Origin of the sequence: Agrobacterium sp. CCNWLW32, from assembly GCF_037083425.1 — a bacterium.
GTDB classification, from domain to species: domain Bacteria; phylum Pseudomonadota; class Alphaproteobacteria; order Rhizobiales; family Rhizobiaceae; genus Agrobacterium; species Agrobacterium radiobacter.
In genome coordinates, this window is record NZ_JBAOJM010000001.1 from 499250 (window position 1) to 611212 (window position 111963).

Consider the following 111963-nt stretch of genomic DNA (forward strand, 5'->3'; position numbering starts at 1 on the left):
AGGAATTTGTGGCCCTGCTTCCGGCGATGACGCACGAGGCCGCACTTGCCTTTTCCGAAGGTCTTCGTGCAGCCGTGCTGACGGGTCTGCGCCGGCCCGACGGAACGCCCCTGACTGTCAGTATCGGTGTCGCGACCGGTCTGGAGGATGGGCGGGTATTCCTCGAACTTCTTTCCGAAGCCGACTCGCGGCTCTATGCGGCAAAAAATAACGGCCGGGATCAGGTCCACGGCCGTTACGGAATGTGGGTCGGCTGATACCTTGTCGGTATCAGCCTCCGTTCAATTGTCTCAGGCGGCCTGGGCCAGCTCTTCAACCTTGGCTTCGGCGGCGGCCACAGCCTTTTCGACGGCTTCCGGACCAAATGCCAGGCCTTCGACATAGATGACTTCCACATCCGTCATACCCATGAAGCCGAGAACGGTCTTGAGGTAGGGAACGGCATGGTTCATCGATACGGCCGGGCCTTCGGAATAAACGCCGGCGGCGGCCAGCACGATGTAGACCTTCTTGCCGGTGGCAAGGCCAACCGGGCCGGTTTCGGTGTATTTGAAGGTCTGGCCGGCGCGGGCGACGTTGTCGATCCACGACTTCAGGCCGGAATAGATGTTGAAGTTGATGAGGCCGGTGCCGATGACGACCGTGTCGGCTGCAAGAAGCTCTGTAACCAGCTTGTCGGAATAATCGGCGGCAACCGCTTCTTCGGCGGTGCGCTGGTCGGCCGGCTTGCGGATCGCTGCGGTCTTGACGGTGTCGAGGTGCGGGATCGGGTCAGCGGCGAGATCGCGGTGGACAAGGGTGTTGGAAGCCGACTTGGCCTTCAGCTTGTTTGCGAGCTCCCCCGAAAACTTGTTGGAAACCGATTCGTCGCCACGCGGGCTGGAGGTGATGAGCAGAATGTTGGACATGGTCTTTCCTTGCATAAGCGATGAATTGACGGGCGCCTTGGGAGGGCGGGAGAGCACGATGCCCTTCCTTTGCGCTCTATATGAAAAATTACTGCCATCAAGAAAACTGTGATAATATGGAAGCAATCTATCGATGAAATGGATGGAACATGGACGCGAACCCGACGCTCGACCAATTGCAGGTGTTTTTGACGGTTGCCGAGACCGGCAGCTTTTCCGCTGCGTCACGGGCGCTCAATCGCGCGCAGTCGGTGGTCAGCTACACGATTGCCAATCTCGAGGCGCAGCTTGAAGTCACGCTGTTTGAGCGCAGCGGCGTGCGCCAGCCGAAACTGACGGATGAGGGCCGCGCCATGCTTGAGGATGCAAGGCGCATCGTCGCCGGCCTGCAGGAGATGCGCGCCCGCGCCAAAGGGTTGAAGCAGGGGCTTGAGGCGGAACTCTTGGTCGCCATCAGTACCATGGTGCCAGCGGAGGCCGTGGTGGCCGTGCTGCGCGATTTTCGCACACAGTTCCCGACCGTCACCCTCAGCCTCAATGTCGGCGAATTGGGCATGGTCATGGATATGGTGCTCTCCCGCAAGGCAGGCATCGGCATCGGCGGGGCGATGCTGCGCCAGGATGATGAGCTCGTTGTCGAAAAGGTGGGCCATTCCTTCATGTTGCCCGTCGTCGCGTCGGATCACCCGCTGGCGCAGATCGAGCGGCCTCTGGTTCTCGCCGACGTGCGCGAGGAGGTCCAGCTTGTTGTCACCGATGCATCGGGCCTCACCAAGGGCCGCGATTTCAATGTTCTCTCTTACAAGACATGGCGGGTCAGCGACATCGCCACGAAATACCAGCTCATCAAGGGTGGTCTTGGCTGGGGCGGTCTGCCCGCATCGATCGTGCGCAATGATCTGACCAATGGCAGCCTGAAAGCGCTTGAGCTGGAGGCCTATGAGCAGGGCGAATATCCGCTCTTTGCGCTGCGGCGGGTGGATTCACCGGCAGGCCCCGCAGGCCAGTGGCTTGCCGAAGCATTTCAGCAGCGCCTGTCTGCCTGCCCGAACCACAAGGATTTCAACGGGATGCTTGCGGCCAGCAAGCAGAGGACCATTGCTGTCGCCGCTGAGTGACAGTCTCGCCCTCCCGGCCGGTTTCAGCCGGGAGGGCGAAGCTTTTAGAGAACCAGACGGAACTTCGCGAAACCTTCCGCGCCGTCACCGGCATCCTCGATTTTCGCGCCCTTGATCTCAGCCGCATAGTGACGGCCCTTGGGGCCGGTCTCGAAGATCGCCGTGGTATTGGCGACAGGCGCGAAGGACCAGTTGGCATCCGCAGACGGGTTGATGGTGCCCTGATCGATGATATAGCGCACGATCACGTCGCGGTTGGTATCGGGCGCCACGAAGATCACCTTGTCGCCGGCGATATCGGGGAATTTGCCGCCGCCGCTTGCCCGGTAATTATTGGTGGCGACCACGAATTTCTGCTCGGGATCGATCGGCTTGCCTTCAAATTGCAGGTTGACGATGCGGTTGCTATCAGGGTTGACGGCCTTGCCGTCCTTGTCGAATTTCGCCGGTTTGGAAATGTCGATCTGATAGGTCACACCGTCGATGACATCGAAATTATAGGACGGGAAATCCGCGTTCAGCAGCGGCGCATCCTTTGCGCCGGCCTCAACCGTGTTGAACATGCCGGCCGACATTTCCAGCCAGTTCTTCACCTGCGCGCCGTTGATCAGCACCGCCTGCACCGTGTTGGGGTAGAGATAGAGATCGGCGACGTTCTTGATGGCGATGTCACCGGCGGGGACATCGGTGTAATAATCCGCGCCGCCGCGGCCGCCCGACTTGAAGGGTGCTGCTGCCGAAAGCACGGGCAGATCCTTGTATTGTCCTTCCTTCAGCATGTCCTTGATATACCAGGTCTGGGCATTGGAAACGATCTGCACGGATGGATCGTCCGCTACCAGTGCGAAATAGGAATAGAGCGGCGCGGAGGTTTTACCGACCGGACGGCGCACATAGGCAAGTGCCGCCTCATGATCGGCTTTGGCGGCGGCGAGGACTTCCGCTTTATCCGTGAAATCGGCGACGACCTTGCGGTTTTCGTCACGGTGATAGATCGGCCGGGCTTCGGAGGTGAAGTCTACGATCTTCCAGCTTTTGCCGTCCTTTTCAAGCAGCAGGTCGATGAGGCCCATATGCGAGCCCCAGAAACCGGCCATCACCGCCGGCTTGCCCATCAGCGTGCCCTTGACCGCATCCGCACCCTCAATGCCGTCCCAGGTCTTCGGACCGGGGAAAACGAGATGCTGGTGGCCGGTGAAGATGGCGTCGACGCCTTCGACGGCAGCCAGATAAAGCGAGGCGTTTTCCATGCGCTCCGTCTGGCCCTTGCCGTCGATGCCGGAATGGGAAAGGGCGATGATGATATCAGCGCCTTCTTCCTTCATGACAGGCACCCAGGCTTTCGCAGCCTCGACGATGTCACGCGTCTGCGCCTTGCCCTCGAGGTTCTTGGAATCCCACATCATGATCTGCGGCGGCACGAAGCCGATGATGCCGACCTTGACCGGGCTCGTCACGCCGCCGCCGTCGCGGATCTGTTTTTCCAGAACGACATAGGGCTTGAAGAACAGCTCGTCGTTTTTCGGATCGGAAGCAAGCTGGCCCTTGGTGAGGTTGGCGCAGACGTAAGGGAAACCCGCGCCGGCCAGCGTGTTCGACATATAGTCGAGGCCGTAATTGAATTCGTGGTTGCCGAGCGTGCCGCAATCATAGCCCAGCACATTCATGGCATTGATCACGGGGTGCTTGTCGCCGGCCTTCATACCGCGCTCATAGGCGATATAGTCGCCGAGCGGATTGCCCTGCAGGAAGTCGCCATTGTCCACCAGCATCGAGTTACCAGCTTCGGCGCGGATGGTGTCGATGATCGAGGCGGTGCGGGCGAGCCCCATCGTGTCGTTCGGCTTGTCGGCGTAATAATCATAGGGAAAGACATGAACATGGATGTCAGTCGTTTCCATGATGCGCAGATGCGCCTGGTTGGTCGCTGCGCGCGCAGCAAAAGGGTGCAGCAGCACCAGCGCCGAGGAGGCCGCGATGCCGCCCAGAAGCGAACGTCGGGTGATGGGGTGGAGAGCGAGAAGCGACGACATGGGAACTCCTTCGAATGAAGCTTGCTCTGTCATGAAAAACGACAGGGTAGAAGCAATCGCAGAGGAGTCCATCACCAAAATGACAGGCCCGTGACGGATGGGCCTGTTTTCAACCGTTTGATAAATTTTTTGTCACGGCAGCGCGGCACGGGTGTCGCCGTACCGGAGAATACGCATCGTCCGCCCTGCGCATTCCTCTTCGTTGGACCAGCGGATTAGCGGGCGAGGGTCGGTTTCACGTCTTCATGGAAGAAGCGGAAATAGGAGGAGAGCTGCGCCAGTGTGTTGGTGGAAAGCTTGAGCTGCAGGCCGAGGCGGTTCATGTGCTGCCACTGCACGACGCCTTCGATGAAGCCCAGATCTTCACTCTGCACCTTGACCCGGCTGCCCTTGGCGGCGGCGAAAGGGCCGTCCAGTTCGAGCGCCATCCCCGTCGCCGAAAGATCGACCACGCGTCCCCTGGTCGACTGGCTGAAATAATGCACGGTCGCAAAAATTCTGGTTTTGCTGCGGGGCGCAGTCCGGGTCGCCATATTGAGGTTATTTGTCATGTTGCTGCTCAAATCAATTGTTTCCGATACCATGCATCATGGCGCAAAAAGCTTGAGAGCCGTTTAGTTCTTCTCTTAAAATTGCAGGTAATTGCCGATTATGCTGTGTCGATACGGCACTGATAGCAATTATTACGGGCGGATCGCACATGGACATAAGCGACATCCGCGCGCTCCAGAAGGCGCAGTGCGCGCGACACGATCTCGCCCGTCGCCGTCACCGCGCCGGTGCCGTAGACGATGCGGTCATCGGCTCCATAACCCCGCACGATGTAATCCGGGCTGTCCAGCATCGGCGGGACAGCCTGTGTCTGGGGATAGCGCTCACAGGCCTCGGCATGCAGAAAAACCGGTCCCGTTTCCGCATAAGGCTGTAGCGAGGGGAAAGGCCGGTAGGCGAGGATCAGCATCCCGTCGCCTTCGCCGATCTGGCGAAGGCAGTGGCGGCAGGGCATGCCGCCTGGAGAAACGGCTTTTTCCGGCGGATTGCCATAGGCGTCGGCGGCTCCCGCCCGGAAGGCCTCGGCTTCCTTAGCCGGCATTGCGGTAAAAACGAGATCGGTCATGTCGGGGCCTCCTGGGTTGGGATCGGCGTTGCTTCTTTGCAGCTATGGTCCCGAAACGGATCACTATCCACCCGATTCTTGACAGGCGATGCAACCAGCCCATTGCGTGACTCGTTAGCTTCGGGAATCAGTGACGCTCCTCGTTCCCGGAAGGTCTGATTTTATGTTCCGTCGTTTTCTGGCCGCCGTTCCGCTGGCTTTCGTATCGTTGACGGCTCCGATGCAGGCCGAGGCGCAGGTCGCCTCCGGTCTCGACGGCCTGTCCGACGATCAGCTTCAGCAGGCGGTCAATTTCGTTATCGGCAACGCGATCTTCTCGCTTTATCACGAAGGCGCACGCATGCTGATCTCGGATTTCGGGACAGCGGACACGGCAAGTGTTCAGGCCCCGGCCGATCAGCTGGCCGGCACGCTCATCCTTCAGGCCAATGAGGAATGGCTCGACACCGCGCTCGTCAACGCCACCGACAGCTGGTATCTCGCACGTGAGACGGAGACCCTGCCGGAGCACGAGGCTCCGGTCTTTTCCGCGCTGGTGCCCGACAGGAGCCGCGACCGCAACATGGCCTGCCTGATGGTCGGTCGCGACAAGGATGGTTATGGCGATCTGGCTGCCATGATGGGGCTCAACAATGCCGAGTTCGACAAATGCGCCGCCGCCTATCCCGGCGTTGCGTCGGCCTGGGAGAATTTTCTGAGCACCCACCGCAGCCAGACGCCATCCAGATTTGCCGTCAGCTATGTGCCGCCGCGTGATCCAGAACTTGAGCCCTATGCCATCATGGTCAAGGAATCGAAGATTCTCGATCTCATCAGCCGCAGCTTTGGCGGCTATGGCCTGAAGGGAGACGTCAAGCTGACGGCCAGGTCCTGCGGCCGCCCCGATGTCTACTGGTCAGCCGAAAAGCGCGAAATCACCTATTGCTACGAGCTTGGTAAATTCCAGGCGGAGCTGATTGCCGATCATCTGCTGAACACGGTCACGGAAGACAAGGGGGCCGCCGGCGGCCATATTCCGACGGCGGTCAATCTCGAACGGGAAATCTGAGGTAGATTGCCGGACGCTGGTGATCTGGCCTCCTGAACGGGGAGGAGGCCAGCCACCCCTCAATTGCGCATCGAGATTTCCAGAAGTTCCGTATCGGCGAGCGGCTCCACCCAGGCTTCATAGGTGCCGACGGGCGAAAAGCCCATCATCTGGTAAAGCTGCAACGCGCGCGGATGGTCGAGCGTATTGGTGGTCACCGTCACCCGCTGCGGATTGTCTTGCCAGGCGGCATAAAGCGCCTGCAGGAGGAACCACTTGCCGACACCGGCACCGATCGCCTCTTCGAGCAGGCCGAAATAGGACAGCTCTGTCACCTCGTCGCTCGCCTTGTTCAGTTCGAAGAAACCGGCGGGCGCACCGTTCATATAAAGGACCGTGACGCTGTTTTTTGGATCGCGCAGGATGGCGGAAAGCTCCGCATCGCTCATGCGCATGCGCTTTTGCCAGTGCCAGCGTTTCCCCACCCGCCAGTAGAGATAACGGTAGAAATGCAGGGGAATATTGTTGACCCGCATCAGCGCCGTCTGAATGTTGACGGGGATCGGCAGGCTGACCTTCGGCGGCGCGGTCATTTCCAGCTGTGTCACATGCGCCTTCAAAGGCCCATGCGACACCACGGGAACAGGCTCGGCGGGGCCGGCAACAATAGGCGTATCTTCCAGTCCGCCCCATTCCGACCACGAGCCATCATAGAGCGAATTGTCCTGATGGCCGAGTGATTCAAGCGCCAGCGTGATGACGGCTGCGGTAACGCCCGAGCCGCAGCTGGTGACAACGGGCTTGCCGAGATCGATGCCGGCGTCGGTCACCATCTTGCGGATGGCGGTGAGGTCCTTGAAATGACCGTTCTCGGAAAAGGCGGTCGCGGGCAGGCTGCGCGCGCCGGGCATATGGCCGGCACGCATGCCGGCACGCGGCTCGGCCTCGTCGCCGGTGAAGCGGCCTGCGCCGCGAGCATCGGCGATCTGCTTTTCACCGCTGTCGACGATGCCGCGCATCGTTGACAGCGACGTCACGCGCTTTTCGTTGAAATCGGGTGTGAAGGTTGCGGGTTCGATTTCCGGCGTGCCGGTTTCGAGCGGCCGGCCCTCGCGCTTCCAGCCGTCCAGACCGCCATCCAGCACATAGGCCTTGCGCACGCCCATCACCCGCAGCATCCACCAGACGCGCGGTGCGGAAAAGAAACCGGGGCCGTCATAGACCACGATCGTGTCGGTATCGCTGAGCCCTAGCTCGCCAGCCTGTTCGGCAAAGAACTCCGGCGAGGGCAGGGAATGCGGCAGGCCGGTCGTATGATTGGCGATCTTGTCCTGATCGAAGAACACGGCGCCGGGCAGGTGATCGGCCGCAAATTCCTCCGCGCCGTTGCGTTTATGCGCCGGCAGATACCACGAGGCATCAACGAGACGAAACCCGGCCGTGCCGAGCTGTTTTTCTACCCAGTCCGCCGAAACGACGAAACGGCTCTTATCCGTGCTCACGATGTCTCTCCTGATTTCAGGCAGCAGCTTCAGGCGCGCCGAAACGAATGCGGAACCGCCTGTTCTCCTTGCCCTTTTTTTCTATCTTGGCAATGTGAATATCGCCCACTTCCTGCGTTTCGGAAACATGGGTGCCGCCGCAGGGCTGGCTGTCGATGGCAGAATTTTCGCCGATGCAGACAAGGCTGACCCGGCCGAGGCCCATTGGCGGGCGAACATTCTTGGATTTGACGATGCCCGGATTGGCCTGCAGCTCCTCGTCGGTAATCCATTGCAGGAAGACGGGATGGTTGGCTTTCACCAGGTCCATCAGCTTTGCCGTGACCTCATCCTTGTCGATGGTCTCCGACATATCGAAATCGACACGCGATTCGTCCTCGCCGACGGCAGCTCCGGTGATCGGCCATTGGCAGACAACGGACAGAAGGTGGCAGGCGGTATGCATGCGCATCAGCTTGTAGCGGCGTGGCCAGTCTACATGCAGGGTCAGCTTTTCGCCGATCTCCGGAGAAGGCTGGCCTTCGAGCGGCACATGGACGATCACGCTCTTGTCGGCACCGTTTTTGGTGATGCCGAGTTCGATGCGCGACCCGTCTGCCCGCTCGAGAAAGCCGCTATCGCCCGGCTGGCCGCCGGAGGTGGCGTAAAAGCAGGTCTGATCCAGCTCTATGCCGCCATCCTCATGCACCGCCGTGACGATCGCTTCTGCGGTGGAAAGATAAAAATCGTCACGGAACAGGGCATTCACAGGCATTTCGGCATGTCCTCAAACGGTTTCGTACGGAACCGCAATCTCGCTTTTCGTCGCCAGCCACTGTGGAATCGGAAGTCCCTTGGAACGCAGGAAATCCGGATTGAAGAGCTTCGACTGATAACGATTGCCGTAGTCGCACAATATCGTCACGATTGTATGCCCCGGACCGAGCTCGCGGGCAAGGCGGATTGCGCCGGCAATGTTGATGCCGGAGGAGCCGCCGAGGCAAAGCCCTTCTTTCGTGACCAGATCGAACAGAACCGGCAGCGCCTCTGCATCGGAGACGCGATAGGAAAAGTCAGGCGTGAAACCTTCCAGATTGGCGGTGATGCGGCCCTGTCCAATACCCTCGGTAATGGAGGACCCTTCCGACTTCAGGACGCCGTGCTTGTAAAATTCGTAGAGGGCGGCACCTTCGGGATCGGCAAGGCCGATCTTGATGTCAGGATTGAAATCGCGCAGGCCATCAGCAACGCCCGCAAGTGTTCCGCCGGAACCGACCGAGCATATGAAACCATCGACCTTGCCATCCGTCTGGTCCCAAATTTCAGGAGCGGTCGTTTCGATATGGGCCTGACGGTTGGCGATATTGTCGAACTGGTTGGCCCAGATCGCGCCGTTTTCATCGGTTGCGGCAAGCTGTTTCGCCAGCCGGCCGGAGACCTTCACGTAATTGTTCGGGTTGGAATAGGGTGCTGCCGGAACTTCGACCAGCTTCGCGCCAAGAAGTTTCAGCGCGTCCTTCTTTTCCTGGCTCTGCGTCTCGGGAATGACGATGACCGTCTTGTAGCCGAGCGCATTGGCGACCAGCGACAGGCCGATGCCGGTATTGCCCGCCGTGCCTTCCACAATAGTGCCACCCGGCCGCAACTGCCCGCGCCGTTCGGCGTCGCGGATGATGTAGAGCGCGGCGCGATCCTTCACCGACTGGCCGGGATTGAGGAACTCCGCCTTGCCGAGGATTTCACACCCCGTCGCTTCAGAGGCGGCTTTCAGACGGATGAGCGGCGTGTTGCCAATAGCACTGAGCGCAGAGGAGTGAATGGTCATGATTGAGCCTTCTTGTCTGAGCGGAAATTAGGTGCCGTTATGTCCCGTTACAACCGCTTCAACGCAAGAAATTATCTTCCCGGCTTTGGCTTAGCCACGCAAAATTTTGCCGATACCCAATTTTATGCGTTTTTCTTGACTTCGGCATAGGCGGCAAGCGCTCTTTCCCGCGCCTTTCCATGGTCGACGATCGGCAGCGGATAGGTCTTGCCAAGCTCGATGCCCGCCTTCTTCAAGACCTCTTTGGGCGCTTCGAACGGCTTGTGGATGTATTTCCGGTCGAGCTTTTCAAGCTCCGGCACGAAGCGGCGCACATAGTTGCCATCGGCGTCGAATTTCTCGCCCTGCAGGATGGGGTTGAAAATGCGGAAAAACGGCGAGGCGTCCGCGCCTGAACCCGCCACCCATTGCCAGTTGGCGGCATTTGAGGCCGGGTCGGCATCAACAAGCGTATCGCGGAACCATTTCTCGCCCTTCCGCCAATCGATCAGCAGATGTTTGATGAGGAAGGAGGCAACGATCATGCGCACCCGGTTATGCATGGTGCCGTGTCGCCACAATTGCCGCATGCCGGCATCCACGATCGGATAACCCGTCATGCCGCGTGTCCAGGCCTTGAAGGATGTCTCGTCGTCCCACCAGCCGAAGGCGTCGAAACTCTCGTTCCAGTTCTTCTCGTCCAACCCAGGGAAATGAAACAGCAGGTGATAGCAGAATTCCCGCCAGACGATTTCCTTGCGGAAACGGCTGATATCGTTTGAGGCGATATTGCGGGAAAGCCCCTTCGTCGCGTGCCAGACGGTGGCAGGTGATATTTCACCCAGGGCCAGATGCGGCGAGAGCATGGAGGTTGCGTCCTTTGCCGGAAAATCGCGACCTTCTTCATAGCCTTTCAGGGCGCCATCGATGAAATCATCGAGTTTCTCCTGCGCGCCACCCTCGCCGGGAGCCCAGATGTCGCTGAAGTGTTTCGCCCAGTCTGGTTTAGTGGGCAAGAGCTTCCAATCGGAGAGCTTCTCAGATTCCGGCCATGCCTTCGGCGCTTTCAGGCTCTTCGGCGCGTCCGTCGGCGCATGCGGCTCCTCGCCGCCCTCCAGCGCCCGCCAGAAGGGCGTATAGACCCGGTAGGGACCGCCGGATTTCGTCTGGAGCCGGGATGGCTCGTGCAGCAGGTGCCCGGAAAAACTGCGAACCGTCAGGCCATCGTCGCGCAGCTTCTGCTTCAGCGCCTTGTCTGTCGCCATGCCTGCCGGATCGTAACGGCGGTTCCAGAATACTGCGTCAGCACCGGTTTCGGATATCAGCTGGCGCAGCGTCTCGCCGGCGTCGCCGCTGGCAAGAACAAGGCGACCGCCGATTTTTTCCAGCGCGGCGGAAAGGCAGGCGAGGGAGTGGTGAAGCCACCATCCCTGCGCGCCGCCGAGCGGGCCGCAGGATTTTTCCCTGACATAGACGGGGATGACGGGGCCGCCATGCTCCACGGCGGCAAGCAGGGCAAGATTGTCCGAAAGGCGCAGGTCCTTGCGGAACCAGACGATGACGGGGGAGGCTGTTGTCGGCATGAAAGGACCCGGTTCACTTCCGCTTGAACGAGTGTTGAGACGCTTTGTTCCGCAAATCGGCTAGAATGGAAAGATGGAGGTACATGGTTTCTCGAGGGTTATTTTTTCGCCCTTGAAACCGCTGATGAAGGGAACCAACTGGAGGGGCCGGCGTTTGTCGCGGGTTAATAGAGCATGGAAGTGCAATCAATGTTGCTGAACGACGTTAAGTGGGAAAAGCCCGTTACCATCTCCCTTGAAAACGGTGCTCCCCGGATTTTCAATGGCGTTTACGAAGCCTTCGATTTTCTTCAGCACGAATGGCCCGAACGTGGCGACAAGGCGCATGAACAGGCGCTGCGTCTGTGCCGCGCCTCGCTGATGGGCGATGTGGCGGGAGAAATCGCCCGCACGGCCTTCGTTGCCGCCAGCCGGCAGGCGCAATGCCTTGTCGAAGAGCAGGGCAAAATCGCATCCTGAGCGGATTTTCAGGACTGACGTGTAAAAGGCCACCCGGCAAAAACGGGTGGCCTTGTTTGTTGAGAGGCAGGAAACGGGTTGTTTCGAATGCGGGATATGGCATCGTGCATGCGAAAAGGCGAATGAGTGACGGCAATGAGCAATAACTACGGCTATATTGTTTTTCCGACGGCCCTCGGCCATTGCGGCCTTGCCTGGGCGGGGCGCGGTATCGCGCGTCTGCAATTGCCCAGCCCTGACGCCGGTGAGACTGAAAAACTTCTCCAGAAGCGCCTGCCATCCGCCTCCATCGCCGTTCCGGAAACACGCACGCGTGAGGTGATTGCAATGATCACCCGTTATTTCGGCGGCGAGCAGATCGATTTTACGACCGTAGAACTCGACCTCGCCGGACAGGAGCGATTTTTCCTCGATGTTTACGCCGTTGCGCGGCAGATCGGCTGGGGCGACACCACGACCTATGGCGGCATCGTAAAAACGCTTGGTCTCGGCATGGAAAAGGCCCGCGATGTCGGTCAGGCCATGGCGAAAAATCCGGTGCCGCTGATCATTCCCTGCCACCGGGTTCTCGCTGCCGGCGGCAGGCTTGGCGGCTTCTCCGCACCGGGCGGAACCACCACCAAATTGCGCATGCTGGATCTCGAAAATGCCGGCCGCAGCCGCGCCGATGAGGTGCAGGGCAGCCTGTTCTGAAGCAATGACAGATCAGCGCACATGAATAGGTGTCTGATTTCTGCCCATTTCTCGTCAAATTGTCGCTAAATTGTCACAATACACGGGCGCCCTCTAACATAAGGGCGAGACGTTTGAGAGTATCCGCGTTAATTCTATCCGTTGCCTTGTCTTTTACAGTCGTTGCATCGGCCTCGGCCGGCATGCTGAACCAGGCGGAAAAATACACCGGGCTGCACGAGTCCAAGAACAACAAGAGCCTCAAGAATATTCTTGGCGCAAATCCCCGCAGCACCCCATGGTGCGGCCTTTTCCTGCATGCTGTCGCCAGCAAGGCCGGCCGGCAGTCTCCCAAATCCTATGGATTTGCGAAGTCCTGGACATCCTTCGGTTATGCCGTTCCGGTGGGCCAGGCCAAGCCGGGCGATGTCGTTGTCATTCGCAACGGCCGCGGTTATCACGCCGGCATTTTGAAAAGCATGAGCGGCAAGACCGCCCAGATCCTCGGCGGCAATCAGTCCGGCCGGGTGCAGGTGTCGAACTTCAATCGCAAGGCCATCGTGTCGGTCCGTCGATAAAATCTCCAGGCATTCCTTTGATAAAGGCGGGCTTTGACCCGCCTTTTCCATTTTCGGCCTATGGCTGCTCTCTGGTGCCCGGCGCCGCCTCGCGCTGGTCATCGTCCTCAAGGTCCGTGGCGACGATGAAGGCGTCCTCATGCTGCCTTGCCGCCTGCCGGCGTGCACGCAGGCTCATGCTCTCGTCCGGGTAAATCTCGCCGTCCTTTGCTTTCAGCTCGCTGTCGGTTTCGAAACGCGCGACATCCTCGTCGCGAATATCAAGCGGTTCGGTTTTCGGCTTTTGCGGGGTGTTCATGAAATGGTCTCCTGCGGGTTTCTGCAGGGCAAACGATCCGCGGTCGACAACGGTTCCCTTTCACGCGGAAATGCTCACCCGCGACGAAACCGCGCGGAACAAACTCTGGCTTTTTTTGTTTTTTCAGTGGCACAATCAAAACCGGTGCAACACGAAGAGGGAGGTCCGTTATGAGCCATGACCGCGAAGCCGTAATCCGTGAAAAAGCGCGCGCAATATGGGAGAGGGAAGGAAGACCCGACGGGCATCATGAAAGACACTGGATCGAGGCAGAACGGGAACTTTCCGCAGATGCGGAAGCGGCAAAGTCCAAAAGCGGGAATGGCGTGAAGAAGCCAGCTGCCGCGAAGGCGTCAGCGGAGAAGGCGCCTGCGAAGAAAATGCCAGCGAAAAAGGCAGCCTCGGCAAAGGCCAAATCCCCGGCGGTAAAATCGCTTGAGAAGGAGCAGAAATCTACGGTCAGAAACAAGGACGACGATTTGACCGAGAGCCTTGAGGAGAGTTTTCCGGCAAGTGATCCGCCGGCACTGACCAACGCCACAAGGGCGACGAAACGGGCGATCAAGAAGACCTGACCGTTTGACGGCTGAATAACCGGGAATGCAGGAAAATCCCCGATCCAAATCGAGCGAATTGCAGCGGCACTTCGCTCTTCAAAACATGTTTTTGAGAGAGATGGCTCCCCGGGCCGGATTCGAACCGGCGACCTGTCGATTAACAGTCGAATGCTCTACCGCTGAGCTACCAGGGAACGTGCACCGCTTGGCGCGGTGTGAGCGGGGTAATACAAATGCTTTTCCGATTTGCCAAGCGGTTTTTTCAAAAAAAACGCATTCCTCTTGTTTTATCCCTCCAGAGTCCCGATTTTCCGGGCTTGTCGACGGTGAAAAAATTATCCACAGGCCAGATGAAAAAGGGCAGGATGGAATGAAATTCGGTATCGACCACAGAACGCATCGTCTCCATGTCGGAAAATGGAGCCTTGCCATGCCGCGTTCGCGCGTCGGCAGGATCGCGACGGGCTCGGCTCTGGTGGTGGGCGGAACGCTGGGTTTCCTGCCCGTCCTTGGTTTCTGGATGATTCCGCTTGGTCTCATCGTGCTTTCCCACGATCTGCCCGTGGTTCGCCGCCAGCGGCGACGGCTGGCGGTCTGGTGGGCGTCGCGGCAGAACGGCCGCGACAGCCGTAATGGCGGCCGGCGATAGGTCTTAAGCGCCGATGGAGCTGCTGATGCCCTGGCCGGCCCAGAAAGCCGCATAGGCGAGCGCTGCGAAATAAATCGTCGTCAGACCCAGGAAGAGATAGCCGCCGAGCACGGTGACGCCATCCCGCTGAATCATCCCGGCCGAAAAAAGCAGGATCGCGACACCCGGAAGGGTGTTGGAGAAGGGAATGAAGCCGAGCGGCATCATCAGCAATACGCCCGCCGTCATCAGCGCAAGCCCGTTTATCCGGTTGGCGATGATGCCCGTCGTCAGCGCGGGAATGCGCGGACGGATGAAACCATCGAGCTTGGAGACAATGGCGACGCCTTTTTGAAGGGCGGGAACAAGCTTTGCCGTTTCCATCTGCCGGTCAAGAATTTTTGCCGGCAACCATGGCAGGCGATTGAGGGTGATTGCCAGGCTGACAAGGATGATCGCTGCGCCAAAGACCGTGCTGACGCCGGGAATGGAAACCGGAATGAGAAAGGGTAGGGATGCGATCGCGCAGATGAGCAACAGGCCCTGTTCGCCGATTGCTTCCATCAACTCGCGCAACGTGATCGTCTGACCCTGCAGCTTTCCTATTAGCTTCTCAAGCGTCGTGCTGAGCTTTTCAGACGTATCAGTGAATGCGAATTCGTTCGTCATACGGCTTCCCGGGAGTTGTTTTAACTCCGGGCTTGATAACATTCATCCAGCCCAATGCCTATCATTGATAGAAACGGAGCCTTTCACATTTGGTCGAGTGGTTCCGTCCTGCTCAGTGCGAAACCCAGCTGCTGTAAGCCCCTGCAAGAAGAACCACCAGCAGAATGACAAGTATGACCGGATTGATCGATGTAACGAAGCTTACATATTCCATGATAACTTCCTCCTCTTCCGTCCGCCTTCATTCTACAGCAAAAAGGCGAACTTATCTACCACAGGGTGAAATTTTGCATTGCAGCAACCGGCTCTCGGTATGGGCGGGAAATGCTTGTCATTATGATTTTTTGCGATGCAAAAATAAATTTTCCAACATTTGCCATTCTCTTGCGTTGTCTCTAATTCTCATTCGGGTTCGGTCTCTCCGGCCCGCCGGCCGCCGTCGGCAAACCACATGAATTACCGCCGGCCTACCCTGGCTCCTGCCTGTCTTCACTCCGCAACACTCTTCCCCGGGGACATGAAATGCTGAAAAACATCTATGTCTGGACGATGGCGCTCGCTGCGCGCAAAACCGCCGTATGGTGGCTGGCGATCGTGGCTTTCGTGGAAAGCTCCGTCTTCGTCGTACCTGCGGATGTGCTTTTCCTGCCCATGGTGCTGGCCAAGCCGAAAAAGGCGATGTTTTATGCACTCGTTGCAACCGTCGCCTCGGTTCTCGGCGGCATCGCCGGCTGGTTCCTCGGTCATTATGCTTTTGAGAGCCTTGCCCGGCCCATTCTCGAATTTTACGGCAAGCTCGACAGCTTCGAGCATCTGAAGAACTCGGTGGATTACGAGACAATCGTTCTCCTGCTGGTGACATCGGGGCTCGCGCATCTGCCGCCGATCAAGGTCGTCACAATTCTCTCCGGTGCTGCCAATATCAGCCTCGGCCTCTTCATTCTTTCGGCTGTCGTCACGCGCGGTGCGCGCTTTTTCATCCTGGCCGGGTTGCTGCAGAAATACGGTGAACCGGTACGCCATTTCATCGAGAAACGTCTTGGCGCCATCACCGCGGCGGCGGCGGCCGCACTCATTGCGGTCTATGCGGTCTACGTTTTTGTGCGTTGATCAAGCGCAAATTTTCTACTCTTACAATACTGTCGCAGAACTTTCAGCTTACTGTCAGAATCCACCTGTATCGGTTCTCTCGTCGAATGAGGGAACCGTTTTATTATGCGAAGATTCTGGAAGTGCTCCTTTTGGGGCATGGGTATTGCTGTGCTTGCCACGGGCGGTTATCTCTACGCCATTCAGCTCCTCGGCAATTTTCACGAGGTAGTCGCGGGGCAGCTTTATCGCTCCAACCAGCCGAGCAATGAGCAGCTCGTCCGCTATACCAGGGACCATGGTATCAGGACGGTCATCAATCTGCGCGGTGCGAATGAAGCCAAGGCTTGGTATCGGGATGAGGTCGAGACCTCCCGCGAGCTCGGATTGAATCACATCGATTTCGGCATGTCGGCCAGCCAGGAGCTTGACATGAACAGGGTCAACGAGCTGGTCGCGATCATGCGCGATGCGCCGAAACCCATTCTCATTCATTGCAAGGCCGGTGCGGACAGGACAGGCCTCGCCACCGCTCTCTATCTCAGCCGCGTCGCACGGTTTGATGAGGAGCAGGCGGAAAGCCAGCTTTCCTTCCGCTTCGGCCATATCGGCATTCCTTATCTGTCGCAAACCTACGCCATGGACCGGACGTGGGAAAACGCGGAAAAGATGCCAGTCATCGACGATTTCGCGATCGCGTCCAACGAATATTGAACATCGCGTGGAGCAGGCGGTGTAGGCAACAGATGCCGGCACCGCCCTTCGTAGGGACACCCTGCCGGCTACCGCCCACCCAGCGGGCTACCACGCAGCCTTAAACTCATCTCTCCGCCCCGGCAGCCGACATGGCGAGGGATTTTTGTCTAAGGCTCAATCGACTATCTGGCTTGCCGGCATGCGTCATCGCGCCCAAAGACTGTGGCGGAGACGATTCTAATCCCGCCTCGCGTCGGGCTTCCAACCGCGCGTATATCCATTTCCCATGATGGCGACCGCAAGGGAAAGCTGTTCCTGCAAATGCTCGATTTCGCCGAGAAGCGCTTTGACAGCCGCCTTCGCATCGCCGTCATGACACTGGATGACATATCCCGCTATGTCGTCGGGCCGTGTAGGGGTGATTTTTTCAGCGTCGGGCATAGTGGATGACCTCTCTTTTGTTCACTAAATGTTCTAATTTTAGCGGAGAGTCAACAAGGCAATGCGCGCCGTCCTTCGATGGCGAGCGGCTTTACACTTGAGCCTGTATTCTCGGAAATTTAACCGGAGGACGCTCTCAATCAAAAATGGCGGATCAAGAAGAGAATGGTCGGAGCACGGGATTCCGGCCCACAACCCCGACGACTTGGTGCCGTGGAATCAAACGTTAATGAACCGACGGATCCTCGCCATCCAGGAAGCTGCGAATCCCATCCTTCTCACAAGTGGCCAGGAATTCTTCCCAGGCGTCTTTGTCGGTAGCGAAAGGTTCGTCCCAGGTGGTGACATCGTCATGCTCGCTGATAACCTCGAGCGTCCAATCCTGCTGGGTGCCAGCCGGCCGGTAGATATCAACAAGGACAGTGATGCCCTCGTCTTCAAACTCGCCCGAGAATTCTGAGTGTTCTATTTTCGGTTTTTTTGCCATCTCAGCACACTTCGTTCTCAAGGCTTGGATAAATGCACACCCGAACAGGGTCTTTTAAACTCGCGCATAGCGCTCATTACTAGAGAGCTAAAACAAATATAGCCAGCTCTGGGGGAACTGGCTATCTATCTGATTTTAATGGTCGGAGCGGCGGGATTCGAACCCACGACCCCTTGACCCCCAGTCAAGTGCGCTACCGGGCTGCGCTACGCTCCGAACCTGAAAGCCGTTTATATATAAGCCTGTTAGGGTGCAAGCGGAAAATGGTCTTTTCATAAAAAAAGGAACAAAGGGTGTGGACGGCAGGAAGGGGCCGGGGCAGGGTGATGCTTTCCGGCATGGGCGACCGTCAAACGCGTGACACATCCTCTTTCCATCATTGCCGGAACAAGCTGCGTTCTTCGGCGTTCAATCGCAGCGGAATTGAAACTCAGGGAGACGAACTATGTCCGAACTCGTCGTTGTTGGTTTTGACGGAACGGAAGTGGCCGACAGGGTGCTTCTGAAGCTTGCAGGCCTGAAAAAGGAATATCTGGTTGATCTGGAAGATGCCGTGGTCGTCGTTCGCGATGAAGACGGCAAGGTGCATCTGAAGCAGAGCGTCAATCTGACGGCAATCGGCGCAAGCTCCGGTTTCCTGTCTGGCGGTCTGTGGGGCGGCCTTGTCGGCCTGCTGTTCCTCAATCCGCTGGCGGGATTTGCCATCGGCGGCGCGATTGGTGCCGGCACGGGCGCCCTTGCGGGTTCGCTGACGGATTTCGGTATCGACGATGATTTCATCAAATCACTCGGCGAGACCATTCCCAATGGTTCTTCGGCGCTATTCGTGCTGATCCGCAAGGTGCAGCCGGAAAAGGTGCTGGCAGAATTCGAAGGCCTGCGCGGGCGGGTCATCAAGACCTCGCTGTCGCCGGCGCAGGAAGCGCAGCTGCAAAAGGCGCTCTCTGGTGGAACCGAACCGGCCACCGCGCCTGCCGTCTGAGCAGACGAAAAAGCGACGCTGCGGCATGTTCCATGTCGCAGCGATCCGTTCAGTCCTCGGGAAATCTGGCTTTATACGGTCAGGGTGCCGTTTTTCGCCTGTGGCCAGGTGAGATAATAATAACGGCTGCCGACGCTGCCGAAAAACGCGTTGTCGCCGGAAACAGTGTCGACATAGGCGCCGGTCTCGCTTCTGGCATAAGCCGAGCCGTCGCGTTTGAGATGGTCTTTCAGAAAGTCGCTCCATCCCGTCGTGGTGATCTCCGTCGTCGGCTTGGAGGTGGTTTTTGTATCGGAGGCCACGTCCCACGCCTTGATTTGGGCGCCCTCGGCGGGATCGGAGGCCGTCAGCGTGCCTGTTGTCAAAGCCTCCAGCATGGCCTTGGCCTGCGAAGCCTTGTCCGGGTCCCTGGTCAGTTCTTCCAGCATCTCCTTCAGCTCCTTCATGAAATCGGCCTTGCTAATATCGCCGGAAGAAAGCTGCGTATCGGTATCGTCGGTCTGCGTGTCTTCGCTCGAGGTCTGGGAATATTGCGCCAGAAGCTGGGTGAGGCGCGTATTGGTGGAAGAAGATGAGGTGTCGAGCCCGTAGGAATCGATGAGAGCCGCCCGCGTCGAGGAGGATGTGGCAGGGGAATTGTCTTCCTGCTCCTTGATGGCCTTGAGGGCGAGCCTGGTGGCGGTGAGGCGTGTGGACAGGTCGATGGAGGAGACCATTGCGCTAGCTGTTTCCTTGATCGGGCGATACGGATCATTCGTACCGAACCGGCGCAGCGGGCATCGATCCCGCCTTTCGTCCTCTCTCATAAGAAGACCGGGTACATCCCGGCCGTGTTCGGCGTGGGATGCACCCGGTCTTAATGGCCGGACTTTGCGCGACGCTTGCGGATCAATTCTCCTGAACGGAAACGCCGTTCGGGCCGATATTCATCTCGATCCCCTTCGGCTTGCTTTCCTCGTGCCAGACATAAGCCCCAAGGCCAACAAGGACCACCAGGAGTGCGCCGATGATGAGATAGAGATTATTGGTCTGCGTCATAAGATGTCTCCCCGTTTGACAGTCAGAATCGGGGGCTAAACGCATGAAATGGCGTAAGGTTCCGTAAGGTGAAGCGTTTTAGGCGGCCCGCGCGCGGCGGCGCAGGCTTTCGCGCTTCTCAAGCGCCATGCATCCCCACAATATGCCCAGCAGCAGGAAGAAATGCCGCCAGTGGTCGGTATCAATGACGGCGCCGATCATTACGTGTCCGACGAAGGTCACCCAGGAAATGATCAGGAACGGCTGCCACGGGCGTGGCCGCAGCAGATGCCTGAAACCTGCGGCAATGGTCCAGCAGATCAGGACCAGATAGATGACGAAACCGAACCAGCCATGCGTGGTCAGGCTCTTCAGCCAGATATTATGTTCGGCGGCGGGGAAGATATTGTCGAACACCATGGGGCCGATGCCGAGCGGGTGTTCCATGGCGAGCAGGAAGCCGAGATAGTGGCGTGCAAAACGCCCGAGATGGCCGCCATCATAAGATTGCACCGCCGAAGCGCGGCTGGAGAATAGATCCGCCACCTGCTTGAACTGCAGCGCGATGATGACCGCCGCAACCATCAGCCCGGCGGCGACGAGAAACAGCACGAGGATTTTCAGACGAAACGCAGCCGTCCGTTCCTTCAGCAGCATGACGAAGACGAGGAGGATGGTGGCGAACAGAAACAGGCCCCAGGCCGCGCGCGAGAACGACAGGAACACGCCAAGCGACAGGATGAGCAGCCCGGCGATCCGCCAGGGCGCATGCATCGCCTTGCCGGTGAGAAGGCCGTAGATCAGGTAAAGCGACGGTGTCACCAGAAAGGGACCGAAGACGTTCGGGTCCTGAAAAGCGCCTTTTGCGCGGTCGTAAAGAGTGAAGACCTCAAAACCCGGGATGGCGTGGAAATATCCGATGATGCCGAGCAGCGCTGTGATCAGCGCTGCCGTAAGCCAGGCTCGGAAAATCAAAAGCAGCCGCTGGTACTTGTCCTCCACGATCGCCGCATAAAAAACCGAGGTCAGCGCCAGGAAGGTCGAGACGGCGAGATAGAGCGGTCCCTCATCCAGATCGGCCATGGTGGTGAGCGAAAGATAACCGCCGACATTAAAGGCAAGCAGCAGGCACAGAAGCAGGACGACGGTGCGCGAAAGGCGAAGGCCAAGCAGGAACCACACGGCCACCTGTCCCACCATCATCAATTCATAAGGGGCCGGTTCGGAGATGACGAAGCCGGAAAGGAACACGCCGAAGGCGATGAAGAACGATCCGATGAGCCGCATGGTGGCCAACGGTGCGTCGAAATTCGCCGCGTGCTGGTAACCGGTGTGGGTCAATAGGCGTTTTCCGATTTGAGCAGCCGTATCGGCGTGAGGAACAGGATCTTCAGATCGAGGAACAGTGACCAGTTCTCGATGTAATAGAGATCATATTCGGTGCGGAACTTGATCTTGTCGCCGTGGTCGATCTCGCCGCGCCAGCCGTTGATCTGCGCCCAGCCGGTAACGCCGGGCTTCACCTTGTGGCGCGCGAAATAATGCTCCACCACCTCGGTATATTTCAGATCGCCCGTCTGGGCATGAACGGCGTGCGGGCGCGGCCCAACGAGCGAAAGATCGCCATAGAGAACGTTGAAGAGCTGCGGCAGCTCGTCCATCGAGGATTTGCGCAGGAAGCGGCCGACCGGTGTGACGCGGGGGTCGTTCTTCGTCACGGCTTTTTTGGCGGTCGGATCGCTGAGTTCCGTATACATGGAACGGAACTTCCAGACATTGATCGTTTCATTGTTGAAGCCGTGGCGCTTCTGCTTGAAGAGAACAGGGCCTTTCGAGGTCGTTTTCACCGCAATTCCCGCCCCCAGCATCACCGGCCACAAAATGGCGATACCGATGAGGCTGAAAGTAATGTCGAACACCCGTTTCGCCACCGAATCCCAGTCACGGATCGGCTTGTCGAACACATCGAGCATCGGCACCTTGCCCACATGGGAATAGGCGCGGGGACGGAAACGCAATTTATTGGCATGCGCCGCGATGCGGATATCGACTGGCAGTATCCAGAGCTTGTGCAGGAGCTGGAGAATGCGCGCCTCGGCACTGAGCGGCAGGGCGATGATCAGCATGTCAAGCTTCGTCAGACGGGCAAACTCCACCAGTTCAGCAAAGGTGCCAAGTTTGGGATAACCGGCGACAACTTCGGGAGAGCGGGCGCTTTTCCGGTCGTCAAAGATACCGCAGATGCGGATATCGTTATCGGATTGCTGCTCCAGCGAGCGGATAAGGTCCTTAGCGGTATCGCCACCGCCGACGATGACGGCGCGGCGCTCCATGACGCCGTTGCGGCCCCAGTGGCGAATGGCAAAACCGAGGATCAGTCGACCGGCGAAGATCGCGATCGCACCCGTTGCGTACCAGATGCCGAAGGCTTGCCAGGAGTGCAGCGCATCGGGAAAGAAGAGGAGAAGGAAACAGCCAATTCCCACGAAGGAGAGACAGACGGCGCCCTGAATGCGGGCGAACATCTTCAGCGGCGTGCGCAGTGTCGGAAGCTGATAACAATCACCCGCCTGCAGAAGAAAGACGCAGAGCGCCGCCCCCAGCACGCCGCCGCCGAAAACCGCCAGAAATGTTTCGAGACCGCGATCGGCCGCGATGCCGTTGACGATGGCGGCGATGACCACGAGCATCGTAAATTCGAGAAGCCGCAATTGCCCGATCACCATATTGGGCGAATGATTGCCGGCGCGAAGCTGGTTGGCGATCTGCCGAGCAAGCGGATTGAGAACGACGGGTTCGGATGCGGAGGATTCTCCGGTTTGACGCTCGGAGATTTTCTTGCGCAATGACGCCAGATCGAATTGCAGTCTGTCCTTGTCAGTCTTGGTCATTGCTTTGGTCCGCACCCTCCAGCGCATCGACCTGAAAACCGCACAGATTTTCAACCGGAACGATACGCAACCTCAAAGTGGTAGAGCGCCCTTTGTGCATCCGGGTGGATGGCCGCGCTCTACGAGCAGAAAACTAGCCGAAACATGCTAAGAAACGTTTATGATCAGTTTCTACAGGACGGCTGGAATATACAATTAAAAATCGTGTTTTTAAATAACTTTAGCTCGTCAGCAGGTCGCGATAGAGCTTCATCATCTCATCGGCCATAACAGGGGTTGAAAATTTCGCCTTGAAGCTGTCGGGGTGCGGCATGACCCGCTGCGCCCAGTCGGCATCCTCGGCATCCTTGACCATGATCCGCGCCAGCGCATCGGCATCGCCCGCCGGGACGAGCGCCTCGCTGTCTTCTCCGAGGATTTCGGGAATGCCGCCGACATGCGAGGCAATGACCGTCTTTCCCGCCGCAAGCGCTTCCAGCACGATATAGGGCATGGCTTCGGCGCGCGAAGGCACCACCACCGTCGTCGCCAGTTCGAAAGCCTGTCTGGCGGGCATGGCCGCATGCATGGAAATCCGCCGGGAAAGCCCGGCCTTGTCGATCATCGCGGCATATTTGTCCCTGTCCGGTCCATCGCCGACGATCACGCCGGACATGGGCTGGCCGAGGCTGCGTTCCATTTTCGCGAATGCCCTGATGAAGACATCCGGTCCCTTGAGATCACGGAGCATGCCGATGTAGAGGAAACGGGCCGTATCATCGCGGGCGGGGACGGTTTCGAACTCGCTTTCCTGCACGCCGTTATAAATCATCGCGGTGTGGGTGCGCGGCTTGCCGACCTTGGCTTCGTAAGTCGTCTGCTCGAAATTGCAGACGAAACAGAGCGCATCGGTGAAATGCTCCTGAAACCGCTCCAGCCGCAGGAAGAGCTGCCCCTTCAGGCTGTTTCTGGCATAATGCAGGCTGCCGCCATGCGGGGAATAGAGGCGGGCTACGCGATACCTGTTCGCCCGCAGGAGTGAGCCGATCAGCCGGGCAAGAGCGCCACCCTTGGCGCTGTGCCCGTGCAGAATGTCCGGCCGCAAACTTTTGATGTGCTTGTAGGATTTCCACAGCGCCATGAGGTCGCCGGGGCTGATGGACCGCCGGATGGGCAGGCGGGTGAGGCCAAGTTCCAGCATCGGGGTGATCTGTGCGAAAAGCCGTTCCTCATGCGCACCGCCGGTGGAACTGTCGCAGACGATGCCAACCTTGTGGCCCTGTTTGACATGTTCCTCGATAAGATCACGTACATGGCGGAAAACGCCGCCCACCGGGGAGCGGAAGCAGTGAATGATGCGCAGGGGTGGGCCGTCATCCGACACGTTCGCCGCTCCGTTTTCAGAAGAAGCGTTCGCGTACATAGACGGTGTCACCCGCCAGAATGGGGGCGGTAATCCCGATCCGGCCGGTCATCACCTCGGCATTGATCTTGCGGGTGATGTCGACATCGGCCTGGTTGGCGCGCGGGGTGAAGCCGCCGGCAATGGCGATGGCGTTCTGGACCGTCATACCAGGCACATAGGAATATTGGCCGGGACGGCCAACTTCGCCCATGATGAAGACCGGACGATAACGGTCGATCTCGATCGTCACATCGGGATCGCGCAGATAGCCCTGGCGCAGCTTGGCGGCAATGGCCGCTTCGAGCTGCGGCAGCGTCTTGCCGCGGGCAGGAACCTGGCCGACGAGCGGGAAGGCGACATAGCCGGCCTGATCGACCGTATAGGTATTGGTCAGTCCGGCCTGCTCGAACACGTTGATGCGCAGCCTGTCGCCGCTATCGACATGATAGGGTTGCAGGGCAGCCTCATTGAAGGACCTCGGCGCGGGTTGATATGCCGCGCAGCCGGAAAGGGCCGTCAGAACGGCAAGCGTCAGTGCGGTGACATGTCGTGATCCGGCGAGCGGCATCTGATCTGGCTCCGAGTCGATCTTTGATCATTCTTATCGTTCTGTTAGGGTTAATGTGCGGTAAACAACCCGGGCGAGCGATGGTAATATCAGCTTTATTTCGTCGGATTCTCCGGGATTAACTGTTGTGTTACCGGCAAGACTTAAGCTTCGCGAAAATTGGCCATCTATATTTGAGCGCCCGAGGTTTGTCTCGGTTACGGAGCCTGCATGAACGGCGATCGCATTGACGACAGGGATGTGGATATCGATCTTGCGCAGCTTGTCGCAGCCATATGGCAGCGCAAGGGACGGATCGCGGCGATCACGCTTCTGGCCGGAGGCTCCGCCTTCGTGATATCAAGCATGATGTCGCCTGCCTACAAGGGCGAGGCGCGCGTGCTCATCGAATCCCGCACCGCCTCCTTCGGCGCTTCGCAGCAGTCCAATGCGCCCGCCGAGCCCGTGCTCGATGAATTGACCGTTTCCAGCCAGGTGCAGATCCTGCAGTCGGTCGATCTCATCAAGCAGGTCGCCAAAGACATGAAGCTCTACGAGCTGGATGAATTCGATCCTGAAGCCCATCCTTCGCTCATTTCGCAGCTGCTGGTCGCCGTCGGCGTCAAGAAGGACCCGCTTCAGGTGCTGCCCGAAGAACGGGTGCTGAAGGCCTTCCGGGAGAAGCTGCAGGTCTATCAGGTCGAAAGCTCGCGCGTCATCACCGTCGAGTTCTCCTCGCAGGACCCCAAGCTTGCCGCCGCCATCCCCAATGAGATGATGAAGGCCTATATCGCCCTGCAGAGCGGCGCGAAACTGGATACAAGCACGGAAGCGGCGCGCTGGCTGGAACCGGAAATCGCCAGTCTGCGCGAAAAGGTGCGCGACGCCGACAGGAAGGTCGCAGATTACCGCGCTTCGTCCGATCTTCTCTCGGCGGGGCAGGGCGAAACCCTCGCCACCCGCCAGCTCAGCGATATCTCCACCGAACTTGGCCGTATCCGCGGAGAGCGCGCCAATGCGGAGGCGCGGGCGGAAGGCGTGCGCAACGCGCTTGCTACCGGCCGTCCGCTTGATACTTTCCCCGATGTCGTCGGTTCCCCGACGATCCAGAGGCTGAAGGAAAACGAAACCACGATCCGCAGCCAGATTTCCGATCTCTCGTCTTCAATGCTGGAAGGCCATCCGCGCATCCGGGCGCTGCGCAACCAGCTCGACGGCATACAGCGGCAGATTCAGGAGGAAACCCGCAAGGTGCTGGCAAGTCTCGAAAACGAGGCCAATGTTTCGCGTCTGCGGGAACGGCAGCTGATCCAGCAACTGAACATGCTGAAATCGGAAAGCGTGCGTGCGGGTGAACAGCAGGTCGGCCTCAACGATCTGGAGCGGGAAGCTTCGGCGCAGAGGCAACTTCTGGAAACCTATCTTGCTCGTTATCGGGAAGCGACGTCGCGCGCCGGCTCGGTGGATTCCACGCCGGCCGATGCTCGTGTCATTTCGACGGCGGTGGAGCCGCGCGAACCCTATTTCCCGAAGACCGGCGCCATTACCATCGTCGTTACTCTGGCGGCCTTTCTGCTGTCCTGCATCGTGGTCATGCTGGTGGAGCTTTTCACCGGCCGGGCCTTGAAGCCGATGGGCCGGAAGCAGGTTCCGCCGCTCTCCGATCCGCCTTCCCCTTCGCGTGCTCCAGCCGATCCGGACAAGGCAACGGATATGCCGGAACAGCCTGTTGCCGTGCATCATGAGAGCATACCGTCTGCTGCGCGGGCCATGCCGGTTGCGGCATACCAGCCCGCTGCCGAAAAGGAGCAACGGCACCTGCCGGCTGTAGCCGCTACCGCCACGCTGGCCCCGCCGGTGGAAGCTGTCGCGGCTGCGAAGGAAGAGGCAGTGGAAGAGGACGTCGACACTTCTGACGATTTCTCGATCGATGCTGTCGCAGGTTTCCTGGCCAGCCGTCTTGCCAAACCGGTTGCCGCCATTGTATCTCCAGCCGGTGATAGCGGTTCGACAACGACCGTCATGCTGGCGCGCGCTTTGTCCGAGATGGGCCGTTCGGTCGTTCTCGTTGACATGACGGCGTCTGCCTGTCCGACGCGGCTGATGGCGCCGGAAGCCGGGCTTCCCGGTGTCATGGACCTTCTGGCGGGTGCGGCCGCCTTCGGTGAAACCATTCACAGTGACCGCCTGTCCGACGCCCATATCGTGCCGCGCGGCAATGCGCAGCCGCGCGAGGCCATGCGCGCGATAGATCGCCTGACGATGATCCTCGGCGCGCTCTCCGACGCCTATGATACGGTTCTCGTCGAATGCGGCGCGGTGCAGATTTCGAGCCTTGGGAAAATGCTGCGCAACCTGCCGGCGGAAATCATCGTCTCGGTGCCCGGCAAGGATAGCGAATTGCTGGAAAAGACGCTCGGTGAACTGGTTGCCCAAGGCTATGAACAGGCATTGCCGATGACCGGTATGCGCAAGCCGGACCGTCTGAGCGCGGCGTGATCTGCGCTCAGTCGGCAGCGATGTCCGTCTTCGGCCGTCCGGCACGAAAACGCTGAATCAACGCATAAAGCGCCGGATTGGATTTGATCAGGCTCTTCGTCCGGGCAATGGCGACATAGACCGAGGCCGCTGCGCGACCCTTCAATGTCACCGGTAGGAATATATCGTGCTGCACGGTAAAAAGCGGGCACCAGCTGCGCTTATAGAGCTGGTCGCCGACGCCGAAATCGAAGATCGCCGCCTTCTCGCGACACGCCCTTTCGATCATCAGCCAGAACAGCAATTCGCCGGGGCTGAGTTCCGAAACGGACTCGTCAATCGAGCCGAACTGGCAGATGATGTGATCCTGCTTGCGCGAAAGGCCGGCTATCGCGGCAATGACGCCCTCGTTTTCCCCATGCAGGCGAATGGCATGCAGTTCCAGCAGGCTGCCTGTGCCCGTCTCGGGAAAATTGGCGAGATCGTAGAAGAAATCCTTCACCGATTGATTGCGAAAGACATCCGGAATGCCCTGCGAGGCGAAACGGGCGGCCTTCTGGCGGAAAAACGCCTGCAACAATTCGCATCTTTCCTGTGGCGAACGCGCGATCACATGGCTGTAACCGCCCATTTCCTCGGCCCTTCGGCTCTGGATGCGGAATTTCTTCCGTCGCCTCTTGGCATTGACCTGCCGAAGCGTGGCCTCGAAGCTCTCGAGCAGGGGAAGCTGGAAGGCCGGATTCTGGTTTTCGACGGAAGCAAGATGCGAGAGGGGATTGGTCCTGCCGCGCCACGTCAGCGGTATGTTCTGCAAAGCCAGAATATCGGCCCGACCATGCAGCAGCTTCCGCGCCTCGCGGGCAATTGCCGCCGCGATTTCCTGTCCGGCCTGTTCGGCAAAGGCGGGGTCGAAAAGCCCCGTATTGATATTGTTGAAACGGCCGCCGGGAAAACGTGCCTTGCGGATGCCGCCTTCCAGCACGATTTCGAGCGGAAGCAGGAAGATCGTCTTGCCGCCCTGCCGGCCGCGAAGTGTCAGGAGCGCGCTGTCCTGCGTTTGCGCCCAGATGGAGCACCAGCCAAAACCCTGATGCAGCGAATTGAGCGGGTCGCCTTCCAGCTGCTCCCAGTCGGAGCGGATGGTTGCGGCGTCATCGACGAGATCGATCAACAGACGATCAGCACTCCGCCGCTCGTTTTGCACGGCGGTCGGCGCTTGCTTGTCGCTGATAAAGACCGGCTCCTCAGCCGCCATCCACTCTCTCCGGTTGTTTCGGTCGGACTATATCGTTCAGCGGCAAACAATCGGTTTATAATATTGCGACCTGTGGATGTTATACAACGGCTGGCGCTCAGCCCTGTTTTTTAGGTCCGGCCATCCATTTGATGATCAGCATCGCCGGCAAAATCCACAAAATTCCGGTGAACACGAAATAAGCGAGATGCACCCACCAGGGCGATTGCGCCAGAGTCGCCGATGCAATGGCCGTCGCCACCACGGCGTAAACGACGACGAGGCAGATGATGACGACGGTGCCGATGAGCGATCTGAGGCGAGGATGCATGAAATCTTCCGTGATTGAACAGCTGTTGCGACTATACCGCCGCGACCGCATGCCGCAAACCCTGAGGTCTTGTTTTGTGGTGCCGGTTGGGGCTAATCAACATGACTGTATGAGGGAGACCTGAAAGATGCGTTCGAGCGGCATGACGATGGCAAATGGTTCTGCGGAAATGGTGGTGGAGGCTGCCCTGCAGAAACAGGAGAAGGACCGCCGCCTGCTGCGCATCTGGCTGCGCGTCGTGCTTTTCACGCTCGTCTGTCTGGTCCTCGTCGGCGGCGCCACGCGGCTTACCGAATCCGGCCTGTCGATTACCGAATGGAAGCCGATCCATGGCGCCATCCCGCCGCTTTCCGTTGCTGAATGGGAAGAAGAGTTCCAGCTCTACAAGCGCATTCCCCAATATCAGGAAATCAACAAGGGCATGTCGCTTGACGAGTTCAAGACGATTTTCTGGTGGGAATGGGCGCATCGCCTGCTTGCCCGCACCATCGGCATCATCTTCGCACTGCCGCTCGCCTTCTTCTGGCTGACCGGCCGCATCGAAAAGCGTCTGCGCCTGCCGCTGGTCGGCCTTCTGGCGCTTGGCGGCTTTCAGGGCTTCATCGGCTGGTGGATGGTATCGTCAGGCCTCGTCAACCGCACGGATGTCTCGCAATATCGCCTTGCCACGCATCTGACCATCGCCTGCCTCATCTTCGCGGGCTGCATGTGGATATTGCGCGGCCTGTCGCATCATTCGCCCGACGCCGCCGACGAAAAGACGGGCAGGGGCTTTGCTGCGTTGCTGACGGTGCTCTGTCTGTTCCAGATCTATCTCGGCGCATTGGTTGCGGGGCTGAATGCCGGCCTTTCCTATAATACCTGGCCGCTGATGGACGGCTCGCTGGTGCCGGGCGATCTCTTCCTGCAACAGCCCTGGTGGATCAACCTCTTCGAAAACCCCAAGACGGTGCAGTTCATCCACCGCCTCGGCGCCTATACGCTGTTTGCCGCCACGCTGTGGCATATGGTGTCGATGGCGCGCGCGCTGCCGAATACGCCACACGCCCGCCGCGCCGTACTGTTCTTCGTGCTGGTTTCCATTCAGGCGGCGCTCGGCATCACCACGCTTTTGATGCATGTGGATATTCATGTTGCGCTTGCCCATCAGGGCATGGCGCTGATCGTGCTTGGTTTTTCCGTCGCCCACTGGCGCGGGTTCATCGGCGAATATCCTGCGCCGGTTTCGGTCGAAATCAGGGACTAGAGTATGCAGGTTCATTCTGAACCTGCATACTCTAGATTCTTTTGTTTTCGTTTGTCTTTTCGGGAAAACCGGGTTCCACTTTTCCCTGACAAACTCTGAGCCTGCTCAGAACTGTTTCAGGACGGCCTTGATGGTTGCCGCGACGGCGAGTTCGTTGTCGCGCTCTTCCGCATTATCGTCCTCTTCGTGCCACGTGGCCGAAAGGCAGCCATAGGCGAAGGCATATTGCAGCAACAGCCGTTCATCCCGTTGCAGCGTCTTCGCGAAAATCGCCGCCATGGAGGCGATGCGCGCCTCGCTACGGGTGAGGTCGAAACGGTCCAGCGGATTGGAGAACATGTTGGCGACGTCGAATGCCGCATCGCCGATCAGGCCTGACGGGTCGATGATGATCCAGCCGCGTTCGCTGCGCATGATGTTCTCATGGTGCAGATCGCCGTGCAGCGGCTTGATATCCCGCTGCTTGCCGATCAGTTCCTGCGCAAGCGTGGCCGCCTCGATATAGGGGCTTTCCACGCCGTCAGTGCGGCCCTGTTCGGCCTTGCGGAACAGGCTTTCGAAATAGAGCGGCAGCGTCAGCAGGCTTGAGGGCGGCGTCTGCTGCGATGGCTGATGATATTCCAGCAGAACGTTAGCGGCGATTTCCGTGGTGGCATCGTCGTCACCGTCGCGGAACAGCACGTCGCGCAGCGTCTCGGTTCCGGCATGCTCCATCAGCAGAATGTCGTCCGAGCGGTCGAGCAGCTCCACGCAGCCGACACCTGCGCGCCATGCGATGAAATCCGCACCGCGAAGGCTGTCTTTCAGCACTTTCTTTTTCAGGACCTTGGCAACGGCAAGGGAACCGTCCTTGCGCGTCAGTTCGTAAACGATGCCGGCTGGTGTATCGGCGATGCGTTTTGCGGCCTCGATATTCCACGAGGCCGGAAAAGATGGCGTGGTGCTGTTCATGCAAGTCTCATGCGGAAAGCATCAGTTCCATGTTCTGGACGGCCGCGCCAGACGCACCCTTTCCGAGATTGTCGAGCAGCGCGACGAGATTGATATGCTCGCCGCCCGGCGTGCCGAAAACGAAGAGCTTCATCGTGTCCTTGCCCGCCAGTTCTTCGGCGTCAATGCGCGCGAGGCCCTTGCTTTCGGCCAGCGGCACGACGCTGACGATGTCCTGTCCCGCGTAGTGGGCGCTCAGCGCCGCATGGATCGTTTCGATGGTCGCGCCTTCCTTCAGGTCAGCGGCAAACAGCGGCACCTGCACGATCATGCCCTGCGGGAAACGACCGACGGAGGGCGAAAACAGCGGTGCACGGTCGAGCTGACCGTGAATGGTCATCTCCGGCACATGCTTGTGCTTGAGCGTCAGGCCATAAAGGAAATTATTGGCGCTGATTGAGTCATCGCGGCTCTGGTCTTCCATCTGTGCGATCATCTGCTTGCCGCCGCCGGTGTAGCCGGAAACCGCATTGACGCTGACCGGATAACCGTCCGGCAGGAGGCCTGCGGCGCGCAGCGGGCGCAGAAGGGCGATCGCGCCGGTCGGGTAGCAGCCCGGATTGGCGACGAGGCGGGCGGAACGAACCTTTTCGCCCTGTTCCTTATCCATTTCGGCAAAGCCATAAGCCCAGTCCTGATGGACGCGATAGGCGGTCGAGGTATCGATGATACGGACATTATTGTTGCCGGCCACCATGGAGACGGCTTCTTTCGAGGCATCGTCGGGCAGGCAGAGGATCGAAATGTCGGCGTTGTTGAGCATGTCCTCGCGCATCGCCGCATTGCGGCGCTCGGCTTCGGGTATGGACAGCAGCTCGATATCGCGGCGACCGGCAAGGCGCGTGCGGATCTGCAGACCCGTGGTGCCGTGTTCGCCATCGATGAAGATCTTCGCTGTCATGTCCTTGTCCTGACTTTTCAAAGGGTTGCGAGGGTATTCGGAATCAGTTCGGTAAGCGCCGTTTTCTTTGTCAGCCAGCCTTCGCCAGCCGTTCGGCACGCAGGCCAAGCATATACATTGCAACGGTGGCTCCGGCAATGGCGGTAATATCAGCGTGGTCGTAAGCGGGGGCGACTTCCACGACATCGGAACCGCGAATATCCAGCTGGCCAAGCCCGCGCAGAACGGAGAGAATTTTCGCACTGGTCGGCCCGCCGGCGACAGGCGTGCCGGTTCCCGGCGCAAAGGCTGGATCGAGGCAATCGATATCGAAGGTCAGATAGGTGGGCATGCCGGCCGTGTGCTTGACGATCAGCGAGGCGATATCGCTCGCCCGCATTTCCTCCACCTCGTACCCATGGAGAATGCGAATGCCAAAATCGTCAGGCGCATGGGTGCGGATGCCGATCTGGATCGAACGGTCGGGATCGATCAGGCCATCGCGCACGGCGCGCGCCACGAAGGAGCCGTGGTCGATGCGCTTGCCGTCATCGAACCAGGTGTCCTGATGCGCATCGAACTGCACCAGCGCCAGCGGCCCGTGTTTGGCGACATGCGCCTTCAGGAGCGGCCAGGTAATGAAATGATCGCCGCCGAGCGTCAGCAGATAATCCGTCTTGGAGATGATCCGGCGCGCTTCCTTTTCGATCGTGTCAGGCGTTTTCCAGTGGTTGCCATAGTCGAGCAGACAGTCGCCGTAATCGATGGTGGGCATATGGGCGAAGAGATCGTGCGCGAAGGGATATTGCGGGTCGTTGTCGAAAATCGCCGAAGCCCGGCGGATCGCCTGCGGCCCGAAGCGCGCGCCCGGCCGGTTGGAGGTTGCTGCATCGAAGGGAATGCCCCAGATGGCAGTCGATACGCCCTTGAGGTTCTTGGTGTATTTGCGCCGCATGAAGGAGAGGACACCCGCATGGGTCGGGTCGGTGGCGGCAGATGTCAGCGTCGTGGCGGTAATGGCATGGTCGATTGTTTTGGCCGGCATATGTCACCCCATCGCGTTTTGCGCTGAAGGTGCTGTCTTCGCGCCGAAAAAACAAGGGAGCAGACATGAAAAAAGGCGGAGCCAAAGCCCCGCCTTTCGAAGTTCTGAGCGAACCGTTCCGAGAAGCGATTAGCGCTTGGAGAACTGGAACGAACGGCGGGCCTTGGCCTTACCGTACTTCTTACGCTCGACAACGCGGCTGTCGCGGGTCAGGAAGCCACCCTTCTTCAGAACGGAGCGCAGGCCCGGTTCGAAGTAGGTGAGCGCCTTGGAAACACCGTGACGTACGGCGCCGGCCTGGCCGGAAAGACCGCCGCCTGCAACCGTTGCAATGATGTCGAACTGGCCGGAGCGGGCAGCTGCGACCAGCGGCTGCTGGAGGATCATCTGCAGAACCGGACGTGCGAAATACGTGGTGAAATCGCGGCCGTTGATGATGATCTTGCCAGAACCGGCCTTCACCCATACGCGGGCTACAGCGTTCTTGCGCTTGCCGGTCGCGTAGGAGCGGCCGAGGGTATCAACCTTGCGGACGTGCACGGGAGCCGAAGCTTCCGATGCCGGGGCGAGGTCTTTCAGAGAGGAAAGATCGGCCATTATCAGGCGCTCCTTACGTTCTTCTTGTTAAGCGCGGCCACGTCGAGAACGGTGGGCTGCTGTGCTTCGTGCGGATGGTTCGAGCCGGCGTAAACGCGCAGGTTCTTCATCTGGCGACGGCCGAGCGGGCCGCGCGGGATCATGCGCTCGATGGCCTTTTCAACGACGCGCTCCGGGAAGCGGCCTTCGATGATCTGGCGAGCCGTACGCTCCTTGATGCCACCCGGGTGACCGGTGTGCCAGTAGTACTTCTTGTCGGAGTACTTGTTGCCGGTGAAGGCAACCTTTTCAGCGTTGATAACGATGACGTTGTCGCCATCATCAACGTGGGGGGTGTAGGTAGCCTTGTGCTTGCCGCGCAGGCGGGTTGCAACGATGGTGGCGAGGCGACCAACAACGAGGCCTTCGGCGTCGATGATGACCCACTTCTTCTCCACCTCAGCGGGCTTCTGAACGAAAGTAGACATAGATTTCACTTTCTAACGTGGACCCGTCATCCTCTTCATGAAAGAGCATACGGGCGTTTCTTGTTGCTTGGTTTGGTTGCCATCAAGGACAACCGCAAATGACCCTATTCCGGCTGGAATCCGATCTGGCGCGCTTATACGGTGCGCGAGCGAAAGCGTCAATATGACGGATTTTGGAGGTCGTAAAAATAATATAGTAAAAACAATGACTTGATAATGGGGTATTATTTTACCTCACCAAACAAACCCGTTTTACCCCAGTCGCATCACCAGAACGCCCGCTGCAATGATGCCTCCGGCAAGATAACGCCAGATGCTGGCGCGTTCTTTGAGGATCACCACGGAGATTACCAACGCGAAGAGAATGGAGGTTTCCCGCAGCGCCGCGACGACGGCGACGGGCGCCTTGGTCATGGCGTAAAGCGCAAGTCCGTAGGACAGAATGGAGCCGCCGCCGCCGATCAGGCCGCGCCACCAGTTGCGTCGGACATGCTGGACGACAGGGCCGACGCCGCGCTGGAAAAAGGCAAAACCGAAAAGCAGCACCGGCGGCAAAAGCGACATCCAGAGCGTATAGGAGATGGCGTTGCCGGAAAGTCTTGCGCCGACGCCGTCGACGAAGGTGTAGGACGCGATCACGAAGGCGTTGAGCAGCGCGACTAGAATAGCCTTTCCGCCGCCACGCCTTGCCTCGAATACGAGTGTCAGGATGCCGCCGGAGATGATCGCGATCCCGGCAAGGGCCAGCGGGCTCAAAACCTCGCTCAGGAACAGGCTGCTCGTCGCCGCGACGATCAAGGGAGCCACACCGCGCATGACGGGATAAACAAGGCCGATATCGCCGATCGTATAGGCGGCGGCGACAAGGCGGAAATAGGCGAATTGTAGAACGGCCGAAGCGATCAGGAAGGGAATGGCGACCGGTGCGGGGAAGGGCAGGAAAGGCAGAAACGGCAGTGAACAGGCCGCAGCTCCCGCCGCAATCAGTGAGGCGTCCAGTGATTTGTCGGATCCGGATTTGACCAGCGCATTCCATCCGGCATGCAGCATCGCGCCCAGGAGCACCAGAAGAAGAATGTCAAATGTCACAATAGAGACTCGCTCGCGGGCTACTTTGGGCAACCTACAGCATCGGCCTGAAAACCGGAATCGATTTTCGGTGAGGGCGACACGCCCCTGCGAATTGTTCGAGTGAGCGTTTTGCGCCGGTGGAACCACCCACAAACGACATGTGACTGCGGCTGATATTGCAACACGCGTAAAACTCTTGCTTTGTGCATGTCAGGCGCGCGCGGAATGATTTTGCTCCGGCGCGATATGGTATTCTGCTCAGGATTTCATCCGTCAGATGGTGGCATGAGCGCTGGGCGCACAGCTTGTGGTTTCGATTCGGAGCGTGTTTTGGCCCATAATACTACCTGTTTTGTCAAATAGCTCCGCTGGGCGCTTCGGTCGGAAGGTATATCAATTGGATGGGATGTACATGAAAAGAAATTTCATATCTGCTATGAACGGCTTGCTGTAACGTTGCAGGTTTGTTTGTAGATTGATTTACAGAATAACTTTCTGAAAATTAGATAACTCTAATTCACCTGCGAACGGAATGAAAACAAACAGGAGACGAAGGGCGCATAACTTGCACGCTAATGTTGTTTGAGCCGCTTTTGTGCCGGTTTGCGCCATTTTGAAAACTGGACAAAATTAGTCAATAGAACCGGGATTCTGGTATTTTGGTGAAATCATTTTGCGTGGACGAAAACGTGCCACTGCGCGACGATAGGTCTGTCGTGGCAGCGATTTTCGGCCGGGCAAGGGTTCAAGACAGCAGGGAAGCTTCCTAGATGGGAAGGGCAGGCGCATTCGGCAGTGTCAGGAATGCGTCGGTGGAATTATGCAGACGAGGCTATGCTCGCGCAGCTTTCAAATGGCGCATCTGCATTGGTATTCTTCAAACCATGTGACGTTCCAAGAGGGATAAGTTGACATGCAGCATGATAGTTACGAGCCCGACTACCTCAGAAAAATTCTGACTGACGTCAAAACCATCGCGCTGCTCGGCGCTTCGCCCAACCCGGACAGGCCGAGCCACGGCGTCATGCGCTTCCTGCTGTCCAAGGGTTACCGCGTGTTTCCGGTCAATCCCGGCCAGGCAGGCAAGGCGATATTGGGACAGAAGGTCTACGCCAGGCTCGCCGATGTTCCCGAGCCGGTGGACATGATCGATGTTTTCCGCGCGCCGGAATATTTATCGGCAATCGTCGAAGAGGCGATATTGCTGCCCGAGCGACCATCGGTGATCTGGGGCCAGCTTTCCGTTCGCGATGACAATGCCGCCGCCAAGGCGGAAGCCTATGGCATAGAGGTTGTGATGGACCGTTGCCCTGCAATTGAGTATCCGCGTCTCAATATTGTGCGATAGTTGGTACGGATCGGACTTATCATTTGGCGGCAAGGCATTATGATCCCTTCAAAATTCCATTGGAGGAAACATCATGCCGAGCAGCAATCCCGGGTTTTCAACGCTGGCCGTCCACGCGGGCGCACAACCTGATCCGACCACCGGCGCGCGTGCGACACCCATTTATCAGACGACGGCCTTTGCTTTCCGCGACGCCGATCACGCCGCCGCCCTGTTCGGATTGAAAGAGTTCGGCAATATCTACACGCGAATCATGAACCCCACCCAGGCTGTTCTGGAAGAGCGCGTGGCGGCGCTGGAAGGCGGCACGGCGGCGCTTGCCGTGGCGTCCGGCCATGCCGCGCAATTGCTGGTCTTCCATACGCTCCTGCAGCCCGGCGACAATTTCGTCGCCGCTCGTCAGCTTTATGGCGGCTCGATCAACCAGTTTGGTCACGCCTTCAAGGGCTTCGACTGGCAGGTGCGCTGGGCTGACGCCACCGATCCGGCCAGCTTCGAGGCGCAGATCGACGACCGCACACGCGCCGTCTTCATCGAAAGCCTTGCCAATCCCGGCGGTACTTTCGTGGATATAGCCGCGATTGCCGATGTCGCCCACCGGCACGGCCTGCCGCTGATCGTCGACAACACCATGGCGAGCCCCTATCTGCTGCGGCCGCTGGAACACGGCGCTGACATCGTGCTGCATTCGCTGACGAAATTCCTTGGCGGGCACGGCAATTCCATGGGCGGCATCATCGTTGACGGCGGGACCTTCGACTGGTCGGCGACGGATAGATATCCGGCGCTGTCGCAGCCCCGGCCGGAGTATTCCGGCGTCGTGCTGCACCAGACCTTCGGCAATTTCGCCTTCGCCATCGCTTGCCGCGTTCTGGGATTGCGTGACCTCGGACCGGCCATTTCGCCCTTCAACGCCTTCCTCATCCTGACGGGCATCGAGACACTGCCGCTGCGCGTTCAGCGCCATTCCGACAATGCGCTGGCCGTCGCGAAATGGCTGAAGGCGCATCCCAAAGTCAGCTGGGTGCATTATGCCGGGCTGGAGGACAGCGACAACTACGCCCTCCAGCAGCGATATTCGCCAAAGGGCGCAGGCTCCGTCTTCACTTTCGGCGTCAAGGGCGGTTATGCGGCCGGCAAGGCGCTGGTGGAAGGGCTGCAGCTCTTCTCCCATCTCGCCAATATCGGCGATACGCGCTCCCTCGTCATCCACCCGGCCTCCACCACCCATGCGCAATTGACACCGGAACAGCAGACGGCCGCCGGTGCAGGGCCGGATGTGGTTCGCCTGTCGATCGGCATCGAGGACGTCAAGGACATCATCGCCGATCTCGAACAATCGCTTGCCAAGCTGTGACGTGGTTGGTCACGCGAGTTTGGTACTCGCGTGACTCCCCTTCGAATTTCCTGCGGTGATATTCCCGTTCATTGCGCGGGTGAAATCAGCGGGAAACTGAGGTTGTCACTTCGGTTTGTGGATAAAACTTTGGTGTCAGTGCCGGAAGGCAGTTGGTGAGCCTGATGGACGATTGGCGCGCCGCTTCCGTTCATCGGTTACCATCTTACTCAAAGCATCGAATCTGCCTAGAACAGGCCCTTGCACTCCCATTGCGAAAGATAGGCCATATGAAAAACCGAACCGGAATGCTCCGCATCGTCACCCTTCTCCTTGCGATCGGGGTCGCAGGTATGGCTGATATACCTGTCGTCGCTTCGGTTTCGCCGGCAAAGGCGGAGGCGGAATATTTCCCGACTCAGAAGGATTTTGTCGGAAAGTGGAAACTCAGCGGTGCGACCAGCCGCCCGCCGCGCGATATGAAGACCGCGCCCACCTCGCAGCAGGAAGCGGATGCGACACTGTTCCAGGAGACGGTAACGACATTTTACTCGGCGTTCGACTATCTGGAGATCACGGCGGACGGTCGTTATAATTTCCATCAGGCCGGTGATCCCGCGGGTTCATGCGTCTGGTGCGGAACATGGTCTTTCAACAAGAGTTCGCTTTGGCTGAAGCTGGATACGGCGCCCAGGCTCGATATTTATGCGAAGGACGGCGATATACAGATGACCTACACCGCCGAACCCGACAAGAAGTCGAAATATACCTGGCTGGTTTTTGGCTGGACGAGGATGGAGTGAACCGCATCTTCTCCCGCTGCAAGGCCGCGACGGGAAACGGGGCAACGAGCAAGCGTTCGCTGCCCATGAAATCAATTTTAAGTTGTATTTGAAGTTGAAGACGTTTGACGAAGCGCTCACAAATGAGCAAAGCTATTTTACCAACCACATTTGATGGATCTGGATGTCATGGCGAATTTTCTGTCCTTTGATGATGTTACCGAGGTGGAGCATGGCGCGCCTGCGCCGGAAAGGCTGATCTCCGGCGATCCGAGATTCACCACATGGAATATCGAGGAGGCTCCCGGCGGCATCTATGCCGGCATCTGGCAGTCCACCCCCGGCAAATGGCGGGTTGTTTATGACGAGTGGGAATATTTCAACATTCTCGAAGGCCATTCCATCCTGACCGAAGATGGCGGTGCGCCACGCGATCTGAAACCCGGTGACCGCGTTATCCTGCGTCCGGGCTTTGCCGGCACGTGGGAGGTCGTGGAAACGACGCGCAAAGACTACGTCATCCGGCTCTGAGGCCGGATGCGGTTTGGTGCTTACTGCTCATCGAATTTGAGAATCGATGGAAGGAGTCCGGGAAAGCGGGCTTCCATATCCTCAATGCGCACAACGCTGATATTTTCGACGCCCTGTTTATGGGTGCGGATCAATCCTGCCTCACGCAGGATTCGCATATGGCTGGACAGGGTGGAGCGCGGCATATCCTGACAGGGCGCTGCCGCACCGCAATTCTGCCCGGCCTCCGACCCCCATAATTTGCGGATGATGCCCATGCGCGCGGGCTCGCCAAGGGCGGACAGCACGGCGGTAAGCGATATGTCCTCGCGAGCGGGATGAAAAAACTGAACCATGGACCGCCTGTAGCATATGGATTGACAAGCTTCAATATTTCAATAAAACCGAAATACCGAATTATGGTAATTCGGAAATTACGATATTCATGGAGTTTGCAATGTCTGGACTATTCAGCGGACAGGTGGTCGTCGTCACGGGCGGATCGACAGGCATCGGCTTTTCAGTCGCCAGGTTGTTTCTGGAGGGCGGCGCCTCTGCGGTTTATGTGACGGGCCGCAATTCAGCCAATCTCGACGCCGCCGTCGCCAAGCTCGGGGAAGGGGCAATCGGCTTCGTTTCCGATGTTGCCAAGCTTTCGGATCTGGAACAGCTCAAGGCTCGCATTGAAGCCGACGGGCGAAAGGTGGATGTGCTGGTCGCCAATGCCGGCATCGCCGAGAACAACGATCTTGGTGCGACCCATGAGGCGCTCTACGACCGGATTTTCGACATCAACGTGAAGGGCGTGTTTTACACGGTGCAGACGTTGTTGCCGGTGCTGAAGGACGGCGGTTCGATCGTATTGACGGGGTCGATCGTCGGCAACAAGGGTATGGAAAAGCTGAGCGCTTACAATGCTTCGAAAGCGGCGGTTCGCTCATTCGCCCGCAGTTTTGCCAATGATCTGAAAGCGCGGGAAATCCGCGTCAATACGGTGAGCCCGGGCGTTACCCGCACGCCGATCATGGAAAATGGCCTGAAGATGGACGATGAGAAGATCGCCGGTTTCAAGGCCTATCTGAAGGATGCGGCACCGATCGGCCGTATGGCCGACCCCGACGAAATCGCCGAGGCGGTGTTGTTTCTGGCATCTTCCAAGGCCAGCTATATCACCGGCGTCGAGCTCTCGGTTGATGGCGGTCTGGCCCAGATTTAAGGCCGAATCCTCCCTCTGCCTTACCAGCTGAGATCGAGCCGCTCGAGGCCATGGAAATGATAGACATCCTTGACCTTGGGCGGCTCGGCAATCTTCAGGCCCGGCAGGCGTTTGAAAAGCAGGGGCAAGGCGAGATTAAGCTCCAGCCGTGCAAGCGGTGCGCCGATGCAGAAATGGATGCCGGCGCCGAAAGAGACGTTGGCGCCTTCGTTCCGGTCCGGCCGGAAGGTCAGCGGATCGGAAAATTTTGCCGGGTCGAGATTGGCGGCTGCCAGGATGAGGCTGACCTTGTCGCCGCGCTTGAATGCGACGCCGTCGATTTCGACCGGTTCCAGAACCCAGCGCTGGAAAATATGAACCGGGGCGCAGATGCGCAGGGTTTCTTCCACCGTGCGTTCCGTGGCGGCCTCGTCGTGGAACAGGGTCTCCGGAGAAATGCCGCTTTCCAGAATGATGCGCACGGAATTGCCGATCTGGTGCACGGTCGCCTCGTGCCCGGCATTCAGCAGCACGATGGTGGTGGAGATGAGCTCGTCGTCGGTCAGGTACTGGCCCTTGTGCTCCGTATGGATCATGTGGCTCAGCAGGTCATCCTTCGGCTCCGCCCGCCGCTCGGCGATCACGCTGCGCACATACTCTGAAAATTCATGCGCGGCCCTGTCGGCCAGAAGCTCGTCCTCGGGCGTGCGCTTGAACATGTACATGCCGACATAGGCATGCGACCATTTCAGAAGCTGCGGCCCCATCTCTTCGGGAATGCCGATCATGCGGGCGATCATCGTCACCGGGATGATATCGGCATAAGAGGAGAGCAGCTCGGTTTCGCCCTTGCTCTCGAAGGCATCGATCAGGCGGTTGGCGAGTTCCTCGATTTCCGGTTTCATCTTGTCGACATGCCGAGAGACGAAGGCGCGGTTGATGAGCGTGCGCAGCCGCGTGTGTTCCGGCGGCTCCAGCTCCAGAAGCGAATGCTGCTCGGCGGCGTCGAAATGCTTCACATGTTCCAGCGGTTGCGGCAGGCCGATTTCCTCGCGGCTAGCCACATGCAGGATCTGCCGTCCGAAGCGGCGGTCGCGCAGAAGTGCGCTGACATGGTCGTAACCGGTGAAGAACCATTGCCGCTGCTCCTCCCAGTAAAAGGTGGGACATTGCCCATGCAGGGCGGCATAAACCGGGTTCGGATCGTTGTAGAAGGCCGGGTCGCGGGCGTCGAGTGAAACGCGGCGGGTGGCGGGATCGATTTTGAGAAAGGGAAATGTCGCTGTCATGCCCATGGTTTATTCCGCGCGTGGCGCTTTGGGAAGGGAGGGGAACTCCCCTCCGTCTGTCACTGGATGGTTACATCGTCATCGACTGGCGATGGCGGATATCCGGTTCAGCGCCGCAACCTGGCGGTCGGCATTGTTGTCCATCGGGTTTTCGTCGCGGTCCGAGGCGGGCACGACGACATTGGCCGAATTGACGTGGATGACGGTCCGGTTGCGCCCGGCCTTCTTGGCAGCATAGAGCGCACGGTCGGCTTCCGTCATCATTGTGTTGAGGTCGGCATCCCTGATCATGGCTTCGGCGATGCCGACGCTGGTGGTCACCTCGATGCTTTCACCACGCGAACTGATCTTCGACAGGCGTAGATTGCCGCGGATGGCTTCTGCAAGCGTCGCTGTGCTGGAAGGGCTTTCGACTTCGGCGACCAGCGCGAATTCCTCGCCTCCCATTCTGACGAAAAGGCCGCGATCGCCGATCACACGCTGGGCGATATTGCAGAAATGCACGAGGACCGCATCCCCGGACTGATGGCCGTATCTGTCGTTGATCTTCTTGAAATGGTCGATGTCGAACAGCACCAACGCCACATAACGGCTGGAGGCCGGCGACCTTTTCTTGATGCGCTCGAACTCCTCCAGCAGACCGCGCCGGTTGAGAACGCCGGTCAGATGATCGGTCATGGCGAGCCGGTGAAGACGAATCTCCGTGTCTTCCATGATGATCTTGGCGCTGATCATGATGATCGCCGTGAAGCCGAGCATGCCGGAAATGGAGAGCGCCGATGTCATGGGAATGGCATTGGGGATTGCGGCATTGGCCGGGATGACGATGGATGCGACGATCGCTCCGGCAAAAGCCTGCAGGATCAGGATCGTGGCCAGAACCTTTCGGCTGCGAGATGCGCGCGCCCTGCTGGCCAGAAGCACGCCCGCGAGCATGAAATAGCCCGTGGCCGCGCTGGCATGATAAAGCAGGATGCGGGCGACCATGTCTTCGCGCACGGGCGGCACGAACATTCCGGCGATCCACAGCAGGGCCGGAATAGCAACCCAGCCGCCGAGTTTGCGCTGCTCGAAGCAGAGCAGGCCAGCCAGCCAGAAACCAAAGGCGGAAAGCGCCAACGTATTGCCGACCTGAATGGACAGAAAACTGGAAATATCGCCGCGAAACGCCACCATGACAGTGCCGATGCCTGTGGTGAGGAAACCTGCGGCGAAATAGAGATTATGCCGGCGGGAAGGGCGGTGCAGCCACAGCGTTCCCAAAAGCACGGCAAGGGTGAACGTTTCCGCCGCCCACAGTAGCGTGCTCGTCTTTGCATCCAGCATTGCAAAATCCTATCTGCGCCATCATGCGGTAAAAGCGGGCCATCTCGCACAAGGTGCGTTATGCCCGCTGGAATTGTTGAGCTGCCATTTCGCCCGGATGGGCCCATTCCCCAACGGGAACCGGAAATTCGCTGGCCAGTATCAGCAGCAAATACTAACGAGTTCTTGCCGGTGAGAAGTTATATCTGTGTATGGCGGACGATTTTTGCCCCCGCCGCGCGCCATAGTAAAAAAATGGTGGCGGTGAGGGAAAGAGGCCCGGCCGGCCCCGCCCGGTTCGAAACCCTTGCCAAGTCGGCCCTCGACGGCCTGCAAACGCTGTTGAGCCGTTAAGGATATGCGGCTTCGTGTCTTGAAGTACGGGGCAGGGACACTCTATGTAGGGAGTATGAAGGTTAGAAGTGATTCCGGAGCGGTTTTCCGCGAAGGGCAGAGTTTGACAAAGGACGGACATGAAAAATCCAGTTGATACCGCCATGGCTCTGGTGCCGATGGTCGTAGAGCAGACCAATCGCGGCGAACGCTCCTACGACATATTTTCCCGTCTTCTCAAGGAACGCATCATTTTCCTTACCGGCCCGGTGGAAGACCAGATGGCGTCGCTCGTCTGCGCGCAGCTTCTTTTCCTCGAGGCTGAAAACCCGAAGAAGGAAATCGCGCTCTACATCAATTCGCCGGGTGGCGTCGTGACCGCCGGCATGGCGATCTACGATACGATGCAGTTCATCCGCCCTGCGGTTTCCACGCTCTGCGTCGGTCAGGCCGCGTCCATGGGCTCGCTGCTTCTGGCTGCCGGTGAAAAGGGAATGCGTTTCGCCACCCCGAACGCCCGCATCATGGTTCACCAGCCGTCCGGCGGTTTCCAGGGCCAGGCATCGGATATCGAGCGCCACGCCCGTGACATCATCAAGATGAAGCGTCGCCTGAATGAAGTCTACGTGAAGCATACTGGCCGCACGCTCGAAGAGGTTGAAAAAACCCTTGATCGCGACCATTTCATGGATGCAGACGAGGCGAAGGAATGGGGCGTGATCGACAAGATCCTGACCTCGCGCCAGGAAATCGAAGGCGCCGCCGCGAATTGAGGCGCGCCGCTTTTTGACGTTTGTTTGAACCCGCAAAAGTAATTTCGGGGCTTTCAACCGCAACAGAAAGCGATATTAGTATATATAAAGGCTATGTTGAATTTTTATGACGTGGCCTTTGGTTTGATGGGGAATTCGTTGCAGCCGGTTGTCAGCTCATGTATCTGATACCGGTTAGTACCCCGGGAAACGAGGCGGATACGGCGATGCACCCCAAGGGCTGCCGTATCGGCGGGCGGTAAGTTGACCGCGATCCGTTTGGCGGACCTGCGGCGTGCTGGAAGGAAAGAGATATGAGCAAAGTCAGCGGCAGCAACGGCGGCGACTCTAAGAATACACTCTATTGTTCATTCTGCGGCAAGAGCCAGCACGAAGTCCGGAAACTCATTGCCGGACCGACGGTATTCATCTGCGATGAATGCGTCGAATTGTGCATGGACATCATCCGCGAGGAGAACAAGACGTCGATGGTGAAGTCGCGCGAGGGTGTTCCCACCCCGCAGGACATCATCAAGATCCTCGACGAATATGTCATCGGCCAGAAGCAGGCGAAGAAAATCCTGTCGGTGGCCGTTCACAACCACTACAAGCGCCTCGCGCACGCCTCCAAGAACGGCGATGTCGAGCTTGCGAAGTCGAACATCATGCTCGTCGGTCCGACGGGTTGCGGCAAGACCTATCTTGCCCAGACGCTCGCCCGCATCATCGACGTTCCCTTCACCATGGCGGACGCAACGACGCTGACCGAAGCCGGTTATGTCGGCGAGGACGTGGAAAACATCATCCTGAAGCTGTTGCAGTCTGCGGATTACAATGTCGAACGCGCCCAGCGCGGCATCGTCTATATCGACGAAGTCGACAAGATTTCCCGCAAGTCGGACAACCCGTCCATCACGCGCGACGTGTCGGGCGAGGGCGTTCAGCAGGCGCTTCTGAAGATCATGGAAGGCACGGTCGCTTCCGTTCCGCCGCAGGGCGGCCGCAAGCATCCGCAGCAGGAATTCCTGCAGGTGGATACGACCAACATCCTGTTCATCTGCGGCGGCGCGTTTGCCGGCCTCGACAAGATCATCTCGGCCCGTGGTGAAAAGACCTCGATCGGCTTTGGTGCGACCGTCAAGGCGGAAGACGATCGCCGCGTTGGCGAGGTTCTGCGCGAACTGGAGCCCGAAGACCTGGTGAAGTTCGGTCTCATCCCGGAATTCATCGGCCGTCTGCCGGTTCTGGCGACGCTGGAGGACCTCGACGAGGATGCGCTGATCCAGATCCTGTCCGAGCCGAAGAACGCGCTGGTCAAGCAGTATCAGCGCCTGTTCGAGATGGAAGATGTGGAACTGACCTTCCACGAGGACGCTCTGCGCGAAATCGCCCGCAAGGCGATCACCCGCAAGACCGGCGCCCGCGGCCTGCGCTCGATCATGGAGAAGATCCTGCTGGATACCATGTTCGAACTGCCGACGCTGGAAGGCGTACGCGAAGTGGTCATTTCCAACGACGTCGTCAGCGGCGTCGCCCGTCCGCTCTACATCTATGCGGATCGTCAGGAAGAAAAGACCAACGTTTCGGCCTGATCGACCGATCCGGTACTTTGATGAAATCAAAAGGCCCGCATCCCGTGCGGGCCTTTTCTGTTGTGGCCGGGCGTGAAACTTGCGCCTAACTTGGCGAAGCCCGATTTTGCGTTTGGAGCGGATTGCGCTTTGCTGATAAAGTCTTACAACTGATTTGCAGCGCGATATGACGGAAATGTGAATTCCCGTCGGCGACCCGGTTCCTGACCTTCAAGGATAACCGGAAATGTCGGGAGTACTAGCCGGCGCTGGGTTTTGTTGAATTTCACGGTCTTGCCGCTCAGCGGGATCGTCTGTTCCGGCGACTTGAAATCGGTGTTTCGAAACTCCATTTTCAGTCTCGAGAAATGAATGTGCCGGATGCCCCAAGCTGTCCGGCAAAGTGTCCCGAAAGGGACCATGAAAGGAAATGATATGACGAACATCACGTCTGCGGCATCTGGTGGTACCTATCCGGTACTTCCCCTGCGCGACATTGTCGTTTTCCCGCATATGATCGTTCCCCTGTTCGTCGGGCGGGAAAAATCCATTCGTGCGCTCGAGGAAGTCATGGGTTCGGACAAGCAGATCATGCTTGTCACCCAGATCAACGCCAGCGATGACGATCCGGCTCCCGAAGCCATCCACAAGGTCGGCACGGTCGCAAATGTCCTGCAGCTTCTGAAGCTTCCCGACGGCACCGTGAAGGTGCTGGTGGAAGGCAAGGGCCGCGCCCAGATCGACAGCTACACCGGCCGTGAAGACTTCTATGAAGCCACCGCGACGCCGTTGCAGGAGCCTGCCGAAGATCCGGTCGAGATCGAGGCGCTGTCGCGTTCGGTCGTTTCGGAATTCGAGAGCTATGTGAAGCTCAACAAGAAGATTTCGCCCGAGGTTGTCGGCGCTGCCGGCCAGATCGACGATTATTCGAAGCTCGCTGATACGGTCGCTTCGCACCTGTCGATCAAGATTACCGAAAAGCAGGAAATGCTGGAAACCGTCAGCGTGAAGCAGCGGCTTGAAAAGGCGCTTGGCTTCATGGAAGGCGAGATTTCCGTGCTGCAGGTCGAAAAGCGTATCCGCTCGCGTGTCAAGCGCCAGATGGAGAAGACCCAGCGCGAATATTACCTGAACGAGCAGATGAAGGCGATCCAGAAGGAACTCGGCGACGGCGAGGACGGCCGTGACGAGATGGCCGAACTGGAAGAGCGCATCGCCAAGACCAAGCTTTCCAAGGAGGCCAAGGAAAAGGCCGAAGCGGAAATGAAGAAGCTTCGCCAGATGAGCCCGATGTCCGCGGAAGCGACCGTCGTGCGCAACTATCTGGATTGGCTGCTCGGTCTGCCCTGGGGCAAGAAGTCGAAGGTCAAGGTTGACCTCAACGCGGCCGAGAAAATCCTCGATCAGGATCATTTCGGTCTCGACAAGGTCAAGGAACGCATCGTCGAATATCTGGCCGTGCAGGCGCGCGCCTCGAAGATTCGCGGCCCCATCCTGTGCCTCGTCGGCCCTCCCGGCGTCGGCAAGACCTCGCTCGCCAAGTCGATCGCCAAGGCGACCGGCCGCGAATATGTGCGCATGGCGCTGGGCGGCGTGCGTGACGAGGCGGAAATCCGCGGTCACCGCCGTACCTATATCGGCTCCATGCCTGGCAAGATCGTGCAGTCAATGAAGAAGGCCAAGAAGTCCAATCCGCTCTTCCTGCTCGACGAGATCGACAAGATGGGCATGGATTTCCGTGGCGATCCGTCTTCCGCACTGCTGGAGGTTCTCGATCCGGAACAGAACTCCACCTTCATGGACCACTATCTTGAAGTGGAATACGACCTGTCCGACGTGATGTTCGTGACCACGGCCAACACGCTGAACATTCCGGGTCCCCTGATGGACCGTATGGAAGTGATCCGCATCGCCGGCTACACCGAAGACGAAAAGCGCGAAATCGCCAAGCGTCACCTGTTGCCGAAGGCGATCAAGGAACATGCCCTGCGTCCGGAAGAGTTCTCGGTCAGCGATGACGCTCTGATGATCGTGATCCAGCAGTACACCCGCGAGGCGGGCGTGCGCAGCTTCGAGCGCGAGTTGATGAAGCTTGCGCGAAAGGCCGTGACCGAGATCATCAAGGGCAAGGTCAAGTCCGTGGAAGTCACAGCAGCCAACGTTCCGGATTATCTGGGCGTTCCGCGGTTCCGCCACGGCGAAGCCGAGCGTGAGGATCAGGTTGGTGTTGTCACCGGTCTGGCATGGACGGAAGTCGGCGGTGAGTTGCTCACCATCGAAGGCGTGATGATGCCGGGCAAGGGCCGCATGACGGTCACCGGCAACCTCAAGGAAGTGATGAAGGAATCCATTTCGGCAGCGGCATCCTATGTCCGCTCGCGCGCCGTGGACTTCGGCATCGAACCGCCGCGTTTCGACAAGAGCGACATCCACGTTCACGTTCCGGAAGGGGCAACCCCGAAGGACGGACCGTCCGCCGGTGTTGCCATGGCAACCGCCATCGTCTCCATCATGACCGGCATTCCGGTCTCCAAGGATGTTGCGATGACGGGCGAGATCACGCTTCGTGGTCGCGTGCTGCCGATCGGCGGCCTGAAGGAAAAGCTGCTCGCAGCCCTTCGCGGCGGCATCAAGAAGGTACTGATCCCGGAAGAGAACGCCAAGGATCTGGCGGAGATTCCGGACAATGTGAAGAACGAGATGGAAATCATCCCGGTTTCGCGCATGGGCGAGGTCATCAGGCACGCCCTTCTGCGCCAGCCGGAGCCCATCGAGTGGGACGGCAGCATCGAGACGCCTGTTATCGCTACGGTCGAAGGCGTCGACGACGGCAGCCAGACCATCGCACATTGATACGTGCTTCGTCGCGAGGGGCGGGAATCGCCTTTCGCGACGGGTGCTGCATAGATTCAATATGTTAGGTGTCGGAAGGCGCATTCTGCGCTCAGCTCCGGGCAAGTGATGCGAATTTGGCACGAATATGTGGAAGGCCGGCAGAAATGTCGGCCTTTTTTGTGAAAAAAATCGCAGACCCCTTGTTTTTCAGGCGATTCCAGCGCTTTTGGGTTGCTGCGCGCGGATGCAAACGTATTCTGCGCCGGCTTAATTTGAGTCGTTTCAAACCATTGAAAGGGGTGGAAACATGAACAAGAACGAGCTCGTCTCTGCTGTTGCCGAAAAGGCTGGTCTCACGAAGGCAGATGCTGCTTCCGCTGTTGATGCCGTATTCGAAACCGTACAGAGCGAACTGAAGAACGGTGGCGACATTCGCCTCGCTGGCTTCGGCAGCTTCTCCGTTAGCCGCCGTGAAGCCTCCAAGGGCCGTAACCCTTCTACGGGTGCTGAAGTCGATATCCCGGCTCGCAACGTACCGAAGTTTTCCGCAGGCAAGGGCCTGAAGGACGCCGTCAACTCGTAAGGTTTCCGGAAAGCCGCAACGCCCGGCGGCGGGCGGGCGGCTTTTCAGGTTCACGAGGAAACATGTTTTGACGCGCTGACGCCATCATGCCGGCCCAAAACCGGGCGGTTTTTCGAAATGCTTTTCGGACAGCCTGGTTCTCAATCCGGCAGGATGTAAACGAAAGTAGGGAGCGCGCCTGTGCAGCCTCCATCCGGTCACACGGTGCTCCGATACGCGGAATGTGCGCAGAAACAAGAAAGCCCGGTCTCCATGGCCGGGCTTTTTGATTCCCGACAGGAAATGTCATGCCACTGTCATGTCTTTGACGCAGAAGCCATGGGGTATTTCTGGACCCAAGGGGGATTAAAATGGCGTTCCGATTTTCTCAAATGGCCTTGACCGCTGCTCTGCTCACGTCCGTGGCCTTGCCGGCCGCTGCCGAGCCGGTTTTCAACCGCATCGCGTCTTTCCCGGTGGCGAAAAACCTTCCCGCGGACAAGGACGCCAAGTCCGTCACCTCGGCTGAAATCATCACCGCCAGTGAAGACGGCAAGACGCTGATCTATTCGGACAGCCCGCTCGGCGGCATCGGTTTCATCGACATCACCGACGCGAAGGCCCCCAAGGCCGGCGGCGCATTGCTGCTGGAAGGCGAGCCGACCTCTGTTGCCGTTGCTGGCCTTAAGGTTCTCGCCGGCGTCAATACGTCGGAAAACCGCGCCAACCCGTCCGGCAAGCTGGTGACAGTCGATATTGCCACGAAGAAGATCGAGGCAAGCTGTGATCTCGGCGGCCAGCCCGATTCCGTCGCCGTTTCCCCTGATAAAACCTTTGCCGCCATCGCGATCGAAAACGAGCGTGATGAAGATGTGAACGAAGGCGCACTGCCGCAGATGCCCGCCGGCTATTTGGTAACGGTCGGCCTGAAGGACGGCGTGGCCGACTGCGCGACGCTGAAGAAGATTGACGTTACCGGTCTCGCCGAAATTTCCCCTGAGGATCCGGAGCCGGAATTCGTCTCGATCAACGCCAATGGCGAGATCGCTCTGACGCTGCAGGAAAACAACCATATCGTCATCATCGATGGCAAGACCGGCACGGTGAAGACGCATTTCTCCGTCGGCAAGGTTGATCTGGAAGGCGTCGACACGAAGACCGACGGTCAGCTGAAATTCACCGACAAGCAGGAAGGCCGCAAGCGCGAGCCGGACGCTGTAAAGTGGCTGGACAATGACCGTATCGTCATCGCCAATGAAGGCGACTGGCAGGGCGGTTCGCGCGGCTTCACCATTTTCGACAAGACCGGCAAGCTTCTCTATGAAGCCGGTGCTTCGCTCGAGCGCGCGGTTGCCGCCATCGGCCACTATCCGGAAAAGCGCTCCAAGGCCAAGGGCATTGAGCCCGAAGGTCTGGAAGCGGCGACCTTCGATGGCCAGAAGTATTTCTTCGTGCTTGCCGAGCGCGCTTCGGTGGTCGCCGTCTACAAGGATACCGGTGCGGAGCCGCAGCTGACGCAGCTCCTGCCTTCGGGCGTCTCGCCGGAAGGCGCCGTCGCCATTCCGTCGCGCAATCTCCTTGCTACGGCCAATGAGGTCGATCTGATCGAAGACGGCGGTGTCCGCTCGCATGTCATGCTTTATGAGCGCGCCGAAGGCCAGCCTGCCTATCCGCAGCTCGTTTCCGCCACCGTCGACGGCGCGCCGATCGGCTGGGGCGCTCTTTCCGGCCTGGTCGGCGATGCTGAGAAGCCCGGCATTCTCTATGCCGTCTCCGACTCGGTCTATGGCAACCAGCCGTCGATCTTCACCATCGACGCCACGAAGAAGCCTGCCACCATCACCAGCGTGCTGCGCGTCAAGCGTGACGGCATTGCTGCTCAGAAGCTCGACATCGAAGGCATCACGCTTGATGGCAAGGGCGGTTTCTGGCTGGCCTCTGAAGGCGACAGCGCCAAGCTTGTTCCGCACGCGCTCTATAACGTCAACGCCAAGGGCGAAATCAAGGCCGAGATCGCTCTGCCGAAGGAACTCCTTTCCGGCGATACCCGCTTCGGTTTCGAAGGCGTGACCATGATCGGCAAGGGCGACGACGCCACGCTGTGGATGGCTGTGCAACGCGAGTGGGGCACGGATGAGAAGGGCTTCGTCAAGCTCGTCTCCTACAATCCGAAGTCCAAGGAGTGGGGCACCGTGCGTTATCCGCTCGACAAGACCGAGGCAGGCTGGATTGGCCTTTCCGAAATCACCGCGCAGGGCGACTATGTCTATATCGTCGAGCGCGACAACCAGATCGGCGACAAGGCCAAGATCAAGAAGCTCTACCGCGTTGCGATCGCGGATCTGAAGCCGGGCAAGATCGGCGGCGAACTGCCGCTGGTGGCCAAGCAGGAAGCCCATGACTTCCTGCCCGACCTCAAGGCCCAGACCAACGGCTACGTCGTTGACAAGCTGGAAGGCTTCACCTTCGACAAGGCTGGAACGGCCTATGCCGTGACCGACAATGACGGCGTGGACGATTCTTCCGGCGAGACGCTGTTCTTCACCGTCAACATGAAGGCGATCAACTGATCGAGCCGAAAGGCGCTGTAAATGAGAAAAGCCGGGCTATGCCCGGCTTTTTTGTGCGGCGAGGGCCCCCCGGGCCGGGTTCCCCGATTTTGCGCGATTCCTGGCGATGGCTAGCTATTGAAATCAGCATTGCCGCTTGGATATCGGATTGTGGAGGATTTCGTCCGGAGACCGTCCGGGAAAATACTGCGGGTCGACCGTAACGGATCACCGCCCCATGGAATTTTTGCTTTTGGGAGTATCTTGTTTTTCTGAGTCCTGCTGGACCCAGCGGAAAAAAATATAAACAGGCAGCGCAATAAGCGCGAGTGTTACAAACGCGTCGATCGACATGGTTTCATCCATCAGTTCAACCGTTCATCATGAAACGGTGCGCAAACAATGCCCGAAATCTCTTTAAAAAGTCTGAATCCGCTTATTTTTCGGTATGTTACACGGTGGCACAGGGATTCGGTGAAGCTGTCGGAATCCGAAACGGACGTATCGATTTGGAATAGATGAGGGCTGGAAAACGATTCCGGTGGTTCCGGGCTCGGATTGATACGCCCAGCGACGAGATGCGGGGCAGGGCCGGCTGATTCCAGATGCGGAAAATGCAGGACAAAAGACCGCGCCAGCTGAAGAACATTCAGCTCATAACATGTGAATTTGAGAAATTTGGAAAATGGTGGGCGATGAGAGACTCGAACTCCCGACATCCTCGGTGTAAACGAGGCGCTCTACCAACTGAGCTAATCGCCCTTCGCGTCCTGCGGATCATGTCCGCCGCGTCGGTGGCCGTGATGTATTCGGATCGGAAAAAAACCGCAAGGGCTTTTGTGAAGTTTTTTTGTTTTTTTTCGGAGCGGCTTTTCCCTCCGTCGAAGGGGAGGGGCAAAAAGCCGGGAACTGCGGGCTTTTTGGTGAAATCAGAAACCAATGACGCCTTGATGGCCCTGGGGAAATGCCGTCGGGGAAGCCGCTCGCTGTGGACAAGTTTTTTGTTTTCGTTGGGAAAAGCCCGCAAAACAGGGCGTTTGCTGGAACGCCGATCAAAGGCCCCAGGGTTTTTCCCGATCAAAATCAAAAAGCTTATTCTTTTGTCGTGAAACCTGCTTGACACCCCCGCACGAACGCCGTAGTTAGCCGCTCAACGAACAGCCGAGGCTGGTTCGTACGGCGGGACAAGGTCCTGTCCGTCAGGATAAGCGGGTGTAGCTCAGTTGGTTAGAGTGCCGGCCTGTCACGCCGGAGGTCGCGGGTTCGAGCCCCGTCACTCGCGCCATCCTGTTCCTCGGAAAAAACGCAGATGAATGTCTGTGGAGCGCGGGTGTAGCTCAGTCGGTTAGAGTGCCGGCCTGTCACGCCGGAGGTCGCGGGTTCGAGCCCCGTCACTCGCGCCATTTCTTTCTCTTGAAATGTCTCCTCAAAACCAGATCGACGCGCTGTTTGCACGCCTCGATTTTTGACGATTCCGATGCTTGATTCCGGCCGTTTCAAACGCGATTTTTCCTGCTTTTTTTAGTCAAGTTTCGATATCGGGATATCGTCACTTCACCGCCGTTTCGACGTAAAATTCGTGTGACTTTTTTGCGGTTGCGTCGTTCAATCGATTATTATTGTATTTGAGGGGCTTAGGTCGGAATTGTGGCCCAAATTTGCGTCAATTCCGGCAATATTGTTGCCAATCAATGCGGCAGGTGTCTTGAAATGGTGCCTAAACTCTTGCAGAGAGGGCGCGGCTGCGCTAACCACTTTGGCGTTGCAACATATTTGTCCGCTCTTTGAGACTTAAGGTCACAAAGGCAGGTCCGGCACCCGGCCGGACAGGGAAGAGACCATGACTGAACTCCTCAGTTCCTACATTCCGATCGCAATCTTCATCGGTATCGCTCTCGTCATCGGCCTGGCGCTTCTCATTGCGCCCTTTGCGGTCGCCTACAAGGCGCCGGACCCGGAAAAGCTCTCCGCTTTCGAGTGCGGTTTCAACGCCTTCGACGATGCCCGCATGAAGTTCGATATCCGCTTTTATCTGGTGTCGATTCTGTTCATCATCTTCGATCTGGAAGTCGCCTTCCTGTTCCCCTGGGCGGTGTCTTTCGGCGAGATGGGCTGGTTCGGTTTCTGGTCGATGATGGTGTTCCTTCTCGTCCTCACCATCGGCTTTATCTATGAGTGGAAGAAGGGAGCGCTGGAATGGGCATGAGCCAGAACAACACCACGCTCGTTGCGCCGCAGCCGAAGGGGATCATCGATCCCTCGACCGGCAAGCCGGTTGGCAGCAACGACGCCTACTTCACGGACATCAACGACGAGCTGGCCGATAAGGGCTTTCTCGTTACCTCGACCGACGAGCTGATCACCTGGGCGCGTACCGGCTCCCTGATGTGGATGCAGTTCGGTCTTGCCTGCTGCGCCGTCGAAGGCCTGATGCAGGCTTCCGGCCCGCGTTACGACATGGAGCGCTTCGGCGTTGCCCCGCGCGCCTCACCGCGCCAGTCGGACGTCATGATCGTCGCCGGCACGCTGACCAACAAGATGGCGCCCGCTCTGCGCAAGGTCTATGACCAGATGCCTGAGCCCCGTTACGTCATCTCCATGGGCTCCTGCGCCAATGGCGGCGGCTATTACCACTATTCCTACGCTGTCGTGCGCGGTTGCGACCGCGTCGTGCCGGTGGATATCTACGTTCCGGGCTGTCCCCCCACGGCGGAGGCGCTGCTTTACGGCGTACTTCTGCTGCAGAAGAAGATCCGGCGTACCGGTACGATCGAGCGTTAAGGGCAAAGGACGGATTAAGTAATGAGCGAAGCTCTCAACGATCTTGCTGCTTACGTTAAGGAAGCGCGCGGTTCCCTCGTGGTGTCGGCTGATATTGCCTATGGCGAACTGACGCTGAACACGACGCCTGAAAGCGTGATCGCGCTTTTGACCTTCCTGCGTGACGATGTGCAGTGCGGTTTCGTCAACATCATCGATATCTGCGGTGTCGACTGGCCGCAGCGCGAGAAGCGTTTTGATGTCGTCTATCACCTGCTGTCGCCGCGCCAGAACCTGCGCGTGCGCGTCAAGCTGCAGGTGGCGGAAGACGAGGGTGTTCCGTCTTCGACCCCCGTTTATATGGGCGCGGAATGGTTCGAGCGCGAAGCCTGGGACATGTATGGTATTCCGTTTGAAGGCCATAAGGACCTTCGCCGTATTCTCACCGACTACGGTTTCGAAGGCCACCCGCTGCGCAAGGATTTTCCGGTTACCGGCTTTGTGGAAGTACGTTACGATGACGTGCTGAAACGGGTTCTTTATGAACCGGTCGAACTGAAGCAGGAATTCCGCAATTTCGATTTCCTCTCTCCTTGGGAGGGGACTGAATATGTTCTCCCGGGTGACGAAAAGGCCAAGCAATGAGCGAAGCCCCTGCGACAGAGCGTGCCCAATGTCTTTGCGGTGCCGTCGGCCTCAAGGCCGCGATCGGTGCCCGCGAATTCGGCGTCTGCCATTGCTCCATGTGCCGCCGCTGGTCCGGCGGTGCGTTTCTGGCTGTCGAATGCGCTGATATCTCCGTCGAAAACGAAGAGAACCTCGGCGTCTATTCCTCGTCTGAGTGGGGTGAGCGCTGCTTCTGCAAGAATTGCGGCAGCACGCTGATGTGGCGCTCCAAGGATGGCAAGCATTTTGCCGTCTCGTTGCAGGCTTTCGACAACCCTTCCAGTTTCCATTTTGCGTCGCAGATTTTCACGGATGAGAAGCCTTCGAGCTATTCTTTCGCGCAAACCACGCAGAACATGACCGGCCCCGAATTCATCGCCATGATCACCTCGGCGGAGCACTAGAATGACTGAGCATAACGTCCGCAATTTCACGATCAACTTCGGTCCGGAACACCCTTCCGCGCACGGCGTGCTGCGCCTGGTTCTGGAACTGGACGGCGAAATCGTCGAGCGCGTCGATCCGCATATCGGTCTTTTGCATCGCGGCACCGAAAAGCTGATCGAGACCAAGACCTATCTGCAGGCCGTTCCCTATTTCGACCGTCTCGACTACGTCGCGCCGATGAACCAGGAACACGCTTTTGCGCTCGCCGTCGAAAAGCTGCTGGGCCTCGAAATCCCGATGCGCGGCCAGCTGATCCGCGTGCTTTATTCTGAAATCGGCCGCATCCTGTCGCACATCATGAACGTGACGACGCAGGCAATGGACGTCGGCGCGATGACGCCGCCGGTCTGGGGCTTCGAAGAGCGCGAAAAGCTGATGGTGTTCTATGAGCGCGCCTGCGGCGCCCGCATGCACTCGGCCTATGTCCGTCCGGGCGGTGTTCATCAGGACCTGCCGCCGGAACTGGTCGATGATATCGGCAAGTGGTGCGATCCGTTCCTGACCGTGCTCGATAATATCGAAGGTCTGTTGACCGACAACCGCATCTACAAGCAGCGTAACGTCGATATCGGCGTGGTCTCGCTTGAAGACGCCTTCGCCTGGGGTTTCACCGGCGTGATGGTGCGCGGTTCGGGTGCTGCCTGGGATTTGCGTCGCGCGCAGCCCTACGAGTGCTATTCCGATCTGGAGTTCGATATCCCCGTCGGCAAGAACGGCGACTGCTATGACCGTTACCTGATCCGCATGCAGGAAATGCGCGAATCGGTGAAGATCATGAAGCAGTGCGTCGATCTTCTCTCCGGCAAGCACCGCATCGGCCCGGTCTCCTCGCTGGATGGCAAGGTGGTTCCGCCCAAGCGCGGCGAGATGAAGCGTTCGATGGAAGCTCTTATCCATCACTTCAAGCTCTATACCGAAGGCTATCACGTTCCGGCCGGCGAAGTTTACGCCGCCGTCGAAGCGCCGAAGGGCGAATTCGGCGTCTATGTGGTCGCCGATGGTTCCAACAAGCCCTACCGCTGCAAGATCCGCGCTCCGGGCTACGCACACCTGCAGGCCATGGATTTCCTGTGCAAGGGCCATCAGCTTGCTGACGTTACAGCCGTGCTCGGCTCCCTCGACATCGTGTTCGGGGAGGTCGACCGCTGATGCGTCTGCCGCTGGCCATACCGGCTTTTCTCGCTGCGATGTCGGCACCCGTTCTCGCCCAGACGGCGACGAGCGAGCCTGAGGTATCGCTGTCGAGCGGCGGCTCTTCGACCATCAAGCAGCTTCTGTCATCGGGATACGAGATCAAGGCCTCGGTTCCCAATGGCAGCAAGTTCATCGTGTTCATGCAGAAAGACAAGGCGGCTTACGCCTGCGAATTCGTCACGGTGGCGAGATCGCGTTGTGAGACGTTAAACTGAAAAGGCGTGAGGAAGTATGTCCGTTCGTCGACTAGCCGAAGATCAGTTCCAGCCCGTGGCATTTGCCTTCAATGCGGAAAATACCGCATGGGCGGAAAAGACGATTCTGAAATATCCCGAGGGACGCCAGCAATCAGCGGTCATCCCGCTGCTCATGCGTGCGCAGGAGCAGGACGGCTGGGTTACCCGCGCCGCCATCGAGAAAATCGCCGACATGCTGGATATGGCCTATATCCGCGTCATGGAAGTGGCGACCTTCTATACGCAGTTCCAGCTGAAGCCGGTTGGCACACGCGCCCACGTTCAGGTCTGCGGCACTACGCCCTGCATGCTGCGCGGCTCGGAAGCGCTGATGGACGTCTGCCGCAAGAAGATCCATCACGATCCGCTGCATACCAATGAGAGCGGCACGCTCTCCTGGGAAGAAGTGGAATGTCAGGGCGCCTGCGTCAACGCGCCGATGGTCATCATCTTCAAGGATGCCTATGAGGACCTGACGCCCGAGCGTCTGGAAGAGATCATCGACACGTTCGAGGCAGGCAAGGGCGATACGGTCAAGACCGGCCCGCAGATCGACCGTCACGAGTCGGTCCCGGTCGGTGGCCTGACGACCCTGACGGAAGAGATCAAGCCGGATCGTTCCAATCTCGACAAGCCTGCCGAAGTCGTGGCTGATGCCGCACCGGTTCCGCCGGCCAATGCCGCCAAGCCGAAGACGGACGCGCCGGAAACCGATCCGAAGCTGAAGACGCCGGCCAACGAGCCGAAGGCTGCTGAAGCGAACGTCAAGGCCGCCGAAAAGGAAGCTTCGGGATCTGCGAAGCCGTCACTCGATTCCAAGGATCGTCCGGCCGGCATCGAAAAGCCCGCAACGCCCGACGACCTGAAGCTCATTTCCGGCGTCGGTCCGAAGATCGAAGGCACGCTGCACGAGCTCGGCATCTTCACCTACGCGCAGATTACCGGCTGGAAAAAGGCTGAATGCGACTGGGTCGACGGTTATCTGAATTTCAAGGGCCGCATCGAACGCGATGAGTGGATCAAGCAGGCCGAGGCGCTCGCCAAGGGTGGCGAAGCCGAGTATATCAGGGTCTTCGGCAAGAAGCCGCGGTAAAGGGTGAAGCATGTTAAAAGATCAGGATCGCATCTTTACCAATCTCTACGGCCTCAAGGACAAGTCCCTGAAGGGCGTGATGGCGCGCGGCCATTGGGATGGCACCAAGCAGATCATCGAAAAGGGTCGTGACTGGATCATCAACGAGATGAAGGCTTCCGGCCTTCGCGGTCGCGGCGGCGCAGGCTTCCCGACGGGTCTCAAGTGGTCCTTCATGCCCAAGGAAAGCGACGGCCGTCCGCATTATCTCGTGGTCAACGCCGACGAATCCGAGCCCGGCACCTGCAAGGACCGCGAAATCCTGCGCAACGATCCGCATACGTTGATCGAAGGCTGCGTTATCGCCGGTTTCGCCATGGGTGCACACACCGCCTATATCTACGTGCGCGGCGAATATATGCGCGAACGTGAGGCGCTTCAGGCCGCCATCGACGAATGTTACGATGCGGGCCTGCTCGGCAAGAACAACAAGAACGGCTGGGATTTCGACATCTACGTCCATCACGGCGCAGGTGCCTATATCTGCGGCGAAGAGACAGCACTGCTTGAAAGCCTCGAGGGCAAGAAGGGCCAGCCGCGCCTGAAGCCGCCGTTCCCGGCCAATATGGGTCTTTACGGTTGCCCGACGACCGTCAACAACGTCGAATCCATCGCCGTTGCTCCGACCATTCTGCGCCGAGGTGCGGCATGGTTCTCGTCTATTGGCCGTCCGAACAATGTCGGCACCAAGCTGTTCATGGTCTCCGGCCATGTCGAGCGTCCATGCACCTTCGAAGATGCGCTGGGCCTGTCCTTCCGTGAACTGATCGAACACCATTGCGGTGGCATTCGCGGCGGCTGGGACAATCTGCTTGGCGTCATCCCCGGCGGCGCATCCTGCCCCATCGTGCGCGGTGAGGACATGAAGGACGCCATCATGGACTTCGACGGCATGCGCGAAGTGAAGTCGTCCTTCGGCACCGGCGGCATGATCGTCATGGACAAGTCCACCGACGTCATCAAGGCGATCGCCCGCATCGCGGCGTTCTTCAAGCATGAAAGCTGCGGCCAGTGCACGCCGTGCCGTGAAGGCACCGGCTGGATGTGGCGCGTGCTGGAACGCATGGTGAAGGGCAACGCGCAGAAGCGCGAAATCGACATGCTGTTCGAAGTGACGAAGCAGATCGAAGGCCACACCATCTGTGCGCTCGGCGACGCCGCCGCATGGCCGGTACAGGCGCTGATCCGCAATTTCCGTCCGGAAATCGAAAAGCGCATCGACCAATATACCTACAGGGCCATGGATGATGGCGCTGTTCTGGAAGCTGCCGAATAAGCTTTCGCAGTTTGCATGCGGCGCGGGGATGATCCCGGCGCCGGAAAACCATGAAGCGCCTGACCGACGAGATGAAGTCTCGGGCGCGATTAAGGATTTGTTGCGGACCGTGTGAGAGACACGGGACGAACAGGCAACAGGACGTAAGTAGAACCATGGCAAAGCTCAAGGTTGACGGTAAAGAGATCGAGGTTCCGGATCATTTCACGCTGTTGCAGGCGTGCGAGGAGGCTGGTGCTGAAGTTCCGCGCTTTTGTTTTCATGAGCGCTTGTCGGTCGCGGGTAACTGCCGCATGTGTCTGATTGAGGTGAAGGGCGGACCGCCCAAGCCCGCCGCATCCTGCGCCATGGGCGTGCGCGACGTTCGCGGCGGCCCGAATGGCGAATTGCCTGAAGTTTTCACCAACACGCCGATGGTCAAGAAGGCCCGCGAAGGCGTGATGGAGTTCCTTCTCATCAACCACCCGCTCGATTGCCCGATCTGCGACCAGGGCGGCGAATGCGACCTGCAGGACCAGGCTATGGCCTTCGGTATTGCCGGTTCGCGTTACGCGGAAAACAAGCGTGCGGTTGAAGACAAATATATCGGTCCGCTCGTCAAGACGGTGATGAACCGCTGCATCCACTGCACGCGCTGCGTCCGTTTCACCACGGAAGTTGCCGGCATCGCCGAACTCGGCCTCATCGGCCGCGGCGAGGACGCTGAAATCACCACCTATCTCGAGCAGGCGATGACCTCCGAGCTTCAGGGCAACGTCGTCGATCTTTGCCCGGTCGGTGCGCTGACCTCCAAGCCTTTCGCTTTCACTGCCCGTCCGTGGGAACTGAACAAGACCGAAACCATCGACGTGATGGACGCTCTCGGTTCGGCAATCCGCGTCGATACCCGTGGCCGCGAAGTCATGCGCGTCATGCCGCGTGTCAACGAGGCAATCAACGAAGAGTGGATTTCCGACAAGAGCCGCTTCATCTGGGACGGCCTGAAGACGCAGCGTCTCGACCGCCCTTACGTCCGCAAGGATGGCCGCTTGCAGCCCGCAAGCTGGGGCGAAGCCTTCGGCGCTATCAAGCAGGCGGTTGCCGCGACCAGCGGCAGCAAGATCGGCGCGATTGCCGGTGACCTTGCTTCCGTCGAGGAAATGTTCGCGCTGAAGTCGCTTCTGGCGTCGCTCGGCTCGGCCAATGTCGATTGCCGTCAGGATGGCGCAGCGCTTGATCCGTCTTTGGGTCGCGCCAGCTACCTGTTCAATTCCACAATCGAAGGCATTGAGCACGCGGATGCGCTGCTGATCGTCGGCGCCAACCCGCGTTATGAAGCGGCCGTGCTCAATGCACGTATCCGCAAGCGCTGGCGTCGCGGTGGTTTCCCGATCGGCGTGATCGGCGAAGCCGGTGAGCTGCGCTACAATTATGAATATCTCGGCTCCGGCGCGGAAACGCTTTCCGATCTCGCCAATGGCTCTCACAGCTTCGTTGAGAAGCTGAAGTCCGCCAAGAACCCGCTGATCATCATCGGCCAGGGCGCTCTGGCACGCGCCGATGGTGCAGCCGTTCTCGCGGCCGCTGCGAAGCTTGCCGTTTCGGTTGGCGCAATCAGCGAAGAGTGGAACGGCTTCTCGGTGCTTCACACTGCCGCTGCCCGCGTCGGTGGTCTCGACATCGGCTTCGTGCCGGGCGAGGGCGGTGTTGCTGCTGCCGAAATGGTAACGTCCATGGACGTTCTCTTCCTGCTCGGCGCCGATGAAATCGACCTGTCGAACAAGGGAGCCAAGTTCACCGTCTACATCGGCAGCCACGGCGACCATGGCGCGATGAACGCCGACGTCATCCTTCCGGGTGCGGCCTATACCGAAAAATCCGGTATCTGGGTCAACACCGAAGGCCGCGTTCAGGTGGGCAACCGCGCCGGTTTCGCACCGGGCGAGGCCCGTGAAGACTGGGCGATCCTGCGTGCGCTTTCCGACGTGCTCGGCAAGAAGCTGCCGTTCGATTCGCTGTCGGCGCTGCGCGGCCAGCTTTATGTCGCACATCCGCATCTGGCGGAAACCGATGAGATCGTTGCCGGCAACGGCGCGGATGTCGAGGCACTTGCCGCTCGCGCGGGCAGCCTCAATAAGTCTGCGTTTGCCTCGCCGGTAAAAGACTTTTATTTGACGAACCCGATTGCGCGCGCATCCGCCGTCATGGCCGAGTGTTCCGCATTGGCCCGCAACAATTTCCAGGCTGCGGCAGAGTAAGGGTAGGGGATTATGGAATCGTTTTTCTGGAGCTACGTCTGGCCCGCGCTGATCATGGTCGGCCAGTCCCTGCTGCTTCTCGTTTGCCTTCTGGTGGCCATCGCCTTCCTTCTGCTTGCCGACCGCAAGGTCTGGGCAGCCGTGCAGCTGCGCCGTGGTCCGAACGTGGTTGGTCCCTTCGGTCTCTTCCAGTCCTTCGCCGACCTTTTGAAGTTCATCCTCAAGGAACCGGTCATTCCGGCCGGCGCCAACAAGGCCGTCTTCCTTCTGGCGCCGCTGGTCGCCGTGACGCTGGCGCTTGCCACCTATGCCGTCATTCCGTTCAATGAAGGCTGGGTCGTCGCCAATATCAATGTCGGCATCCTCTACATCTTCGCGATTTCCTCGCTTGAAGTGTACGGTATCATCATGGGCGGTTGGGCTTCCAACTCGAAGTATCCGTTCCTCGGCGCGCTTCGTTCCGCCGCGCAGATGGTGTCCTATGAAGTGTCGATCGGCCTCGTCATCGTCACCGTGCTGCTCTGCGTCGGTTCGCTGAACCTGACGGATATCGTGCTTGCCCAGAAGACCGGCCTTGGTACGATGCTCGGCCTGCCGGCCTCGTTCCTCGACTGGCACTGGCTGTCGCTGTTCCCGATGTTCATCGTGTTCTTCATCTCGGGCCTTGCCGAAACCAACCGTCCGCCCTTCGACCTTCCGGAAGCGGAATCGGAACTGGTTGCCGGTCACATGGTCGAATATGGCTCCACGCCTTACATGATGTTCATGCTCGGCGAATATGCTGCGATCGTCCTGATCTGCTGCCTGACGACGATCCTGTTCATGGGCGGCTGGCTGCCGATCGTGGATGTGTGGTTCCTGAACTGGGTTCCGGGCATTGTCTGGTTCGCGCTCAAGGGCTGCATGGTCTTCTTCATGATCGCGCTGACCAAGGCTTTCGTTCCGCGTTATCGTTATGACCAGCTCATGCGCCTCGGCTGGAAGGTGTTCCTGCCGCTGTCGCTCGCCATGGTCGTTATTGTTGCATTCGTATTGAAGCTGACGGGGTGGGCCGGTTGATGTCCGTACGCCTCGCTCAGAAATCTGGAGTTTGAGATGGCAAGCCTTTCCCAAGCCGTCAATTCACTGTTCCTCAAGGAGTTCGTCGGTGCGATCTTCCTGACGATGCGCCACTTCTTCAAACAGAAGGCGACGGTGAACTATCCCTTTGAAAAGGGCCCGGTGTCTCCGCGCTTCCGCGGCGAACATGCGCTGCGCCGTTATCCCAACGGTGAGGAACGCTGCATCGCCTGCAAGCTGTGTGAAGCTATCTGTCCTGCTCAGGCGATCACCATCGAAGCCGGCCCGCGCCGCAACGACGGCACCCGCCGCACGGTGCGTTACGACATCGACATGGTGAAGTGCATCTATTGCGGCTTCTGCCAGGAAGCCTGCCCGGTCGACGCCATCGTCGAAGGCCCGAACTTCGAATTCGCGACGGAAACCCGCGAGGAGCTTTATTTCGACAAGCAGAAGCTTCTCGACAATGGCGACCGCTGGGAGCGTGAAATCGCACGCAACCTCGCACTGGATGCGCCTTACCGTTAAGGCGCAACCGTCTTTCCGGGGGAGCCTCCGGAAAGCGATGAAAAGTAAAATGCCTGCGCGGTTTTCGCCGGCGGGGACGAAACGGGTGAGGGGGCTTTCGGCCATCTTCTCCCGATGAGGACAAGAAGGCACCAAGATGGGTCTGCACGCTGTATTCTTTTATATATTCGCTTTCGTCGCCGTGGCGTCTGCGTTCATGGTCATTGCATCGAAGAACCCTGTTCATTCGGTGCTGTTTCTGATTTTGACCTTCTTCAACGCAGCCGCGCTGTTCCTGCTGACGGGAGCCGAGTTCCTCGGCATGATCCTGCTGGTGGTTTATGTCGGCGCTGTCGCGGTGCTCTTCCTCTTCGTCGTCATGATGCTGGATGTGGATTTTGCGGAGCTGCGCTCCGGCGTGCTGCAATACGCCCCGATCGGCGCGCTGATCGGCGTCATCCTCGCGGCGGAGCTGATCGTCGTTGTCGGCGGCAGCGTGCTCAACCCGCAGGCGGCGAAATCGATCACCATGCCGATCCCGCCGGTGACCGAGCGCACCAATACGGCCGCGCTGGGTGATGTGCTCTATACCAATTACATCTACTTCTTCCAGCTCGCCGGTCTCGTGCTGCTGGTGGCCATGATCGGCGCCATCGTGCTGACGCTGCGTCATCGCACTGACATCAAGCGGCAGGATGTATCCACGCAGGTCGGCCGTGACCCGAAGACCGCCGTCACCACGGTCAAGGTCAAGCCGGGTCAGGGCATCTGAAGGCGCGAACGGATTCAAGGAAACACAATATGGTAATCGGTCTTTCCCACTATCTGACGGTCAGCGCGATCCTCTTCACGATCGGCGTCTTCGGCATCTTCCTCAACCGGAAGAACGTCATCGTCATCCTCATGTCGATCGAACTCATCCTGCTTGCGGTCAACATCAACATGGTGGCCTTCTCGGCCTTCCTGAACGATATCGTCGGTCAGGTCTTCGCTTTGTTCATTCTGACCGTCGCAGCCGCCGAAGCGGCCATCGGTCTTGCAATACTCGTTGTCTTCTACCGCAACCGCGGATCGATCGCCGTCGAAGACGTCAATATGATGAAGGGCTGATAAGGCTATGATCTACAAGGCTATCGTCTTTCTTCCACTGATCGGCTTCCTGATCGCCGGCCTGTTCGGCCGCTCCATCGGCGCCAAGGCTTCGGAATATGTCACCACCGGTCTGATGATCGTGGTCGCCATCCTGTCCTGGATCGTCTTCTTCACCGTCGCGCTCGCCCATGGCGAGCCGGGCGAGGTGATTAAGGTCACCGTGCTGCGCTGGATCCAGTCCGGCGGCATCGATGTCGAATGGGCCTTCCGCATCGACACGCTGACGGCCGTCATGTTCGTCGTCGTCAACACGGTTTCGACGCTGGTGCATCTCTATTCGATCGGATACATGCACCACGATCCGCATCGTCCGCGTTTCTTCGCCTATCTGTCGCTCTTCACCTTCGCCATGCTGATGCTGGTGACCTCCGACAACCTGCTGCAGATGTTCTTCGGCTGGGAAGGCGTGGGTCTGGCGTCCTATCTGCTGATCGGTTTCTGGTTCAAGAAGCCGTCCGCATCGGCTGCCGCCATGAAGGCCTTCATCGTCAACCGCGTGGGTGACTTCGGCTTCATTCTCGGCATTGGTGGCGTGTTCGTGCTGTTCGGCTCGATCAATTTCGAAACGATCTTCGCTGCCGCTGCGACCTATCTGCCGGCTGAAGGCGCTGCCTCCTCGGAAACCGTCATCAACCTGTTCGGCATGCAGCTGGACAAGGCCAATGCGATGACGGGCGTGTGCCTGCTGCTCTTCATGGGCGCGATGGGTAAATCGGCGCAGTTCCTGCTGCACACCTGGCTGCCGGACGCGATGGAGGGCCCGACCCCGGTGTCTGCCCTCATTCACGCCGCAACCATGGTCACCGCCGGCGTCTTCCTCGTCGCCCGCATGTCGCCGCTCTTCGAACTGTCGCATGATGCGCTGACCGTCGTGACGCTGATCGGTGCGATCACCGCCTTCTTCGCGGCAACCGTCGGCCTCGTACAGAACGACATCAAGCGCGTCATCGCCTATTCGACCTGCTCGCAGCTCGGTTACATGTTCGTGGCGCTCGGCGTCGGCGCTTATGGCGCTGCCGTGTTCCACCTCTTCACGCACGCCTTCTTCAAGGCCCTGCTGTTCTTGTGCGCCGGCTCGGTCATCCATGCCGTCGATGGCGAGCAGGACATGCGTTACATGGGCGGCCTGCGCAAGCATATCCCCATCACCTTCTGGACCATGACCGTCGGCACGCTGGCGCTGACCGGCGTTGGTATTCCGGGCACGATGATCGGTTTTGCCGGCTTCTTCTCGAAGGACGTCATCATCGAGTCCGCTTATGCTTCGCATTCGGTTCTCTCGGGCGTCGCCTTTACGCTGCTGGTCATCGCGGCGCTCTTCACCAGCTTCTACTCCTGGCGTCTGGCCTTCATGACCTTCTTCGGCAAGCCGCGCGCTTCCGCCGACGTCATGCACCATGTGCATGAATCGCCGATGGTCATGCTGATCCCGCTCTTCATCCTCACCGTCGGTGCGATCTTCGCCGGTGTGGCCTTCGAAGGTTATTTCTTCGGCCATGAATATGCCGAGTTCTGGAAGGGCGCTTTGTTCACGCTTCCGGAAAACGAGATCCTCGAAGAGTTCCACCATGTTCCGCTGTGGGTGAAGTGGAGCCCGTTCTTCGCCATGGCCCTTGGTTTCGTGACCGCCTGGTACATGTACATCAAGTCGCCCGAGACGCCGAAGCGTCTGGCCGAGACCCATCGTGGCCTCTACCAGTTCCTTCTCAACAAGTGGTACTTCGACGAACTCTATGACTTCCTCTTCGTTCGCTCCGCAAAGGCGCTTGGCCGCTTCCTGTGGAAGAAGGGCGACGTCGCCGTCATCGACCACTATGGACCGAACGGCATTGCAGCGCGTGTGGTTGACGTGACCAACCGCATGGTCCGCCTGCAATCCGGTTACCTTTATCACTATGCCTTTGCGATGCTGATCGGCATCGCGGCGCTTGTCACCTGGATGATGCTCGGGAGTGCCCTCTGATGACCGATTGGCCCATTCTTTCAACGGTCACCTTTCTGCCGCTCGTCGGCGTGGTGCTGCTGCTTCTGACGAATGAGAACGGCCCCTATGGTCGCCGCAACATTCTCAATGTCTCGCTGCTGACGACCGTCTTCACCTTCATCGTGTCGCTGTTCATCTGGATCGGTTTCGACAATTCGAACCCCGGCTTCCAGATGGTCGAGAAGCATGCCTGGTTCGGCAACATTGCCGCCTATCATCTCGGTGTCGACGGCATCTCCATGCTGTTCGTCATCCTCACCACCTTCCTCATGCCCTTCTGCGTGCTGGCAAGCTGGGATTCGATCGAAAAGCGCATCAAGGAATACATGATTGCCTTCCTGCTTCTGGAAGTGGTCATGATCGGCGTCTTTGTGGCGCTGGATACGGTTCTCTTCTACGTTTTCTTCGAAGCGACGCTGATCCCGATGTTCATCATCATCGGCGTCTGGGGCGGCAAGGATCGCGTCTACGCATCCTACAAGTTCTTCCTCTACACGCTTCTCGGCTCGGTTCTGACCATGCTCGCCATCATGGCGATGTACTGGCAGGCGGGTACGACCGACATGACCGAACTTCTGAAGTACGGCTTCCCGGCCGGCATGCAGACCTGGCTATGGCTTGCCTGTTTCGCAGCATTCTCGGTCAAGATGCCGATGTGGCCGGTTCACACCTGGCTGCCGGATGCCCACGTTCAGGCGCCGACCGCAGGTTCTGTCATCCTTGCCGGCGTCATGCTGAAGCTCGGCGGTTATGGTTTCATCCGTTTCTCGCTGTCGATGTTCCCGCTGGCGTCTGATTATTTCGCACCCTTCGTCTTCACGCTGTCGGTTCTCGCCATCATCTACACCTCGCTGGTGGCGATGATGCAGGACGACATCAAGAAGCTGATCGCCTATTCCTCCGTTGCCCACATGGGTTACGTGACCATGGGTATCTTCGCCGCCAACGTGCAGGGCGTGCAGGGCGCAATCTTCCAGATGCTGTCGCACGGCATCGTGTCGGGCGCGCTCTTCCTCTGCGTCGGCGTGGTTTATGACCGGCTGCACACCCGCGAGATTTCGGCCTATGGCGGTCTCGTCAACAATATGCCGAAATATGCCGTCGCCTTCATGATCTTCACCATGGCCAATGTCGGTCTGCCCGGCACCTCCGGCTTCGTCGGTGAATTCCTGACGCTGATCGGCGTATTCCGCGCCAACACGCTGGTCGCGCTCTTTGCGGCAACCGGCGTTATCCTCTCGGCCGCTTATGCGCTGTGGCTTTACCGCCGCGTGATTTTCGGCGCGCTGGAGAAGGAAAGCCTTAAAAGCATGCTCGACCTTTCGACCCGCGAAAAGGTCATCCTTTACCCGCTGGTTGTCCTGACGATCTTCTTCGGCGTCTATCCGGCTCCGGTTTTCGATGCCACCGCCGCATCGGTCGATCTTCTGGTAAACAACTATACGGCTGCACTGCAGGCGGCGCAAAATGTTGCGCTCACTATGAATTGACGACAGGACCCGTTGGACATGACCGCTGAAATCCTTTTTGCCAGTCTGCACATTGCGACGCCCGAGCTGATCCTTGCGGTCGGCGCGCTGGCGCTGCTCATGATTGGTGTCTTCTCGGGCGACAAGTCGACAACGACGGTCACCGGCCTTGCCGTTGCCCTCCTGCTCGTCGTCGGTCTCTGGATCATCTTTGCCCCCGCATCGGGCGTGGCTTTCGGCGGTGTCTACATCGCCGATGCCTTCGGCAACTTCATGAAGGTACTGGCGCTGATCGGCTCCATCACCGCCATGATCCTGGCCGTCGGCCAGGGCCGTTTCGAGCCGATCGGCCGTTTCGAATATCCGGTATTGCTGGTTCTCGCGACCCTCGGCATCCTGCTGATGATCTCGGCCAACAACCTGATCTCGCTCTATATGGCGCTGGAACTGCAGTCGCTGGCGCTCTACGTCGTCTGCGCCATCAACCGCGAAAGCCTGCGCTCCACGGAAGCGGGTCTGAAGTACTTCGTGCTCGGCGCGCTCTCCTCCGGCATGCTGCTCTATGGCATGTCGCTGGTCTACGGCTTCACCGGCAATACCGGCTTCACCGAAATCGCGCAGGTTCTGGCGGCCGAAACCCGTTCGCTCGGCCTCGTTTTCGGCCTGGTCTTCGTTCTCGCCGGTCTGGCATTCAAGATCTCGGCCGTGCCGTTCCACATGTGGACGCCGGACGTCTATGAAGGTGCGCCGACCCCGGTCACGGCATTCCTCTCGGCCGCGCCCAAGATCGGCGCCATGGCGATCCTCGTGCGCATCGTCATCGAGGCTTTCCAGCCGGTCTTTGCCGACTGGCAGCAGATTGTCGTCTTCATTTCCATCGCCTCCATGCTGCTCGGCTCCTTCGCCGCGATCGGCCAGAAGAACATCAAGCGCCTGATGGCCTATTCCTCCATCGGTCACATGGGTTACGCGCTGGTTGGTCTTGCCGCCGGCACCGAAGCCGGTATCTCGGGCGTTATTCTCTACATGACTATCTACATGGTCATGACGCTCGGCACCTTCGCCTGCATTCTCTCCATGCGCCGCAAGGAAATCGGCAATGTCGAGACTGTCGAGGATCTCGCCGGTCTTTCATCTTCCAACCCCTTCATGGCGGTTGTGCTGACGATCCTGATGTTCTCGCTTGCCGGCATTCCACCGCTCGCCGGCTTCTTCGGCAAGTATTACGTCTTCCTCGCCGCCATTGAAGCGAAGCTCTATCCGCTCGCCATCATCGGCGTGATCGGCTCCGTGGTCGGCGCCTACTACTATATCCGCGTCGTCAAGGTCATGTGGTTCGATGAGGCCAAGGACAAGTTCGAGCGTCCGGCTGGCGAACTGAAAGTCGTTTATGCGCTTTCGGCCCTGTTCGTTGTCGCCTTCATCGTCTTTGGCGGTGCGCTCGGCAACGCGGTGACTGTTGCGGCGAAGACCTTCTTTTGAGCAGCACACACAAGCATACGGGTCGGATGTCCATCGATGATTTCCGGCACGAGGCGATGGCGGAAACGCCATCGACCAATCTGGAATGTTTTGCCCGGGCAAGGGCAGGCGATGGCGGCAATCTGTGGGTTACCGCCATCCGCCAGACCGGCGGCCGCGGCCGTCGCGGCCGGCCATGGGTTTCCGAACCCGGCAATCTCTACGCATCGCTTCTTCTGATCGATCTCGCGCCGATGGACCGCATCGGCTCCCTGCCGCTCGCTTTTGCGCTTGCAGTCTATCGCGCCGTTCGCGCGGTGCTGCCGACGAATGGTGAACCGCTGGAGATCAAATGGCCGAATGACGTGCTGATCGGTCGCCGCAAGACCTGCGGCATCCTGATGGAAGCGGAGCTGCTGCCTGACGGCCGGCGCGCCATCGTCATCGGCATCGGTATCAATATCGCCCATAAGCCGGACAATCCGCTTTATCCCGTCACCATGCTCTCCGAACATGGCGCGTCCTGCTCGCCCGACGAGCTGTTCGCCCATCTCTTCCGCGAGACGGCTGATGTGCTGCGGGACTGGGACGAGGGCAGGGGTGTTTCCGGCATAATGACCGGCTGGCGGGCGGCCGCTTGCGGTATTGGCGAACATATCACCGTCAATTTCCCTGATCGTTCGATTGGCGGGCGTTTCGTCGGAATTGATGATAATGGTTATCTGCTGCTGGATGAAGACGAGGGCGCCAGGCGCTCCATCGCCGCCGGCGACGTATTTTTCGGATGAGGTGAACGGCGCGGCCCAGGAAGCCGCGCCGAACCGGTTCCAGAGGTTGGAGCTTTCCTGCGGCTCATGAAATGCAGGGTGACAAACCGGTTCCGCATCGGCCCGGTCGATCAGATGGTTTAACAGGTCCGATGCTGGATAGAGGCGGTGGGCACGGCAAAATGCCGTCGTCCGCGTGCTTTCGTGAATGGATAAGAAAAATAATGGCTAAACAGGACGAACTGGTCTTTATACCGCTCGGCGGTGTGGGTGAAATCGGCATGAATCTGGCGCTTTACGGCTATGGGCCGGAAAGCAAGCGCCAATGGATCATGGTGGATTGCGGCGTGACATTCGCCGGTCTCGATCTGCCGGGCGTCGATCTCGTTCTGCCTGACATCAGCTATATCGCCGAGCAGAAGAAGAACCTCAAGGGCATCATCATCACCCACGCCCATGAGGACCATTATGGCGCGCTGAATGATCTGTGGCCCGGCCTCAATGTCCCGGTTTATGCCTCGCCTTTCACCGCCGGCATGCTGGAAGCCAAGCGCGCTTATGAGGGCACGCGCGCCGAAATTCCGGTAACGATCTTCAAGGCTGGCGACCGTATCAATGTCGGGCCGTTCGAAATCGAAGCTGTTGGCGTCAACCACTCCATTCCCGAGCCGATGTCGCTGGTCATTCGCACGCCGCTCGGCAATGTCATCCACACCGGTGACTGGAAGATCGACGAAGCGCCGTCGCTCGGGCCGTTGACGGATGAGGCGCGCTTCCGCGCCATCGGCGAAGAGGGTGTGCTGGCATTGATGTGCGACAGCACCAATTCGGTGCGCGATGGTGTGTCGCCCTCCGAACACGAGGTTTCCGAAGGCCTGCGCCAGATCATCGAAAATGCCGAAGGCCGCGTGGCGGTCACCACCTTCTCCTCCAATGTCGGGCGCATCCGTTCGATTGCGCAGGCTGCTGAGGCCGCGGGCCGCGAGGTGCTGCTGCTGGGCTCGTCGCTGAAGCGGGTCGTCAATGTCTCGCAGGATCTCGGCATCATGGAAGGCATCAAGCCGTTCCTCGCAGAAGATGAATATGGTTATATTCCGCGCGACCGTGTGGTGCTGATCCTGACCGGTTCGCAGGGCGAACCGCGCGCAGCGCTCGCCAAGCTTTCCCGCGACGAGATGCGCAATGTGGCGCTCGCGTCGGGAGATACTGTCGTATTTTCCTCACGCGCCATTCCCGGCAACGAAAAGGCGATCATCGAGATCAAGAACGGCCTGATCGAGCAGGGCGTGCACATTGTCACGGACAATGAGGCGCTGGTGCATGTCTCCGGCCATCCGCGCCGTAATGAACTTCTGAAGATGTATGAGTGGACGAAGCCGCAGATCGTCGTGCCTGTGCATGGTGAGGCGGCGCATCTGGTGGCGCAGAAGGAACTGGCCGAACAGGCCGGCATTTCGCAGGTACCGAAGGTGCGCAACGGAAATGTTCTGCGCCTTGCTCCCGGCCCGGCCGAGGTTATCGACGACGTGCCGCATGGCCGCGTCTTCAAGGACGGCAATCTCGTCGGTGACATGGACGAGATGGGCATCAGCAATCGCCGCAAGCTTTCTTTCGCCGGCCATGTTGCGGTCAATGTCGTGCTGGACAGCCGTTACGATTTCCTCGGCGATCCCGATGTGGTGCCTTTCGGCCTGCCGGAATTCGATGACGAGGATGAGGCGATGGAAGACACGCTTTATGACGCCGTGCTCGGCGCTGTCGAAAGCATTCCGCGCGCCCGCCGCAAGGATCTGGAGCTGCTGCGTGAAGCGGTGCGCCGCGCCGTGCGCGCCGCCGCCAATCAGAGCTGGGGCAAGAAGCCGATCGTGACGGTTTTCGTCACGAAGGTCTGAGCCGGAAAGCGGGGTATCATCCGCATGCCGTCACCCCGGACTAGATCCGGGGTCCAGCGCGATCAAGTCCTTGATCGCGTAAAGACTCCTTTCACGGCGCAGACGCGCCGTGGCTGGATGCCGGATCATCCTCGGGCTTGTTCCGGGGGCCGGCATGACGGAAGAGAGATCGTCCGCCTTTGTCGGCGACCTGAGTGTGCCTGCTCAAAGCGCGGTTCTGTTCCTCTTTCCAAGGCTTTTTATGCATCTTGCAGGGAATTGATTCCGGTTTGCGGATGAATGCGTTACAAGAAGCGCATTGTGCAGGAGGATCACATGCCGCTTCTTTCGGTCTTCGCCGTTTATTTCATCGTCTGGTGGACGGTGCTTTTTATCGTGCTGCCGATTGGCCTGCGCACCCAGGACGATGAGGGCGATGTGGCGCTGGGGACGGTTGCCAGCGCGCCATCCAGCTTCAAGGGCGGACGTATCGTGTTGTGGACGACCCTGATCTCGGCCTTGATCTGCGGGATCTGGTATGGCGGAACCTGGTGGTTCGGTGTCAGCCTTGATGACCTGCCGAGAATTATTCCCGTTTTCGACTGAAAAAAGCGCGGGCAATGTCCGCCCCCGCCTACATCTGCGCCCTCAACCTGATAGCAAGCCGAAGCGCCTGCCTATGCAAGGGGCAGTCTGCCGTGAATCTGGCTGAGACTCTGTCATATGGATGTCATATCTATCGTGCACACAGCAGGAGCTTGCCGGGTGCCTGATTCATCGCCGTAATTCTACTGGGATTGATGGCCGGGAGCAGGGAAATGCGTGCAGAAGCAAAAAAAAACAAGGCCTTTCAGCCTTGTTTTCAGGTTTCGCGTGATCTGTAACCGTTACCGGGGCTGCGAACGAGCGCGCCTAAGATCTGATCCTCCCAAGACTGACCGCGAAAATGACAAGAATTTAAACTTCCTGCCTCTTTTGTAAGCTAAAGCTAGCTCAAACCCCCATGCTTGTCATCTCATTTTTTGCATATTTGTTACAGTCGGCAAAAAATTCTCTGTGGTGCAATTTGTCGCACCGGATCAAGAATAATATTCCGGCCAAAGCGTTTTGACGCGAATTAGCTATCGTGAAAATACCACAAAATCGCCTTAACGCTCTTTGCATGGCGGGTTTTCATCTGGGTCAGAAACCGCTATATCCGGCGCCAATATCCCTCTATTCGGGGCGATTCCCGCGCCTTTTGGCGCTGTCGTCCACATCAATGGAAGCCGTCATGCGTCTTAGCCGTTATTTCCTGCCCATCCTGAAGGAAAACCCCAAGGAAGCCGAGATTGTCTCTCACCGCCTCATGCTGCGCGCCGGCATGATCCGGCAGCAATCGGCTGGCATCTATTCCTGGTTGCCGCTCGGCAAGCGCGTGCTGGACAAGGTCAACAAGATCATCCGCGAGGAGCAGGACCGTTCCGGCGCCATCGAGCTTCTGATGCCGACGCTGCAGACCGCCGAACTCTGGCAGGAGAGCGGCCGTTATGACGACTATGGCAAGGAAATGCTGCGCATCAAGGACCGCCAGGACCGCCAGATGCTCTATGGCCCCACCAACGAGGAGATGATCACCGACATCTTCCGTTCCTATGTGAAGTCCTACAAGAACCTGCCGCTGAACCTCTATCATATCCAGCTGAAGTTCCGCGACGAGGTGCGTCCCCGTTTCGGCACGATGCGTTCGCGCGAGTTCCTGATGAAGGACGCCTATTCCTTCGACCTGACCAAGGAAGACGCGATCCATTCCTATAACAAGATGTTCGTGGCTTACCTGCGGACCTTTGAGCGCCTTGGCCTGCGCGCTATTCCCATGCGCGCCGATACCGGCCCGATCGGCGGCAATCACAGCCATGAGTTCATCATTCTGGCCGATACCGGCGAATCCGAAGTCTTCTGCCACAAGAGCTTCCTCGACCGAGGCATTCCAGCTGAAAGCACCGATTTCGACGATGTCGCGGCGCTGCAGGGCGTGTTCGACGAGTGGACGACCGATTACGCAGCCACGTCCGAAATGCACGACGAAGCCGCCTATGACGCCATTCCCGAAGGCGAGCGCCTTTCCGCGCGCGGCATCGAGGTTGGGCACATCTTCTATTTCGGCACCAAATATTCCGAGCCGATGGGCGCGAAAGTGCAGGGCAAGGACGGCAAGGAACACCCCGTCCACATGGGTTCTTATGGCATCGGGCCGACACGCCTTGTTCCCGCCATCATTGAAGCATCGCATGACGAGAACGGAATCATCTGGCCGGCCTCGGTCGCTCCTTTCGACGTCGTGATCATCAACATGAAGGCTGGCGATGCGGCCTGCGATGCGGCCTGTGAAAAGCTGTATTATCAGCTCTCCAACGCCGGCAAGGATGTTCTCTACGACGATACGGACGACCGGGCGGGCCAGAAATTCGCCACCGCTGATCTGATCGGCGTGCCGCTGCAGATCATCGTCGGCCCGCGTTCGGTCGCGAATGGCGAAGTCGAAGTGAAGGATCGCAAGACCGGCGAGCGGGAGACCGTGACGATCGAGGCGGCGATGAACAAGGTGCTCGCCTAAGCGCGAATGGAAGACGGAGCGGCTTCACCCGAAGTCCGCTCCGGTTTCGTAGCGCAGATGCAGCAGAAATATGGGCCGGTTTTCGGAAAAGACCGGCCTTGCAGTTTGAGATCAGGGAGACGACATGGCACAAGCCGAGGCTGACAAGGGTGCGGCTGTTTCCGCCGGGGCAAAGACCGCCCGGCCGTTTTCCGCTTTCGAACGTATGGTGGCCTGGCGCTATCTGCGATCGCGGCGCAAGGAAGCATTCATTTCCGTCATCGCCGGTTTTTCCTTTGTCGGCATCATGCTGGGCGTGGCGACGCTTATCATCGTCATGGCTGTCATGAACGGGTTCCGCACGGAGCTGATTTCCCGCATTCTCGGTATCAACGGCCATATGATCGTGCAGCCGATTGACCAGCCCTTCAATAATTATGATGAGCTGGCTAAGAAATTCGCCGCCGTACCCGGCGTCACCATGGCTCTGCCGCTGGTGGAGGGCCAGACATTGGCTTCCGGTCGTGGCGGTGCGGGTTCCGGCGCTCTGGTGCGCGGTGTGCGCCAGGAGGATATCGACAAGGTCAAGGAAGTCGCCACCAACATCAAGACCGGCGACCTCGTCGGCTTCATGGCGGGTGACGGCGTTCTCGTCGGCTCCAGGCTCGCCGCCCAGCTTGGTGTTACGGCGGGTGACGATATCACCCTCATATCACCAGAAGGTGACGTAACGCCGATGGGCGTCAATCCGCGCGTCAAATCTTACAAGATTTCCGGTGTCTTCGAGATCGGCATGTCGGAATACGACGCATCGATGATCTATATGCCTCTGTCCGAAGCCCAGCTTTATTTCAATGCCGACGGCATCGTGCAATCCATCGAGCTTTATGTGAGCCGCCCGGATGATGTCGATGGCATCCGTCCGCTGGTGGAGCAGGCGGCCGAAAGGCAGATCTACATTACCGACTGGAGGCAGCGGAACCAGACCTTCTTCTCCGCCCTGCAGGTGGAACGAAACGTCATGTTCATGATCCTCACCCTCATCGTGTTGGTGGCGGCGCTGAACATCATTTCCGGCCTCATCATGCTGGTGAAGGACAAGGGCAGCGATATCGCCATTCTGCGCACCATGGGCGCAAGTTCGGGCGCGGTGATGCGCATCTTCTTCATGACAGGTGCGGCCATCGGTATGGTCGGCACCTTCGCCGGTGTGGCGCTCGGCGTCATCGTCTGCCTCAACGTGGAATCCATCCGGCAGTTCTTCTCCTGGATTTCGGGCACGGTGCTGTTTGACCCGCAGCTTTATTTCTTGAGCCAGCTTCCGGCAGAAATGGATATCAGCGAAACGATTTCCGTTGTCATCATGGCGCTCACGCTCTCTTTCCTGGCAACGATCTTCCCGGCATGGCGGGCTTCCAAGCTCGATCCGGTGCAGGCCCTGCGTTACGAATAAGGACCGCTTCGCAATATGGCAAAAAAAACAGTGCTGCGGCTCACCGGCGTTGAGAGAACCTATGGTCAGGGCGAGACGTCGCTTTCCATTCTGCGCAAGGCCGATTTTGAATTGAAGAGCGGTGAGATGGTGGCGCTGGTCGCCCCTTCAGGCACCGGCAAATCGACGCTGCTGCATCTGGCAGGCCTGCTGGAACATCCCGATGCCGGCGAGGTCTATATTAACGACGCGCCCTGCAACGGCCTGCCGGATGAAACGCGCACCGCGATCCGCCGCAGCGATATCGGCTTCGTTTATCAGTTCCATCACCTCCTGCCGGAATTCTCGGCGGTGGAAAATGTGATGATGCCGCAGCTCATCGCCGGTCTCACCCAGGCTGAAGCTCGCAAGCGCGCCAGCGCGCTGCTCGACTATATGCGTGTGGGGCATCGCGGCGAACACCGTCCGGCCGAACTCTCGGGCGGTGAACAGCAGCGTGTCGCCATTGCCCGCGCCGTCGCCAACGCGCCGCTCCTGCTGCTCGCCGACGAGCCGACCGGCAATCTCGATCCGGAGACCGCGCATTATGTATTCGACGCGCTGGAGGCGCTGGTGCGCCAATCTGGCCTCGCGGCGCTGATTGCCACCCACAATCATGAACTCGCCGCCCGCATGGACCGGCGCGTAACGCTCGCCGACGGGAAGATCGTCGATTTCTGACCATGGGATTGCGCGGGGATGATCCTCGCGCATCACCATGCCTTCCGGAGCGACCGGAACGACTACGCTGGTCGTTGCCGTGAGGGAACGAGGACGAACCGTCGCGAGCCCGGATCAATCTCTCCGGCGCCTCCTGAAGAATAGCTGTTCTCTGAATTTGATTTTTTTCCGAACCCGGAGGCGTTTTTTGCCTTCGGGTTTTTCGCTTTGGAGTCAGCGGCTTGCCGTTCCCTTGATCGGAACCGAAGGCGATTCTCGTACATTAGCAAGAGGAATATCAGCAGAACCCTGTTGACAATCGAACAAAATGAGAACAAAGTTGGAACATAACGAGTAAGGAGAGACCAATGACTGATTTCATCCGTGACGTTGCTGCTTTCGCTTCCATCGCTGTCTTTGTTGCCAGCTTCTCGGTGATCCTCACCGCCCTGTGAAGAAGACACCGGCGCAGAAGCCTGTATGGACGCCGCAAAGCGGTGGACATTAAGCGCCGGAAATCGGAAAATCGCCCCCTCGATTCAGAATGACAGGATGATGATATGGGCGATACGGTTATGCGTGGAGAGATCTCTGGCGAAACGTTGAAGACGCCCGGTTTCGTCCATCTTCGGGTTCATTCCGCTTATTCCCTGCTTGAGGGGGCGTTGCCCCTCAAGAAAATCATGTCCAAGGCCGTCGCCGACGGCCAGCCGGCCATTGCCATTACCGACACCAACAACCTCTTCGTCGCGCTGGAGTTTTCCGAAAAGGCGCGCGATGAGGGTCTGCAGCCGATCATCGGCTGCCAGCTGTCGATCGACATGCAGGATGCGGCGGAGGATCGCCGCAACCACAACAGCCATCTTCAGAAACTTCCCGCCATCGTTCTACTGGCCGCCAATGCCGAAGGTTATGAGCGGCTGGTGGATATCGTCAGCCGCGCCTATCTGGAAGGCGAGGGCAGTGGCGGTCATTCCGTGCATATTACCCGCGCATGGCTGGAGGAAGCCTCCAATGCCGGCTTGATCGCGCTGACGGGCGCTTCTGGCGGACCGGTGGATATGGCCTTGAAGGAAGGCCATGCAGCGCAGGCGAAAGAGCGGCTGCTGACATTGAAGTCACTCTTCGGGGACAGTCTCTACATCGAATTGCAGCGCCAGTCCGGCTACGACCGTTCCCATGAACGGCGCATGATCGGCCTTGCTTACGAGCATGATATTCCGCTGGTTGCCACCAATGAAGCGTTCTTCCCCTCCAAGGCTGATTACGAGGCGCATGATGCGCTGATGGCGGTGGCGCACAACGCCATCGTCTCCGATGACAGCCGGTTTCGGTTGACGCCCGACCATTACCTCAAGAGTCGTGAGGAGATGGTGGCGCTTTTTGCCGACATTCCCGAGGCGCTCGAAAACACTGTCGAGATCGCGCTCCGCTGCTCCTTCGTGCTGAAGAAGCGTGGCCCGATCCTGCCGCGCTTCACCGGCGCCAGCGACGACCCCGAAGCGGCGGAACGCGCTGAAGCCGAGGAGCTTCGCCGCCAGGCAGTAGAGGGGCTGGATCAGCGGCTGGCAGCGCTCGGCATGGCGGCCGGTTATACGGAGCAGGAGTATCGCGACAGGCTGGATTTCGAACTCGGCGTCATCTCGCGCATGAAGTTTCCCGGTTACTTCCTGATCGTTGCCGACTTCATCAAATGGGCCAAGCAGCATGATATTCCGGTAGGCCCTGGCCGTGGTTCGGGTGCGGGTTCGCTTGTCGCTTACGCGCTTACCATTACCGACGTCGACCCCCTGCGCTTCTCGCTGCTGTTCGAACGCTTTCTCAATCCCGAACGCGTATCGATGCCCGACTTCGATATCGACTTCTGCCAGGACCGCCGTGAAGAGGTGATCCGTTACGTGCAGGCCAAATATGGCCGTGAGCAGGTGGCGCAGATCATCACCTTCGGTTCGCTGCAGGCGCGCGCGGCCTTGCGTGATGTCGGCCGCGTGCTGGAAATGCCCTATGGGCAGGTGGACAAGATCTGCAAGCTGGTGCCCAACAACCCGGCCAATCCGACGCCGCTGTCAAAAGCGATCGAGGAAGAGCCGCGCCTGCAGGAAGAGGCGGACAAGGAGCCGGTCGTCGCCCGCCTCTTGGATATCGCCCAGAAGATTGAGGGGCTTTACCGTCACGCCTCCACCCACGCCGCCGGTATCGTCATTGGCGATCGGCCGCTCTCCAAGCTGGTGCCGATGTATCGCGATCCGCGATCCGATATGCCGGTCACCCAGTTCAACATGAAATGGGTGGAAAGCGCCGGCCTCGTCAAATTCGACTTCCTCGGTCTGAAGACGCTGACGGTGCTGAAGGTGGCGGTGGATTTCGTCGCCAAGCGCGGCATCAAGGTTGATCTTGCCGCCATCCCGCTGGATGACGCCAAAACTTACGAGATGCTGTCGCGCGGCGAAACCATCGGCGTGTTCCAGGTGGAAAGTGCCGGCATGCGCAAGGCGCTGATCGGCATGCGGCCGGACTGCATCGAGGACATCATCGCGCTGGTGGCGCTTTATCGTCCCGGCCCGATGGAAAACATCCCGGTTTATAACGCCCGCAAACATGGCGAGGAGGAGCTGGAATCAATCCACCCGACCATCGACCATCTGCTCAAGGAAACGCAGGGCGTTATCGTCTATCAGGAACAGGTGATGCAGATCGCCCAGGTCCTGTCAGGTTATTCGCTCGGCGAAGCCGATCTTCTGCGCCGCGCCATGGGCAAGAAGATCAAGGAGGAGATGGACCAGCAGCGTGAGCGCTTCGTCGATGGCGCCATCAAGAATGGCGTCTCGAAGCCGCAAGCCAACACCATCTTCGACCTTCTGGCGAAATTCGCCAATTACGGCTTCAACAAGAGTCATGCCGCCGCCTACGCCATCGTGTCCTACCAGACCGCCTATATGAAGGCGCATTATCCGGTAGAGTTCCTCGCGGCCTCCATGACGCTCGATATGGCGAACACGGAAAAGCTCAACGATTTCCGGCAGGATGCAGGCCGCCTTGGCATCGAGGTCGTCGCACCTTCGGTGCAGACGTCCTTCCGCCAGTTCGAGACGGGTGAAAACCGCATCTATTATTCGCTGGCCGCCATCAAGGGCGTAGGCGAGGGTGCGGTGGAACACATCGTCCAGGTTCGCGACGGCAAGCCGTTCACGAGCCTTGAGGATTTCTGCCTGCGCATTGACCCCAAACAGATCAACCGCCGTGTGCTGGAAAGCCTGATCAATGCCGGCGCTTTCGATTGTTTCGGCCGCGACCGCGCCGAACTGATCGGCGGGCTGGACCGCATTATCGGTTATGCGCAGATGGCGCAGAACAATCGCACCATCGGCCAGTCGGACATGTTCGGTTCCGGCGGCGGCAACGGCCCGGAAAAGCTTGTCCTGCCCGCTTTCCAGCCCTGGCTCGCTTCGGAAAAACTGCTGCGTGAATATCAGGTTCTCGGTTTTTACCTCACCGCCCATCCTCTCGATACCTATCGCCCCGTGCTGGAAAAGTTGCGGGTGCAGAATTTCGCCGATTTTTCAGCGGCGGTGAAACAGGGTGCGACCGCCGGGCGTCTGGCCGGCACCGTCACCGGCAAGCAGGAACGCAAGACCCGCACCGGCAACAAGATGGGAATCGTCACCTTCTCGGATGCATCAGGGCAATATGAGGCGGTGCTGTTTTCCGAAGGGCTCGGCCAGTTCCGGGATCTGCTGGAAGTCGGCAAATCGCTTGTTATCACCGTGCAGGCGGAAGAGCGCCCGGAAGGCATCGGCCTGCGTATACAGACGGCGCAGTCGCTTGAAGAGAAATCCGTGCAGATGCAGAAGGCTCTGCGCGTTTATGTGCGCGATTCCGGTCCGCTGAAAACGGTCGCCCGCCATCTCAACACCAAGGGTGACGGCTCGGTCTATTTCATCGTCATCAAGGATGAAGGCAGCCGCGAGATCGAGGTGGAACTGACGGAGAAATACCGTATCTCGCCGGAAATCGCCGCTGCGCTGCGGTCCGCACCCGGTGTCGTTGACGTGGAACTGGTGTGAGGCTCGCGCCTCACACGTCGCTCATACCGGCCCTTCTTTCGTAACGGTGATGAAGTCCGTTCCGGCGCCTGTTTCCATCTGGTGACTAATGTCGGAAACGGTGATCGAGCTGCCGCTTGAAAGCTCCTGTTCGATACGGCTGCGTATCTCTGCGGGTATTTCGAGGCGGCTGAGCACGGCGCTCAATTGATCGAAGCCGCCAGGGGCTTCGGTAACGGTGATTCCGAGCCGCTTGCGGGCTGCCGCCGGCAGGTGGTTTTCGAGCGTCACGCCGTTCCATTCGGCAGTTCCAGCCGCGCGGTCCACGGTAACAGCCTCGAAGAAGTGGGTTCCGAGCGCCACTTCCGGGTCCTTGATGTCGATGGCTGCTTCGAACAGCGGTTTGAAATCCTGCCGCACCATGATCTGGCCGGTCGGCGGATGGTCTTCACCGGCGGAGGCATAAAGCGCCGCCACGAAGGCGTCGGTCAGAAGCGGCCCGGTGGTCTTCAGCCCCTTCCAGCGCTTGAAACCATTGATTGCGCTGATCGTCATCTCTCCGGTGTAACCATCGGCAGAACCAGCATCGAAGCCGAGACGGGTCAGCACGGTTTGAATATCCATCACCTTTTCGCGCTCGCCACGCCGGGTGATGAGAATGCGCAGGGGTGAGGGTTCTCTGGCCTTCGCCGCCGGCTTGAGGGACTGGGTCTTTTCATTGACGGCAACCTCAACCGTGCCCAAGGCTGCATCGAATGTCGCCGGGCGCAACTCCACATCCGAAAGAAGCAGCTTGCCGTCATCGGCATCGTCGCGTGGAACAAACAGCGCCGGGTGCTGTACGAAACGCAACGAGACCGGGCGGTCGGTGATGATGACATGGACGCCAGTGCGCGTGTCGCCGAAAAGTGACTTGGCGAATTTGGAAGGCAGGCGCACGCAGCCATGCGAGGCCGCATAGTTCGGCACCTTGCCTTCGTGCAGCGCGATACCGGACCATGTCAGCCGCTGCATGAAGGGCATGGGTGCAGCCGAATAGATATTCGACTCGTGGTATTTCCGCTTTTCCAGAATGGAGAATATGCCGCTCGGCGTCTCATGACCGGCCTTGCCGGTGGAGACTTTCGAGGTGGCGATGATTTCGCCATTTTCATAAAGCGAGAGCGACTGATCGCTTTTTGATACCAGAATCTGCAGCGCGCGGCTGTCAGCGGCAAGCGCCGGAAAGGCGAGAATGCTGGCCGACAGCATGCCAGCCATAAGACGGAGGCGAAGGGACATGACGCAATACACCACATGCACAAAACTTGCCTCACTCAACCACGCGAAGTTTAATGAAGTTTAAGGACGGCTTATCCCGAACATCACTAATTTGTGTAAAATCTAAAATATATCGGGCACGACGTGACGGGGGCCAGATTGCGCGACCCTTCGCACAACCCAGCGGGCATTATTTGCGTGTTCCGAAAGTATAGCCGGTCTCGACGCTGCCCTTGCCGAACTTGTCGCGCAGCTTGTCCATCGCCGCTTCCGCCGCCGCCCGCCGTCCCGCCTGTCTGTCGACGAGATCGGGAGGGTCGGCGAGGCCCGCATCGCGCAGATCGCTGACGCCAATGCCGATGAGGCGAAATTTGGTGCCGTCGGTTTCTTTCTCCAGCAGCGAGAGGCCGGTGCGGAAAATCCGGTCGGCAAGCTGCGTGGGATCGTCCAGCCTGCGGTTGCGGGTGCGGAGCTTGAAGTCGGCCGTCTTCATCTTCAGCACCACCGTCTGACCGGCAATGCCGCTTTTCTTCAGCCGCCAGGCAACCTTTTCGGATAGAGAGCGCAGGATCGGCACCAGATCCTCATGGCGGGAAATATCGTTGAAAAAGGTGGTTTCGGAAGACACGCTTTTGACGGGGTCGTTATTATGCACGTGCCGCTCGTCAATGCCGCGGGAAAGCCGGAAGAGGCGCTGCCCCATCACGCCATAACGGCGCATCAGCTCGCTTTCCTCCATCTCTTGCAGCTGCGCGATCATGCGGATACCGTCCGCTTCCAGCGTCGCCGCAAAGGCCTTGCCCACGCCCCAGATGGTGGTTACCGGCCGCGCCGCCAGAAAGGACAGCGCTTCCGCTTCACCGATCACTGAAAAGCCGCGCGGTTTTTGCAGGTCGGACGCGACCTTGGCGAGAAATTTGCAATAGGAAAGCCCGGCTGAAACGGTCACGCCCACTTCCTTTTCCACGCGCCGGGCGAATTTCGCCAGCACACGGGCCGGTGGATCGTGATGCAGCCTCTCGGTGCCGTAAAGATCGAGAAAGGCCTCGTCTATGGAAATTGGCTGCACGAGCGGCGTCAATTCCTGCATCATCGCCCGGATTTCGCGCCCGACACGGCTGTATTTCTCCATGTCCGGCTTGATGACCACCGCGTCAGGACAGGCTTCCAGCGCCTTGAACATGGGCATTGCGGAGCGCACGCCCTGAATGCGGGCGATATAACAGGCGGTGGAAACGACCCCGCGCTTGCCGCCGCCAATGATGACAGGCTTGTCGGCCAGTTCCGGATTATCCCGTTTTTCAACAGAGGCATAAAAGGCGTCGCAGTCGATATGGGCGATGCTCAGATCGTAGAGTTCGGCGTGATAAACAAGGCGCGGGCTGCCACAGGCGCGGCAACGCCTCAACCCTTCTGGCTGGCCGGCCAGACAGTCGCGGCAAAAACCGGGATCATAAGGGTGCGACGTGGACATGAGCCGAAAACAAAACCAGAACGTCGCCGACCATACTCCGGCCGTGACGACGGCTCAAGGGCCTCGTCCGTCAATACACGCCCGAATCGAGCCCCGGGCCGGAAAAGTGATGCCAGGCGGCCGCCACTGTTTCGGGTGACGTGTCGGTCGCGGCGCAAAATGCCATGAGATCGGGTTCGTGGCTCATAAGAAAATCGGTGAGCCCTGCCAGAAAGCCGGGATCGTTGACGGCCTGGCGCAGCATGTTGGCCTGCAATCCACTCAGCGCCAGAAAACGCGCCAGCATGTCCGGCTCGTTTGCCAGCCAGCCAAGTATGGCGGCCGCCGTTTCTTGCGGATCCTGAGCGGCATTGCCTTTGTTTTTCGTATCGCGCAGCATTTCTTCCCCGAAGTTACCTATTTTGAAACCAAATCCCTCTAGCCTTGCGCAACAAATGGACGATGGAATCGGTTCTCTGACACCCTATATGTCTGGATGAAGGTTTCAAAGCGAAACGGGGACTGCTCACCATGCCCAAGCAGGTCATGATAGTCGAAGATAACGAGCTGAACATGAAGCTCTTTCGCGACCTGATCGAGGCGTCTGGTTATACGACGATCCAGACGCGCAACGGCATGGAAGCGCTCGATCTCGCCCGCAAGCACCGCCCGGACCTCATCCTCATGGATATCCAGCTACCGGAAGTTTCGGGGCTGGAGGTGACGAAATGGCTGAAGGAGGATGACGAGCTGCATGTCATTCCGGTCATCGCGGTCACGGCTTTCGCCATGAAGGGCGACGAGGAACGTATTCGCCAGGGCGGATGCGAGGCCTATGTGTCGAAGCCGATTTCCGTTCCGAAGTTCATCGAAATCATCAAGACTTATCTGGGCGATGCGTGAGGCGACTGGGGAACGGTTATGACGGCGAGAGTTCTGGTTGTTGACGATATCCCGGCCAATGTGAAGCTTCTCGAAGCGCGTCTTGTGGCGGAATATTTCGATGTCGTCACCGCCGAGGATGGCTTCAAGGCGCTGGCCATCTGCGACGAGGAGCAGGTCGATATCATCCTGCTCGATATCATGATGCCGGGCATGGACGGGTTCGAGGTCTGCGAAAGGCTGAAGGCCAATCCGAATACGGCGCATATTCCGGTCGTGATGGTCACCGCACTCGATCAGCCGTCGGATCGCGTGCGCGGCCTCAAAGCCGGCGCCGACGATTTTCTGACCAAACCGGTCAACGACCTGCAGCTGATCGCCCGCGTCAAAAGCCTGGTCCGCCTCAAGGCCGTCAGCGATGAGCTGCGGCTGCGCGCCGAGACCGCACGGCAGATCGGCATCGAGGAGATGCTGCGCAGCGATGGCCTGATGCAGACGCCCGGCCGCGTATTGGTGGCGGACGGCCGCGCCAGCTCGCAGGAACGTATCGTCCGGGCGCTCAAGCCGATTGCAGAGGTCGATGCTGTCACGGAGCCGCAGGCGGCGCTGCTCAAGGCGGCGAGCAATCCCTTCGAACTCGTCATCGTCAATTCCAATTTCGAGGACTACGATCCGCTGCGGCTGTGCTCGCAGCTTCGCTCGCTGGAACGCACCCGTTTCCTGCCGCTGCTTCTGGTGGCGGAGCAGGGGGCGGATGAGATGGTGGCGCGCGCGCTCGATCTCGGCGTGAACGATTATATTCTCCGCCCGATCGATCCGAACGAACTCGTCGCCCGCTCGCTGACGCAGATCAGGCGCAAGCGTTATAACGAGCATCTGCGGCTCAATCTCCAGCACACGATGGAACTTGCCATTGTCGACGGGCTGACTGGCCTCAACAATCGCCGCTACCTCGACAACCACCTGAAGATACTGTTCGACCGCGCCGCCGTTCGCGGCCGTCCGATCTCCATCTGCATGACCGATATAGACCGCTTCAAGCTGGTCAATGATACCTATGGCCATGATGTCGGCGATGAGGTGCTACGGGAGTTTGCGGCACGCATCCGCAGCACGGTGCGCGGTGCGGATCTTGCCTGCCGCTATGGCGGCGAGGAGTTCGTCGTCGTCATGCCCGATACGCCGATAGAGCTTGCGGCAAGTGTCGCCGAGCGCCTGAGGGCGATCGTGGAGGACAAGCCCTTTTATGTCCGTTCCATCGATCGGGAATTGAGCATTACCGCCTCTCTCGGCATAGCCACCAGCAGCGGCGCCTTCGGTGCGCCGGACGAAATCCTGAAACATGCGGACAAGGCGCTTTACGAGGCGAAACACGCCGGCCGCAACCGCGTCGTGGCGGCCGCCGCTTGAACCGGCGGCGGCGGATTAACTAAAAATATTCCGCAATCTCTCCGTCATGTCCCGGCGAAATATTCGCTCGGAAATCGGGCATGGACACCGCCAGACTGCAAGCCATTGACCTTGGATGTATTTTATCGTTTTGCAATGAAAGGGTGCAGCTTAACGATATAAATAGAGTTCAAGTTGAAAAACACGTTGAATTCAATCTCTCCGGCAACTATAGTGTGCCAGCTTTGTATACTTAACCATGTTTCCCAGGTGATATGTCTCTGGCTTAAGAATTTCTTGATTTTTATTTTACTTCTGCGCACACTCACAATCGAGAATAACAGTTCTTCCGGCGGTTTATCCGTCTTGCGATGATGAATGATTGCGGCTTAGCCGTCGCGATTTCGCTCGTCAGGGGCTGGTATTGCGTAGTTTGAATGCCCCATGATGCTCAGGTCCGCCGCATCTCCTGAATCGTGGGGTCGGTCGGCTGACGATGTCCGAATCGGTTCCTCGTGCCGTAATCACATCGTTGGCCGACCGCCTTATTTCCGAAAATTGCCTGCTCTTGGTACACGCGTTGCAGCGTAGCGGCTTGCGCAGTCGTCTTCCTTACGCGACGAGGTCGTGACGCGGCAGGGGCGGATGGCGGTAACCCCCAGCATACCCTCTGAACACATGAACGATTGCAGTGGTGAGTGGTGCGTCAGACCATGTGGTCGGACTCATCGATAACCTGCGTCCACACGTTGCCAATGACTGCACAATTTCCGCGGCGGCAGGAGGCAGGCCCCTTGTTTTCCCGCTGGGAAGCCTCTGGGCGCAAAGGGCTTGTGGCCACTTCTTCTGCTGGGTACAAACAAAAAACGCGCCCATTGGGCGCGCTTTTTGCCGGAGACCCGATCAAGAAATTACTTGATCTTGGTTTCCTTGAATTCAACGTGCTTGCGTACAACCGGGTCATACTTCGTCTTCGTCATCTTGTCCGTGAACGTACGGCTGTTCTTGGTGGTGACGTAGAAGGTACCGGTGTCGGCTGTCGACAGCAGCTTGATCTTGATTGTTGTAGCTTTCGCCATGGTCGTCCTGCCTTTAAACAAAAGAGAAGCCGCAGGCGCTTCTCACCTCGGCTAAATCTGGCGCGAAACTACGTATCGCGCCCGAAAAGTCAAGCCTGTTTTGCCCGGAAAACAAAACGGAACCCATAAAGCACCACGTAAAGCCCGAAAAATACGGCAAGCGCCCAGGCGAAACCATCGGTGCCCGCAACATCCATGGAAATGCCGACGGCCTGTGGTCCTGCAATGGTACCCATGGCGTAACAGAAGATGAAGGCGGCATTGGCGGCCACGAGATCTGCGCCCTTGAGGCGCGAGCCGAGATGGGTGAGGCCGACGGTATACATGCCGGAGACGAGGCCACCCCAGAACAGCAGCAGCGCCGCCACCAGAAGCCAGCTTTCCACCAGAACCGGCAGCGCCAGCGTGCCGCAAACGCCCGCAAAGGCCATGAGGGCGAGCATGGTGCGCCGATCCTTCATCCGGTCGGAAAGCAGGCCGATCGGTATCTGGAAGACCATGTTGCCGATTCCCATGACGGTCAGCAGCAGCGCCGCCTGCGATTCGTTGAAGCCCTCACGGGTGGCGTAGATGGGAAAGAGCGACAGGCCGCCTGCCTGCACCGAACCGAACACGAAAGCCGCGGCCGACGCCATCGGCACCAGCCAGACGTAGCGGACGAAGTGGTGATTGGGCCGCTCGTCCAGCTCCGGGCTCTCGCCGCGCGCCATGAAGATGGGGATAGCGGCCAGAAGGATGATCGCCGCGCCGACGAAGAAGGGCAGGATGCCTTCGCTGCCGACGACGGAAAACAGCAATGGACCAACCGCGAAACCGACCGCAAGGCCGGTCGCGTAAATGCCGAGAACCATGCCGCGTTTTTTCGGCGGCGCGGTCATGTTGATCCAGTATTCGGAGAGAATGAACAGCGTCGTGGTCGCGCCATGGAAGACGATTCGCAGCGGAAACCACATCCAGAAGGCTTCGGCGAAATAAAAGCCGAGTGCGCTCAGCGCCGAAATCAGGACCGCGAGAAGCATGGTTCGCGCCACGCCGAAATCATGGGCGATCTTGCTGGTCACCGAGGCGGCCATCATCGCCGCGACACCCGCCATGGCCGAATTCACCCCGATCATGGTCGAGGAGATGCCGCGCTTCTCAAGGATGATCGACAGGAGCGGCAGGCCGAGACCGATGGCGACACCCACCGCACTGATGGCGGAAATGGCGGCGATCAGTGAGGGCCAGTGAATGGCGTCCGCTTCTTCGCATTTCATTTGTGACATGACGGCCTTTATACAAAGTCTCGAATGAACCGGCCGTGGCGCGTGATATAGAGCCGCGCGGGGCTTTCAAAGGGCAGTGAGGGATCACCTATCATGAGTTTTGTGACATCTTCGAGAACCGTACGTGTGATTTTGGGCATGTTCAGACCGGAAAGGTCTGTCATGTCAAGCCATTGCACGTTGGAGAGCTCGTCGGAATCACGGGTGAGCCTGACATCGAGCCCCAACTCATCGGCATAACAGCAGAAGAATCGCGTGTCGTAGCGCCGCACATTACCGGGTGGGGTGATGGCGCGAGCCACATATCGGAAACGGGAGAGATCAGGACCTTCGGCACCCATTCCGAGGTTCACGCCGGTTTCCTCGAAAAGCTCGCGCGCGGCGGCCAGCGCCAGAGCCCGCGCGCCAGCGGCACTCAGGCGGCGCGCCGCCGAAGCGGTGAGGCTGTTGAGGACGGCAGGGTGCAGATCACCGGAAAAGGGCAACGCATGGTCGCGCGGATCGCGTTTGCCGCCGGGAAAGACATAGGCGCCCGGCATGAAGACGTGGGCGCTGCTGCGCTGGCCCATCAGGACCCTGGGTCCTGAGCCGGAACGGTCGAAGAGGATGATGGAGGCAGCGTCTCGCGGCCGCATGGGAGCGCTCACCGTTTCGGGGTCCCGGGAAAGCTCAGGCACGTGCAAGGTCCTGCTCACGTCAGTGAGACGAGCCGTCTATCTGCACTTTTTGCTGTTTTCGATCAAAACCGTGCATTCGCAGCGCCCATTGCAGGCCGATGACGCCGCCCTTGATCGGTTGCAGCGTCAAAAGTGCGGACAGAATGGTGATCGGCACCCAGATGGCGAAATGCGCCCACATGGGAATGTTGAGGACCATATCCGTCATCATGAAGCCGCCAACGGCGATATGGCCGATGATGACGATGGAGATATAGGGCGGCAGGTCGTCCGAACGGTGATGATGCATTTCTTCGCCGCAGGCCGCGCAGGCGTCCACCGGCTTCAGCCAGGCCCGGAACAGGCGGCCGCTGCCGCAGGCCGGGCAACGATTGGCCATTCCCCGCATGATCGAGCGGCCAAGCGGCCGTTCCGCGCTATCGTCTCCGAAGGTGACCGTTTCCGAGCCCTGATGTGCACTCATCCTTAAGTCCTTCTCCCGTTCGTTCAACCGCCTGCAGCGGTCTTGTTATCGTCGCCTTCTCGGCGGACGTGTTCCAGGCTTGGCGGCAAGACGAGATGTCCGCCGGCCTGCCTTGTGGAACGACCGCGAGCCGACCGGCATCTTGCGCCCCGGGCTCAGCATATCGAAACGCAGCGCACCTGCCAAAGGCACCGCTTCCGCAAGCCGCACCTGAACCGTATCGCCAAGCTGGTAGCCGAGGCCGGTCTTTTCCCCTGTCAGGGCCTGATGGGCCTCATCATAGAGGAAATAATCGGTTCCGAGTGTAGATATAGGAACAAAACCATCAGCACCAAACTGCGGCAGCGCGACAAAAAGTCCCGCCTTGGTGACACCGCCGACGCGGCCCTCGAATTCTTCGCCCACCCGTTCAGACAGATGATGCGCGATGAGGCGGTTGATGGTGTCGCGCTCGGCGGCCATGGCGCGCCGCTCGAAGGTGGAGATTTCGGCGGCGATATCGTCCAGCGTCGCTTCTTCCTGCGGGGTGATGCCGCCTTCGCCGAGCCCCAGAGAGCCCACCAGCGCGCGATGCACGATCAGGTCGGCATAACGGCGGATCGGCGAGGTGAAATGCGCGTATTTCATCAGGTTGAGGCCGAAGTGACCGATATTCTCAGGGCTGTAGATCGCCTGGCTCTGGCTGCGCAGCACCATCTCGTTGACCATGATCTGGTGCGGCGTGTCGAGTGCGCGAGCCAGAATGCCATTGAAGGAATTGGCGCGCATGGCCGCTCCCTTGGCCATGGTAATGCCGATGGTACCAAGGAATTCGCGCAAAACCTCCTGCTTGGAAAGCGTGGGCGCATCGTGGATGCGATAGACCAGCGGCTGCTTTTTCTTTTCCAGCGTCTCGGCGGCGGCGACGTTCGCCTGGATCATCATTTCTTCGATCAGCTTATGCGCATCGAGGCGTTCGGGAATGACGACCTTGTCCACCGTACCATCAGGCCGAAGCAGGATCTTGCGCTCCGGCATGTCGAGTTCCAGCGGCTGGCGGCGGTCACGGCCGCGCTTCATCACCTCATAGGCATGCCACAGCGGCTTCAGGATAGGTTCCAGCAGCGTACCGGTCTTGTCGTCCGGCCTGCCGTCAATGGCTGCCTGTGCCTGTTGGTAGGAAAGCTTCGCCGCGCTCTTCATCATGATGCGGTGGAAGGTGTGGCCCGCCTTGCGGCCTTCCTTCGAAAAGGTCATCCGCACCGCAAGGGCAGGGCGGTCAACGCCTTCCTTCAGCGAGCAGAGATCGTTGGAAATGCGCTCCGGCAACATCGGCACGACGCGATCGGGGAAATAGACGGAATTGCCACGCTTCAGCGCCTCGCGGTCCAGCGGCGAACCGGGCCGCACATACCAGGAGACATCGGCAATGGCGACGGTGACGATGACGCCGTCAGGATTGTCGGGAGACGTGTCGGGCTCGGCATAGACCGCATCGTCATGATCCTTGGCGTCGGCCGGATCGATGGTTATGAGCGGCAGGTCGCGCCAGTCCTCGCGGTGCGACATGCTGGCTGCCTTGGCGGCATCCGCCTCGGCAAGAACGTTCGAGGGGAAGATATGCGGAATGCCGTGGGAATGGATCGCGATCATCGAGATCGCCTTTTCGGAGGCGACAGAGCCGATGACCGACAGAACCTTGGCGCGCGTCAGGCCATAACGACCGCTGTTGCGCGAGGTTTCCACCTCGATCAGATCGCCATCCTTTGCATCGCCGACGCCATCGGGGTCGATGACCATTTCCTCGCCACGCCGGTCGATCGGCATCAGCCGTCCGCCGCCGCCTGCCGTCTCCTTGAATACGCCGAGCAGCGCGTTCTGGCGGCGGTCGATCAGCTTCACGACACGGGCCGTATAGGCCGGGCCGGCGCTTTCCTTGGAGGGGAAGATCTTCGCCAGAATACGATCGCCAAGACCCGCTGCCGGGGCCTTCTTGCCGCGGTCCTGCGATGACTGGCGGATGAGTACGGCGGGTGCCGCGCCCTGATCCTCCGGCCATTCCGCCGGCCGGCCGATCAGTTCGCCGTCCTTGTCACGGGTGGTGATGTCGAGAACCGTCACAGGCGGCAGGCCGCCCGGGCGTGTCAGAGACTTGCGGCTCTTCTGGACCATGCCGTCGGTTTCAAGCTCCTTCAGCAGCGCCTTCAGGACCACGCGGTTTTCACCCTTCAGGCCGAAAGCCTTGGCGATTTCGCGTTTGGAGGCCTGCTGCGGGTGGTCGGCGATGAATTTCAGCAGCACTTCGCGGGAAGGCACCTCGCCATGGATGATGCCTTCACCTTCATTCACACGCTTGCCGCGCCCGGTGCGTCCGAAACCGTCGCTGGCGGAACCCTGTCTCTGACGCGGCGCCTTGCTCACTCTGCTGCCTTCTTGGGTTTGGCCGCTGCCTTCGGCTTGGCGGCCGTTTTGCTCTTTGTTGCCGCCTTGGCCTTGGTCGCCTTCGGCTTCGCCGCGGCGTCACCATCGGCCTTCTTGGCCTTTACAGGCTTGCCGCCGGTGCCGGTCTTGGCAATACGCTCGGCAATCAACACCAACGCCTCGTCCAGCGTCACCGAAGCCGGGTCCTGTCCCTTTGGAATGGTCGCGTTGACCTTGCCCCAGTTCACATAAGCGCCGTAACGCCCGTCACGAACAGTGATCGCGCCGCCATCGGGGTGGTCGCCCAGTTCCTTCAGAGCAGCCGGCGTGCCGCTGCGGCCGCGTCCCGGTCCCTTGCTCTGTTTCTCGGCAATGACGGTTACTGCCCGGTTGAGGCCGATCGCGAACACGTCCTCGATGCTTTCGAGGTTCGCGTAGGAACCGTCATGCAGCAGGAATGGTCCGTAGCGGCCGAGACCGGCCGAGATCATCTTGCCGGTTTCGGGGTGCTTGCCGATATCGCGCGGCAGGTTGATGAGCGCCAGAGCCTTTTCGTGGTCGATATCTTCAGGCTTCCAGCCCTTGGGCAGCGAGGAGCGCTTGGCCTCCTTGCCGTCGCCACGCTGGATATAGGGCCCGAAACGGCCAGAGCGGAGCGTGAGCTCTTCTCCAGTCATCGGATCGGCGCCCAGCGCCTTCGGCTCGTTCGATGCGGCAGCTTCGGCTTCCGAACCGTCCGAGGTCAGCTGGCGTGTATAGTTGCATTCCGGATAGTTGGAGCAACCGACAAAAGCACCATATTTGCCGAGCTTCAGCGAAAGATTGCCGGTGCCGCAAACCTGACAGATGCGCGGATCGGACCCGTCCTCGCGCTTGGGGAAGACCAGCGGCGCCAGAACCTCGTTCAGCGCATCGAGAACGTTGGTGACGCGCAGTTCCTTGGTATCTTCGATCTGGGCGAAGAAATCCTTCCAGAAATCACGCAGAACCTGCTTCCAGTCCAGTTCGCCGGCGGAGATGCGGTCGAGCTTTTCTTCAAGGGCTGCGGTGAAATCGTATTCGACGTACTTGGTGAAGAAGCTTTCGAGGAAAGCCGTCACCAGCCGGCCGCGCGAATGCGGTATCAGCTTGCGTTTGTCGACGACGATATATTCGCGGTCGCTCAGCGTTTTCAGCGTCGCCGCATAGGTGGAAGGACGGCCGATGCCGAGCTCTTCCATCTTCTTGATCAGCGAGGCTTCCGAATAACGCGGCGGCGGTTCGGTGAAATGCTGGCTGGCATTGATCTTCTGCTTGGCGAGGTTTTCGCGTTCGTTGATCGGCGGCAGACGGCCTTCGTCATCACCGTCGTCGCTCTGCTCGCCATCTTCCTTCTGGTCGGTATAGGCGGCGATGAAACCGTCGAAACGGATCACCGAGCCGACGGCACGAAGACCGGCCTTTTCGCCGTTCTTGTCGGCAAGGATTTCCACCGTGGTGCGTTCGATTTCGGCAGAGGCCATCTGGCTCGCAATGCCGCGCTTCCAGATCAGGTCGTAAAGGCGCAGCTGATCGGGATCGAGGTAACGCTTCACCTGATCCGGCGTGCGGTTGAAATCGGTCGGGCGGATCGCTTCGTGCGCTTCCTGGGCGTTCTTGGCCTTGGTGGAATAGAAACGCGCCTTTTCCGGGACGTAACGGTCGCCGAACTGCTCGCCGATGGCAAGGCGGGCGGCATCGATCGCTTCCGGCGCCATCTGCACGCCGTCGGTACGCATATAGGTGATCAGACCGACGGTCTCGCCGCCGATATCGATGCCTTCGTAAAGCTTCTGCGCCACCTGCATGGTGCGCGAGGCGGAAAAGCCCATGCGCGAGGAGGCCGCCTGCTGCAGCGTCGATGTGGTGAAGGGCGGGCCGGGATTGCGCTTGACGGGCTTCGCCTCGACGCTGTCGACCACATAAGTCGCGCCGTCCAGCAGCGTCTTCAGCCGGTTCGCGTCTTCGCCGGTCTTGATCGCGCGGTTCTGCAATCGCTTGCCGTCAGCGGAAACCAGCTTGGCCTCGAACTCGTCACCGCGCGGGGTCTTCAAAAGCGCGCTGATATTCCAGTACTCTTCGGAAACGAAACGCTCGATCTCGGATTCGCGGTCACAGACGAGACGCAGCGCAACGGACTGCACGCGGCCGGCCGAGCGCGCGCCGGGCAGCTTGCGCCACAGCACCGGCGACAGGTTGAAGCCGACGAGATAATCCAGCGCACGGCGGGCGAGATAGGCGTCTACCAGCGGAATGTCGATGTCGCGCGGGTTCGCCATGGCATCCAGCACCGCCTTTTTGGTGATGGCGTTGAAGACCACGCGCTTGACCGGCTTGTCGCCGAGAACGCGCTTCTTCTTCAAAAGATCGAGAACGTGCCAGGAAATGGCTTCACCTTCGCGATCCGGGTCGGTTGCGAGAAAGAGGCCGTCGGAGGATTTTACCGCATCGGCAATATCCTTCATGCGCTTGGCGGAAGCGCTGTCGACTTCCCAGGACATTTCGAAATCCTGGTCGGGCAGCACCGATCCGTCCTTGGCAGGAAGATCCCTCACATGGCCAAAGGATGCAAGAACCTTATAGCCCGGGCCAAGATACTTATTGATCGTCTTGGCTTTGGCAGGAGATTCTACGACGACGACATTCATATTGTTTTTCTCTGGAACTGGTCCGTTAACATGGCCGGATCGCCGCGCGATGCCGCAATTGGCCTTCTTTATATTTCGACATGGACAGGTAATGCGCGCGGGTCAAGAGGCAAGGCCGATTTTATCACTCCAAGGTGATTGCAACCTATGGATAATCTATTGTTGTATTGCAATCTTTGGTAAATTGGTTATGATGGGCAACATCATTTGAATCTACTTAATGCTCTTCGTTTCAGGCGTAATTCTTAGGATAAATATATGGTCCCGAACGCAACAAACAATAATGCCGACAATGAAGGGACCAGAGAGAACTTGGCTTACATTCGCCAGATGCTGGCGGAGCTGCGCCAGGTCGCCAGCCGCGAGGGCGCCGACATGCTGTGTTATCTGATCGAGATGGCTTATGTCGAAGTCGGTGATATCCAGAGCGGACGACGCAAGCTGTCAATCCGCGATGAAGAGCGACACGCGCCCCCCGGCATGCCGGTTTAGACGTCCTGCAATATCAAGCTCCAGCAGCACCAGATGAACGGTGGCAGCGGAGAAACCCGTGTGACGGATGATATCGTCCGTTTCCACGGGCGAGGGACCGAGAGCGGCGGCGATGATGCTGCGCTCGTCGTCCCCTGGTGGTGACATCTCCGTGTCGGATCTCGGTTCCTCGATCTTGCGGTCATAGGGCAGTTGTGGCTCCATCAGCGGTCGCAGCGCCTCGAGAATATCGTTGGCACCCGTGGTCAGCATCGCCCCCTCCTTGATCAGCCGGTTGGTGCCCTCGCAGCGTGCATCAAGTGGGGAGCCGGGCACGGCAAAAACCAGCCGTCCCGCTTCGCCGGCGAGACGCGCCGTGATCAGCGAACCTGAGCGCTCCGCCGCCTCCACGATGACGACGCCGAGCGAGACGCCTGATATCAGCCGGTTGCGACGGGGAAAATCCCGTGCGCGCGGTTCCCAGCCGAAGGGCATTTCACTGATCGTCGCGCCGCCCTGATCGTATATCTCCTGCAACAGCCCGAAATTTTCCTGCGGGTAAGGACGGTCGAGACCGCCAGCCAGCATGGCAACCGTGCCGGTTGCAAGGCTTGCCCGGTGCGCCGCCGCATCGATGCCGCGCGCCAGACCGGAGGCGATCGCATAACCGGCCCGCCCGCAATCGCGCGCCAGCATGGCGGCGAATTTAGCACCGTTGATGGAGGCGTTGCGCGAGCCGACGATGCCGACGCAGGGCCTTGTCGCCGCGTCCGCCGATCCCTTCATGGCGATCAGCGGTGGTGCGCCATCCAGATGTCGCAGGGCAGGCGGGTAATCCGGTTCGCCGATGCCGATGAAACGCGCGCCGAATTTGTCAGCGATTTCGATCTCGCCTTCCGCTTCCGCCTGTGTGGCGATGCGCGGGCTGCGGGAGGAGCCGCCCCGCCGTGAAAGCTCGGGCAGGGCGTCGAGCGCCTTTTCGGCGCTGCCGAAATGATTGATGAGTTCGCGGAAGGTAACGGGACCGATATTGTCGCTGCGGATCAGCCTCAGCCAGGCGACACGCTGCCGCGCGGAAAGCTCTATGCCCTGCCGTGTCGTTTCCTCATGCGGCATGGCATATCCTCAAATGGGTCTCAGCCCTTTTGCCCGATCCTGCTTTCAGTGCCTGCCAGCAGGCGCGTAATATTCTCGCGGTGTTTCCACCAGGAAATAACGCTGAGCAGCGTCACCAGCAGCGCCGTCTTTTCAGGTCCGAGCACCCAGAGGGCCACAGGAATAACCAGCATGGCAAGCAGCGCCGACAGCGAGGAATAACGGGTGATGAAGGCGGTCGCGAGCCAGATCAGGGCAAAGGCCAGCATCATCAGCGGGGCTACGCCCAGGAGCACGCCGATATAGGTGGCCACACCCTTACCGCCCTTGAAGCCGAGCCAAACCGGAAACAGGTGGCCGAGAAAGGCGAAGAAACCGGCGACCAGCGAAGCCTCATAACCCCAGAGCGCATTGGCGACCAGCACGGCCGCCGTGCCCTTCAGCGCGTCAAGCAGCAGGGTAGCCGCCGCAAGTTTCTTGTTGCCGGTGCGCAGCACATTGGTCGCGCCGATATTGCCGGAGCCAATCTTGCGCACGTCGCCCAGCCCCGCCATGCGGGTGAGAATGAGGCCAAAGGGGATGGAACCGAACAGATAGCCAATCAGCGCTGCCAGCGCGAGAAGGGCAGGCGCCGTCTGCCAGTCAGTCAAAGCACTCATTCAAACGTCCCCTCTGTCGCGCCGGCCGCGTGATCTCTGTTGGTGATCTTATGCCAAGGAATGAACGGCTTTGCCAGCCACATAAGTGGCGACCGCGCGGCCGCTGAAACGGGCATCCTCGAACGGCGTGTTCTTGGATTTCGAGACCAGCTGTTCCTTGGCCACAAGCCACGGTTCGTCGAGGTCGATCAGGGTGATATCGGCCTTCGCGCCAGCCTTCAGCGTTCCCGCATCCAGTCCGAAAATCTTGGCCGGGCGGGTGGAGAGCGCATCGATCAACCGTATCAGCGGAACCTCGCCGCTGTGATGCAGGCGCAGCGCCGCCGCCAGCAGGGTTTCAAGCCCGATCGCGCCACTCGCCGCATCCGAAAACGGCAGGCGTTTGGTGTCGACATCCTGCGGGTCGTGCGAGGAGACGATGATATCGATCGTGCCGTCCTTCAGCGCTTCCACCATGGCTTTGCGGTCGTCTTCGGCGCGCAGCGGTGGCGAGAGTTTGAAGAAGGTCCGGTACTCGCCGATATCGTTCTCATTGAGGGTGAGGTGATTGATCGAGATGCCGCAGGTAGCCTTTACGCCCCGCTGCCGCGCAACGCGGATCGCTTCTGCCGATTCCGGAACGGAAATCTTGGCGGCGTGGTAGATCGCCTGCGTCAGTCCGGCAATGCGCAGGTCGCGCTCCAGCGGAATGATCTCGGCTTCCTTCGGAATGCCTGACAGACCGAGCCAGCTTGCGAAAAGCCCCTCGTTCATGTCACCGCCGCCGATATATTTGTCGCGTGTCTCGAGCGCGATGACAGCGCCCAGTTCGCGCGCATAGGTCATGGCGCGGCGCAGCACCAGCGTATCGGAAAGCGCCCTGCGGCCGTTGGTGAAGGCAACTGCACCGGCTTCCTTCAACATGCCGATCTCGGTCATTTCTTCGCCGTTCAGACCCTTGGTCAGGGCTGCTGCGGGATGGACGTTGACGAGCGCCTTGTCGCGCGCCGTCTTTTTCACATATTCGACCAGCGCGATATCGTCGATGACTGGATCGGTGTCGGGCATCATGATGATGCTGGTGACGCCGCCGGCCGCTGCCGCACGCGAGGCGGATTCGATGGTTTCGCGGTGTTCGGCACCGGGTTCTCCGACGAAGACGCGGGCGTCCACCAGGCCGGGAACGGCCAGCAGCCCCTCGCAGTCGCGCACCGTCGCACCCTCAGGTGCGCCCTGATTATGCGCATCCTTGCCGGCTGCGAGAATAGCGCCATCGGAACCGATGACGATGCTGCCGGTCTCGTCGAGATTACGGGAAGGATCGACGATGCGGAGATTGTTGAGAACGGTAACGGCACTCATACGCGCTCACCCTGATTTTGCGAGACAAGCAGGGTTTCCATGACGGCCATGCGAACGGCAACCCCCATTTCCACCTGGCTTTCGATGACGCTCTGCGGACCGTCGGCCACTTCTGAGGCGATTTCCACGCCGCGGTTCATCGGGCCGGGATGCATGACCAGCGCATCCTCTTTCGCCGCTTTCAGCTTCTCGGCATCGAGACCGTAGTAATGGAAATACTCGCGCACCGAAGGCACGAAGGAACCGGACATGCGTTCACGCTGCAGCCGCAGCATCATCACCACGTCGGCATTCTTCAGCCCTTCCTTCATGTCGTGGAAGACTTCCACGCTCATGTCGCGAATGCCTGATGGTAGAAGCGTGGCAGGGGCGACGACGCGCACGCGCGCCCCCATCTGGTTGAGCAGGATGATGTTGGAGCGAGCCACGCGCGAATGCAGCACGTCGCCGCAGATCGCCACCGTGATACCCGAAAGCTCGCCCTTGGCGCGACGGATGGTCAGCGCATCGAGCAGGGCCTGTGTCGGGTGCTCATGCTGGCCGTCGCCGGCATTGACCACGGAGCAGGCGACCTTCTGTGCGAGAAGAGCGGCGGCGCCGGCGGAGGAGTGGCGCACGACCAGCACATCCGGGCGCATGGCGTTCAGCGTCATCGCCGTGTCGATCAGCGTTTCGCCCTTCTTCACCGAGGAATTGCCGACTGACATGTTCATCACGTCTGCGCCGAGACGTTTTCCGGCAAGCTCGAAGGAGGATTGCGTGCGCGTCGAGGCTTCGAAGAACAGATTGATCTGGGTGAGGCCCCGGAGCGTCGAGGTCTTTTTCTCGCGCTGGCGGCTGATTTTCACCGCCTCATCGGCCTTGTCGAGAAGCAGGGTGATATCCTGATGGGAAAGCCCCTTGATGCCGAGGAGATGGCGATGGGGGAAGAAGACCATGCGGTTTGCCTCCTGACGGGCGCCGCATTTTCCCGTGAAAATGCCCGGAACGCCCGAATGCTGATCCGTGCGCTCCCATTCGCTGTGAACACGCCTCAGGAGTGCCGCGGAATTCGGTCCTGCGCTCTATAGAGATTGCACGGTCGCGGGGCAAGCGCCCGCAACCCCTGAAATGAAAACATGGCGATGTTTCCCCAACCCTAGCGGACAAGTGGCCTGACGATGGTCCGAGCATGCGTCAGATGACGCCATGCTCCTTCAAAAGGGCCTGCTCGTCGCCTGACGCCCAGCCGAAAACTCTCGGCGCTCCTTCCAGCCTCTGGACGAAATAGTGAACGTCGAAGTTGATTGCGACATCCGATTGTTGCTTGCGGGTAAAGTTCGCTGTCCAGGCAACGTGGGCGACGCAATGATGTTCATCGATCGGCGAGATACGGATATTGCGGATCCGAATCTCCTTCGTTCCGATCGCTCGATAGCGGTCATAACCCTTCTTCATGACCTGCTTTAAGTGATCATCGTTCTTTCCGGTCATCACCCCGGCTGGGGATGCGGCGATGAAGTCGGAGGCATAGAGGGAGGCGACCTCCTCCATATCCATGTCGCCTTTGAGAGACTTGTTGAAAAATCGCTCATACCGCTCGAAGAGCTTTCTCACGCTGGCCTCCATGGTTTCCTCTCCCTGTGTAGCCGTTCAGCAAGTCGCCAACCGAAAAAGCCCGTCGCAAGTTCCATATCAGGCGGCGGCCTATGCAGAATCCCTGACGATGGTGCTTCGAACGGGATCGGATGCCTGCCGCAAGCGGAGCGGATTGACCGTGCGGAACCCGACATTTGGTCCGGGTTGGGAAGTTTCGCCGCTTGCTTTATATCAAGGCGCCGCCCTGCGGCATTGGGCAGTTTCGGGTGGAATTCTCCGGCCAGATCCGGCCTTTGACGCAGTTGACTGGAATTATCGCAATGCATTCCTATTCTGTTTTCGCCCTGGCCGTACTGGCCCTGCTTTTGACGCCTGGCCCGACGAACACGCTTCTGGCGCTTTCCGGTGCCGGCCGTGGTGTCCGAGCGTCGCTGCCTTTGATGATCGGTGAAATCGCCGGCTATCTGCTGGTCATCCTTGCGCTTGCTGTGCTGTTTTCCGATTTTCTGAAGATGCATACGGGCCTTGCGCAGGCCATCAAGCTCTGTGCCGCCATTTGGGTCGCATTTCTGGCCGTTCGGCTGTGGACCCTGCCGTCTTCGGCGCCAATCGGCGAGGCGATCACTCCTCGTCGGGTTTTCGTCACCACCTGTCTCAACCCGAAGGGGCTGATCGTCGGCCTTGTCTTGTTGCCACAGGCGCCGCTGACCCAGATATGGCCATATATCCTGCTGTTTTCTGCTCTCGTGGCTTTCGCGGCGCTTGTGTGGCTGTTTGCAGGGGCGCTTCTCATCCGCCATGCGGGCCAGTCTTCGCCGCGGCTCGTGCGCGGCACCGCCTCGGGCTTCCTTCTGGTGCTGTCGCTCGGTCTTGCCGGAAACGTGTTTGGCATTCTCTAGGCCGGATACCTAAATCAGGGGCACTCCCGAAAAATGCTGAAAGCGGCGGTTTAATCGTCTCAATCGCTTCCTGCGGGTGGAATTATGCAATATCACCCCACTATGCAACGCCAGTACAAAACAGCTAGAAGCAGCGGATGACCCAGAATTCCCGGACAGAAGAAACGCTCGCCGAACTGAACCAGCCAAGCCTCTGGTCCGGTATCAACGCCTATCGTTCCGATCCGCTGATCGTCGATCTCACGTCCGGCCTGTCGCGCAATCTGAGGGACGAGTTCGACCAGCTCGGCCGCTACGTCACTTCGCATGAGGCGCAGGAGCTGGCGCGCATGGCCAATCAGGGCGTGCCGCAGCTGCACACCCACGGCCCGCGCGGCGAACGTCTGGATCAGGTGGAGTTCCATCCCGCCTGGCACGCGCTGATGCGTCGTTCCATGTCATCGGGCCTGCATTCCAGCGTCTGGGAGAACTCTCCCGATACGCGCGGCAATGAACACAAGGCGCGCGCCACGAAATTCTACCTGACCTCGCAGCTCGAGGCTGGCCATCTCTGCCCGCTCACCATGACCAGCGCCTCCGTTGCCGCCATCATGGCCTCGCCGCGCGTGCAGAAGGAATGGGCGCCGAAGATCCTGTCGCGCAAATATGATTCCTCGCAGAAACCGGGCCTGCAGAAAACCGCCGTCACCATCGGCATGGGCATGACGGAAAAGCAGGGCGGCACGGATGTGCGCGCCAATCGCACCACGGCGGAGCGGGTGGGTGAGGGCATCTATCGTCTGTCCGGCCATAAATGGTTCCTCTCTGCGCCGATGAGCGATGGTTTCGTCATGCTCGCCCAGATGGGCGACGGCATGGGCTGCTTCCTTGTGCCGCGTTATCTGGAGGATGGTTCGAAGAACGGCCTGCACTTCCAGCGCCTGAAGGACAAGCTCGGCAACCGCTCCAATGCATCAGCCGAAGTCGAATTCACCGATGCGTTCGGTTATCTGCTGGGCGATCCCGGCAGCGGCATCCGCACGATCCTCGACATGGTGACGCTGACGCGGCTGGACTGCGCGCTGGCATCATCAGGCATGATGCGCGCCTCGCTTGCCGAAGCGGTGCATTACGCCCGCGGTCGTTCGGTTTTTGGCAAGATGCTGGTTACCCAGCCGATCATGACGCGCGTTCTCGCCGACATGGCGCTGGATGTGGCGGCCTCCACTGCGCTCTCCTTCCGGCTGGCGACGGCGTTTGATGCCGCCCGCAACAATCCGGCCGAAGCCGCCTATGCGCGGGTGATGACGCCCATCGTGAAATACTGGTGCTGCAAGATCGCGCCGGCCCTCATCTACGAGGCCATGGAGTGCCTTGGCGGCAATGGTTACGTTGAAGAGCGGCCGATTGCCCGCCACTATCGCGAAGCGCCCGTCAACGCCATCTGGGAAGGCTCCGGCAACGTCATGGCGCTGGATGTGCTGCGGGTTCTCCAGCGCGGCAAGGACCTGTTCGATCTCGTCTTCCAGACGCTGGAGCGTGATCTCGGACCTGCCGGCAAGAAGACCACCGACGTGCTGCGCGCCGCGATCGCCCTTGCCGAACGTGACGAGGGGGCGGCCCGTCTATTGGTGGAGCAGTTTGCACTCGCGGCCGCTGCCGCCGAGCTTTGCCGCCTTGGCGCCGGCAAGATCGCCGATGCCTTCCTCGAAACCCGTCTGGCGGGCGGCTGGCGGCATACTTACGGCATGCTCGATTCCCGCTTCGATCCGAATTATATAATCGATCTTCTTTATCCGCCTGCATCTTGACCGATGCATGCGGATGAAGGTTTTGCAGTCCTGGCGGGAGGGGTCTCGGATTTGACAAACAGCAATGGCGTAAGGCGTGTTCTTATCTGTCACGACAGCTTCGCGCATCGATGCGCGGCAAGGGAAGGCGGCTGCCAATGCTGACCTTCCGTTCCGCCCGCGCTGAGGATGAAGACGCGCTCTACGCCATAAGCCTTGCCACCGGCGATGCCGGGCAGGATGCTACCCCGCTTTACAATGATGGCCGCATGGTCGGGCACATCTATTCCGTGCCCTATCTGCATCTCTGGCCCGATGCCGTTTTTGTGGCTGAGGATGAGGAGGGTGTGTGCGGTTATATTGTCGGCGCGCTCGATACGGCGGTGCACGAAGAGCGGCTGGAGCGGGAATGGTGGCCGCATCTGCGTACTCTTTACCCCGATCCCGGCGGCGACCAGCAGACATGGGACGCCGATCAGCGCCGGGCCCAGTTCATCCACCATCCGCGCCGCACGCCCACCTGGCTCACCGATCCGTTTCCGGCCCATATTCACATGAACCTGCTGCCGCGCACGCAGGGCAAGGGCGGCGGCACCCGGCTTCTGTCGCGCTGGCTCGATATGGCAAGACAGAACAACGTCTACGGCATCCACCTCGGCGCCAGCGAACGCAACCATGCGGGCATGCGCTTCTGGGAAACCCGCGGCTTCAAACGCCTCGAAAGCCACGAAACGCCCGGCAGCGTGTGGTTCGGCATGGCGCTGGAATAAACCGGCTGATTCCGCGGAGCATGGGTTCGGGATTGTTCACGTCGGCTACCCTTCATCCACAGGAACCTTCCGTCCATCCGCCCCGCCACATTGTTCTTCCCTTCATGCTTTGTTAACCCGTTGAGAAGGCCTTTCAGAAAACGGGTAGGGAATCATGCTGGCGACCGCAGAGGCGATTTCAGCCGACAGACCGGAAAAGCGCATCAAGGATCGCGCTCAGACCGAGAAGGCGATTTTTAACGCGGCGCGATCGCTGCTCGCCGAAGAGGGATTTCAGGGTTTCGGCATCAACGCCGTCGCCCGCCGCGCCGGCTGCGACAAGCAGCTGATCTACCGTTATTTCGGCGGCCTCGATGGCTTGATCGAGGCGATCGGCGAGGATCTCGGCTCCTGGGTGAAGGATCGCATTCCCGAGGACACCGGCGGCATGTTTCTTTTGACCTATGGCGATCTCATGGAAAAGCTGGCGCTTTATTTCATGGATGCGCTGCGCAGCGATCCTCTCGTCTGCAAGATCATCGCCTGGGAAGTCTCTGACGGTTCACCGCAGGTGCGTCAGCTGGCCGAAGCCCGCGCCAAGTCGCTGGGCAAGTGGCTGGAGCGCATGCGCGGTTCGCTGGCGGCGCCGAAGGGCGTGGATACAGCGGCGGTCAATGCCGTGCTGTTCGCCGCCATCCAGCACCTCGTCATCTCCGCTGCCACCAGCGGCCAGTTTGCCGGCGTGCCGCTCAAATCGGACCGGGACTGGGACAAGATCTCCACTGCCGTCAAAAGACTGGTGCGTGGCGTTTACGGCTGAACCGGCTTCAGCAGGTGTAGGGCGGTCACGTTCAGGACCAGCGCGTTAAAGAAAAATCAGCCATGTTTTCACCCGGTCGGCAACCGCCCGGCGCATCCGGTCGTTCACGGGATCACATGCTTTTCCACATGCCGGCCGCCCGTCATTAACCATAATGACAGCTTTCATTTGCCTCGCCCGGGCTGCCGGTCCAGTGTGGATTAACGAAATGTTAACCATGCGCAATGACTGCGCATAAGGGAGCCGCAAGTGAGCCGCTGGACAGCTTTAGGCGTCATGATGACGTTTTTTGTGATGCTGCCGTTGGATATCGACGTGCCGGCGCTGAACCTCTGCCTGATGGCCGTGGCGCGCTGGGCGGTGCTTGCTGGCTTTCCCGATGCGGTGTTGGCGCGGGGGCAGGTGGCATGAAGTGGTTTCTGATACTCTGGGCCGGTCCCGTCGCATTGCTGGGCAGCTGGTACTGGCTTTCCTATTACGACATGAGCTTCGGCTTCTACATGCTGACGCGGCAGACCCATGATCTGGTGTTCGAGATATACGGCAATATTCTCGGCCTGTCGCCGGAAAGCCTGCCGCCGCTGGTGGCGCGCGCCATCGCGCTAGACAGTCTGATCGTTTTTGCGATTCTCGCATTCCGCAAGAGAAAGCAGATTGCCGCCTGGTGGCAGGGCCGTCAGTCGGCCGCGCGGGTGAGTGCGGAAAGCCTGTCCAGCGCGCCCTGAAGAATGAAGCTCGCGGCGGCCGAATCGATACGTTCGGCCCGCTTGGCGCGTGAGACGTCCATTTCCAGCAATGCGCGCTCGGCCGCGACTGTTGAAAGCCGCTCATCCCAGAAGATGAAGGGCAGGGCGGTTTTTTCGCCCATGGTGCGTACGAAGGCACGCGTCGCCTGTACGCGGGGACCGGCCGAACCATCCATGTTCATGGGCAGGCCTATGATGAAAGCGGAAACTTTTTCCTTTTCGGCGAAGGCCAGCAGCACTTCCGCATCCTGCGTGAATTTCACCCGTTTGATGACCGGACGCGGCGTTGCAAAGCGCCGCGACAGGTCCGACATGGCAAGCCCGATGGTCTTTGTGCCGAGGTCGAGGCCGGCAATTGCCTGCGCGGGCTGAAGCGTCTGCGCCAGTTCCTCGATGGTGAGTATCGCCATGTCGCGCGCTGTCCTTACCGTTTGCGGACGAATTCAGTGCGCAGCACCAGACCCTTGACCGCATCATGCCTGCAATCGATCTCTTCCGGATTGTCTGTCAGGCGGATCGACTTGATGACGGTGCCCTGCTTGATGACCGTGTTGGTGCCCTTGACCTTCAAATCCTTGATCAGGGTGACGGAATCGCCATCTTCAAGCACATTGCCCGCCGCATCGCGTACTTCATTCGCACGCGCCGCTTCTGCAGCCAGTTCGGAGGCCGGTCGCCATTCACCGGTCGCCTCGTCATACACGTACTCGTCATCATTTGCGGCCATGGTCGCCTCTCTTAAATATTGGTAGTGCGGTTGTTCAGGCCGTCCTATGTCATAATATACCGGTAATACAAAGGAGAACTTCCCATGAAAATCACCTGGCTCGGCCATTCCGCCTTCCGCCTCGAAAACGGTAGCGCGAAGATCCTCATCGATCCGTTCTTCACCGGCAACCCCGGTTTTGCCGGACAGGATGGGAAGTCGGCGGCCGAAGGCATCACTCATATTCTCCTGACCCACGGCCATGGCGACCATGTCGGCGACACCGTTCAGCTTGCGCGCGAGACGGGTGCAACCGTACTGGCCAATGCCGATCTTGCCGCATGGCTTTCCGCCAAGGGTGTCGCGAAGGTCGATATGGGTAATACCGGTGGCACGGTGCATTTTGACGGTTTTTCCGTCACCTTCACCAATGCGCTGCATTCCTCCGCCCAGATCACCGAGGATGGCGTCTCCCATTCGCTCGGCAGTGCCAATGGCCTGATGCTGCATTTCGAAGACGGCCCGGCCGTTTATCACATGGGCGATACCGACATCTTTTCCGACATGAAGCTGATCAATGAACTGCACCAGCCGGATATCGGCCTCGTGCCGATTGGTGACCGCTTCACCATGGGCGGAGCCGTCGCGGCGCTTGCCTGCCAGCGCTTCTTCAAGTTCGAGAATGTCATTCCCTGCCACTATGGTTCCTTCCCGATCATCGACCAGACGCCGGGGAAGTTCGTGACCGGCATGGAGGGGTCGGAAGCCCGTGTCCACACGCCTAAGGCGGGCGATACGCTGTCCTTCTGACGTTTTGCTCAGGCATGTCGTGACCGCAAAAGCACCTCACACTTTGACGCGACATGCTTTCTACCGTTGCGAATGGCGGACATGGTGATTATAGCGGGTAGGAAAATTCTGACCGGAGTAGAACCATGTCCGTCGATCTCGCCACCGTAAAGCGCGTTGCGCGCCTTGCCCGTATCGCAGTCAGCGAAGAAGAAGCACAGAATATGCTCGGCCAGCTGAACGGCATACTCGGTTTCGTGGAGCAGCTTTCGGAAGTGAATGTCGACGGCGTCGAGCCGATGACATCAGTCACCCCGGTGGAGATGAAAAAGCGTGCCGACGTGGTGACCGACGGCAACAAGGCGGAAGACATTGTCGCCAATGCGCCCGCGACCGACCGGGACTTCTTCATGGTCCCGAAAGTGGTCGAATAATCCGACCGCCGTTTGCCGCCCGATTTTTCCAAGATTTCGAAAGCCGTTGCCGACCATGACCGATCTGACGAGCCTGACCATTGCCGAAGCCCGCGAAAAGCTGAAGGCCAAAGAGTTTTCCGCCCTGGAGCTGACCAACGCCTATCTCTCCGCCATCGACGCGGCGAACGGCGCGCTGAACGCCTATGTCGTAACCACGTCTGAAAAGGCGCGTGACATGGCGAAAGCCTCCGATGGCCGTATCGCGTCCGGTTCGGCTGGCGAGCTGGAAGGCGTTCCGCTTGGTGTGAAGGACCTTTTCGCCACCCGTGACATCCACACGCAGGCGTGTTCGCATGTTCTCGATGGCTTCAAGCCGAAATATGAATCCACCGTTACCCAAAATCTCTGGGATCAGGGCGCCGTCATGCTCGGTAAGCTCAACATGGACGAATTCGCCATGGGCTCGTCCAATGAAAGCTCCTGGTACGGCCCAGCCATCAACCCGTGGCGCGCCAACGGTTCCGCGCAGAAGCTCGTACCCGGCGGCTCCTCCGGCGGTTCGGCCGCTGCCGTCGCTGCTCATCTCTGCGCCGGCGCCACCGCAACCGACACGGGCGGCTCCATTCGCCAGCCGGCAGCCTTCACCGGCACCGTTGGCATCAAGCCCACCTATGGCCGTTGCTCGCGCTTCGGCATCGTCGCCTATGCCTCTTCGCTGGATCAGGCCGGCCCGATCGCCCGTGACGTGCGCGACGCCGCTATCCTGCTGAAGACCATGGCAAGCGTTGACGCCAAGGATACGACCTCGGTTGACCTGCCGGTGCCGGATTACGAAAAGGCCATCGGCCAGTCGCTGAAGGGCCTGAAGATCGGTATCCCCAGGGAATACCGCGTTGACGGCATGCCGGAAGAAATCGAAAAGCTCTGGGCCAAGGGCGTGGAATGGCTGCGCGATGCCGGCGCCGAGGTTGTCGATATCTCGCTGCCGCATACCAAATACGCGCTGCCTGCCTATTACATCGTCGCACCGGCGGAAGCCTCGTCCAACCTTGCCCGTTATGACGGCGTTCGTTACGGCCTGCGCGTCGACGGCAAGGACATTGCCGACATGTACGAAAAGAGCCGCGCTGCCGGTTTCGGCAAGGAAGTGCAGCGCCGCATCATGGTCGGCACCTATGTGCTGTCGGCCGGGTATTACGACGCCTATTACCTGAAGGCGCAGAAGGTTCGCACGCTGATCAAGCGTGACTTCGAAAACGTCTTCCACGAAGGCGTCGACGCCATTCTGGCGCCGATCACCCCGTCCTCCGCCTTCGCAGTCGGCGACGAGGAACTCGCCTCCGATCCGGTGAAGATGTATCTGCAGGACGTTTTCACCATCACCGTCAACATGGCCGGCCTTCCCGGCCTTTCGGTTCCGGCCGGCCTTGACGGCAAGGGCCTGCCGCTTGGCCTGCAGCTCATCGGCAAGCCATTCGAGGAAGAAACGTTGTTCAAGACGGCGCACGCCATCGAGCAGGCCGCCGGCAAGTTTACCCCCGCCAAGTGGTGGTAAGCGGCCTCAAGCTTAGACAGATGAACGAAGCCGATCGCCATGCGGTCGGCTTTGTCGGTTTTGCCGCCTGGCGTTCCGGCGAGGCCTTCGACGACAGCTATCTCGATCCTGATGTCATCGAGCGGGTGAGTAGCGAATTCGAGAGTTTCGCCAAGTCTCCGACTGGTGACGTCGTCGTCGCTGAGATGGAAGGCGTGATTGCCGGCTGGGGCGCATGCGATGTGGCACCGCATCACATTTCCGATCTCTGGGTGGACCCGAACCGGCAGGGCAAGGGGATCGGCAAAGCCCTGATCCTTCATTTTCTAGACAGGATGCGCGCGCAAGGCCTGCCGCTAGCCACCATCGACACCCATGCCAGAAATCGCGCCGCTATCGGTCTTTACGAGCGTTGCGGATTTGAGATCGTCTGGCGCGGTATGGAATGGTCCGACATCATGAAAGTCGAGCTTGAAAAGGTGAAGCTCGAGCGCAGGCTCTCGCCATAACCCGCTTTTACGGCCGCAGCTGATTCTCGGCGAAATGCCGGGCGACAGCGCTGCCGCCGCCCGGTCGATTTATCTGTTGTCCAGCTCACCCCGCACGAGTTCCAGCCCGCGCGTGGTGATGAGGTAGGGCTTGCCGCCCGAGGAGGCAATGGCTCTCTTCCGTTTCAGCTTGCGGAAGGTGAGGAGATTGAGGCCGCTGAAAATCCAGCCATCACGCGTATAAAGCGCGAGTTTTTCGATTTTGTGGGCGTCATCTCGAACGAGTTCAATTCTGCCGCCTTGGGCGAGCAGGTGAAGAATGCGCTGTTCGGCGCGGGAAATGTCCATTTTTGGAAGTCCGGTCGGCGTCATATAGACGCGTGAAAACAAATCCGGGTGCCATTAAGGCATCCGGCTCGGTTTCAGCATGGCCCGGCGCGCAATAAACTTGCGGGCAGGGCCTTTACCGGGACTCCGATTGAGCGAACATAAAAACTCCGTTCTTGCTCCTTTTGGGTAGCGGGCGAACCCGGCGCGGTCAAGTCCCGCTAGGCGCGAGAAAACCATGCTGGTCGAATCGCGCTGGCAATGGTTTAATTTCAATGGCCATGGAGGGCGCGGCTTGATCGTCATTCGCAATGCGCATGAGCAGGAAGCGGAGGTTCTGGCGGCCATCGGCCTCAGGGCATGGCGACAGGCAACCGCAGCTCTCGGCATCACCCCGACCCTTTACGACAATGCGGCCAGCGCCTTTTCCAATTTTACCCGTTCGTCATGGCTGGCAATCAGGGTGGCGGAGTTCGGTGGCTCGGTTGCGGGCTGGGCGGCGCGCGAACATTTTGACGAGACGATTTCCGATTTCTGGATCGATCCGGATTTTCAGCGCCGGCGGGTCGGCAGTCGTCTGCTGGGTGATGTGGAAAGGCTGATAGAGGACAGGGGATTCGAGACCATCCGGCTTGAAACTCACGCCCAGAACGAACCGGCCGTCGCCTTTTTTCGCCACCATGGCTATAGCGTCCGCTGGCTCTCCGTTTCCTATGCGCCAAAGCTCGATCGCGAAGTGCAGTCGGTAGGCCTGCAGAAGCAATTGGCGGAGGTCGAGAGTGGTCTTTATGGGCCGGCTTTCTGAGACAGAGTTTGCAGAGCATCCACCAGCCGCATCGGCCAGTCTGGCATGATGGCAAGCGATGCGACAAGGCCTACCTGCAATATCACGATTGATATCAGGATGCTGCGGAAGGGTTCCTTGCGCGTCTTGTGCCGCAGCAGGCGTTGTGCCGAGATCGCGCCCAAGCTGCCGCCAATGAGCGCAAGCGATAACAGCGTGCTTTCCCGGATACGCCATTCGCCATTCCTCGCCGCTTGCTTGTCCCACCAATAGACAAGAAAGACGAAAAGATTGAAGGCGATATAGGCCGTGAAGCAGAGAGCGATCGTCACCATGGCGTGAATTGAAACCGGGAAGCGTAAAAAACGCGTATCCGGTATTGGCTAAAATCCCGGGCCTGGCGTGACAGGGTGCAAGATGTCTTGCGCCCGCGCTCCATTTGTTCTACCCACCAAGGCCAAAGAACCCGTATATCGTGAGCTTCAGATGACCCTTGTAGACGTGCGCACCCCCGACCCGAAACGCTTCATTCCCGGCGCCACCGGCGATTGGGAAATCGTGATCGGCATGGAGGTGCATGCGCAGGTTCTCTCCAATTCCAAGCTGTTTTCCGGTGCATCGACCACCTTCGGCAATGCGCCAAACTCCAACGTGTCGCTGGTGGATGCCGCCATGCCCGGCATGTTGCCCGTCATCAACGAGGAATGCGTCAAGCAGGCGGTGCGTACCGGTCTCGGCCTGAAGGCGAAGATCAACAACCGTTCGATCTTCGACCGTAAGAACTACTTCTATCCGGACCTGCCGCAGGGCTACCAGATTTCGCAGTTCAAAGATCCGATCATCGGTGAGGGCACTATCACCATTTCGCTCGGTCCGGACCGTCAGGGCAATTTCGAGGATATCGAGATCGGCATCGAGCGTCTGCATCTGGAGCAGGACGCCGGCAAGTCCATGCACGACCAGCATCCGACCATGTCCTTCGTGGACCTGAACCGTTCGGGCGTGGCGCTGATGGAAATCGTTTCCAAGCCGGACATGCGCTCGTCGGATGAGGCCAAGGCCTATCTGACCAAGCTGCGCTCGATCGTGCGTTATCTCGGCACCTGCGACGGCAACATGGATGAAGGCTCGATGCGCGCCGACGTCAACGTTTCCGTGCGCCGTCCGGGCGAAGGTTTCGGCACGCGCTGTGAAATCAAGAACGTCAACTCCATCCGTTTCGTTGGTCAGGCCATCGAATATGAGGCGCGCCGCCAGGTCGCAATTCTGGAAGATGGCGGCGTCATCGATCAGGAAACCCGCCTGTTCGATCCCGGCAAGGGCGAGACGCGTTCCATGCGCTCCAAGGAAGACGCGCATGACTATCGTTATTTCCCCGATCCGGATCTGCTGCCGCTCGAATTCGACGATGCTTTCGTCGAGGCGCTGAAGGTCGATCTGCCGGAGCTTCCCGACGACAAGAAGGCGCGCTTCGTGGCCGATCTCGGCCTGTCGGTCTATGATGCCTCGATCCTCGTTTCGGAAAAGGCGATCGCCGATTATTACGAGGCCGTCGCCGCCGGCCGCGATGCGAAGGCCGCCGCCAACTGGGTCATCAACGATCTTCTCGGTGCGCTGAACAAATCAGGCAAGGATATCGAGACGACGCCGGTTTCGCCGGAACAGCTCGGTGGCATCATCGATCTCATCAAGTCTGAGACCATTTCGGGCAAGATCGCCAAGGACCTGTTCGAGATCGTCTGGAACGAGGGCGGCAACCCGGCCGAAATCGTCGAGGCGCGCGGCATGAAACAGGTGACGGATACCGGCGCCATCGAAAAGGCCGTGGACGAGATTATCGCCGCCAACCCGGATCAGGTCGAGAAGGTGAAGGCAAAGCCGACGCTTGCCGGCTGGTTCGTCGGCCAGGTCATGAAAGCGACGGGCGGCAAGGCCAACCCGCAGGCGGTGCAGGCGCTGGTGAAGGCCAAGCTCGGTATCGAGGAAGAGTAAGCGAAAGCTGCTTCCTGCCGGTAGGAGGCATCGAGGCACAAAGCTCTCCTTCGTCATCCTCGGGCCTGTCCCGAGGATCTAGATACCCACAAGGCCAAACGTGCTCAGATCCTCGGGACAAGCCCGAGGATCACGTCGAGAGTGCGGGAGGCTCGACATATATCTGCCGGGATCAACGCCCGGCTTTTCTGTTTCAAGACGGAGCCCAAACATGTTTTTCATCCGCACGGCAAGTCTGCGGGACATCGAGCCGGTCCGCACCTTGCTCGCCACGACATGGCACGCGACCTATGATGCGATCTATGGCGTCGACAAGGTGAACCAGCTGATCCTCGCATGGCATTCGCCGCAGGCCATGAAGGACCGTATCGAGAAAAAGGGCGGCGAGTTTCTGGTGGCTGATGACGGCAAGCGGATTGGCGGCATGGCCTATGGCTCCATGTCCACCAAGATGGCGAAGACGGCCCTGTTGCACCAGCTTTACGTCGCGCCCGACCTTCAGCGCCAGGGCGTCGGCCGTGATCTGTTCGCGGAACTGGAAACCTGTTTTCCGGATGCGGAAATCATGCGGCTTGAAGTCGAGCCTAAAAATACTGTCGCAATCGCCTTTTATGAAGGCGTCGGATTTGTCGAGGTGGACCGAATCGAGCGCATGGCGGGCATCGAGGGTCTGCCCGGCATCGTTATGGAAAAGAGCCTGACCCGATGAATGCGACATTGCAGAATCTCATTATCCGCACGGCGCGCGAGGACGACCTTCCCGCCCTTGCCGCCATTTTTGCCGCCGACGAGATCGGCGGCCATGGCGATACGGCGGAAGAATCAGCGCAGCCGGATTATCTTGCGGCCTTCCGCGCCATCGAGGCATCGCCGAGCGAAACGCTCTATGTGGCGGAACTGGATGGTGAGGTGGTCGGCACCTTCCAGACGGCGATCCTGACCAAGCTCGTCGGGCGAGGGGCAAAGTCCATGGTGATCGAGGCGGTACAGACGCGCACCGACATGCGCGGTCGCGGTATCGGCGCGGTGATGATCAATCATTGCCTGGAAGAAGCCCGCCGCCAGGGTCTCAACGCTGCGCAACTGACGTCCAACGCGGCCCGGCTGGACGCGCATCGCTTCTACGA

The 111963-nt window shown here is 59.3% G+C and carries 112 protein-coding genes and 5 tRNA genes (2 of these 117 only partly in view); 66 read left to right on the forward strand and 51 right to left on the reverse strand.

From position 1 onward, the window contains the following. Window positions 1–257, forward strand: partial view of a GGDEF domain-containing protein gene (locus V6R85_RS02650; protein WP_080866074.1) — the 3' end only. Its footprint begins 1009 nt before the window's first position; only the last 257 of its 1266 coding nucleotides appear in the window; the start codon falls outside the window, past its left edge; the stop codon is at window positions 255–257. 33 nt (window positions 258–290) lie between these two features. Here the strand turns inward: V6R85_RS02650 and V6R85_RS02655 are convergent, their stop codons facing one another. After that, a complete protein-coding gene (locus V6R85_RS02655) occupies window positions 291–908 on the reverse strand; it encodes an FMN-dependent NADH-azoreductase (RefSeq protein ID WP_026363437.1) in 618 nt (205 codons plus the stop codon). Window positions 909–1057: 149 nt separating this feature from the next. Here V6R85_RS02655 and V6R85_RS02660 point away from each other — a divergent pair, with 149 nt between their 5' ends. Next, the gene (locus V6R85_RS02660) at window positions 1058–2026 is read left to right on the forward strand and encodes a LysR family transcriptional regulator (RefSeq protein WP_111834296.1); all 969 of its coding nucleotides are present in this window, start codon (window positions 1058–1060) and stop codon (window positions 2024–2026) included. 44 nt (window positions 2027–2070) lie between these two features. Here the strand turns inward: V6R85_RS02660 and V6R85_RS02665 are convergent, their stop codons facing one another. The 3 genes from V6R85_RS02665 to V6R85_RS02675 all read right to left on the reverse strand — a co-directional run bounded on the left by V6R85_RS02665 (window position 2071) and on the right by V6R85_RS02675 (window position 5176). Continuing rightward, window positions 2071–4059, reverse strand: a complete 1989-nt coding sequence (locus V6R85_RS02665) for a bifunctional 2',3'-cyclic-nucleotide 2'-phosphodiesterase/3'-nucleotidase (RefSeq protein ID WP_111834521.1) — start codon at window positions 4057–4059, stop codon at window positions 2071–2073. Window positions 4060–4274: 215 nt separating this feature from the next. Then, window positions 4275–4610, reverse strand: coding sequence for a PilZ domain-containing protein (locus tag V6R85_RS02670; RefSeq protein ID WP_004441225.1), 336 nt, complete (start codon window positions 4608–4610; stop codon window positions 4275–4277). A gap of 98 nt (window positions 4611–4708) precedes the next feature. Continuing rightward, window positions 4709–5176, reverse strand: coding sequence for a DUF1203 domain-containing protein (locus tag V6R85_RS02675; protein ID WP_003502273.1), 468 nt, complete (start codon window positions 5174–5176; stop codon window positions 4709–4711). 163 nt (window positions 5177–5339) lie between these two features. Here V6R85_RS02675 and V6R85_RS02680 point away from each other — a divergent pair, with 163 nt between their 5' ends. Next, entirely contained in the window at window positions 5340–6224 is an 885-nt protein-coding gene (locus V6R85_RS02680; RefSeq protein ID WP_111784511.1) for a DUF4344 domain-containing metallopeptidase, read from the forward strand. Window positions 6225–6283: 59 nt separating this feature from the next. Here the strand turns inward: V6R85_RS02680 and sseA are convergent, their stop codons facing one another. The 4 genes from sseA to V6R85_RS02700 all read right to left on the reverse strand — a co-directional run bounded on the left by sseA (window position 6284) and on the right by V6R85_RS02700 (window position 11071). Continuing rightward, complete coding sequence (gene sseA / locus V6R85_RS02685) at window positions 6284–7705, reverse strand: 3-mercaptopyruvate sulfurtransferase (RefSeq protein ID WP_111834297.1); 1422 nt, start codon at window positions 7703–7705, stop codon at window positions 6284–6286. Window positions 7706–7721: 16 nt separating this feature from the next. Continuing rightward, a complete protein-coding gene (locus tag V6R85_RS02690; RefSeq protein WP_020810799.1) occupies window positions 7722–8459 on the reverse strand; it encodes an alanyl-tRNA editing protein in 738 nt (245 codons plus the stop codon). A 12-nt stretch (window positions 8460–8471) separates the two neighbouring features. Then, the gene (locus tag V6R85_RS02695) at window positions 8472–9509 is read right to left on the reverse strand and encodes a cysteine synthase A (RefSeq protein ID WP_020810800.1); all 1038 of its coding nucleotides are present in this window, start codon (window positions 9507–9509) and stop codon (window positions 8472–8474) included. Window positions 9510–9631: 122 nt separating this feature from the next. Then, a complete protein-coding gene (locus V6R85_RS02700; protein ID WP_111834298.1) occupies window positions 9632–11071 on the reverse strand; it encodes a cryptochrome/photolyase family protein in 1440 nt (479 codons plus the stop codon). Window positions 11072–11260: 189 nt separating this feature from the next. Between V6R85_RS02700 and V6R85_RS02705 the strand changes: the two genes are divergently transcribed. The 3 genes from V6R85_RS02705 (at window position 11261) to V6R85_RS02715 (ending at window position 12780) form a co-directional block, all read left to right on the forward strand. Next, window positions 11261–11530, forward strand: coding sequence for a DUF982 domain-containing protein (locus V6R85_RS02705; RefSeq protein ID WP_003502285.1), 270 nt, complete (start codon window positions 11261–11263; stop codon window positions 11528–11530). A 135-nt stretch (window positions 11531–11665) separates the two neighbouring features. Beyond that, window positions 11666–12223, forward strand: coding sequence for a methylated-DNA--[protein]-cysteine S-methyltransferase (locus tag V6R85_RS02710; protein ID WP_111834299.1), 558 nt, complete (start codon window positions 11666–11668; stop codon window positions 12221–12223). A 113-nt stretch (window positions 12224–12336) separates the two neighbouring features. After that, the gene (locus tag V6R85_RS02715) at window positions 12337–12780 is read left to right on the forward strand and encodes a TIGR02594 family protein (protein ID WP_020810805.1); all 444 of its coding nucleotides are present in this window, start codon (window positions 12337–12339) and stop codon (window positions 12778–12780) included. 58 nt (window positions 12781–12838) lie between these two features. On the opposite strand, the gene V6R85_RS02720 is transcribed toward V6R85_RS02715, so the two are convergent. Next, complete coding sequence (locus tag V6R85_RS02720; protein ID WP_003502291.1) at window positions 12839–13078, reverse strand: hypothetical protein; 240 nt, start codon at window positions 13076–13078, stop codon at window positions 12839–12841. Window positions 13079–13248: 170 nt separating this feature from the next. Between V6R85_RS02720 and V6R85_RS02725 the strand changes: the two genes are divergently transcribed. Continuing rightward, window positions 13249–13653 carry a DUF2934 domain-containing protein gene (locus tag V6R85_RS02725; protein WP_111834301.1) on the forward strand — a complete coding sequence of 135 codons (405 nt, stop codon included), beginning with the start codon at window positions 13249–13251 and terminating at the stop codon, window positions 13651–13653. A 101-nt stretch (window positions 13654–13754) separates the two neighbouring features. On the opposite strand, the gene V6R85_RS02730 is transcribed toward V6R85_RS02725, so the two are convergent. Continuing rightward, window positions 13755–13829, reverse strand: a tRNA-Asn gene (locus V6R85_RS02730). A 176-nt stretch (window positions 13830–14005) separates the two neighbouring features. Between V6R85_RS02730 and V6R85_RS02735 the strand changes: the two genes are divergently transcribed. After that, complete coding sequence (locus tag V6R85_RS02735; protein WP_020810808.1) at window positions 14006–14284, forward strand: hypothetical protein; 279 nt, start codon at window positions 14006–14008, stop codon at window positions 14282–14284. A gap of 3 nt (window positions 14285–14287) precedes the next feature. Here the strand turns inward: V6R85_RS02735 and V6R85_RS02740 are convergent, their stop codons facing one another. Continuing rightward, entirely contained in the window at window positions 14288–14932 is a 645-nt protein-coding gene (locus V6R85_RS02740; protein WP_020012290.1) for an exopolysaccharide biosynthesis protein, read from the reverse strand. Between the two features lie 522 nt (window positions 14933–15454). Here V6R85_RS02740 and V6R85_RS02745 point away from each other — a divergent pair. Together V6R85_RS02745 and V6R85_RS02750 are read left to right on the forward strand one after the other, a co-directional pair. Then, entirely contained in the window at window positions 15455–16042 is a 588-nt protein-coding gene (locus V6R85_RS02745; RefSeq protein ID WP_336377015.1) for a YqaA family protein, read from the forward strand. A gap of 138 nt (window positions 16043–16180) precedes the next feature. Next, complete coding sequence (locus tag V6R85_RS02750) at window positions 16181–16735, forward strand: dual specificity protein phosphatase family protein (protein ID WP_020810810.1); 555 nt, start codon at window positions 16181–16183, stop codon at window positions 16733–16735. 219 nt (window positions 16736–16954) lie between these two features. Here V6R85_RS02750 and V6R85_RS02755 read toward each other — a convergent pair whose 3' ends face one another. The 3 genes from V6R85_RS02755 to V6R85_RS02765 form a co-directional block, all read right to left on the reverse strand. After that, window positions 16955–17158, reverse strand: a complete 204-nt coding sequence (locus V6R85_RS02755; protein ID WP_111834302.1) for a hypothetical protein — start codon at window positions 17156–17158, stop codon at window positions 16955–16957. A 226-nt stretch (window positions 17159–17384) separates the two neighbouring features. Beyond that, window positions 17385–17645 (reverse strand): hypothetical protein, encoded by a 261-nt coding sequence (locus tag V6R85_RS02760; RefSeq protein ID WP_020012294.1) that lies wholly within the window; start codon window positions 17643–17645, stop codon window positions 17385–17387. A gap of 139 nt (window positions 17646–17784) precedes the next feature. Then, a tRNA-Pro gene (locus V6R85_RS02765) sits at window positions 17785–17861 on the reverse strand. A 229-nt stretch (window positions 17862–18090) separates the two neighbouring features. Between V6R85_RS02765 and V6R85_RS02770 the strand changes: the two genes are divergently transcribed. After that, window positions 18091–18627, forward strand: a complete 537-nt coding sequence (locus tag V6R85_RS02770) for a DUF1269 domain-containing protein (RefSeq protein ID WP_003502301.1) — start codon at window positions 18091–18093, stop codon at window positions 18625–18627. A gap of 71 nt (window positions 18628–18698) precedes the next feature. Here the strand turns inward: V6R85_RS02770 and V6R85_RS02775 are convergent, their stop codons facing one another. From V6R85_RS02775 to uppC, 6 genes are all read right to left on the reverse strand, one after another. After that, entirely contained in the window at window positions 18699–19343 is a 645-nt protein-coding gene (locus tag V6R85_RS02775; RefSeq protein WP_336377016.1) for a hypothetical protein, read from the reverse strand. Between the two features lie 172 nt (window positions 19344–19515). Continuing rightward, a complete protein-coding gene (locus tag V6R85_RS02780; protein ID WP_003496532.1) occupies window positions 19516–19665 on the reverse strand; it encodes a hypothetical protein in 150 nt (49 codons plus the stop codon). Window positions 19666–19743: 78 nt separating this feature from the next. Further along, a complete protein-coding gene (gene uppF, locus V6R85_RS02785; protein ID WP_080866082.1) occupies window positions 19744–20985 on the reverse strand; it encodes a polysaccharide biosynthesis O-antigen ligase family protein UppF in 1242 nt (413 codons plus the stop codon). After that, window positions 20982–22535 carry a polysaccharide biosynthesis glycosyltransferase UppE gene (gene uppE / locus V6R85_RS02790; protein ID WP_031233998.1) on the reverse strand — a complete coding sequence of 518 codons (1554 nt, stop codon included), beginning with the start codon at window positions 22533–22535 and terminating at the stop codon, window positions 20982–20984. Before uppE ends, uppF begins: the two co-directional genes overlap by 4 nt. 220 nt (window positions 22536–22755) lie before the next feature. After that, entirely contained in the window at window positions 22756–23898 is a 1143-nt protein-coding gene (uppD, locus tag V6R85_RS02795) for a polysaccharide biosynthesis type 4 glycosyltransferase UppD (protein ID WP_065694935.1), read from the reverse strand. Between the two features lie 16 nt (window positions 23899–23914). After that, window positions 23915–24487 carry a polysaccharide export protein UppC gene (gene uppC, locus V6R85_RS02800; protein ID WP_003502309.1) on the reverse strand — a complete coding sequence of 191 codons (573 nt, stop codon included), beginning with the start codon at window positions 24485–24487 and terminating at the stop codon, window positions 23915–23917. 210 nt (window positions 24488–24697) lie between these two features. Between uppC and uppB the strand changes: the two genes are divergently transcribed. After that, window positions 24698–26965, forward strand: coding sequence for a polysaccharide biosynthesis protein UppB (gene uppB / locus V6R85_RS02805; RefSeq protein ID WP_111792354.1), 2268 nt, complete (start codon window positions 24698–24700; stop codon window positions 26963–26965). A 7-nt stretch (window positions 26966–26972) separates the two neighbouring features. Here the strand turns inward: uppB and uppA are convergent, their stop codons facing one another. Beyond that, complete coding sequence (gene uppA / locus V6R85_RS02810) at window positions 26973–28199, reverse strand: polysaccharide biosynthesis GNAT family N-acetyltransferase UppA (protein WP_111834303.1); 1227 nt, start codon at window positions 28197–28199, stop codon at window positions 26973–26975. Window positions 28200–28296: 97 nt separating this feature from the next. Further along, a complete protein-coding gene (locus V6R85_RS02815; protein ID WP_003502315.1) occupies window positions 28297–28509 on the reverse strand; it encodes a DUF2842 domain-containing protein in 213 nt (70 codons plus the stop codon). A 142-nt stretch (window positions 28510–28651) separates the two neighbouring features. On the opposite strand from V6R85_RS02815, the gene V6R85_RS02820 reads away from it, so the two are divergent. After that, a complete protein-coding gene (locus tag V6R85_RS02820; RefSeq protein ID WP_035212501.1) occupies window positions 28652–29755 on the forward strand; it encodes a COX15/CtaA family protein in 1104 nt (367 codons plus the stop codon). A gap of 105 nt (window positions 29756–29860) precedes the next feature. On the opposite strand, the gene V6R85_RS02825 is transcribed toward V6R85_RS02820, so the two are convergent. From V6R85_RS02825 to V6R85_RS02850, 6 genes are all read right to left on the reverse strand, one after another. Next, window positions 29861–30706, reverse strand: coding sequence for an aminoglycoside phosphotransferase family protein (locus tag V6R85_RS02825; RefSeq protein ID WP_112958568.1), 846 nt, complete (start codon window positions 30704–30706; stop codon window positions 29861–29863). Between the two features lie 7 nt (window positions 30707–30713). Next, on the reverse strand, window positions 30714–31646 hold the full coding sequence (argC, locus tag V6R85_RS02830; protein ID WP_003502330.1) for an N-acetyl-gamma-glutamyl-phosphate reductase: 933 nt from the start codon (window positions 31644–31646) through the stop codon (window positions 30714–30716). A 70-nt stretch (window positions 31647–31716) separates the two neighbouring features. Continuing rightward, window positions 31717–32670 (reverse strand): agmatinase, encoded by a 954-nt coding sequence (speB, locus tag V6R85_RS02835; RefSeq protein WP_020810818.1) that lies wholly within the window; start codon window positions 32668–32670, stop codon window positions 31717–31719. Between the two features lie 129 nt (window positions 32671–32799). Then, complete coding sequence (rpsI, locus tag V6R85_RS02840) at window positions 32800–33267, reverse strand: 30S ribosomal protein S9 (RefSeq protein ID WP_003496509.1); 468 nt, start codon at window positions 33265–33267, stop codon at window positions 32800–32802. Between the two features lie 2 nt (window positions 33268–33269). Beyond that, window positions 33270–33734, reverse strand: a complete 465-nt coding sequence (rplM, locus tag V6R85_RS02845) for a 50S ribosomal protein L13 (RefSeq protein WP_003502335.1) — start codon at window positions 33732–33734, stop codon at window positions 33270–33272. 252 nt (window positions 33735–33986) lie between these two features. After that, a complete protein-coding gene (locus tag V6R85_RS02850; RefSeq protein ID WP_060724089.1) occupies window positions 33987–34823 on the reverse strand; it encodes an EamA family transporter in 837 nt (278 codons plus the stop codon). Between the two features lie 895 nt (window positions 34824–35718). Between V6R85_RS02850 and V6R85_RS02855 the strand changes: the two genes are divergently transcribed. From V6R85_RS02855 to V6R85_RS02870, 4 genes are all read left to right on the forward strand, one after another. Beyond that, a complete protein-coding gene (locus V6R85_RS02855; RefSeq protein ID WP_111834305.1) occupies window positions 35719–36153 on the forward strand; it encodes a CoA-binding protein in 435 nt (144 codons plus the stop codon). Between the two features lie 73 nt (window positions 36154–36226). Beyond that, window positions 36227–37510, forward strand: a complete 1284-nt coding sequence (locus tag V6R85_RS02860) for an O-acetylhomoserine aminocarboxypropyltransferase (RefSeq protein WP_003502341.1) — start codon at window positions 36227–36229, stop codon at window positions 37508–37510. 269 nt (window positions 37511–37779) lie between these two features. Further along, window positions 37780–38292 (forward strand): hypothetical protein, encoded by a 513-nt coding sequence (locus V6R85_RS02865; RefSeq protein ID WP_087743804.1) that lies wholly within the window; start codon window positions 37780–37782, stop codon window positions 38290–38292. Window positions 38293–38460: 168 nt separating this feature from the next. Next, entirely contained in the window at window positions 38461–38802 is a 342-nt protein-coding gene (locus V6R85_RS02870) for a cupin domain-containing protein (protein WP_003502345.1), read from the forward strand. Between the two features lie 20 nt (window positions 38803–38822). Here V6R85_RS02870 and V6R85_RS02875 read toward each other — a convergent pair whose 3' ends face one another. Next, entirely contained in the window at window positions 38823–39137 is a 315-nt protein-coding gene (locus tag V6R85_RS02875; protein WP_003502347.1) for an ArsR/SmtB family transcription factor, read from the reverse strand. 89 nt (window positions 39138–39226) lie between these two features. Between V6R85_RS02875 and V6R85_RS02880 the strand changes: the two genes are divergently transcribed. Then, complete coding sequence (locus V6R85_RS02880; protein WP_162690818.1) at window positions 39227–39997, forward strand: SDR family NAD(P)-dependent oxidoreductase; 771 nt, start codon at window positions 39227–39229, stop codon at window positions 39995–39997. 20 nt (window positions 39998–40017) lie between these two features. Here V6R85_RS02880 and V6R85_RS02885 read toward each other — a convergent pair whose 3' ends face one another. Together V6R85_RS02885 and V6R85_RS02890 are read right to left on the reverse strand one after the other, a co-directional pair. Beyond that, entirely contained in the window at window positions 40018–41271 is a 1254-nt protein-coding gene (locus V6R85_RS02885; RefSeq protein ID WP_162695517.1) for a cytochrome P450, read from the reverse strand. Between the two features lie 72 nt (window positions 41272–41343). Further along, window positions 41344–42591: a GGDEF domain-containing protein gene (locus V6R85_RS02890; RefSeq protein ID WP_087743807.1), complete on the reverse strand. Its 1248-nt coding sequence runs from the start codon at window positions 42589–42591 to the stop codon at window positions 41344–41346. A gap of 452 nt (window positions 42592–43043) precedes the next feature. On the opposite strand from V6R85_RS02890, the gene clpP reads away from it, so the two are divergent. The 5 genes from clpP to V6R85_RS02915 all read left to right on the forward strand — a co-directional run bounded on the left by clpP (window position 43044) and on the right by V6R85_RS02915 (window position 51193). After that, a complete protein-coding gene (gene clpP, locus V6R85_RS02895; protein WP_003502355.1) occupies window positions 43044–43676 on the forward strand; it encodes an ATP-dependent Clp endopeptidase proteolytic subunit ClpP in 633 nt (210 codons plus the stop codon). A gap of 293 nt (window positions 43677–43969) precedes the next feature. After that, entirely contained in the window at window positions 43970–45247 is a 1278-nt protein-coding gene (gene clpX, locus V6R85_RS02900) for an ATP-dependent Clp protease ATP-binding subunit ClpX (protein WP_003496489.1), read from the forward strand. A 414-nt stretch (window positions 45248–45661) separates the two neighbouring features. After that, window positions 45662–48079, forward strand: coding sequence for an endopeptidase La (lon, locus tag V6R85_RS02905; protein ID WP_111834306.1), 2418 nt, complete (start codon window positions 45662–45664; stop codon window positions 48077–48079). 289 nt (window positions 48080–48368) lie between these two features. After that, window positions 48369–48644: a DNA-binding protein HupB gene (hupB, locus tag V6R85_RS02910; RefSeq protein ID WP_003502360.1), complete on the forward strand. Its 276-nt coding sequence runs from the start codon at window positions 48369–48371 to the stop codon at window positions 48642–48644. A gap of 350 nt (window positions 48645–48994) precedes the next feature. Continuing rightward, window positions 48995–51193: an esterase-like activity of phytase family protein gene (locus V6R85_RS02915; RefSeq protein WP_111834307.1), complete on the forward strand. Its 2199-nt coding sequence runs from the start codon at window positions 48995–48997 to the stop codon at window positions 51191–51193. Window positions 51194–51400: 207 nt separating this feature from the next. Here V6R85_RS02915 and V6R85_RS02920 read toward each other — a convergent pair whose 3' ends face one another. Continuing rightward, window positions 51401–51538, reverse strand: a complete 138-nt coding sequence (locus V6R85_RS02920; RefSeq protein WP_003502364.1) for a hypothetical protein — start codon at window positions 51536–51538, stop codon at window positions 51401–51403. Between the two features lie 320 nt (window positions 51539–51858). Further along, window positions 51859–51934, reverse strand: a tRNA-Val gene (locus V6R85_RS02925). Between the two features lie 17 nt (window positions 51935–51951). Here V6R85_RS02925 and V6R85_RS02930 point away from each other — a divergent pair. The 26 genes from V6R85_RS02930 (at window position 51952) to dnaE (ending at window position 80160) form a co-directional block, all read left to right on the forward strand. Next, on the forward strand, window positions 51952–52281 hold the full coding sequence (locus V6R85_RS02930) for a hypothetical protein (RefSeq protein WP_162687144.1): 330 nt from the start codon (window positions 51952–51954) through the stop codon (window positions 52279–52281). A gap of 99 nt (window positions 52282–52380) precedes the next feature. Further along, window positions 52381–52457: transfer RNA gene (locus tag V6R85_RS02935), tRNA-Asp, on the forward strand. Window positions 52458–52498: 41 nt separating this feature from the next. After that, window positions 52499–52575: transfer RNA gene (locus V6R85_RS02940), tRNA-Asp, on the forward strand. Between the two features lie 437 nt (window positions 52576–53012). Continuing rightward, window positions 53013–53378, forward strand: coding sequence for an NADH-quinone oxidoreductase subunit A (locus tag V6R85_RS02945; protein ID WP_003496469.1), 366 nt, complete (start codon window positions 53013–53015; stop codon window positions 53376–53378). Further along, window positions 53369–53953, forward strand: coding sequence for a NuoB/complex I 20 kDa subunit family protein (locus tag V6R85_RS02950; protein WP_003502368.1), 585 nt, complete (start codon window positions 53369–53371; stop codon window positions 53951–53953). The genes V6R85_RS02945 and V6R85_RS02950 overlap by 10 nt, the downstream gene beginning before the upstream one ends. A gap of 21 nt (window positions 53954–53974) precedes the next feature. Further along, window positions 53975–54577 carry an NADH-quinone oxidoreductase subunit C gene (locus V6R85_RS02955; RefSeq protein ID WP_020810740.1) on the forward strand — a complete coding sequence of 201 codons (603 nt, stop codon included), beginning with the start codon at window positions 53975–53977 and terminating at the stop codon, window positions 54575–54577. Then, the gene (locus tag V6R85_RS02960) at window positions 54574–55002 is read left to right on the forward strand and encodes a GFA family protein (RefSeq protein WP_060724097.1); all 429 of its coding nucleotides are present in this window, start codon (window positions 54574–54576) and stop codon (window positions 55000–55002) included. Before V6R85_RS02955 ends, V6R85_RS02960 begins: the two co-directional genes overlap by 4 nt. Window position 55003: 1 nt before the next feature. Beyond that, on the forward strand, window positions 55004–56194 hold the full coding sequence (locus V6R85_RS02965; RefSeq protein WP_003496461.1) for an NADH-quinone oxidoreductase subunit D: 1191 nt from the start codon (window positions 55004–55006) through the stop codon (window positions 56192–56194). Beyond that, entirely contained in the window at window positions 56194–56454 is a 261-nt protein-coding gene (locus V6R85_RS02970; RefSeq protein WP_003502376.1) for a hypothetical protein, read from the forward strand. Before V6R85_RS02965 ends, V6R85_RS02970 begins: the two co-directional genes overlap by 1 nt. A gap of 16 nt (window positions 56455–56470) precedes the next feature. After that, a complete protein-coding gene (locus V6R85_RS02975; RefSeq protein ID WP_111834308.1) occupies window positions 56471–57568 on the forward strand; it encodes an NADH-quinone oxidoreductase subunit E in 1098 nt (365 codons plus the stop codon). 10 nt (window positions 57569–57578) lie between these two features. Beyond that, window positions 57579–58883 carry an NADH-quinone oxidoreductase subunit NuoF gene (gene nuoF / locus V6R85_RS02980; RefSeq protein WP_003502381.1) on the forward strand — a complete coding sequence of 435 codons (1305 nt, stop codon included), beginning with the start codon at window positions 57579–57581 and terminating at the stop codon, window positions 58881–58883. A gap of 155 nt (window positions 58884–59038) precedes the next feature. Beyond that, window positions 59039–61120, forward strand: a complete 2082-nt coding sequence (gene nuoG / locus V6R85_RS02985; RefSeq protein WP_041694373.1) for an NADH-quinone oxidoreductase subunit NuoG — start codon at window positions 59039–59041, stop codon at window positions 61118–61120. A 12-nt stretch (window positions 61121–61132) separates the two neighbouring features. Next, the gene (gene nuoH / locus V6R85_RS02990) at window positions 61133–62179 is read left to right on the forward strand and encodes an NADH-quinone oxidoreductase subunit NuoH (protein ID WP_060724098.1); all 1047 of its coding nucleotides are present in this window, start codon (window positions 61133–61135) and stop codon (window positions 62177–62179) included. Window positions 62180–62215: 36 nt separating this feature from the next. Next, entirely contained in the window at window positions 62216–62707 is a 492-nt protein-coding gene (gene nuoI, locus V6R85_RS02995) for an NADH-quinone oxidoreductase subunit NuoI (RefSeq protein ID WP_003502385.1), read from the forward strand. Between the two features lie 136 nt (window positions 62708–62843). Further along, window positions 62844–63458 carry an NADH-quinone oxidoreductase subunit J gene (locus V6R85_RS03000; RefSeq protein WP_003502387.1) on the forward strand — a complete coding sequence of 205 codons (615 nt, stop codon included), beginning with the start codon at window positions 62844–62846 and terminating at the stop codon, window positions 63456–63458. A 29-nt stretch (window positions 63459–63487) separates the two neighbouring features. Further along, a complete protein-coding gene (gene nuoK / locus V6R85_RS03005) occupies window positions 63488–63796 on the forward strand; it encodes an NADH-quinone oxidoreductase subunit NuoK (RefSeq protein WP_003502389.1) in 309 nt (102 codons plus the stop codon). 7 nt (window positions 63797–63803) lie between these two features. Next, window positions 63804–65801 (forward strand): NADH-quinone oxidoreductase subunit L, encoded by a 1998-nt coding sequence (gene nuoL / locus V6R85_RS03010; RefSeq protein ID WP_035261474.1) that lies wholly within the window; start codon window positions 63804–63806, stop codon window positions 65799–65801. After that, window positions 65801–67312 carry an NADH-quinone oxidoreductase subunit M gene (locus V6R85_RS03015; protein ID WP_080866092.1) on the forward strand — a complete coding sequence of 504 codons (1512 nt, stop codon included), beginning with the start codon at window positions 65801–65803 and terminating at the stop codon, window positions 67310–67312. The genes nuoL and V6R85_RS03015 overlap by 1 nt, the downstream gene beginning before the upstream one ends. An 18-nt stretch (window positions 67313–67330) precedes the next feature. Beyond that, window positions 67331–68773: an NADH-quinone oxidoreductase subunit NuoN gene (gene nuoN / locus V6R85_RS03020; protein ID WP_003502395.1), complete on the forward strand. Its 1443-nt coding sequence runs from the start codon at window positions 67331–67333 to the stop codon at window positions 68771–68773. A gap of 26 nt (window positions 68774–68799) precedes the next feature. Further along, window positions 68800–69540, forward strand: coding sequence for a biotin--[acetyl-CoA-carboxylase] ligase (locus V6R85_RS03025; RefSeq protein WP_162695518.1), 741 nt, complete (start codon window positions 68800–68802; stop codon window positions 69538–69540). Between the two features lie 203 nt (window positions 69541–69743). Further along, the gene (locus tag V6R85_RS03030) at window positions 69744–71411 is read left to right on the forward strand and encodes a ribonuclease J (protein WP_003502399.1); all 1668 of its coding nucleotides are present in this window, start codon (window positions 69744–69746) and stop codon (window positions 71409–71411) included. Window positions 71412–71690: 279 nt separating this feature from the next. Then, the gene (locus V6R85_RS03035) at window positions 71691–71996 is read left to right on the forward strand and encodes a DUF1467 family protein (protein WP_003502403.1); all 306 of its coding nucleotides are present in this window, start codon (window positions 71691–71693) and stop codon (window positions 71994–71996) included. A 667-nt stretch (window positions 71997–72663) separates the two neighbouring features. Continuing rightward, window positions 72664–73986 carry a proline--tRNA ligase gene (gene proS / locus V6R85_RS03040; protein WP_003502405.1) on the forward strand — a complete coding sequence of 441 codons (1323 nt, stop codon included), beginning with the start codon at window positions 72664–72666 and terminating at the stop codon, window positions 73984–73986. 124 nt (window positions 73987–74110) lie between these two features. Continuing rightward, on the forward strand, window positions 74111–75418 hold the full coding sequence (locus V6R85_RS03045) for a lipoprotein-releasing ABC transporter permease subunit (RefSeq protein ID WP_003502407.1): 1308 nt from the start codon (window positions 74111–74113) through the stop codon (window positions 75416–75418). A 15-nt stretch (window positions 75419–75433) separates the two neighbouring features. Continuing rightward, entirely contained in the window at window positions 75434–76117 is a 684-nt protein-coding gene (locus tag V6R85_RS03050) for an ABC transporter ATP-binding protein (protein WP_003502409.1), read from the forward strand. Between the two features lie 539 nt (window positions 76118–76656). Continuing rightward, window positions 76657–80160: a DNA polymerase III subunit alpha gene (dnaE, locus tag V6R85_RS03055; protein ID WP_111834310.1), complete on the forward strand. Its 3504-nt coding sequence runs from the start codon at window positions 76657–76659 to the stop codon at window positions 80158–80160. Window positions 80161–80181: 21 nt separating this feature from the next. Here dnaE and V6R85_RS03060 read toward each other — a convergent pair whose 3' ends face one another. The 3 genes from V6R85_RS03060 to V6R85_RS03070 all read right to left on the reverse strand — a co-directional run bounded on the left by V6R85_RS03060 (window position 80182) and on the right by V6R85_RS03070 (window position 83252). Beyond that, window positions 80182–81420, reverse strand: coding sequence for a L,D-transpeptidase family protein (locus V6R85_RS03060; RefSeq protein WP_111834311.1), 1239 nt, complete (start codon window positions 81418–81420; stop codon window positions 80182–80184). Window positions 81421–81589: 169 nt separating this feature from the next. Further along, a complete protein-coding gene (locus V6R85_RS03065; protein WP_111834312.1) occupies window positions 81590–82873 on the reverse strand; it encodes a DNA polymerase IV in 1284 nt (427 codons plus the stop codon). 70 nt (window positions 82874–82943) lie between these two features. Continuing rightward, a complete protein-coding gene (locus V6R85_RS03070) occupies window positions 82944–83252 on the reverse strand; it encodes a DUF3572 domain-containing protein (RefSeq protein ID WP_111784503.1) in 309 nt (102 codons plus the stop codon). 131 nt (window positions 83253–83383) lie between these two features. Here V6R85_RS03070 and V6R85_RS03075 point away from each other — a divergent pair, with 131 nt between their 5' ends. Next, the gene (locus V6R85_RS03075; protein ID WP_003496409.1) at window positions 83384–83755 is read left to right on the forward strand and encodes a response regulator; all 372 of its coding nucleotides are present in this window, start codon (window positions 83384–83386) and stop codon (window positions 83753–83755) included. Window positions 83756–83773: 18 nt separating this feature from the next. Beyond that, on the forward strand, window positions 83774–85144 hold the full coding sequence (locus V6R85_RS03080) for a PleD family two-component system response regulator (RefSeq protein WP_020810760.1): 1371 nt from the start codon (window positions 83774–83776) through the stop codon (window positions 85142–85144). An 890-nt stretch (window positions 85145–86034) separates the two neighbouring features. Here V6R85_RS03080 and rpmG read toward each other — a convergent pair. The 6 genes from rpmG to topA form a co-directional block, all read right to left on the reverse strand. Continuing rightward, window positions 86035–86202 carry a 50S ribosomal protein L33 gene (gene rpmG, locus V6R85_RS03085; RefSeq protein ID WP_003496403.1) on the reverse strand — a complete coding sequence of 56 codons (168 nt, stop codon included), beginning with the start codon at window positions 86200–86202 and terminating at the stop codon, window positions 86035–86037. Window positions 86203–86291: 89 nt separating this feature from the next. Beyond that, complete coding sequence (locus V6R85_RS03090) at window positions 86292–87458, reverse strand: MFS transporter (protein WP_162695539.1); 1167 nt, start codon at window positions 87456–87458, stop codon at window positions 86292–86294. Between the two features lie 17 nt (window positions 87459–87475). Continuing rightward, window positions 87476–88102, reverse strand: a complete 627-nt coding sequence (locus V6R85_RS03095) for an NUDIX hydrolase (RefSeq protein WP_003502427.1) — start codon at window positions 88100–88102, stop codon at window positions 87476–87478. A gap of 61 nt (window positions 88103–88163) precedes the next feature. After that, window positions 88164–88607, reverse strand: coding sequence for a DUF983 domain-containing protein (locus V6R85_RS03100; RefSeq protein ID WP_003502429.1), 444 nt, complete (start codon window positions 88605–88607; stop codon window positions 88164–88166). Window positions 88608–88652: 45 nt separating this feature from the next. Then, window positions 88653–91007, reverse strand: a complete 2355-nt coding sequence (gene rnr / locus V6R85_RS03105; RefSeq protein ID WP_111780855.1) for a ribonuclease R — start codon at window positions 91005–91007, stop codon at window positions 88653–88655. Next, a complete protein-coding gene (gene topA, locus V6R85_RS03110; protein WP_111834314.1) occupies window positions 91004–93673 on the reverse strand; it encodes a type I DNA topoisomerase in 2670 nt (889 codons plus the stop codon). The genes rnr and topA overlap by 4 nt, the downstream gene beginning before the upstream one ends. Before the next feature lie 258 nt (window positions 93674–93931). Between topA and V6R85_RS03115 the strand changes: the two genes are divergently transcribed. After that, complete coding sequence (locus tag V6R85_RS03115) at window positions 93932–94165, forward strand: hypothetical protein (protein ID WP_020012349.1); 234 nt, start codon at window positions 93932–93934, stop codon at window positions 94163–94165. Here V6R85_RS03115 and dprA read toward each other — a convergent pair. The 5 genes from dprA to V6R85_RS03140 form a co-directional block, all read right to left on the reverse strand. Beyond that, window positions 94118–95260 carry a DNA-processing protein DprA gene (gene dprA / locus V6R85_RS03120; protein ID WP_111834315.1) on the reverse strand — a complete coding sequence of 381 codons (1143 nt, stop codon included), beginning with the start codon at window positions 95258–95260 and terminating at the stop codon, window positions 94118–94120. The genes V6R85_RS03115 and dprA overlap by 48 nt on opposite strands. A gap of 20 nt (window positions 95261–95280) precedes the next feature. Then, entirely contained in the window at window positions 95281–95898 is a 618-nt protein-coding gene (gene plsY, locus V6R85_RS03125; protein ID WP_162686132.1) for a glycerol-3-phosphate 1-O-acyltransferase PlsY, read from the reverse strand. Between the two features lie 48 nt (window positions 95899–95946). Beyond that, window positions 95947–97239: a dihydroorotase gene (locus tag V6R85_RS03130; protein WP_111834316.1), complete on the reverse strand. Its 1293-nt coding sequence runs from the start codon at window positions 97237–97239 to the stop codon at window positions 95947–95949. Beyond that, a complete protein-coding gene (locus V6R85_RS03135; RefSeq protein WP_003502441.1) occupies window positions 97236–98177 on the reverse strand; it encodes an aspartate carbamoyltransferase catalytic subunit in 942 nt (313 codons plus the stop codon). Before V6R85_RS03135 ends, V6R85_RS03130 begins: the two co-directional genes overlap by 4 nt. A gap of 238 nt (window positions 98178–98415) precedes the next feature. Further along, the gene (locus V6R85_RS03140; RefSeq protein WP_111834317.1) at window positions 98416–98847 is read right to left on the reverse strand and encodes a DUF6841 family protein; all 432 of its coding nucleotides are present in this window, start codon (window positions 98845–98847) and stop codon (window positions 98416–98418) included. Window positions 98848–99137: 290 nt separating this feature from the next. Here V6R85_RS03140 and V6R85_RS03145 point away from each other — a divergent pair, with 290 nt between their 5' ends. From V6R85_RS03145 to V6R85_RS03170, 6 genes are all read left to right on the forward strand, one after another. Continuing rightward, window positions 99138–99716 carry a LysE family translocator gene (locus V6R85_RS03145; protein ID WP_035212507.1) on the forward strand — a complete coding sequence of 193 codons (579 nt, stop codon included), beginning with the start codon at window positions 99138–99140 and terminating at the stop codon, window positions 99714–99716. Window positions 99717–99853: 137 nt separating this feature from the next. Further along, on the forward strand, window positions 99854–101506 hold the full coding sequence (locus V6R85_RS03150) for an acyl-CoA dehydrogenase family protein (RefSeq protein ID WP_003502448.1): 1653 nt from the start codon (window positions 99854–99856) through the stop codon (window positions 101504–101506). Between the two features lie 137 nt (window positions 101507–101643). Further along, a complete protein-coding gene (locus V6R85_RS03155; RefSeq protein ID WP_003502450.1) occupies window positions 101644–102255 on the forward strand; it encodes a GNAT family N-acetyltransferase in 612 nt (203 codons plus the stop codon). A 154-nt stretch (window positions 102256–102409) separates the two neighbouring features. Next, window positions 102410–103054 carry a TetR/AcrR family transcriptional regulator gene (locus tag V6R85_RS03160; protein WP_003502452.1) on the forward strand — a complete coding sequence of 215 codons (645 nt, stop codon included), beginning with the start codon at window positions 102410–102412 and terminating at the stop codon, window positions 103052–103054. A 249-nt stretch (window positions 103055–103303) separates the two neighbouring features. Then, window positions 103304–103465, forward strand: a complete 162-nt coding sequence (locus V6R85_RS03165; protein WP_020812168.1) for a hypothetical protein — start codon at window positions 103304–103306, stop codon at window positions 103463–103465. Beyond that, window positions 103462–103779 (forward strand): DUF6105 family protein, encoded by a 318-nt coding sequence (locus V6R85_RS03170; RefSeq protein WP_111834319.1) that lies wholly within the window; start codon window positions 103462–103464, stop codon window positions 103777–103779. Before V6R85_RS03165 ends, V6R85_RS03170 begins: the two co-directional genes overlap by 4 nt. Here V6R85_RS03170 and ruvX read toward each other — a convergent pair. Beyond that, entirely contained in the window at window positions 103731–104210 is a 480-nt protein-coding gene (gene ruvX, locus V6R85_RS03175) for a Holliday junction resolvase RuvX (RefSeq protein ID WP_003502458.1), read from the reverse strand. The genes V6R85_RS03170 and ruvX overlap by 49 nt on opposite strands. 14 nt (window positions 104211–104224) lie before the next feature. Next, complete coding sequence (locus V6R85_RS03180; protein WP_003502460.1) at window positions 104225–104527, reverse strand: alkylphosphonate utilization protein; 303 nt, start codon at window positions 104525–104527, stop codon at window positions 104225–104227. An 84-nt stretch (window positions 104528–104611) separates the two neighbouring features. Between V6R85_RS03180 and V6R85_RS03185 the strand changes: the two genes are divergently transcribed. The 4 genes from V6R85_RS03185 to V6R85_RS03200 all read left to right on the forward strand — a co-directional run bounded on the left by V6R85_RS03185 (window position 104612) and on the right by V6R85_RS03200 (window position 107754). Then, the gene (locus V6R85_RS03185) at window positions 104612–105316 is read left to right on the forward strand and encodes a metal-dependent hydrolase (protein ID WP_336377017.1); all 705 of its coding nucleotides are present in this window, start codon (window positions 104612–104614) and stop codon (window positions 105314–105316) included. A 125-nt stretch (window positions 105317–105441) separates the two neighbouring features. Continuing rightward, window positions 105442–105729, forward strand: a complete 288-nt coding sequence (gene gatC, locus V6R85_RS03190) for an Asp-tRNA(Asn)/Glu-tRNA(Gln) amidotransferase subunit GatC (RefSeq protein ID WP_003496362.1) — start codon at window positions 105442–105444, stop codon at window positions 105727–105729. A 55-nt stretch (window positions 105730–105784) separates the two neighbouring features. Then, window positions 105785–107266, forward strand: a complete 1482-nt coding sequence (gene gatA, locus V6R85_RS03195) for an Asp-tRNA(Asn)/Glu-tRNA(Gln) amidotransferase subunit GatA (RefSeq protein ID WP_111834320.1) — start codon at window positions 105785–105787, stop codon at window positions 107264–107266. 20 nt (window positions 107267–107286) lie between these two features. Continuing rightward, a complete protein-coding gene (locus V6R85_RS03200) occupies window positions 107287–107754 on the forward strand; it encodes a GNAT family N-acetyltransferase (protein ID WP_111834321.1) in 468 nt (155 codons plus the stop codon). A gap of 69 nt (window positions 107755–107823) precedes the next feature. Here the strand turns inward: V6R85_RS03200 and V6R85_RS03205 are convergent, their stop codons facing one another. Then, entirely contained in the window at window positions 107824–108081 is a 258-nt protein-coding gene (locus V6R85_RS03205; RefSeq protein WP_003502469.1) for a YjhX family toxin, read from the reverse strand. Between the two features lie 274 nt (window positions 108082–108355). On the opposite strand from V6R85_RS03205, the gene V6R85_RS03210 reads away from it, so the two are divergent. Further along, the gene (locus V6R85_RS03210; protein WP_020012369.1) at window positions 108356–108865 is read left to right on the forward strand and encodes a GNAT family N-acetyltransferase; all 510 of its coding nucleotides are present in this window, start codon (window positions 108356–108358) and stop codon (window positions 108863–108865) included. Here V6R85_RS03210 and V6R85_RS03215 read toward each other — a convergent pair. Next, window positions 108847–109179, reverse strand: coding sequence for a DUF1294 domain-containing protein (locus V6R85_RS03215; protein WP_003502476.1), 333 nt, complete (start codon window positions 109177–109179; stop codon window positions 108847–108849). The two genes, V6R85_RS03210 and V6R85_RS03215, sit on opposite strands and share 19 nt — an antisense overlap. Before the next feature lie 151 nt (window positions 109180–109330). On the opposite strand from V6R85_RS03215, the gene gatB reads away from it, so the two are divergent. The 3 genes from gatB to V6R85_RS03230 all read left to right on the forward strand — a co-directional run. Next, the gene (gene gatB, locus V6R85_RS03220; protein ID WP_111834322.1) at window positions 109331–110836 is read left to right on the forward strand and encodes an Asp-tRNA(Asn)/Glu-tRNA(Gln) amidotransferase subunit GatB; all 1506 of its coding nucleotides are present in this window, start codon (window positions 109331–109333) and stop codon (window positions 110834–110836) included. Between the two features lie 211 nt (window positions 110837–111047). Then, on the forward strand, window positions 111048–111545 hold the full coding sequence (locus V6R85_RS03225) for a GNAT family N-acetyltransferase (RefSeq protein ID WP_080817148.1): 498 nt from the start codon (window positions 111048–111050) through the stop codon (window positions 111543–111545). Next, window positions 111542–111963, forward strand: the 5' portion of a protein-coding gene (locus V6R85_RS03230) for a GNAT family N-acetyltransferase (protein ID WP_099085463.1). The gene runs 52 nt beyond the window's last position; 422 of the gene's 474 nt are visible here — the first part of the coding sequence; its start codon is at window positions 111542–111544; its stop codon lies beyond the right edge, outside the window. Before V6R85_RS03225 ends, V6R85_RS03230 begins: the two co-directional genes overlap by 4 nt.

Excerpts from the sequence above, each read along its gene's own strand:
- V6R85_RS02815 (WP_003502315.1), bottom strand. The coding sequence starts at position 28,509 with ATGCATCCTCGCCTCAGATCGCTCATCGGCACCGTCGTCATCATCTGC.
- V6R85_RS02915 (WP_111834307.1), top strand. The coding sequence starts at position 48,995 with ATGGCGTTCCGATTTTCTCAAATGGCCTTGACCGCTGCTCTGCTCACG.
- speB (WP_020810818.1), bottom strand. The coding sequence starts at position 32,670 with ATGCCGGCCAAAACAATCGACCATGCCATTACCGCCACGACGCTGACA.
- V6R85_RS02970 (WP_003502376.1), top strand. The coding sequence starts at position 56,194 with ATGCGTCTGCCGCTGGCCATACCGGCTTTTCTCGCTGCGATGTCGGCA.
- V6R85_RS03090 (WP_162695539.1), bottom strand. The coding sequence starts at position 87,458 with ATGAAATGCGAAGAAGCGGACGCCATTCACTGGCCCTCACTGATCGCC.
- V6R85_RS03205 (WP_003502469.1), bottom strand. The coding sequence starts at position 108,081 with ATGGACATTTCCCGCGCCGAACAGCGCATTCTTCACCTGCTCGCCCAA.
- V6R85_RS03025 (WP_162695518.1), top strand. The coding sequence starts at position 68,800 with ATGTCCATCGATGATTTCCGGCACGAGGCGATGGCGGAAACGCCATCG.
- uppE (WP_031233998.1), bottom strand. The coding sequence starts at position 22,535 with ATGACCAAGACTGACAAGGACAGACTGCAATTCGATCTGGCGTCATTG.
- V6R85_RS02705 (WP_003502285.1), top strand. The coding sequence starts at position 11,261 with ATGTTGCTGAACGACGTTAAGTGGGAAAAGCCCGTTACCATCTCCCTT.
- V6R85_RS02780 (WP_003496532.1), bottom strand. The coding sequence starts at position 19,665 with ATGACGCAGACCAATAATCTCTATCTCATCATCGGCGCACTCCTGGTG.
- plsY (WP_162686132.1), bottom strand. The coding sequence starts at position 95,898 with ATGAGTGCTTTGACTGACTGGCAGACGGCGCCTGCCCTTCTCGCGCTG.
- lon (WP_111834306.1), top strand. The coding sequence starts at position 45,662 with ATGACGAACATCACGTCTGCGGCATCTGGTGGTACCTATCCGGTACTT.
- V6R85_RS03170 (WP_111834319.1), top strand. The coding sequence starts at position 103,462 with ATGAAGTGGTTTCTGATACTCTGGGCCGGTCCCGTCGCATTGCTGGGC.
- V6R85_RS02710 (WP_111834299.1), top strand. The coding sequence starts at position 11,666 with ATGAGCAATAACTACGGCTATATTGTTTTTCCGACGGCCCTCGGCCAT.
- hupB (WP_003502360.1), top strand. The coding sequence starts at position 48,369 with ATGAACAAGAACGAGCTCGTCTCTGCTGTTGCCGAAAAGGCTGGTCTC.
- V6R85_RS02770 (WP_003502301.1), top strand. The coding sequence starts at position 18,091 with ATGTCCGAACTCGTCGTTGTTGGTTTTGACGGAACGGAAGTGGCCGAC.
- V6R85_RS02670 (WP_004441225.1), bottom strand. The coding sequence starts at position 4,610 with ATGACAAATAACCTCAATATGGCGACCCGGACTGCGCCCCGCAGCAAA.
- argC (WP_003502330.1), bottom strand. The coding sequence starts at position 31,646 with ATGACAGCGAAGATCTTCATCGATGGCGAACACGGCACCACGGGTCTG.
- V6R85_RS03080 (WP_020810760.1), top strand. The coding sequence starts at position 83,774 with ATGACGGCGAGAGTTCTGGTTGTTGACGATATCCCGGCCAATGTGAAG.
- V6R85_RS02955 (WP_020810740.1), top strand. The coding sequence starts at position 53,975 with ATGAGCGAAGCTCTCAACGATCTTGCTGCTTACGTTAAGGAAGCGCGC.
- uppC (WP_003502309.1), bottom strand. The coding sequence starts at position 24,487 with ATGCCGCTCGCCGGATCACGACATGTCACCGCACTGACGCTTGCCGTT.
- gatC (WP_003496362.1), top strand. The coding sequence starts at position 105,442 with ATGTCCGTCGATCTCGCCACCGTAAAGCGCGTTGCGCGCCTTGCCCGT.
- V6R85_RS02825 (WP_112958568.1), bottom strand. The coding sequence starts at position 30,706 with ATGAACAGCACCACGCCATCTTTTCCGGCCTCGTGGAATATCGAGGCC.
- V6R85_RS03030 (WP_003502399.1), top strand. The coding sequence starts at position 69,744 with ATGGCTAAACAGGACGAACTGGTCTTTATACCGCTCGGCGGTGTGGGT.
- V6R85_RS02690 (WP_020810799.1), bottom strand. The coding sequence starts at position 8,459 with ATGCCTGTGAATGCCCTGTTCCGTGACGATTTTTATCTTTCCACCGCA.
- gatB (WP_111834322.1), top strand. The coding sequence starts at position 109,331 with ATGACCCTTGTAGACGTGCGCACCCCCGACCCGAAACGCTTCATTCCC.
- V6R85_RS03215 (WP_003502476.1), bottom strand. The coding sequence starts at position 109,179 with ATGGTGACGATCGCTCTCTGCTTCACGGCCTATATCGCCTTCAATCTT.
- dprA (WP_111834315.1), bottom strand. The coding sequence starts at position 95,260 with ATGCCGCATGAGGAAACGACACGGCAGGGCATAGAGCTTTCCGCGCGG.
- V6R85_RS02760 (WP_020012294.1), bottom strand. The coding sequence starts at position 17,645 with ATGGCAAAAAAACCGAAAATAGAACACTCAGAATTCTCGGGCGAGTTT.
- V6R85_RS02875 (WP_003502347.1), bottom strand. The coding sequence starts at position 39,137 with ATGGTTCAGTTTTTTCATCCCGCTCGCGAGGACATATCGCTTACCGCC.
- V6R85_RS02655 (WP_026363437.1), bottom strand. The coding sequence starts at position 908 with ATGTCCAACATTCTGCTCATCACCTCCAGCCCGCGTGGCGACGAATCG.
- V6R85_RS02820 (WP_035212501.1), top strand. The coding sequence starts at position 28,652 with ATGACGATGGCAAATGGTTCTGCGGAAATGGTGGTGGAGGCTGCCCTG.
- V6R85_RS03225 (WP_080817148.1), top strand. The coding sequence starts at position 111,048 with ATGTTTTTCATCCGCACGGCAAGTCTGCGGGACATCGAGCCGGTCCGC.
- V6R85_RS02700 (WP_111834298.1), bottom strand. The coding sequence starts at position 11,071 with ATGCCGACAACAGCCTCCCCCGTCATCGTCTGGTTCCGCAAGGACCTG.
- V6R85_RS02920 (WP_003502364.1), bottom strand. The coding sequence starts at position 51,538 with ATGGATGAAACCATGTCGATCGACGCGTTTGTAACACTCGCGCTTATT.
- nuoL (WP_035261474.1), top strand. The coding sequence starts at position 63,804 with ATGATCTACAAGGCTATCGTCTTTCTTCCACTGATCGGCTTCCTGATC.
- nuoF (WP_003502381.1), top strand. The coding sequence starts at position 57,579 with ATGTTAAAAGATCAGGATCGCATCTTTACCAATCTCTACGGCCTCAAG.
- V6R85_RS02740 (WP_020012290.1), bottom strand. The coding sequence starts at position 14,932 with ATGACGAACGAATTCGCATTCACTGATACGTCTGAAAAGCTCAGCACG.
- V6R85_RS03145 (WP_035212507.1), top strand. The coding sequence starts at position 99,138 with ATGCATTCCTATTCTGTTTTCGCCCTGGCCGTACTGGCCCTGCTTTTG.
- V6R85_RS03065 (WP_111834312.1), bottom strand. The coding sequence starts at position 82,873 with ATGTCCACGTCGCACCCTTATGATCCCGGTTTTTGCCGCGACTGTCTG.
- V6R85_RS02660 (WP_111834296.1), top strand. The coding sequence starts at position 1,058 with ATGGACGCGAACCCGACGCTCGACCAATTGCAGGTGTTTTTGACGGTT.
- V6R85_RS03015 (WP_080866092.1), top strand. The coding sequence starts at position 65,801 with ATGACCGATTGGCCCATTCTTTCAACGGTCACCTTTCTGCCGCTCGTC.
- V6R85_RS02735 (WP_020810808.1), top strand. The coding sequence starts at position 14,006 with ATGAAATTCGGTATCGACCACAGAACGCATCGTCTCCATGTCGGAAAA.
- V6R85_RS02965 (WP_003496461.1), top strand. The coding sequence starts at position 55,004 with ATGACTGAGCATAACGTCCGCAATTTCACGATCAACTTCGGTCCGGAA.
- V6R85_RS02860 (WP_003502341.1), top strand. The coding sequence starts at position 36,227 with ATGCCGAGCAGCAATCCCGGGTTTTCAACGCTGGCCGTCCACGCGGGC.
- V6R85_RS03095 (WP_003502427.1), bottom strand. The coding sequence starts at position 88,102 with ATGCGGCCGCGAGACGCTGCCTCCATCATCCTCTTCGACCGTTCCGGC.
- V6R85_RS02870 (WP_003502345.1), top strand. The coding sequence starts at position 38,461 with ATGGCGAATTTTCTGTCCTTTGATGATGTTACCGAGGTGGAGCATGGC.
- V6R85_RS02890 (WP_087743807.1), bottom strand. The coding sequence starts at position 42,591 with ATGCTGGATGCAAAGACGAGCACGCTACTGTGGGCGGCGGAAACGTTC.
- V6R85_RS02750 (WP_020810810.1), top strand. The coding sequence starts at position 16,181 with ATGGGTATTGCTGTGCTTGCCACGGGCGGTTATCTCTACGCCATTCAG.
- V6R85_RS02745 (WP_336377015.1), top strand. The coding sequence starts at position 15,455 with ATGCTGAAAAACATCTATGTCTGGACGATGGCGCTCGCTGCGCGCAAA.
- uppA (WP_111834303.1), bottom strand. The coding sequence starts at position 28,199 with ATGGCGGCTGAGGAGCCGGTCTTTATCAGCGACAAGCAAGCGCCGACC.
- V6R85_RS02675 (WP_003502273.1), bottom strand. The coding sequence starts at position 5,176 with ATGACCGATCTCGTTTTTACCGCAATGCCGGCTAAGGAAGCCGAGGCC.
- V6R85_RS03100 (WP_003502429.1), bottom strand. The coding sequence starts at position 88,607 with ATGAGTGCACATCAGGGCTCGGAAACGGTCACCTTCGGAGACGATAGC.
- V6R85_RS03130 (WP_111834316.1), bottom strand. The coding sequence starts at position 97,239 with ATGAGTGCCGTTACCGTTCTCAACAATCTCCGCATCGTCGATCCTTCC.
- V6R85_RS03135 (WP_003502441.1), bottom strand. The coding sequence starts at position 98,177 with ATGGTCTTCTTCCCCCATCGCCATCTCCTCGGCATCAAGGGGCTTTCC.
- topA (WP_111834314.1), bottom strand. The coding sequence starts at position 93,673 with ATGAATGTCGTCGTCGTAGAATCTCCTGCCAAAGCCAAGACGATCAAT.
- nuoN (WP_003502395.1), top strand. The coding sequence starts at position 67,331 with ATGACCGCTGAAATCCTTTTTGCCAGTCTGCACATTGCGACGCCCGAG.
- V6R85_RS03180 (WP_003502460.1), bottom strand. The coding sequence starts at position 104,527 with ATGGCCGCAAATGATGACGAGTACGTGTATGACGAGGCGACCGGTGAA.
- V6R85_RS02725 (WP_111834301.1), top strand. The coding sequence starts at position 13,249 with ATGAGCCATGACCGCGAAGCCGTAATCCGTGAAAAAGCGCGCGCAATA.
- V6R85_RS03045 (WP_003502407.1), top strand. The coding sequence starts at position 74,111 with ATGGCACAAGCCGAGGCTGACAAGGGTGCGGCTGTTTCCGCCGGGGCA.
- V6R85_RS03070 (WP_111784503.1), bottom strand. The coding sequence starts at position 83,252 with ATGCTGCGCGATACGAAAAACAAAGGCAATGCCGCTCAGGATCCGCAA.
- nuoG (WP_041694373.1), top strand. The coding sequence starts at position 59,039 with ATGGCAAAGCTCAAGGTTGACGGTAAAGAGATCGAGGTTCCGGATCAT.
- V6R85_RS02865 (WP_087743804.1), top strand. The coding sequence starts at position 37,780 with ATGAAAAACCGAACCGGAATGCTCCGCATCGTCACCCTTCTCCTTGCG.
- V6R85_RS02775 (WP_336377016.1), bottom strand. The coding sequence starts at position 19,343 with ATGGTCTCCTCCATCGACCTGTCCACACGCCTCACCGCCACCAGGCTC.
- V6R85_RS03150 (WP_003502448.1), top strand. The coding sequence starts at position 99,854 with ATGACCCAGAATTCCCGGACAGAAGAAACGCTCGCCGAACTGAACCAG.
- clpP (WP_003502355.1), top strand. The coding sequence starts at position 43,044 with ATGAAAAATCCAGTTGATACCGCCATGGCTCTGGTGCCGATGGTCGTA.
- V6R85_RS02945 (WP_003496469.1), top strand. The coding sequence starts at position 53,013 with ATGACTGAACTCCTCAGTTCCTACATTCCGATCGCAATCTTCATCGGT.
- rpmG (WP_003496403.1), bottom strand. The coding sequence starts at position 86,202 with ATGGCGAAAGCTACAACAATCAAGATCAAGCTGCTGTCGACAGCCGAC.
- rplM (WP_003502335.1), bottom strand. The coding sequence starts at position 33,734 with ATGTCTACTTTCGTTCAGAAGCCCGCTGAGGTGGAGAAGAAGTGGGTC.
- V6R85_RS02975 (WP_111834308.1), top strand. The coding sequence starts at position 56,471 with ATGTCCGTTCGTCGACTAGCCGAAGATCAGTTCCAGCCCGTGGCATTT.
- V6R85_RS03075 (WP_003496409.1), top strand. The coding sequence starts at position 83,384 with ATGCCCAAGCAGGTCATGATAGTCGAAGATAACGAGCTGAACATGAAG.
- ruvX (WP_003502458.1), bottom strand. The coding sequence starts at position 104,210 with ATGGCGATACTCACCATCGAGGAACTGGCGCAGACGCTTCAGCCCGCG.
- V6R85_RS02695 (WP_020810800.1), bottom strand. The coding sequence starts at position 9,509 with ATGACCATTCACTCCTCTGCGCTCAGTGCTATTGGCAACACGCCGCTC.
- V6R85_RS03060 (WP_111834311.1), bottom strand. The coding sequence starts at position 81,420 with ATGTCCCTTCGCCTCCGTCTTATGGCTGGCATGCTGTCGGCCAGCATT.
- V6R85_RS02960 (WP_060724097.1), top strand. The coding sequence starts at position 54,574 with ATGAGCGAAGCCCCTGCGACAGAGCGTGCCCAATGTCTTTGCGGTGCC.
- V6R85_RS02885 (WP_162695517.1), bottom strand. The coding sequence starts at position 41,271 with ATGGGCATGACAGCGACATTTCCCTTTCTCAAAATCGATCCCGCCACC.
- proS (WP_003502405.1), top strand. The coding sequence starts at position 72,664 with ATGCGTCTTAGCCGTTATTTCCTGCCCATCCTGAAGGAAAACCCCAAG.
- nuoH (WP_060724098.1), top strand. The coding sequence starts at position 61,133 with ATGGAATCGTTTTTCTGGAGCTACGTCTGGCCCGCGCTGATCATGGTC.
- V6R85_RS02665 (WP_111834521.1), bottom strand. The coding sequence starts at position 4,059 with ATGTCGTCGCTTCTCGCTCTCCACCCCATCACCCGACGTTCGCTTCTG.
- V6R85_RS03160 (WP_003502452.1), top strand. The coding sequence starts at position 102,410 with ATGCTGGCGACCGCAGAGGCGATTTCAGCCGACAGACCGGAAAAGCGC.
- V6R85_RS02680 (WP_111784511.1), top strand. The coding sequence starts at position 5,340 with ATGTTCCGTCGTTTTCTGGCCGCCGTTCCGCTGGCTTTCGTATCGTTG.
- V6R85_RS02855 (WP_111834305.1), top strand. The coding sequence starts at position 35,719 with ATGCAGCATGATAGTTACGAGCCCGACTACCTCAGAAAAATTCTGACT.
- V6R85_RS03000 (WP_003502387.1), top strand. The coding sequence starts at position 62,844 with ATGGGTCTGCACGCTGTATTCTTTTATATATTCGCTTTCGTCGCCGTG.
- gatA (WP_111834320.1), top strand. The coding sequence starts at position 105,785 with ATGACCGATCTGACGAGCCTGACCATTGCCGAAGCCCGCGAAAAGCTG.
- nuoI (WP_003502385.1), top strand. The coding sequence starts at position 62,216 with ATGGCAAGCCTTTCCCAAGCCGTCAATTCACTGTTCCTCAAGGAGTTC.
- uppB (WP_111792354.1), top strand. The coding sequence starts at position 24,698 with ATGAACGGCGATCGCATTGACGACAGGGATGTGGATATCGATCTTGCG.
- V6R85_RS02880 (WP_162690818.1), top strand. The coding sequence starts at position 39,227 with ATGGAGTTTGCAATGTCTGGACTATTCAGCGGACAGGTGGTCGTCGTC.
- rpsI (WP_003496509.1), bottom strand. The coding sequence starts at position 33,267 with ATGGCCGATCTTTCCTCTCTGAAAGACCTCGCCCCGGCATCGGAAGCT.
- clpX (WP_003496489.1), top strand. The coding sequence starts at position 43,970 with ATGAGCAAAGTCAGCGGCAGCAACGGCGGCGACTCTAAGAATACACTC.
- V6R85_RS03035 (WP_003502403.1), top strand. The coding sequence starts at position 71,691 with ATGCGTTACAAGAAGCGCATTGTGCAGGAGGATCACATGCCGCTTCTT.
- V6R85_RS02930 (WP_162687144.1), top strand. The coding sequence starts at position 51,952 with ATGTCCGCCGCGTCGGTGGCCGTGATGTATTCGGATCGGAAAAAAACC.
- V6R85_RS03050 (WP_003502409.1), top strand. The coding sequence starts at position 75,434 with ATGGCAAAAAAAACAGTGCTGCGGCTCACCGGCGTTGAGAGAACCTAT.
- V6R85_RS03185 (WP_336377017.1), top strand. The coding sequence starts at position 104,612 with ATGAAAATCACCTGGCTCGGCCATTCCGCCTTCCGCCTCGAAAACGGT.
- dnaE (WP_111834310.1), top strand. The coding sequence starts at position 76,657 with ATGGGCGATACGGTTATGCGTGGAGAGATCTCTGGCGAAACGTTGAAG.
- V6R85_RS02755 (WP_111834302.1), bottom strand. The coding sequence starts at position 17,158 with ATGCCCGACGCTGAAAAAATCACCCCTACACGGCCCGACGACATAGCG.
- V6R85_RS03115 (WP_020012349.1), top strand. The coding sequence starts at position 93,932 with ATGGTCCCGAACGCAACAAACAATAATGCCGACAATGAAGGGACCAGA.
- V6R85_RS03155 (WP_003502450.1), top strand. The coding sequence starts at position 101,644 with ATGCTGACCTTCCGTTCCGCCCGCGCTGAGGATGAAGACGCGCTCTAC.
- V6R85_RS02720 (WP_003502291.1), bottom strand. The coding sequence starts at position 13,078 with ATGAACACCCCGCAAAAGCCGAAAACCGAACCGCTTGATATTCGCGAC.
- V6R85_RS03200 (WP_111834321.1), top strand. The coding sequence starts at position 107,287 with ATGAACGAAGCCGATCGCCATGCGGTCGGCTTTGTCGGTTTTGCCGCC.
- V6R85_RS03140 (WP_111834317.1), bottom strand. The coding sequence starts at position 98,847 with ATGGAGGCCAGCGTGAGAAAGCTCTTCGAGCGGTATGAGCGATTTTTC.
- nuoK (WP_003502389.1), top strand. The coding sequence starts at position 63,488 with ATGGTAATCGGTCTTTCCCACTATCTGACGGTCAGCGCGATCCTCTTC.
- V6R85_RS02950 (WP_003502368.1), top strand. The coding sequence starts at position 53,369 with ATGGGCATGAGCCAGAACAACACCACGCTCGTTGCGCCGCAGCCGAAG.